At 61.2% G+C, this 114,888-nt stretch carries 102 protein-coding genes, 4 tRNA genes, 2 pseudogenes and 1 riboswitch (1 of these 109 cut by a window edge); of the genes and pseudogenes, 39 read left to right on the forward strand and 69 right to left on the reverse strand.

Translation table 11 applies throughout. From position 1 onward, the window contains the following. The 24 genes from BC360_RS10160 to BC360_RS10275 form a co-directional block, all read right to left on the reverse strand. Positions 1–1,003, reverse strand: the 5' portion of a protein-coding gene (locus tag BC360_RS10160) for a lipoprotein-releasing ABC transporter permease subunit (protein ID WP_065787125.1). The gene continues 308 nt to the left of window position 1, outside the view; the window shows 1,003 of its 1,311 coding nt (coding positions 1–1,003); the start codon lies at positions 1,001–1,003; its stop codon lies off the left edge, out of view. Positions 1,004–1,023: 20 nt separating this feature from the next. Next, a complete protein-coding gene (proS, locus tag BC360_RS10165; protein ID WP_065787126.1) occupies positions 1,024–2,352 on the reverse strand; it encodes a proline--tRNA ligase in 1,329 nt (442 codons plus the stop codon). A gap of 780 nt (positions 2,353–3,132) precedes the next feature. Then, positions 3,133–3,402 carry a DUF1467 family protein gene (locus tag BC360_RS10170; protein ID WP_025426599.1) on the reverse strand — a complete coding sequence of 90 codons (270 nt, stop codon included), beginning with the start codon at positions 3,400–3,402 and terminating at the stop codon, positions 3,133–3,135. A 128-nt stretch (positions 3,403–3,530) separates the two neighbouring features. Then, the gene (gene mce / locus BC360_RS10175; RefSeq protein ID WP_065787128.1) at positions 3,531–3,935 is read right to left on the reverse strand and encodes a methylmalonyl-CoA epimerase; all 405 of its coding nucleotides are present in this window, start codon (positions 3,933–3,935) and stop codon (positions 3,531–3,533) included. A 65-nt stretch (positions 3,936–4,000) separates the two neighbouring features. Beyond that, positions 4,001–5,668, reverse strand: a complete 1,668-nt coding sequence (locus BC360_RS10180) for a ribonuclease J (protein ID WP_065787129.1) — start codon at positions 5,666–5,668, stop codon at positions 4,001–4,003. Between the two features lie 23 nt (positions 5,669–5,691). Next, a complete protein-coding gene (locus tag BC360_RS10185; protein ID WP_167590833.1) occupies positions 5,692–6,456 on the reverse strand; it encodes a biotin--[acetyl-CoA-carboxylase] ligase in 765 nt (254 codons plus the stop codon). After that, on the reverse strand, positions 6,456–7,901 hold the full coding sequence (gene nuoN / locus BC360_RS10190; RefSeq protein ID WP_065795135.1) for an NADH-quinone oxidoreductase subunit NuoN: 1,446 nt from the start codon (positions 7,899–7,901) through the stop codon (positions 6,456–6,458). The genes BC360_RS10185 and nuoN overlap by 1 nt, the downstream gene beginning before the upstream one ends. Before the next feature lie 19 nt (positions 7,902–7,920). Next, positions 7,921–9,432, reverse strand: a complete 1,512-nt coding sequence (locus BC360_RS10195) for an NADH-quinone oxidoreductase subunit M (protein WP_065787132.1) — start codon at positions 9,430–9,432, stop codon at positions 7,921–7,923. Next, positions 9,432–11,426: an NADH-quinone oxidoreductase subunit L gene (gene nuoL / locus BC360_RS10200; RefSeq protein WP_065795136.1), complete on the reverse strand. Its 1,995-nt coding sequence runs from the start codon at positions 11,424–11,426 to the stop codon at positions 9,432–9,434. The genes BC360_RS10195 and nuoL overlap by 1 nt, the downstream gene beginning before the upstream one ends. Positions 11,427–11,433: 7 nt before the next feature. Then, a complete protein-coding gene (gene nuoK, locus BC360_RS10205; protein WP_025426592.1) occupies positions 11,434–11,742 on the reverse strand; it encodes an NADH-quinone oxidoreductase subunit NuoK in 309 nt (102 codons plus the stop codon). A gap of 28 nt (positions 11,743–11,770) precedes the next feature. Continuing rightward, complete coding sequence (locus tag BC360_RS10210) at positions 11,771–12,385, reverse strand: NADH-quinone oxidoreductase subunit J (protein WP_065795137.1); 615 nt, start codon at positions 12,383–12,385, stop codon at positions 11,771–11,773. 135 nt (positions 12,386–12,520) lie between these two features. After that, positions 12,521–13,012, reverse strand: a complete 492-nt coding sequence (gene nuoI, locus BC360_RS10215; RefSeq protein ID WP_025426590.1) for an NADH-quinone oxidoreductase subunit NuoI — start codon at positions 13,010–13,012, stop codon at positions 12,521–12,523. A 64-nt stretch (positions 13,013–13,076) separates the two neighbouring features. Further along, complete coding sequence (nuoH, locus tag BC360_RS10220) at positions 13,077–14,120, reverse strand: NADH-quinone oxidoreductase subunit NuoH (protein WP_053247046.1); 1,044 nt, start codon at positions 14,118–14,120, stop codon at positions 13,077–13,079. Positions 14,121–14,140: 20 nt separating this feature from the next. After that, positions 14,141–16,222 carry an NADH-quinone oxidoreductase subunit NuoG gene (gene nuoG, locus BC360_RS10225; RefSeq protein ID WP_065795138.1) on the reverse strand — a complete coding sequence of 694 codons (2,082 nt, stop codon included), beginning with the start codon at positions 16,220–16,222 and terminating at the stop codon, positions 14,141–14,143. Positions 16,223–16,325: 103 nt separating this feature from the next. Beyond that, positions 16,326–17,000, reverse strand: a complete 675-nt coding sequence (locus tag BC360_RS10230) for an NADH:ubiquinone oxidoreductase (protein ID WP_065795139.1) — start codon at positions 16,998–17,000, stop codon at positions 16,326–16,328. Between the two features lie 6 nt (positions 17,001–17,006). Continuing rightward, entirely contained in the window at positions 17,007–18,311 is a 1,305-nt protein-coding gene (gene nuoF / locus BC360_RS10235) for an NADH-quinone oxidoreductase subunit NuoF (protein WP_053247043.1), read from the reverse strand. A gap of 11 nt (positions 18,312–18,322) precedes the next feature. Continuing rightward, positions 18,323–19,375 (reverse strand): NADH-quinone oxidoreductase subunit NuoE, encoded by a 1,053-nt coding sequence (gene nuoE, locus BC360_RS10240; RefSeq protein ID WP_065787136.1) that lies wholly within the window; start codon positions 19,373–19,375, stop codon positions 18,323–18,325. A 16-nt stretch (positions 19,376–19,391) separates the two neighbouring features. Beyond that, complete coding sequence (locus tag BC360_RS10245; RefSeq protein WP_065787137.1) at positions 19,392–19,649, reverse strand: hypothetical protein; 258 nt, start codon at positions 19,647–19,649, stop codon at positions 19,392–19,394. Continuing rightward, on the reverse strand, positions 19,649–20,839 hold the full coding sequence (locus BC360_RS10250) for an NADH-quinone oxidoreductase subunit D (RefSeq protein ID WP_065787138.1): 1,191 nt from the start codon (positions 20,837–20,839) through the stop codon (positions 19,649–19,651). Before BC360_RS10250 ends, BC360_RS10245 begins: the two co-directional genes overlap by 1 nt. Positions 20,840–20,896: 57 nt before the next feature. After that, positions 20,897–21,502, reverse strand: a complete 606-nt coding sequence (locus BC360_RS10255) for an NADH-quinone oxidoreductase subunit C (protein ID WP_065787139.1) — start codon at positions 21,500–21,502, stop codon at positions 20,897–20,899. An 18-nt stretch (positions 21,503–21,520) separates the two neighbouring features. After that, a complete protein-coding gene (locus tag BC360_RS10260; RefSeq protein WP_065787140.1) occupies positions 21,521–22,099 on the reverse strand; it encodes a NuoB/complex I 20 kDa subunit family protein in 579 nt (192 codons plus the stop codon). After that, positions 22,090–22,455 (reverse strand): NADH-quinone oxidoreductase subunit A, encoded by a 366-nt coding sequence (locus BC360_RS10265; protein WP_065787141.1) that lies wholly within the window; start codon positions 22,453–22,455, stop codon positions 22,090–22,092. The genes BC360_RS10260 and BC360_RS10265 overlap by 10 nt, the downstream gene beginning before the upstream one ends. A 295-nt stretch (positions 22,456–22,750) precedes the next feature. After that, positions 22,751–22,827: transfer RNA gene (locus BC360_RS10270), tRNA-Asp, on the reverse strand. Between the two features lie 74 nt (positions 22,828–22,901). After that, positions 22,902–22,978, reverse strand: a tRNA-Asp gene (locus BC360_RS10275). A 471-nt stretch (positions 22,979–23,449) separates the two neighbouring features. On the opposite strand from BC360_RS10275, the gene BC360_RS10280 reads away from it, so the two are divergent. After that, positions 23,450–23,525, forward strand: a tRNA-Val gene (locus BC360_RS10280). A 312-nt stretch (positions 23,526–23,837) separates the two neighbouring features. Here the strand turns inward: BC360_RS10280 and BC360_RS10285 are convergent. From BC360_RS10285 to BC360_RS10295, 3 genes are all read right to left on the reverse strand, one after another. Then, positions 23,838–24,236, reverse strand: a complete 399-nt coding sequence (locus BC360_RS10285; protein ID WP_065787142.1) for a cupin domain-containing protein — start codon at positions 24,234–24,236, stop codon at positions 23,838–23,840. A 63-nt stretch (positions 24,237–24,299) separates the two neighbouring features. Then, on the reverse strand, positions 24,300–27,761 hold the full coding sequence (locus BC360_RS10290) for an ATP-binding protein (RefSeq protein WP_065795140.1): 3,462 nt from the start codon (positions 27,759–27,761) through the stop codon (positions 24,300–24,302). Continuing rightward, the gene (locus tag BC360_RS10295) at positions 27,761–29,038 is read right to left on the reverse strand and encodes a metallophosphoesterase family protein (protein ID WP_065795141.1); all 1,278 of its coding nucleotides are present in this window, start codon (positions 29,036–29,038) and stop codon (positions 27,761–27,763) included. The genes BC360_RS10290 and BC360_RS10295 overlap by 1 nt, the downstream gene beginning before the upstream one ends. A gap of 377 nt (positions 29,039–29,415) precedes the next feature. Here BC360_RS10295 and BC360_RS10300 point away from each other — a divergent pair, with 377 nt between their 5' ends. Then, a complete protein-coding gene (locus BC360_RS10300) occupies positions 29,416–31,254 on the forward strand; it encodes a methyl-accepting chemotaxis protein (RefSeq protein WP_065795142.1) in 1,839 nt (612 codons plus the stop codon). 183 nt (positions 31,255–31,437) lie between these two features. After that, positions 31,438–31,911, forward strand: a complete 474-nt coding sequence (locus BC360_RS10305) for a MarR family winged helix-turn-helix transcriptional regulator (protein WP_065787331.1) — start codon at positions 31,438–31,440, stop codon at positions 31,909–31,911. Positions 31,912–32,000: 89 nt separating this feature from the next. Here the strand turns inward: BC360_RS10305 and BC360_RS10310 are convergent, their stop codons facing one another. The 9 genes and pseudogenes from BC360_RS10310 to BC360_RS31440 all read right to left on the reverse strand — a co-directional run. Next, on the reverse strand, positions 32,001–34,208 hold the full coding sequence (locus BC360_RS10310) for an esterase-like activity of phytase family protein (RefSeq protein ID WP_208858171.1): 2,208 nt from the start codon (positions 34,206–34,208) through the stop codon (positions 32,001–32,003). A gap of 85 nt (positions 34,209–34,293) precedes the next feature. Next, on the reverse strand, positions 34,294–35,202 hold the full coding sequence (locus BC360_RS10315) for a DMT family transporter (protein WP_413813737.1): 909 nt from the start codon (positions 35,200–35,202) through the stop codon (positions 34,294–34,296). A gap of 78 nt (positions 35,203–35,280) precedes the next feature. After that, a riboswitch (FMN riboswitch) is annotated at positions 35,281–35,538 on the reverse strand. Positions 35,539–35,659: 121 nt separating this feature from the next. Then, positions 35,660–35,935, reverse strand: a complete 276-nt coding sequence (hupB, locus tag BC360_RS10320; protein ID WP_034803616.1) for a DNA-binding protein HupB — start codon at positions 35,933–35,935, stop codon at positions 35,660–35,662. A 222-nt stretch (positions 35,936–36,157) separates the two neighbouring features. Further along, entirely contained in the window at positions 36,158–38,578 is a 2,421-nt protein-coding gene (gene lon / locus BC360_RS10325) for an endopeptidase La (RefSeq protein ID WP_065787147.1), read from the reverse strand. Between the two features lie 376 nt (positions 38,579–38,954). After that, positions 38,955–40,232, reverse strand: a complete 1,278-nt coding sequence (gene clpX, locus BC360_RS10330) for an ATP-dependent Clp protease ATP-binding subunit ClpX (protein ID WP_053247031.1) — start codon at positions 40,230–40,232, stop codon at positions 38,955–38,957. Between the two features lie 294 nt (positions 40,233–40,526). After that, positions 40,527–41,159, reverse strand: coding sequence for an ATP-dependent Clp endopeptidase proteolytic subunit ClpP (clpP, locus tag BC360_RS10335; RefSeq protein WP_065787149.1), 633 nt, complete (start codon positions 41,157–41,159; stop codon positions 40,527–40,529). Positions 41,160–41,451: 292 nt separating this feature from the next. After that, on the reverse strand, positions 41,452–43,011 hold the full coding sequence (locus BC360_RS10340) for a phospholipase D family protein (protein ID WP_065795144.1): 1,560 nt from the start codon (positions 43,009–43,011) through the stop codon (positions 41,452–41,454). Positions 43,012–43,033: 22 nt separating this feature from the next. Next, positions 43,034–43,891 carry an endonuclease/exonuclease/phosphatase family protein gene (locus BC360_RS10345; protein ID WP_065787151.1) on the reverse strand — a complete coding sequence of 286 codons (858 nt, stop codon included), beginning with the start codon at positions 43,889–43,891 and terminating at the stop codon, positions 43,034–43,036. Positions 43,892–44,140: 249 nt separating this feature from the next. Next, positions 44,141–44,230: pseudogene (locus BC360_RS31440) on the reverse strand (VOC family protein); the annotation flags it as partial. Between the two features lie 184 nt (positions 44,231–44,414). On the opposite strand from BC360_RS31440, the gene BC360_RS10355 reads away from it, so the two are divergent. After that, the gene (locus tag BC360_RS10355; protein ID WP_065795146.1) at positions 44,415–45,662 is read left to right on the forward strand and encodes a cytochrome P450; all 1,248 of its coding nucleotides are present in this window, start codon (positions 44,415–44,417) and stop codon (positions 45,660–45,662) included. 95 nt (positions 45,663–45,757) lie between these two features. On the opposite strand, the gene BC360_RS10360 is transcribed toward BC360_RS10355, so the two are convergent. Further along, complete coding sequence (locus tag BC360_RS10360; protein WP_065795147.1) at positions 45,758–46,576, reverse strand: SDR family NAD(P)-dependent oxidoreductase; 819 nt, start codon at positions 46,574–46,576, stop codon at positions 45,758–45,760. A gap of 126 nt (positions 46,577–46,702) precedes the next feature. Here BC360_RS10360 and BC360_RS10365 point away from each other — a divergent pair, with 126 nt between their 5' ends. Beyond that, a complete protein-coding gene (locus BC360_RS10365; protein ID WP_065787154.1) occupies positions 46,703–47,191 on the forward strand; it encodes a MarR family winged helix-turn-helix transcriptional regulator in 489 nt (162 codons plus the stop codon). An 8-nt stretch (positions 47,192–47,199) separates the two neighbouring features. Here the strand turns inward: BC360_RS10365 and BC360_RS10370 are convergent, their stop codons facing one another. Beyond that, the gene (locus BC360_RS10370; RefSeq protein ID WP_065787155.1) at positions 47,200–47,544 is read right to left on the reverse strand and encodes a cupin domain-containing protein; all 345 of its coding nucleotides are present in this window, start codon (positions 47,542–47,544) and stop codon (positions 47,200–47,202) included. A gap of 353 nt (positions 47,545–47,897) precedes the next feature. On the opposite strand from BC360_RS10370, the gene BC360_RS10375 reads away from it, so the two are divergent. Further along, entirely contained in the window at positions 47,898–48,368 is a 471-nt protein-coding gene (locus BC360_RS10375; protein WP_065787156.1) for a hypothetical protein, read from the forward strand. A gap of 96 nt (positions 48,369–48,464) precedes the next feature. Continuing rightward, positions 48,465–49,586 carry an AI-2E family transporter gene (locus BC360_RS10380; RefSeq protein WP_065787157.1) on the forward strand — a complete coding sequence of 374 codons (1,122 nt, stop codon included), beginning with the start codon at positions 48,465–48,467 and terminating at the stop codon, positions 49,584–49,586. 54 nt (positions 49,587–49,640) lie between these two features. Here BC360_RS10380 and ppk2 read toward each other — a convergent pair whose 3' ends face one another. From ppk2 to BC360_RS10395, 3 genes and pseudogenes are all read right to left on the reverse strand, one after another. Next, a complete protein-coding gene (ppk2, locus tag BC360_RS10385) occupies positions 49,641–50,474 on the reverse strand; it encodes a polyphosphate kinase 2 (protein WP_065795148.1) in 834 nt (277 codons plus the stop codon). Between the two features lie 2 nt (positions 50,475–50,476). Beyond that, a complete protein-coding gene (locus BC360_RS10390; protein WP_065795149.1) occupies positions 50,477–52,225 on the reverse strand; it encodes a SulP family inorganic anion transporter in 1,749 nt (582 codons plus the stop codon). Between the two features lie 260 nt (positions 52,226–52,485). Beyond that, positions 52,486–54,250, reverse strand: a pseudogene (locus BC360_RS10395) (hypothetical protein). A gap of 138 nt (positions 54,251–54,388) precedes the next feature. On the opposite strand from BC360_RS10395, the gene BC360_RS10400 reads away from it, so the two are divergent. Both BC360_RS10400 and BC360_RS10405 read left to right on the forward strand, forming a co-directional pair. Then, entirely contained in the window at positions 54,389–54,649 is a 261-nt protein-coding gene (locus tag BC360_RS10400) for a hypothetical protein (RefSeq protein ID WP_065795150.1), read from the forward strand. A gap of 47 nt (positions 54,650–54,696) precedes the next feature. Beyond that, entirely contained in the window at positions 54,697–55,977 is a 1,281-nt protein-coding gene (locus tag BC360_RS10405; protein WP_244512707.1) for a universal stress protein, read from the forward strand. A gap of 214 nt (positions 55,978–56,191) precedes the next feature. Here BC360_RS10405 and BC360_RS10410 read toward each other — a convergent pair whose 3' ends face one another. Both BC360_RS10410 and BC360_RS10415 read right to left on the reverse strand, forming a co-directional pair. Then, positions 56,192–57,475, reverse strand: a complete 1,284-nt coding sequence (locus tag BC360_RS10410) for an O-acetylhomoserine aminocarboxypropyltransferase (RefSeq protein WP_065787162.1) — start codon at positions 57,473–57,475, stop codon at positions 56,192–56,194. A 215-nt stretch (positions 57,476–57,690) separates the two neighbouring features. Then, the gene (locus BC360_RS10415) at positions 57,691–58,119 is read right to left on the reverse strand and encodes a CoA-binding protein (protein WP_065795549.1); all 429 of its coding nucleotides are present in this window, start codon (positions 58,117–58,119) and stop codon (positions 57,691–57,693) included. 187 nt (positions 58,120–58,306) lie between these two features. Here BC360_RS10415 and BC360_RS10420 point away from each other — a divergent pair, with 187 nt between their 5' ends. Beyond that, the gene (locus tag BC360_RS10420; protein WP_065795550.1) at positions 58,307–59,143 is read left to right on the forward strand and encodes an EamA family transporter; all 837 of its coding nucleotides are present in this window, start codon (positions 58,307–58,309) and stop codon (positions 59,141–59,143) included. Positions 59,144–59,146: 3 nt separating this feature from the next. Here BC360_RS10420 and BC360_RS10425 read toward each other — a convergent pair whose 3' ends face one another. Then, positions 59,147–59,968 carry an enoyl-CoA hydratase gene (locus BC360_RS10425; protein WP_065795151.1) on the reverse strand — a complete coding sequence of 274 codons (822 nt, stop codon included), beginning with the start codon at positions 59,966–59,968 and terminating at the stop codon, positions 59,147–59,149. A gap of 171 nt (positions 59,969–60,139) precedes the next feature. On the opposite strand from BC360_RS10425, the gene BC360_RS10430 reads away from it, so the two are divergent. From BC360_RS10430 to rpsI, 3 genes are all read left to right on the forward strand, one after another. Next, positions 60,140–60,571 (forward strand): PaaI family thioesterase, encoded by a 432-nt coding sequence (locus BC360_RS10430; protein WP_065787165.1) that lies wholly within the window; start codon positions 60,140–60,142, stop codon positions 60,569–60,571. A gap of 225 nt (positions 60,572–60,796) precedes the next feature. Next, on the forward strand, positions 60,797–61,261 hold the full coding sequence (gene rplM, locus BC360_RS10435; RefSeq protein ID WP_025426557.1) for a 50S ribosomal protein L13: 465 nt from the start codon (positions 60,797–60,799) through the stop codon (positions 61,259–61,261). Further along, positions 61,261–61,728, forward strand: coding sequence for a 30S ribosomal protein S9 (gene rpsI, locus BC360_RS10440; protein WP_065787166.1), 468 nt, complete (start codon positions 61,261–61,263; stop codon positions 61,726–61,728). The genes rplM and rpsI overlap by 1 nt, the downstream gene beginning before the upstream one ends. A gap of 54 nt (positions 61,729–61,782) precedes the next feature. Here rpsI and BC360_RS10445 read toward each other — a convergent pair whose 3' ends face one another. After that, positions 61,783–62,256: an Lrp/AsnC family transcriptional regulator gene (locus BC360_RS10445; RefSeq protein WP_065787167.1), complete on the reverse strand. Its 474-nt coding sequence runs from the start codon at positions 62,254–62,256 to the stop codon at positions 61,783–61,785. Positions 62,257–62,368: 112 nt separating this feature from the next. Here BC360_RS10445 and BC360_RS10450 point away from each other — a divergent pair, with 112 nt between their 5' ends. From BC360_RS10450 to argC, 3 genes are all read left to right on the forward strand, one after another. After that, positions 62,369–63,160, forward strand: a complete 792-nt coding sequence (locus BC360_RS10450) for a phenylalanine 4-monooxygenase (RefSeq protein ID WP_065795152.1) — start codon at positions 62,369–62,371, stop codon at positions 63,158–63,160. A gap of 79 nt (positions 63,161–63,239) precedes the next feature. Continuing rightward, positions 63,240–64,202, forward strand: coding sequence for an agmatinase (gene speB, locus BC360_RS10455; protein WP_065795153.1), 963 nt, complete (start codon positions 63,240–63,242; stop codon positions 64,200–64,202). Positions 64,203–64,726: 524 nt separating this feature from the next. Beyond that, positions 64,727–65,659 (forward strand): N-acetyl-gamma-glutamyl-phosphate reductase, encoded by a 933-nt coding sequence (argC, locus tag BC360_RS10460; RefSeq protein WP_065795154.1) that lies wholly within the window; start codon positions 64,727–64,729, stop codon positions 65,657–65,659. A 77-nt stretch (positions 65,660–65,736) separates the two neighbouring features. On the opposite strand, the gene BC360_RS10465 is transcribed toward argC, so the two are convergent. Beyond that, positions 65,737–66,840: a COX15/CtaA family protein gene (locus BC360_RS10465; RefSeq protein ID WP_065787171.1), complete on the reverse strand. Its 1,104-nt coding sequence runs from the start codon at positions 66,838–66,840 to the stop codon at positions 65,737–65,739. Positions 66,841–67,018: 178 nt separating this feature from the next. Here BC360_RS10465 and BC360_RS10470 point away from each other — a divergent pair, with 178 nt between their 5' ends. The 3 genes from BC360_RS10470 (at position 67,019) to BC360_RS10480 (ending at position 69,376) form a co-directional block, all read left to right on the forward strand. Then, positions 67,019–67,231 (forward strand): DUF2842 domain-containing protein, encoded by a 213-nt coding sequence (locus BC360_RS10470; protein WP_065787336.1) that lies wholly within the window; start codon positions 67,019–67,021, stop codon positions 67,229–67,231. Between the two features lie 15 nt (positions 67,232–67,246). Beyond that, positions 67,247–67,990, forward strand: coding sequence for a metallophosphoesterase family protein (locus BC360_RS10475; RefSeq protein ID WP_065795155.1), 744 nt, complete (start codon positions 67,247–67,249; stop codon positions 67,988–67,990). A gap of 138 nt (positions 67,991–68,128) precedes the next feature. Further along, the gene (locus BC360_RS10480) at positions 68,129–69,376 is read left to right on the forward strand and encodes a GNAT family N-acetyltransferase (RefSeq protein WP_065795551.1); all 1,248 of its coding nucleotides are present in this window, start codon (positions 68,129–68,131) and stop codon (positions 69,374–69,376) included. Between the two features lie 53 nt (positions 69,377–69,429). On the opposite strand, the gene BC360_RS10485 is transcribed toward BC360_RS10480, so the two are convergent. Then, positions 69,430–71,610: a GumC family protein gene (locus tag BC360_RS10485; RefSeq protein WP_065795156.1), complete on the reverse strand. Its 2,181-nt coding sequence runs from the start codon at positions 71,608–71,610 to the stop codon at positions 69,430–69,432. Positions 71,611–71,817: 207 nt separating this feature from the next. Between BC360_RS10485 and BC360_RS10490 the strand changes: the two genes are divergently transcribed. The 5 genes from BC360_RS10490 to BC360_RS10510 are packed head-to-tail and all read left to right on the forward strand — an operon-like array spanning position 71,818 to position 77,620. Beyond that, entirely contained in the window at positions 71,818–72,393 is a 576-nt protein-coding gene (locus BC360_RS10490; protein WP_065787174.1) for a polysaccharide biosynthesis/export family protein, read from the forward strand. 5 nt (positions 72,394–72,398) lie between these two features. Then, positions 72,399–73,571: a glycosyltransferase family 4 protein gene (locus BC360_RS10495; protein ID WP_065795157.1), complete on the forward strand. Its 1,173-nt coding sequence runs from the start codon at positions 72,399–72,401 to the stop codon at positions 73,569–73,571. Between the two features lie 58 nt (positions 73,572–73,629). Continuing rightward, on the forward strand, positions 73,630–75,192 hold the full coding sequence (locus BC360_RS10500; protein ID WP_065795158.1) for an undecaprenyl-phosphate glucose phosphotransferase: 1,563 nt from the start codon (positions 73,630–73,632) through the stop codon (positions 75,190–75,192). Continuing rightward, on the forward strand, positions 75,189–76,433 hold the full coding sequence (locus BC360_RS10505) for an O-antigen ligase family protein (RefSeq protein WP_065787177.1): 1,245 nt from the start codon (positions 75,189–75,191) through the stop codon (positions 76,431–76,433). Before BC360_RS10500 ends, BC360_RS10505 begins: the two co-directional genes overlap by 4 nt. After that, entirely contained in the window at positions 76,430–77,620 is a 1,191-nt protein-coding gene (locus tag BC360_RS10510; protein WP_139109989.1) for a glycosyltransferase, read from the forward strand. The genes BC360_RS10505 and BC360_RS10510 overlap by 4 nt, the downstream gene beginning before the upstream one ends. A 581-nt stretch (positions 77,621–78,201) precedes the next feature. Here BC360_RS10510 and BC360_RS10515 read toward each other — a convergent pair. Beyond that, positions 78,202–78,278: transfer RNA gene (locus tag BC360_RS10515), tRNA-Pro, on the reverse strand. 356 nt (positions 78,279–78,634) lie between these two features. Between BC360_RS10515 and BC360_RS10520 the strand changes: the two genes are divergently transcribed. Further along, positions 78,635–78,868 (forward strand): hypothetical protein, encoded by a 234-nt coding sequence (locus BC360_RS10520; protein WP_065787179.1) that lies wholly within the window; start codon positions 78,635–78,637, stop codon positions 78,866–78,868. 392 nt (positions 78,869–79,260) lie between these two features. Here the strand turns inward: BC360_RS10520 and BC360_RS10525 are convergent, their stop codons facing one another. The 6 genes from BC360_RS10525 to BC360_RS10550 form a co-directional block, all read right to left on the reverse strand. After that, positions 79,261–79,797, reverse strand: a complete 537-nt coding sequence (locus BC360_RS10525; RefSeq protein ID WP_053247628.1) for a MerR family transcriptional regulator — start codon at positions 79,795–79,797, stop codon at positions 79,261–79,263. A 139-nt stretch (positions 79,798–79,936) separates the two neighbouring features. Continuing rightward, positions 79,937–80,275 carry an integration host factor subunit alpha gene (locus tag BC360_RS10530; RefSeq protein ID WP_065787180.1) on the reverse strand — a complete coding sequence of 113 codons (339 nt, stop codon included), beginning with the start codon at positions 80,273–80,275 and terminating at the stop codon, positions 79,937–79,939. 92 nt (positions 80,276–80,367) lie between these two features. Next, positions 80,368–81,339: a beta-ketoacyl-ACP synthase III gene (locus tag BC360_RS10535; protein ID WP_065795159.1), complete on the reverse strand. Its 972-nt coding sequence runs from the start codon at positions 81,337–81,339 to the stop codon at positions 80,368–80,370. 4 nt (positions 81,340–81,343) lie between these two features. Continuing rightward, positions 81,344–82,402: a phosphate acyltransferase PlsX gene (gene plsX, locus BC360_RS10540; RefSeq protein WP_065795160.1), complete on the reverse strand. Its 1,059-nt coding sequence runs from the start codon at positions 82,400–82,402 to the stop codon at positions 81,344–81,346. Between the two features lie 201 nt (positions 82,403–82,603). Further along, on the reverse strand, positions 82,604–83,155 hold the full coding sequence (locus tag BC360_RS10545; protein WP_065795161.1) for a YceD family protein: 552 nt from the start codon (positions 83,153–83,155) through the stop codon (positions 82,604–82,606). A gap of 95 nt (positions 83,156–83,250) precedes the next feature. Continuing rightward, positions 83,251–83,790, reverse strand: a complete 540-nt coding sequence (locus BC360_RS10550) for a ubiquinol-cytochrome C chaperone family protein (RefSeq protein WP_065795162.1) — start codon at positions 83,788–83,790, stop codon at positions 83,251–83,253. 138 nt (positions 83,791–83,928) lie between these two features. On the opposite strand from BC360_RS10550, the gene BC360_RS10555 reads away from it, so the two are divergent. Beyond that, a complete protein-coding gene (locus BC360_RS10555) occupies positions 83,929–84,435 on the forward strand; it encodes an outer membrane protein assembly factor BamE (protein WP_083222507.1) in 507 nt (168 codons plus the stop codon). 71 nt (positions 84,436–84,506) lie between these two features. Here the strand turns inward: BC360_RS10555 and BC360_RS10560 are convergent, their stop codons facing one another. From BC360_RS10560 to ribH, 4 genes are all read right to left on the reverse strand, one after another. After that, positions 84,507–86,642, reverse strand: a complete 2,136-nt coding sequence (locus BC360_RS10560) for a sodium-translocating pyrophosphatase (protein WP_065795163.1) — start codon at positions 86,640–86,642, stop codon at positions 84,507–84,509. 199 nt (positions 86,643–86,841) lie between these two features. Then, a complete protein-coding gene (locus tag BC360_RS10565; RefSeq protein WP_065795553.1) occupies positions 86,842–88,047 on the reverse strand; it encodes an MFS transporter in 1,206 nt (401 codons plus the stop codon). Positions 88,048–88,078: 31 nt separating this feature from the next. Beyond that, a complete protein-coding gene (gene nusB / locus BC360_RS10570) occupies positions 88,079–88,561 on the reverse strand; it encodes a transcription antitermination factor NusB (protein WP_053246993.1) in 483 nt (160 codons plus the stop codon). Beyond that, positions 88,558–89,019 (reverse strand): 6,7-dimethyl-8-ribityllumazine synthase, encoded by a 462-nt coding sequence (gene ribH, locus BC360_RS10575; RefSeq protein WP_053246992.1) that lies wholly within the window; start codon positions 89,017–89,019, stop codon positions 88,558–88,560. Before ribH ends, nusB begins: the two co-directional genes overlap by 4 nt. 299 nt (positions 89,020–89,318) lie before the next feature. Between ribH and BC360_RS10580 the strand changes: the two genes are divergently transcribed. The 4 genes from BC360_RS10580 (at position 89,319) to BC360_RS10595 (ending at position 91,936) form a co-directional block, all read left to right on the forward strand. Further along, entirely contained in the window at positions 89,319–90,011 is a 693-nt protein-coding gene (locus tag BC360_RS10580) for an HAD family hydrolase (protein ID WP_065795554.1), read from the forward strand. A 172-nt stretch (positions 90,012–90,183) separates the two neighbouring features. After that, entirely contained in the window at positions 90,184–90,684 is a 501-nt protein-coding gene (locus tag BC360_RS10585; RefSeq protein ID WP_065787185.1) for a cupin domain-containing protein, read from the forward strand. 37 nt (positions 90,685–90,721) lie between these two features. After that, positions 90,722–91,303 (forward strand): GNAT family N-acetyltransferase, encoded by a 582-nt coding sequence (locus BC360_RS10590; RefSeq protein WP_065787186.1) that lies wholly within the window; start codon positions 90,722–90,724, stop codon positions 91,301–91,303. Between the two features lie 282 nt (positions 91,304–91,585). Then, positions 91,586–91,936: a hypothetical protein gene (locus tag BC360_RS10595; protein WP_065787187.1), complete on the forward strand. Its 351-nt coding sequence runs from the start codon at positions 91,586–91,588 to the stop codon at positions 91,934–91,936. Positions 91,937–92,123: 187 nt separating this feature from the next. On the opposite strand, the gene BC360_RS10600 is transcribed toward BC360_RS10595, so the two are convergent. The 7 genes from BC360_RS10600 to BC360_RS10635 all read right to left on the reverse strand — a co-directional run bounded on the left by BC360_RS10600 (position 92,124) and on the right by BC360_RS10635 (position 98,636). Next, positions 92,124–92,744 (reverse strand): riboflavin synthase, encoded by a 621-nt coding sequence (locus BC360_RS10600; protein WP_065787188.1) that lies wholly within the window; start codon positions 92,742–92,744, stop codon positions 92,124–92,126. Continuing rightward, on the reverse strand, positions 92,744–93,853 hold the full coding sequence (gene ribD, locus BC360_RS10605) for a bifunctional diaminohydroxyphosphoribosylaminopyrimidine deaminase/5-amino-6-(5-phosphoribosylamino)uracil reductase RibD (RefSeq protein ID WP_065795164.1): 1,110 nt from the start codon (positions 93,851–93,853) through the stop codon (positions 92,744–92,746). The genes BC360_RS10600 and ribD overlap by 1 nt, the downstream gene beginning before the upstream one ends. An 18-nt stretch (positions 93,854–93,871) precedes the next feature. Continuing rightward, positions 93,872–94,345 (reverse strand): transcriptional regulator NrdR, encoded by a 474-nt coding sequence (gene nrdR / locus BC360_RS10610; protein ID WP_003529310.1) that lies wholly within the window; start codon positions 94,343–94,345, stop codon positions 93,872–93,874. A gap of 10 nt (positions 94,346–94,355) precedes the next feature. After that, positions 94,356–95,651, reverse strand: coding sequence for a serine hydroxymethyltransferase (glyA, locus tag BC360_RS10615; protein ID WP_065787190.1), 1,296 nt, complete (start codon positions 95,649–95,651; stop codon positions 94,356–94,358). A 184-nt stretch (positions 95,652–95,835) separates the two neighbouring features. Next, a complete protein-coding gene (locus BC360_RS10620) occupies positions 95,836–97,161 on the reverse strand; it encodes a L,D-transpeptidase family protein (protein ID WP_065795165.1) in 1,326 nt (441 codons plus the stop codon). Positions 97,162–97,555: 394 nt separating this feature from the next. Next, entirely contained in the window at positions 97,556–98,068 is a 513-nt protein-coding gene (gene ldtR / locus BC360_RS10630) for a transcriptional regulator LdtR (RefSeq protein WP_065787193.1), read from the reverse strand. Positions 98,069–98,198: 130 nt separating this feature from the next. Continuing rightward, on the reverse strand, positions 98,199–98,636 hold the full coding sequence (locus tag BC360_RS10635; protein WP_065787342.1) for a DUF6163 family protein: 438 nt from the start codon (positions 98,634–98,636) through the stop codon (positions 98,199–98,201). 181 nt (positions 98,637–98,817) lie between these two features. Here BC360_RS10635 and hemB point away from each other — a divergent pair, with 181 nt between their 5' ends. The 4 genes from hemB (at position 98,818) to BC360_RS10655 (ending at position 102,225) form a co-directional block, all read left to right on the forward strand. Next, the gene (gene hemB / locus BC360_RS10640) at positions 98,818–99,834 is read left to right on the forward strand and encodes a porphobilinogen synthase (RefSeq protein ID WP_065795166.1); all 1,017 of its coding nucleotides are present in this window, start codon (positions 98,818–98,820) and stop codon (positions 99,832–99,834) included. 102 nt (positions 99,835–99,936) lie between these two features. After that, complete coding sequence (locus BC360_RS10645; protein ID WP_065795167.1) at positions 99,937–100,401, forward strand: RDD family protein; 465 nt, start codon at positions 99,937–99,939, stop codon at positions 100,399–100,401. A gap of 135 nt (positions 100,402–100,536) precedes the next feature. Then, on the forward strand, positions 100,537–101,325 hold the full coding sequence (locus BC360_RS10650) for an arginyltransferase (protein WP_065787196.1): 789 nt from the start codon (positions 100,537–100,539) through the stop codon (positions 101,323–101,325). A gap of 3 nt (positions 101,326–101,328) precedes the next feature. Further along, positions 101,329–102,225, forward strand: coding sequence for a DMT family transporter (locus BC360_RS10655; RefSeq protein WP_065795168.1), 897 nt, complete (start codon positions 101,329–101,331; stop codon positions 102,223–102,225). A gap of 46 nt (positions 102,226–102,271) precedes the next feature. Here BC360_RS10655 and BC360_RS10660 read toward each other — a convergent pair whose 3' ends face one another. Continuing rightward, positions 102,272–102,601 carry a helix-turn-helix domain-containing protein gene (locus BC360_RS10660; RefSeq protein WP_413813738.1) on the reverse strand — a complete coding sequence of 110 codons (330 nt, stop codon included), beginning with the start codon at positions 102,599–102,601 and terminating at the stop codon, positions 102,272–102,274. 147 nt (positions 102,602–102,748) lie between these two features. Beyond that, entirely contained in the window at positions 102,749–105,025 is a 2,277-nt protein-coding gene (gene parC, locus BC360_RS10665) for a DNA topoisomerase IV subunit A (RefSeq protein ID WP_065795169.1), read from the reverse strand. A 452-nt stretch (positions 105,026–105,477) separates the two neighbouring features. Between parC and BC360_RS10670 the strand changes: the two genes are divergently transcribed. From BC360_RS10670 to groL, 3 genes are all read left to right on the forward strand, one after another. After that, positions 105,478–106,671, forward strand: a complete 1,194-nt coding sequence (locus BC360_RS10670) for a hypothetical protein (protein WP_065795170.1) — start codon at positions 105,478–105,480, stop codon at positions 106,669–106,671. A 609-nt stretch (positions 106,672–107,280) separates the two neighbouring features. Beyond that, complete coding sequence (locus BC360_RS10675; RefSeq protein WP_065787201.1) at positions 107,281–107,499, forward strand: hypothetical protein; 219 nt, start codon at positions 107,281–107,283, stop codon at positions 107,497–107,499. Between the two features lie 114 nt (positions 107,500–107,613). Beyond that, on the forward strand, positions 107,614–109,242 hold the full coding sequence (gene groL / locus BC360_RS10680; RefSeq protein ID WP_065787202.1) for a chaperonin GroEL: 1,629 nt from the start codon (positions 107,614–107,616) through the stop codon (positions 109,240–109,242). Positions 109,243–109,524: 282 nt separating this feature from the next. Here groL and BC360_RS10685 read toward each other — a convergent pair whose 3' ends face one another. Continuing rightward, positions 109,525–110,175, reverse strand: coding sequence for a TetR/AcrR family transcriptional regulator (locus BC360_RS10685; RefSeq protein WP_065795171.1), 651 nt, complete (start codon positions 110,173–110,175; stop codon positions 109,525–109,527). Positions 110,176–110,241: 66 nt separating this feature from the next. Here BC360_RS10685 and BC360_RS10690 point away from each other — a divergent pair, with 66 nt between their 5' ends. After that, positions 110,242–111,447: a serine hydrolase domain-containing protein gene (locus BC360_RS10690; RefSeq protein ID WP_083222508.1), complete on the forward strand. Its 1,206-nt coding sequence runs from the start codon at positions 110,242–110,244 to the stop codon at positions 111,445–111,447. Positions 111,448–111,522: 75 nt separating this feature from the next. Here the strand turns inward: BC360_RS10690 and aspS are convergent, their stop codons facing one another. Next, positions 111,523–113,310 (reverse strand): aspartate--tRNA ligase, encoded by a 1,788-nt coding sequence (gene aspS / locus BC360_RS10695; RefSeq protein WP_065787204.1) that lies wholly within the window; start codon positions 113,308–113,310, stop codon positions 111,523–111,525. Positions 113,311–113,622: 312 nt separating this feature from the next. Here aspS and BC360_RS10700 point away from each other — a divergent pair, with 312 nt between their 5' ends. Continuing rightward, positions 113,623–114,861, forward strand: a complete 1,239-nt coding sequence (locus tag BC360_RS10700) for an MFS transporter (protein WP_065795172.1) — start codon at positions 113,623–113,625, stop codon at positions 114,859–114,861. The last annotated feature ends 27 nt before the right edge of the window (positions 114,862–114,888 follow it).

A 114,888-nucleotide genomic window follows, 5' to 3' on the forward strand; every position in this document is an offset into this window, starting at 1 on the left:
CGGAGGTCGCGCCCATGGTGCGGAGGATGGCGATATCGCTGCCCTTGTCCTTCACCAGCATGATCAGCCCGGAGATGATGTTCAGCGCCGCGACCAGAACGATCAGCGTCAGGATCATGAACATCACGTTGCGCTCGACTTCGAGTGCGGAAAAGAACGTCTTGTTGCGGTCGCGCCAGTCGGTGATGAAGATCTGCCGTTCCGCAACGTCCTCGACCGGCTTGCGCAGCTCGTCGACCATATCAGGGTGCTCGACGAAGATCTCGATCTGCTGCGCCAAACCTTCCGCATTGAAGAAAAGCTGGGATTCCTCGAGCGGCATGAAGATGATCGACGCGTCGTATTCCGACATGCCGATCTCGAAGATTGCCGAGACCGTATAGGCCTTGACCCGCGGGTTCATGCCCATGGGCGTCACGTCGCCGTTCGGCGATGTCAGCGTGATGATGCCGCCCACCTGGATACCGAGCTGCTCGGCCATGCGTGAGCCGATCGCCACGCCGCTGCCGGAGGCGAAGCCGACGAGATCGCCGGATTGAATATGGTCGGAGACCGACTTCATCTTGCCGAGGTCGTCGGCGCGAATGCCGCGCACGAGCGCGCCGGTCGAGGCATCGCCAACGCCCTGGGCCAGAACCTGACCCTCGACAAGCGGGATCGCCATGGTCACGCCCTTCACGCCGGAAAAACGCGTGGCGAGATCGGCGTAGTTGTTGAGCGGACCGTCGATCGGTTGCACGATCATATGGCCGTTGATGCCGAGAATGCGCGAGATGAGTTCGGTGCGAAAGCCGTTCATCACCGCCATGACGATGATCAGCGTCGCGACGCCGAGCATGATGCCGATGAAGGAGAAGCCGGCGATCACCGAAATGAAGGCTTCCTTGCGCCGCGAACGCAGATAGCGCCAGGCGACCATGCGCTCAAAGGCGGAAAAGGGGCGGCTGGCGGACTTTGCAGACTGGCCAGCAGCCTGCACCTGATCTTCCGTCACGGCGGTCATCCTGCCTCCCCTTGCCTCACTTACTTCGTCGCGATCAGCTTGTTAAGGGCCGCCTCGACAGTCATGGTCTCGCGCTCACCGGTCTTGCGATCCTTGAGCTCGACTTCGCCGTTGGCGATCGAACGTGGCCCGACGATGATCTGGACCGGCACACCGATGAGATCGGCGGACGCGAACTTGGCGCCAGCGCGGTCGTCCGTATCGTCGAGCAGCGCGTCGAATCCCGCCGCGCCGAGCTTCGAATAGAGCGTCTCGCAAGCTGCGTCGCAAGCTGCGTCACCCGTTTTCATGTTGATGATCACGCCATCGAACGGCGAGATCGACTTCGGCCAGATGATGCCGTTGTCGTCATGCGACGCCTCGATGATCGCCGGGACCAGCCGCGTCGGGCCGATGCCGTAGGAGCCCATATGGACCGTGTGTTCCTTGCCGTCTGGGCCAAGAACCTTCGCGCCCATTGCCTCGGAATACTTGGTACCGAAGTAGAAGATGTGGCCGACTTCGATGCCACGCGCCGACAGACGATCGCCCTCGGCGACTTCGTTGAAGGCAGCCTCGTCGTGCATTTCGGAGGTGGCAGCGTAGCGCGACGTCCACTTGTCGAAGATCGTCTTCAAACCCGCGACATCGTCGAAATTGGTGTCTTCGCCGGGAATGTCGAAACCGAGGAAGTCCTTGTGGCAGAACACTTCGGATTCGCCGGTTTCGGCAAGAATGATGAATTCATGGCTGAGATTGCCGCCGATCGGGCCGGTGTCGGCGCGCATCGGAATCGCGCGCAGCCCCATGCGGGAGAAGGTGCGCAGGTAGGCGGCGAACATCTTGTTGTAGGCGTGCTCGGCGCCTTCGCGGTCGAGATCGAACGAGTAGGCATCCTTCATCAGGAACTCGCGCGAGCGCATGGTGCCGAAGCGCGGACGGATCTCGTCGCGGAACTTCAGCTGGATATGATAGAGATTGAGCGGCAGATCACGATAAGACTTCACGTAGGAACGGAAGACGTCCGTGATCATTTCCTCATTGGTCGGACCGTAAAGCATCGGCCGATCCTGGCGATCCTTGATGCGCAGCATTTCCTTGCCGTAGGCATCATAACGACCGCTTTCCTGCCAGAGTTCCGCGGATTGCAGCGTCGGCATCAGCAGCTCGATTGCGCCGGAGCGGTTCTGCTCTTCGCGAACGATCGCATTGACCTTGTCGAGAACCCGCTTTCCGAGCGGCAGCCAGGTATAGATACCCGAGGACTGCTGCCGGATCATGCCCGTCCGGAGCATAAGGCGGTGGGAAACGATTTCCGCTTCCTTCGGATTTTCCTTCAAGATGGGCATGAAAAAGCGGGACAGGCGCATGACGGGTTCCAGAACTTGATGAACGTCGCACTATCGACGGATTCGGGCGAAATGACGTTGAGCTCAGGCACGCCGGTCTCACCGAAAACTGGCAAAGGCGACCATTGCTTCTTGGGGTCGGCTCTCAAATTTCCGTCACCGACAAATCGGCGGGAACCTTTCCGAGCCCTGCGTTCATAGCCGCTTCGCGCCCGGATGAAAACCCTGCTTGCGGCGGGAACAGCACGGAGCGGATCGAGAGATTCAGGGGAGAAGCCGCGGGCTGAGACCTGCGTCAAAAGAGCACGCTAGTAACAGGATTGCGACGATGCTTGTCAACGGGGAAATTTTATCCAACTGTAGCAAAAATGCAAAAAAACAGAGTGACATCGCCCAATGTTTGGGCTAATTTCGGCTCACAAAACAGGCAAGAAGTCTAAATTCTTGCCGACTTTCGCGGTCAAGTCTTGGGAGGATAAGATCTTAGGCGCGCTTCGTCGCTGCCGCCGGAAACGGATTAAAGATCACGCGATACTTGAAAAACAAGGCTTTTAGCCTTGTTTTTTTTTGCCTTTCGCCAAGCGAAATCTTCGCGAAGCACCCGCGCACTCTTCAACTATGTCAATTTCTGGGCGGTCAATCGTAGGATTGCCCTGGTTTCTGGCGTACTGCCTTCCGGTAGCCCGTGCACGGAGCTCCGCACCAAAAATCGGGAATACTTAACTGGGGATTTGTCGGTCGGCGAACGTCTTCGCCCGATATCCGTCGGCGCACGGCGTCCACGTACGCCCGGTGACCGTCTCAGTAAAACTTCGGATAGAAGCGCGGAATGCTGTCGATGCCGTAGCCGAGCCGCACAGACACAATATACCAGGCGAGTTGGATGACCGCCGCGATCGCCGTCGTCAGCAGAATGACACGCTTGGCACGGAACCGCGCCGGCGCACTTTCGACTGTGCCGGGCACGACCTCGTTTTCCTCCGCCTGCGTGCGCACGCCGAGCGGCAGAACGGCAAACAGCGTCAGCCACCAGATAATGAAGTAGATGGCAAAGGTGGAAAAAAGCGGCATTTCAGGCTCCCGATGAAGACCTGCCCCGACATGGCCTCCGGCCATCGACGGAACGATCCTCGCGACATTCTGGCCCGCTTATAACGCCACGGGCGCGATCACACAAATCCGCATCGCGCGATCAACTGTCACACCTGTTCAAGCTCGATCAAAGTCCCTTGAAAATCCTTCGGGTGCAGAAAGAGCACCGGCTTGCCGTGAGCGCCGATCTTCGGCTCGCCGTCCCCGAGAACACGCGCGCCGGATGCCTTCAAGGTGTCACGGGCTGCGATGATGTCCTCGACCTCGTAGCAGATGTGATGCATGCCGCCGGATGGATTCTTGGCAAGAAACGCTGCGATCGGCGAGGTGTCGCCGAGCGGCTCCAGCAGTTCGACCTTGGTGTTGGGAAGCGTAACGAAGACGACGGTAACACCGTGCTCGGGCAAGACCTGCGGCTCGGTAACGGACGCGCCGAGCGTCGCCCGGTAACTCTGCGCCGCGGATGCCAGGTCCGGTACGGCAATTGCCACATGGTTCACACGTCCGAGCATCGCGATCCTCCAACTTCCTGATTTCATGCCCCCGGACATCTACAACGCCGGGGGCATGAAGAAAATCAGACTTTGGTGACGAACACGGTCACCACGGGCTTCTTGCCCCAGATCTGGTTTACGGTGCTGCGCACAGCGCGGCGCACTGCCTCCTGCAGCATGGCCAGATCCTTGCGCTTGGCGCGCGGAATGCTTTCCACAGCGCCGAGCACGGCGTCATAGAGCGTGTCCTCCATGTCCTCGCCCTCGTCGTCGAACTCGGGCAGGCCGATGGCAACGAGGTCCGGATCACCGAGGAAGTCGTAGCGATTGTCGAGCACGACATTGACGGAGACATGTCCAGCAAAGGAGAGCTTGCGCCGCTCGCCGATACCCATCTCCTCGAAGTCGCCGATCAGCGAGCCATCCTTGTAGATGCGGCCATGCGGCGCCGTGTCGATGACCTCGGCCGGCCCCGGTGCCAGCCGCAGCATCTCGCCGTTGCGAAGACGCGGGACGCTGGCGATACCCGACTGCAGGCCGAGTTCTGCATGTGCCGTCAGGTGCGCCGCTTCACCATGCACCGGAACGAGGATCTGCGGACGGACCCATTGGTACATCTGCTGCAGTTCGCTGCGCCGCGGGTGCCCCGACACATGTACCAGCGCTTCACTGTCGGTGATGATGTGAATGCCCTGTTCGATCAGGCCGTTCTTGATGTCGTTGATCGCCTTCTCGTTGCCGGGAATGGTGCGCGACGAAAAGACGACCGTGTCGCCGGCGGAGAAGGCGACGTTGCGCATCTCGTCGCGCGCGATCTTGGCAAGCGCTGCGCGCGGCTCGCCCTGGCTGCCGGTGAGGATCACGACGACCTTGTCGCGCGGCACGTAGCCGAATTCGTCTTCGGCGAGGAAAGGTTTGATGCCTTCCATCAGGCCGAGGTCGCGGGCGACGGCCACGACGCGCTTCATCGAACTGCCGAGAAGCAGCACGTCCCTGCCCGCCTCCTCCGCAGCTTCGGCGATCGAGCGGATACGCCCGACATTCGAGGAGAAGGTGGTGATCGCCACGCGACCTTCAGCCTTGGAGATGATCTCAGTCAGGCTGGCGGAAACCTCCTGTTCCGACGGTGAGACACCGTCGCGCAGGGCATTGGTCGAATCGCAGACAAGCGCCAGCACGCCTTCGTCGCCGATCTTGCGGAAGCGCTGCTCGTCGGTGAGCGGCCCGAGCGACGGCTGAAGGTCGATTTTCCAGTCACCGGTATGCACGACCGCGCCAAGCGGCGTGCGGATGATCAGCGACATCGGCTCGGGGATCGAGTGGTTGACGCCGACCGCTTCGATTTCGAACGGGCCGACATTGATGCGATCACCCTGTTTGAAGATCGTCACCGGAATTTCGCCGCGGCTCTTTTCGAAGTCGCGCTTGGCTTCCAGCATGCCCGCGGTAAACGGCGAGGCATAGACCGGGACATTCAGGCCCGGCCAGAGATCGTTGAGGCCACCATAGTGATCCTCATGGGCATGGGTAATGATGATGCCCTTGAGATTGCGGCGCTCTTCTGCCAGGAAGCCGATATCGGGCAGAACCAAATCCACCCCCGGAAGCTCCGGGCCTGGGAAAGTGACGCCGCAATCGACCATTATCCACTGTCGCTGACCGGGTTTGCCGTAGCCATAGAGGCCAAGGTTCATCCCGATTTCGCCGACGCCGCCGAGCGGCAAGAACACCAGTTCTTCTTCTTGCGCCATGTTTTGATGCGCCCTTGTTTTGATTATCCAAAAAATACGTCGCCGGCGGCGATCGTCTGCATCGTGTGCGAGCCCGTGTCGAGCATCAACCGGCCGTCCTGATCAATACCGGCAAAGCGGCCGGAAAGCGACCGATCCGGCAGGTTCACCGTAATGGTCTCGCCGATGCCGCGCGCTGCCGCCCGCCATTGGTCTATGATGTGTGCCACACCCCTGCCCCGGTCCCAAACGGCAAGCGTTTCGGCCATGGTCAGGAACAGATGGGCAAACAGTTCGTCCGGCGATACCGACGCCCCTTCGTTGCGAAGCGAAGTCACCGGGTAGAGCGCCTCGTCGGGCTGGACGGCAATGTTGATGCCGCAGCCGATGACCAGTGCGCGACGGCCGTCCGCGAGACTCTCGCCTTCAAGCAGGATGCCGCAGGTCTTCTTGCCGTCGATGAGGATATCGTTCGGCCATTTGATCTCGACCGGAGCGCCGGCAGGCGGCATCACCTTCCGAATGGCCCTGTGAACCGCCACGGCCACGGCCAGCGGCAGAGAATGCAGCAGCTCGATCGGGGCCGGCTCGATCAGCAGGAGCGAAGCATAGAGATTGCCGGGCTCTGAAAACCAGGCCCGGCCGCGTCGGCCGCGTCCGCCCGTCTGGCGGGCGGCGGTGATCCAGAGATTTCCCCTGTCTCCCTCGCGCGCCCGCACCAGGCATTCGCTGTTGGTGGAACCGACCTCATTGAGCGCGACGTGCCGGAAATCGTCGAGCGAAACCCGGCCGCCGCCTTCAAGGCCGATCAAAAGAAGGTCCGCGCCGCGACTTCAGCAGCGTTGCCGAGCGGACCGCCGATCAGGACATATCCGGCCACGAACAGGCCCGAGAGACCGAAGACCAGGCGAAGCTCGCCGGCGGTGCGGGCAAACTCACCCTTGGCATCGTCGAACCACATCACCTTGATGACGCGCAGGTAATAGTAGGCGCCAACGACCGATGCGAGCACGCCGATGATGGCGAGCGCGTAGAGATGCGCTTCGATCGCCGCCATGAACACGAAGTACTTCCCGAAGAAGCCTGCCATCGGCGGAATACCGGCGAGCGAGAACATCAGGATGGTGAGGACCGTGGCCATGAAGGGGTTGGTCTGCGACAGGCCCGCGAGGTCGTCGATGCTTTCGACGTTCTCGCCGTCCTTGCGACGCATGGCGAGGATGCAGGCGAAGGTGCCGAGCGTCATGACCATGTAGATGAGCATGTAGAGCAGAACGCCGCGAACGCCCGCCATCGACCCGGCAGCAAGACCGACAAGCGCGTAGCCCATGTGGCCGATCGAGGAATAGGCCATCAGCCGCTTGATGTTCTTCTGACCGATCGCAGCAAAGGCGCCGAGCAGCATCGAAGCGATCGAGATGAAGACGACGATCTGCTGCCACTGGACAACGACGGGCTCGAACGCGTTGATGACGATGCGAACGAAAATGGCCATGGCGGCAACCTTCGGAGCAGCAGCAAAGAACGCCGTCACCGGCGTCGGCGCGCCTTCATAGACATCGGGCGTCCACATGTGGAACGGCACGGCGGAAATCTTGAAAGCGAGACCGGCAAGAATGAAGACCAGGCCGAAGATGAGGCCGAGCGACGGCGTGCCCGTCGTTGTCAGTGCAGTGGCAATCTCGTCAAAGCCGGTGTGGCCGGTGAAGCCATAGACCAGCGACATGCCATAGAGCAGCATGCCCGAAGACAGCGCGCCGAGGACGAAGTACTTCAGGCCGGCTTCGGTCGAGCGGATGCTGTCACGGTTGATAGCGGCAACGACGTAAAGCGCCAGAGACTGCAGCTCGAGCGACAGGTACAGCGACATCAGGTCGTTGGCCGAGATCATCAGCAGCATGCCGAGGGTGGCGAGCAACAGCAGCACCGGAAACTCGAAACGGTCGATCTGCGCCGAACGGGCATGGCCCACCGTCATTACCATGGCGGTGATGGAGCCGATCAGAGCCAGCACCTTCATGAACTTGGCGAAGGGATCGGACAGGAAGGCGCCGCCATAAGCTTCGCCCTCGCCCGTCTTCAGGACGAGCCAGAGACCGGCGATGATCAGAACGGCAACCGCAAGGCCGGTGACGGTCGAGGTCGACTTTTCACCGGCGAACACGCCGATCATCAAGAGCGCCATCGCGCCGACCGCGAGGATCAACTCGGGGATCGAGAGCTGCAGGCTAGCGAGGAGGGTTTCAGCAGTCATGTCCAATCACGTCCTGTGGTCATTGCACCGAAAGCGCAACGTTTTGCGCTGCCTGCAGGGCTGCGGAGTAGTTGTTGACGAGCAGATCCACGGAGGCTGCGGTCGCATCGAAGATCGGCGCCGGATAGACACCGAAGAAGATCGTCAGGATCACCAGCGGGTAGAGGATCGCCTTCTCACGTCCCGAAAGATCGAGCAGAGCCTTCAGGCTTTCCTTTTCCAGCGCACCGAAGATCACTCGGCGATAGAGCCAGAGCGCGTAGGCAGCCGAGAGAATGACGCCGCTCGTTGCAAAGAACGCAACCCAGGTATTGACGCGGAAGACGCCGACGAGGGTCAGCACTTCGCCGACGAAGCCGGACGTACCGGGAAGACCGACGTTGGCCATGGTGAACACCATGAAGGCGACGGCATATTTCGGCATGTTGTTGACGAGACCGCCATAGGCCGAGATCTCGCGGGTATGCAGACGGTCATAGACAACGCCGACGCAAAGGAAGAGCGCGCCGGAGACAATGCCGTGCGACAGCATCTGGAAAATCGCCCCCTGAACACCCTGCGTGTTGGCCGCGAAGATACCCATCGTCACGTAGCCCATGTGCGCGACGGACGAATAGGCGATCAGTTTCTTGATGTCGGACTGCATCATCGCCACCAGCGAGGTGTAGATGATTGCAATGACCGACAGCGTGAAGACGAAGGGCGCGAAATAGTCGGATGCCAGCGGGAACATCGGCAGCGAGAAGCGCACGAAACCGTAGCCGCCAAGCTTCAGGAGGATGGCGGCCAGGATGACCGAACCCGCCGTCGGCGCCTGAACGTGCGCGTCGGGAAGCCAGGTGTGCACCGGCCACATCGGCATCTTCACCGCGAAGGACGCGAAGAAGGCAAGCCATAACCACGTCTGCATCTCACGCGGGAAGTTGTAGGCGAGCAGTTCGGTGATGTCGGTGGTACCGGCCTGCCAGTACATCGCCATGACGGCGAGCAGCATCAGCACCGAGCCGAGCAGCGTGTAGAGGAAGAACTTGTAGCTCGCGTAGACGCGATCCTTGCCGCCCCAGACACCGATGATGAGGAACATCGGAATGAGGCCGGCTTCGAAGAACACGTAGAACAGCACGATGTCGAGCGACACGAACACGCCGATCATGAACGTTTCCAGGATCAGGAACGCGATCATGTATTCCTTCAGCCGCTTTTCGACCGACAACCAGCTTGCGAGTACGCAGAACGGCATCAGGAAGGCGGAGAGGACGACGAAGAGCACCGAGATGCCGTCGATGCCGAGATGATAGGAAATCCCGGTGCCGAGCCATTCGTGCTTCTCGGTCATCTGGAAACCCGGGTTCGAGCTGTCGAACTGGTACCAGATATAGACCGACACGGCGAAGGTGAAGATCGTCGTCAGCAGCGATACGTTGAGGATGTTGCGGCGGCCGTAGGCGCTGTCTTCTCTTGTCAGCAAGAGAAGCAGGACGCCGACGAGCGGCATGAAGGTGACCGCGGAAAGTACGGGCCAATCGGTCATCAGAAGGAACTCCCGAGCATCATCCATGTAACGAGCGCTGCAATGCCGATCAGCATGGCGAACGCGTAGTGATAGAGGTAACCGGTCTGCAGCCGGACAACACGATCGGTGACATCAAGCACGCGTGCCGCAATCCCGTTCGGACCGAGGCCGTCGATGACCCGACCGTCGCCTTCCTTCCACAGGAAGACGCCGAGGCGCTTGGCGGAGCGCACGAACAGGAAGTCGTACAACTCGTCGAAGTACCACTTGTTGAGCAGGAACTGGTAGAGGCCGCGATGCTGCTCCGCCAGGTACTTCGGCAGCTCCGGCCGGCGGATGTACATGTACCAGGCCGTGAAGAGACCGAGCGCCATGGCGCAGAACGGGCTCCACTTAACCCACAGCGGAACATGGTGGTATTCCTCGAGGATTTCGTTCTCGGCGGACGTGAACAACGCACCCTGCCAGAATTCGGCATAGTGGTGGCCGAAGAAGTAGTCGTGGAACAGGAAGCCTGCGACCAGCGCGCCGGCCGCCAGGATGTAGAGCGGCACCAGCATGACCTGGGGCGATTCATGGACGTGATGCATGACATCCGAGGAAGCGCGCGGCCTGCCGTGGAAGGTCATGAAGGTCAGACGCCAGGAATAGAAGCTGGTGAACAGCGCGGCGATGACCAGCATCGCGAAGGCGAAACCCGAGACGACGCTGTGCGAAGCGAACGTCGATTCGATGATGGCATCCTTCGAGAAGAAGCCGGCGGTACCGATGACGGTGCCGGGGATGCCGACGCCGGTCAGCGCGATCGTGCCGATGAACATCAGCCAGTAGGTGACCGGAATGTGTTTACGCAGGCCACCCATGTAGCGCATGTCCTGTTCGCCATCGACGGCGTGGATGACCGAGCCTGCACCCAAGAACAGCAGAGCCTTGAAGAAGGCGTGCGTGAACAGGTGGAAGATGGCCGCGCCATAGGCGCCGACGCCGAGTGCCACGAACATGTAGCCGAGCTGCGAACAGGTCGAATAGGCAATGACGCGCTTGATGTCGTTCTGCACCAGGCCGACGGTCGCGGCGAAGAACGCTGTGATCGCGCCGATCAGCGTGACGACGGTCAGCGCATCCGGCGAAAGTTCAAACAGCGGCGACATGCGGGCGACGAGGAAGACGCCGGCGGTAACCATCGTTGCAGCGTGAATGAGGGCCGAAACCGGGGTCGGGCCTTCCATCGCGTCCGGAAGCCAGGTGTGCAGCAGGAACTGCGCCGACTTGCCCATCGCGCCCATGAAGAGCAACAGGCAGGCAGCCGTGATGGCATCGGCCCTGTCGAGGTGCATGCCGAACAGCGTGACGACCGCCTCCCCTGCTGCAGCGCCTTCGGCCGGCAGGTAGGTCTGGGCTGCTGCGAAGATCGTTTCGAGATTGACCGAACCGAACAGGACGAAGACGAGGAAGATGCCGAGCGAGAAGCCGAAGTCGCCAACGCGGTTGACGATGAACGCCTTTATCGCGGCGGCGTTCGCCGACGGCTTCTTATACCAGAAGCCGATCAGCAGGTAGGATGCCAGACCCACGCCTTCCCAGCCGAAGAACATCTGCAGCAGGTTGTCGGACGTGATCAGCATCAACATCGCAAAGGTGAAGAGCGAGAGATAGGCGAAGAAGCGCGGACGGTGCGGATCGTGGTGCATGTAGCCAATCGAATAGACATGCACGAGCGTCGACACCGTGTTGACGACCACGAACATGACTGCTGTCAACGTGTCGACGCGGAACGCCCATTCGACGTCGAAGCTGCCGGACTGGATCCAGCGCAGCACCGAAACCTTGATCAGTTCCTGTTCGCCCATCGCGACGTCGAAGAAGACGTACCACGACAGCGCGGCGGCGATGATCATCAGTCCGCAGGTGACATATTCAGAAGCCTTGGCGCCGATCGAAGTGCCGAAAAGGCCGGCGACCAGAAAGCCGATCAAAGGCAGGAAGACGATAGCCTTGATGATGGTATCCATAGCCCAATCAGCCCTTCATCATGTTGACGTCTTCAACAGCGATCGAGCCGCGGTTGCGGTAGAAGACGACGAGAATTGCAAGCCCGATGGCGGCTTCCGCAGCCGCGACGGTCAGAATGAACAGAGCGAAGACCTGGCCCGTGATGTCGTTCAGGAACGACGAGAAGGCGACCATGTTGATGTTGACCGCAAGCAGGATCAGTTCGACCGACATCAGGATGACGATGACGTTCTTCCGGTTCAGGAAGATGCCGAAGACACCAAGCGTGAACAGGATGGCGCTGACGGTGAGATAGTGGGAAATTCCGATTTCCATTTTTTAGTTCCTCGACCTCGCGTCCGAATTAAATGCCCTGCCCGGGCTTGACCGTGATCACCTCGACGGCGGTCTCGGGTGTGCGGGCAACCTGCTGCGGAACGCTCTGGCGCTTGATGTTCACGCGGTGACGCAGCGTGAGGACGATGGCGCCGATCATGGCGACCAGCAGCACGAGGCCCGCGATCTGGAAGAAATAGACATAGTGGGTATAGAGCACGTCGCCGAGGGCGGCCGTGTTCGTCCGGTCGGCAACCGCCGGGATCGGCATCGAGATACCCTTGGCAATCTCCGGCGAGAAGGTCGCGCCGCCGACGACGATGATCAGTTCGGCAGCCAGGATCAGACCGATCAGCGCACCAACCGGCGCATATTCAAGCACGCCCGCGCGCAGTTCCGCGAAGTCGATATCGAGCATCATGACGACGAACAGGAAGAGCACCGCAACCGCGCCGACATAGACCACAAGCAGGATCATCGCCAGGAACTCGGCGCCAGCCAGCAGGAACAGGCCCGCCGAATTGAAGAAGGTCAGGATCAGGAACAGCACCGAATAAACGGGGTTCCTGGCCGCAATGACCATAAATGCCGATGCCACCGCGATGAAGGCAAAGAGATAGAAAAAAAGAACCTGCAGACCCATGATCGGTGCCTTTTTCGTCTTGCACGGCGTGAGGCTCTTGCAGCCCCACTCCACTGGCAAAGCCGGACGCGTGTCCGGCCTTTGCCCCAAACTGTTTCACATGTGCCGCCTTAAGGGCGGCACCACGCCTTGGTCTCAGCGATAGGGCGAGTCCATTGCGATGTTACGTGCGATTTCCCGTTCCCAACGGTCGCCATTGGCGAGGAGCTTGTCCTTGTCGTAGTACAGCTCTTCACGCGTCTCGGTGGCGAATTCGAAGTTCGGTCCCTCGACGATGGCGTCAACCGGACAGGCTTCCTGGCAGAAACCGCAATAGATGCACTTCACCATGTCGATGTCGTAGCGCACCGTGCGGCGGGTGCCGTCGTTGCGGCGCGGGCCAGCCTCGATGGTGATGGCCTGGGCAGGACAGATCGCCTCGCAGAGCTTGCAGGCGATGCAGCGCTCTTCGCCGTTCGGATAACGACGCAGGGCGTGTTCGCCGCGGAAGCGCGGGCTGACCGGACCCTTTTCGAAGGGATAGTTCAATGTCGCCTTCGGCTTGAAGAAGTAGCGCATCGACAAAAAGAATGCGCCGACGAATTCCTTGAGGAACAGCGAGCTGACGGCTTGCGAAAGACCGGCCATCATTTACCTCCAGACTTGCCGGCCTCAGAGCGGCCAGCGGTATGCAACCGAGCGAAAGCCAACATCATGCGGCTCCCGTCAGCTTGAGAACGAATGCAGTGATCACGACCATTGCGAGAGAGATCGGCAGGAAGACCTTCCAGCCGAGACGCATCAGCTGGTCGTAGCGGTAACGCGGAACGAAAGCCTTCACCATCGCGAACATGAAGAACACGAAGGATGCCTTGAGAACGAACCAGATGATGCCCGGGACCCAGTTCAGGAACCAGACGTCAACCGGAGGCAGCCAGCCGCCGAGGAAGAGAATGGTCGTCAGCGCGCACATCAGGCAGATGGCCGCATACTCGCCGAGCATGAACATCATGTAAGGCGTGGAGCCGTATTCGACCATGAAGCCGGCGACGAGTTCGGATTCCGCTTCCGGCAGATCGAAGGGCGGGCGGTTGGTTTCAGCCAGCGCCGAAATGAAGAACACGATGAACATCGGGAACAGTGCCAGCCAGTGCCAATCAAGGAACGATGCGGGCAGGCCCAAGTTCGTACCGATGCCATTGCTCTGCGCATTGACGATGTCGGTCAGGTTCAACGAGCCGACGCACAGCAGGACGGTGACGATGACGAAGCCGATCGAGACTTCGTAGGACACCATCTGCGCGGCAGACCGAAGCGCGCCGAGGAAGGGATATTTCGAGTTCGACGCCCAGCCGCCCATGATGATGCCATAAACTTCAAGAGAGGATATGGCGAACACGAAGAGGATGCCGACGTTGATATTCGCGATCACCCAGCCGGCGTTGAGCGGGATAACAGCCCAGGCAGCCAGCGCCAGCGTCACGGAGACGAGCGGTGCCAAGAGGAAGATTGCCTTGTTGGCGCCAGCCGGAATCACCGGTTCCTTGAAGACAAACTTCAAAAGGTCGGCGAAGGACTGGAAGAGACCCCAGGGGCCCACCACATTCGGACCACGGCGGAGCTGGACGGCCGCCCAGATCTTGCGGTCGGCCAGCAGAATGTAGGCGATGAAAAGCAGCAGCGCGACCAGCAGCAGCAGCGACTGGGCGACCATGATGATCGCAGGCCAGACATAGGTCGAAACGAAAGCGTCCATGATACTCTATTCCCTCGCGCTCATTCCGCCGCAGCTTTGAAGTTGTTGCGTGCCAAAGCCGAGCATTCGGCCATGACGGCGGATGCGCGCGCTATCGGGTTCGTCAAATAGAAGTCTTTGACCGGAGACGCAAACACGGATTTGCCCATCTCACCGGCTTTTTGAGCAAGTGCGGCAATTTCGTCGCCACTGCCGACGGCAATCGCGTCGACATCGGCGAAATGCGGATGCGCGGCATAGAGCCTCGAGCGCAATTCGCCAAGCGAATCATAGGGCAGCTTCTTGCCGAGAACGTCGGAAAGCGCACGGATGATCGCCCAGTCTTCGCGGGCGTCGCCCGGAGCGAAGCCGGCGCGGTTGCCGATCTGCACGCGGCCTTCGGTGTTGACCCAGGTGCCGGACTTTTCGGTGTAGGTGGCGGCCGGCAGGATGACGTCGGCTGCGTGTGCACCGTTGTCGCCATGCGAACCGATGTAGACGGTAAAGCCGGACTTGCGGCCGGCAAGATCGATCTCGTCTGCGCCGAGCAGGAAGAGAACGTCGGAGGCCGAAACCATTTCGGCAGCCGTCTTGCCATTCTTGCCCGGGACGAAGCCGAGGTCGAGACCACCGACGCGGGACGCCGCGGTGTGCAGAACGGCAAAGCCGTTCCAGTCCGCGGTCACCGCACCGACTGCGCCTGCGAGCTTGGCAGCGGCAGCGAGAACGGCAGCCCCCCCCCCCCCTGCGACGGCGCCCTGGCCGATGATGATCATCGGACGCTGCGCCTTCTTCAGGGTCGCTGCGAACTTACCCTTGCCGGACACGAGTTCGGCCAGCGTGTCGGTGCCCGCACCGAGATACTCGAATTCGTAGCGCAACTCACCCTGCTCGCCGATGACGGCGATCGGGAAATTGCCCATCCGGTAACGCTTGCGGATGCGTGCGTTGAGAACGGATGCTTCGAGGCGCGGGTTCGAGCCGATGATCAACAGCGCGTCGGCGCTTTCGATGCCCTGAATGGTCGGGTTGAAGATGTAGCTGGCGCGGCCGAGCGACGGATCGAGCGCTGCACCATCCTGGCGGCAGTCGATGTTTTCCGAACCGAGCGAAGCAAGCAGTTCCTTCAGCGCGTACATTTCTTCGACGGAAGCAAGGTCGCCGGCGATGGCGCCGATCTTGTCACCGGAGGTCGCCGCAACGGCAGCCTTGATCGCCTGGAATGCCTCGCCCCAGCTTGCTGCCTGCAGACGGCCATCCTTCTTGACATAAGGACGGTCAAGACGCTGGGTCTTCAGACCATCCCAGATGAAGCGGCTCTTGTCGGAAATCCACTCTTCGTTGATGTCCTCGTTGACGCGCGGCATAATGCGCATCACTTCGCGGCCGCGGGTATCGACGCGGATGGCCGAACCGAGCGCGTCCATCACGTCGACGGATTCGGTCTTGTTCAGTTCCCACGGACGCGCCGTAAAGGCGAACGGCTTCGAAGTCAGCGCACCGACCGGGCAAAGGTCAACGACGTTGCCCTGAAGCTCGGAGGTCATCGCCTGTTCGAGATAGGTGGTGATCTCGGCATCTTCGCCGCGGCCGATAAGGCCGAGCTCGGCAATGCCGGCGACTTCCGTGGTGAAACGAACGCAGCGCGTGCAGTGGATGCAGCGGTTCATCACTGTCTTGACCAACGGGCCGATATACTTGTCTTCGACGGCGCGCTTGTTTTCCTGGTAGCGCGAACTGTCGATGCCGAAGGCCATCGCCTGGTCCTGCAGGTCGCATTCGCCACCCTGGTCGCAGATCGGGCAATCGAGCGGATGGTTGATCAGCAGGAATTCCATGACGCCTTCGCGCGCCTTCTTGACCATCGGCGTGGTCGTGAAGACTTCGGGCGTTTCGCCGTTCGGGCCGGGGCGAAGATCGCGCACGCCCATGGCGCAGGAGGCGGCGGGCTTGGGTGGCCCTCCCTTCACCTCGATCAGACACATGCGGCAGTTACCGGCGACCGACAGCCGCTCATGGAAACAGAAGCGCGGAACCTCGGCGCCGGCTTCTTCGCACGCCTGAAGCAGCGTGAAATGATCCGGGACCTCGATCTCTTTTCCGTCGACTTTCAGCTTTGCCATCTTCGTACTCAATCCTGTCTTCCATCCGTCCACCTTCAGGCGACGGACAATTCCAACACAGCCATGCTGCTTGCCGGTGGCAACCTCTGCCGGTCACCGCCTCTTATTCTTTTGCGCCTTTCAGCGCCTTTGCCTGCTTTACCCAGTCGTCGCGCAAGATACGTCCGCCAAAGCCCAGCTCGTCGTCGAAACGGGTGATGTCGGCGTCACTCCATGCGGCGATATCAGCGAACCGGCGAACGCCCTTGCCGTTCAGAACCTGCTCGAGCTTCGGGCCGATGCCGGAAATCCGCTTGAGGTCGTCGGCGGCACGGGCCTTGGCCTTTGAAGCCGCCGGCGCCTTGACGGGCTCTGCCAGTTTCTTCTCAGCCTTCGGCTTCGATACCGTGCTCTTCATCGCGACAACGGGCTTCACCGTCTCCGGCAGTCTTGCTTCCGCCTGAACCGGAGCAGCCTTGGCCGGAACGACCTCAGCCGGAACGCCTGCCTGCGTCTGGCCAGCCAAGGCCGAGCCCTTCTGCAACGCTTCGACGGCGCCCTGCATCGCGCCGAGCATGACGCCGGCGATATGGCTCGACAGACCGAAGCCAAGCGCCGTCGCCGCCGCAACGGCTCCTGCCGGATGCGCCATCAGCGGATGCAACGGCACCTGCGGCATGCTCTTCATCCATTCGGCCATGCCGAACGGATCGGCCGGGTCGCCGCCAAACGGACGCGCGGACGAAATGCCGCTCTCGGCCTCTCCCCTCACCTGTCCATTCTTGTCTGCGCCGGCCATGGCCCGTTACTCCGCCGCTTCCAGCACCGCGCCGTGCGACGTCGCGTTGCGGGTATATTCGTCGATGCGCTTCTCGATCTCGGGACGGAAATTGCGGATCAGGCCCTGGATCGGCCAGGCGGCCGCATCACCCAGAGCACAGATCGTGTGACCTTCGATCTGCTTGGTAACGTCGAACAGCATGTCAATCTCGCGCTTCTGGGCGCGGCCCTGCACCATGCGTTCCATCACGCGCCACATCCAGCCGGTGCCTTCGCGGCACGGCGTGCACTGGCCGCAGCTCTCGTGCTTGAAGAAAGCCGAGATGCGGGCGATTGCCTTGATGATGTCGGTGGAGCGGTCCATGACGATGGCAGCAGCGGTGCCGAAGGACGACTTGACTTCGCGAAGTCCGTCGAAATCCATCGGGCAGTCGATGATGTCTTCGGCCTTGACCACCGGGCACGATGCACCGCCGGGGATGACGGCGAGCAGGTTGTCCCAGCCGCCGCGAATGCCGCCGGCATGCTTGTCGACGAGTTCGCGGAAGGTGATGCCCATCGCTTCTTCGACCGTGCACGGCTTGTTGACGTGGCCGGACAGCATGAACAGCTTGGTGCCGACATTGTTCGGGCGGCCGATCGACGAGAACCAGCCTGCGCCGCGGCGCAGGATCGTCGGGGCAACGGCGATCGACTCGACATTGTTGACGGTCGTCGGGCAGCCGTAGAGACCCATGTTCGCCGGGAACGGCGGCTTCAGGCGCGGCTGGCCCTTCTTGCCCTCAAGGCTTTCGAGCAGCGCGGTTTCTTCGCCGCAGATGTAGGCGCCGGCGCCGTGATGGACGAAAATGTCCATGTCCCAGCCGAGCTTGTTGTTCTTGCCGAGCAGGCCGGCGTCGTAGCATTCGTCGATCGCAGCCTGCAGCGCTTCGCGCTCGCGGATATATTCGCCGCGCACGTAGATATAGGCGGTGTGCGCACCCATGGCGAAGCTGGCGATGACGCAACCTTCGATCAGCGTATGCGGATCGTGACGCATGATGTCACGGTCCTTGCAGGTGCCCGGTTCGGATTCGTCGGCGTTGACGACCAGATAGTGCGGGCGCCCGTCGCTTTCCTTCGGCATGAAGGACCACTTGAGACCGGTCGGGAAGCCTGCGCCACCACGGCCACGAAGACCCGAAGCCTTCATCTCGTTGACGATCCAGTCGCGACCCTTTTCAAGGATCTGTTTGGTGCCATCCCAATGGCCGCGGCTCATCGCGCCCTTGAGAGACTTGTCCTTAAGGCCGTAGATATTGGTAAAGATGCGATCTTCATCTCTGAGCATGGTTCACCTCTTTACCGCGGCTTCTTGCCGAAAACTTTGATGTATTCGGCTTCGCCACCCTTGGCGAGCGCCTTGGCCTGCTTGACCCAATCGTCACGTTCGATCCGGCCCTTGAAATTGAGATAGCCGTCGACCCATTCGCGCTCGGCCTTCTTCCACGACGCGACTTGCGCGAACGTGTAGATGCCGAGTTCGTGCAGCGTGCCCTCGATCTTCGGGCCGACACCGGAGATCAGCTTGAGGTCGTCGACAGCAGCCGGCTTGGCGATGCCTGCCGGGCGGTTCTTGTCTTCGAGCGAAGGCTTGCCGGAAACGTCGGCCGCCTTGGCGGGCTTCGACTTGTCGGCGGTGTCGCCTTCGATCTTGGCGTTTGCGGCATTCGACGGCGGAACGCTGACGGTCGGCGCATCGCTGACCTTCTTCGCGCTCGCGGGAGCCTTCTTCGCCAGTGCGTCCGGCGTTGTCAGCGTGGTCGGGCCACCTTCCGGCGCCGAGAAGACGCGATCGATCTGCGGGCCGGTGGCGACTTCTGCGCCCTTGCCTGCATCGAAGCGGTCGATGATCTGCTCGAGCTGCTCGGGCGTCAGATCTTCATAGGTGTCCTTGAAGATCATGACCATCGGCGCGTTCACGCAGGCGCCCTGACATTCCACTTCTTCCCAGGAAAGCGTGCCGCTCTCGTTGAGGGTGAAGGGGTCGTGGGCGATCTTGCTCTTGCAGACCCGGATCAGGTCTTCAGCGCCACGCAGCATGCACGGCGTCGTGCCGCAGACTTGAACGTGGGCGCGCGTTCCGACCGGCTTCAGCTGGAACTGGGTATAGAAGGTCGCGACTTCGAGCACGCGGATATAGGCCATGCCGAGCATGTCGGCGATCGACTCGATCGCGGCCTTCGTTACCCAGCCGTCCTGCTCCTGCGCCCGCATCAACAGCGGAATGACCGCGGACTGCTCGCGGCCTTTCGGATACTTCTGGATTGTCTTTTGTGCCCAAGCGGCGTTTTCGCGATTGAACGCGAATGCGGCCGGCTGGACATTGTCTTCGGCTAGTCGACGAACAGACATTCTTCACGACACCTTATCAGTTAATCGACCCACACCGCGATTTCGTCACCGAAACGAATTCGCAGGCATAGGCTGACTGGTCTTTTTGTAAAAATACGATGTAGCGCGTGCCGTTGGCCACGGCCGCCTTGATCTCGTAGCCCTTGGCCACGAGATCGGCCATCGAGCCCCCACGCATCGCGGCGGACGACGCTTCGCTGTTGACGGAATCCTGGGCGGACGCCGTCGCTGCGAGCGTAAGAAATCCTGCCATAGCCAGGGGCGCGAAACGCATCAGCGATCCACCTCACCGAACACGATATCGATGGAGCCCAGCACGGCCGAAACGTCGGCAAGCTGGTGTCCGCGACAGAGGAAGTCCATCGCCTGCAGATGCGCGTAGCCCGGGGCACGGATCTTGCAACGATAGGGCTTGTTGCTACCGTCGGAGACGAGATAGACGCCGAATTCGCCCTTGGGCGCTTCGACGGCTGCATAAACCTCGCCGGCCGGCACGTGGTAGCCTTCGGTGTAGAGCTTGAAGTGGTGGATCAGCGCTTCCATCGAGCGCTTCATCTCGCCGCGCTTCGGCGGAACGATCTTGCCGTCCATCGACGAGACCGGGCCGACCTTGGCATCGCCGAGCAGACGGTTCACGCATTGGCGCATGATCTTGGCCGACTGGCGCATTTCGATCATGCGGATGAGATAGCGATCGAAGCAGTCGCCGTTCTTGCCGATCGGAATGTCGAATTCCATGTCCGAATAGCATTCGTAGGGCTGCGCACGACGCAGGTCCCAGGCAGCGCCGGAACCGCGAACCATCACGCCCGAAAAGCCCCAGGCCCAGGCATCTTCCAGCTTGACGACGCCGATGTCGACGTTGCGCTGCTTGAAGATGCGGTTGCCGGTCAGAAGCTCGTCGATATCGTCGACGGTCTTCAGGAACGGGTCGATCCACTTGCCGATGTCCTCGACCAGTTCGTGCGGCAGATCCTGATGCACGCCGCCGGGACGGAAATAGGCCGAGTGCATGCGCGCGCCGCAGGCACGCTCATAGAACACCATCAGCTTTTCGCGCTCTTCGAAGCCCCAGAGCGGCGGCGTCAGCGCGCCGACGTCCATGGCCTGCGTCGTCACGTTCAGCAGATGCGACAGGATACGGCCGATCTCCGAATAGAGAACGCGGATCAGCTGGCCGCGGATCGGAACTTCGGTTCCGGTCAGCTTTTCCACGGCAAGCGCAAAAGCATGCTCCTGGTTCATCGGCGCGACATAGTCGAGCCGATCGAAATAGGGAATTGCCTGCAGATAGGTCTTGGTTTCGATCAGCTTTTCGGTGCCGCGATGCAGCAGACCGATATGCGGGTCGACGCGCTCGACGATTTCGCCATCAAGCTCGAGCACCAGACGAAGAACGCCGTGCGCTGCCGGATGCTGCGGGCCAAAGTTGATGTTGAAATTGCGGACGTTATGTTCGGTCATACCGATTGCTCCAGGCCGGACGGCGCCCTCAAAGGGTCGCCGCGGGCCGACTTAGTCTCACCGTGCTTTCGCCTTCTCGTCGCCGGGCAGGACGTATTCCGTCCCTTCCCACGGGGAGAGGAAGTCGAAGTTACGGAATTCCTGCTTCAGTTCGACAGGCTCATAGACGACGCGCTTGGCTTCGTCATCATAGCGAACCTCGACAAACCCGGTAACCGGGAAGTCCTTGCGCAGCGGATGCCCTTCGAAACCGTAGTCCGTCAGGATGCGACGCAGGTCCGGGTGGCCGGTAAACAGAATGCCATACATGTCGTAGGCTTCGCGCTCGAACCAGTCGGCGCCGGGAAAGACGCTGGTGGCCGACGGCACGGGCTCGCCCTCGCCGGTCGCCACCTTGATGCGCACGCGCAGGTTCTGGCGTGGCGACAGCAAGTGATAGACGACGTCGAAACGATCCGGCCGCTGGGGCCAATCGACACCGCAGACATCGACGAAGTTGATGAAGGCGCACTGCACGTCGTCGCGCAGGAACGTCAGCAATTCGATCAGGTTTGCAGCCGTCGTCGTCAGCGTCAGTTCGCCGTATTTGATGGCGGCATCCGAAATCAGCTGGCTGCGCGTCTCGCGCAGATAGGAGGCAAGCTCGTTCAGGGCTTCAGTCATGTTAAGAACCCCCTACCCTTAGCGTTCGATCGTGCCGGTCCGGCGGATCTTCTTCTGCAGCAGAAGCACGCCGTAAAGCAGCGCTTCTGCTGTGGGAGGACAGCCTGGCACATAGATATCAACGGGCACGACACGGTCGCAGCCACGCACGACGGAATAGGAATAGTGATAATAGCCGCCGCCATTGGCGCACGAACCCATCGAGATCACGTAACGCGGCTCCGGCATCTGGTCGTAGACCTTGCGGAGCGCGGGCGCCATCTTGTTGGTCAAGGTGCCGGCAACGATCATCACGTCGGACTGGCGCGGCGAAGCGCGCGGCGCGAAGCCGAAGCGCTCGGCGTCGTAACGCGGCATCGACATCTGCATCATCTCGACAGCGCAGCAGGCAAGACCGAAGGTCATCCACATCAGCGAACCGGTGCGCGCCCAGTTGATGAGCTCATCGGTCGACGTGACCAGAAAACCCTTGTCGGCGAGCTCATTGTTGATCTCGCCGAAGAATGCATCATTGCTGCCGATCGGCTTGCCGGTCGAGGGATCGATGATCCCCTTCGACTTGGGCGCAACGAGCGTGGTGCCGGATGCTAGTTCCATTCCAGCGCTCCCTTCTTCCATTCATAGACAAAGCCGATCGTCAGCACACCAAGGAAGACCATCATGGACCAGAATCCGAACCAGCCCAGCTGGTGGAACGAAACGGCCCATGGGAAGAGGAATGCGACTTCCAGGTCGAAGATGATGAAAAGGATCGACACAAGATAGAAACGAATGTCGAACTTCATGCGCGCATCGTCGAACGCATTGAAACCGCATTCGTAGGCCGACAGCTTTTCCGAATCGGGCGCCTTGAACGCGACAGCGAAGGGAGCAATCAAAAGTGCCAGGCCGATCACAAGTGCGATTCCAATGAAAATCGCGATCGGAACGTAGGAACCGAGAAGTTCAGTCATTGTTATCCGTCCCTGCCTGCGGGAGGGCGCCCGGGGAGCGCCAAAACAACAAATCTCGCAGGCCGAAAAATATGTTGCAACGCCAGAGTGGTTAGCGCAGCCCGCGCCTGCGCGCAAGCCTTCGAGGGCCATTTAAACCGGTTCGCGACACAGGATTGGACGGCATGCCGCGGCAAAGCGCTGATTTGCAGGCATGGGGAGACTTTACCGTAAAAGCGAAGCCCGGAGGGCAGATTGCCGCACTGCAAAAGACGCTATCTGCAGTCATGCTATCTCGGAGGGATATAGCGGTAAATGGCGCGAGTGACGGGGCTCGAACCCGCGACCTCCGGCGTGACAGGCCGGCACTCTAACCGACTGAGCTACACCCGCGCATATGACCACTAGGGTCAGTATTACCACCATCGGCGCTTCGTGAGAATGCCTAGGTCTAACCATATCAAGAATGGCGCGAGTGACGGGGCTCGAACCCGCGACCTCCGGCGTGACAGGCCGGCACTCTAACCGACTGAGCTACACCCGCATCATCTTGAAGTGGCTGGAGCGTTTCCGCCCCGGCACCGAGCGGGCTTGCCCGTTCGATGAGCGGCTAACTAAGCGGTTCGCATTTGGGTGTCAAGCGTGTTTGGAGACAAATCCATGACGGAGCCAATTTTGATCCACAGGCAATGTCAAAGCCGGCTTCTCCCTCCCCCATTACTAGGAAGCCCCTGCCCTTTGCGCAGCGGCGATCGCCGGTCTGGGGGAAGACAACGCACAGATAATGGGCCCGGCCGACAGAATCGGATCAGCGTTGCCGCGACCCCCGTCACCCTTTTCCCCAAGTGCCGCTCTCCGCTTTTTTTCCACAATGGGAAAACCCGACAACTCCTGCACTTCTGTCGGCTCACGCAAAAAAAATCAAAAAAACGACGGAAATGCTCTTGCGGTTTTTTTCGGTTACGCCTAGATCACGGCCACCGACGCGGCGGACACATCCGGTCCGAACGCTGAAGGGCGATTAGCTCAGTTGGTAGAGCGCCTCGTTTACACCGAGGATGTCGGGAGTTCGAGTCTCTCATCGCCCACCATTTTCTTCCCTAGAATTATCGGTGCCTACCCCTGCAGCAACGCTTGCTCCCGCACGTTCGCTTCCAAACGATGGCCAGCCAAAATTCGGCGTTCCATGTCATCAGCAAATCAAAACATCGAACCGTCAGCACCGTGGCCCGAGGCAAACTTGCATCTGGGCGCCCGATAATCGAGCGTGTAACCGCCTTCCGCGTGGTGCAGCCGAACCTGTTGAAAGTGGATCCTTACTCCCGTAGCGCGCTGCGAACACGCGCCGGAAGACCGATTCGTCGTCCGATCGCCAAACTGCGGTCGATGCGCATGAAAATCGTCTAGGCGCCGCGATACTGTTCGTCGGTGACATGCTCCAGCCAGTCGACCGCCTTGCCGTCGAGCGCTTCCTGAATGGCGAGGTGAACCATGGCAGTATCCGGCGCGGCGCCGTGCCAATGTTTTTCGCCAGGCGGAAACCAGACGACGTCTCCTGTGCTTATCTCACGCACCGGGCCGCCCCAGACCTGCGCCAGGCCCCGGCCTGATGTCACTACCAGCGTCTGCCCAAGCGGATGCGTGTGCCATGCTGTCCGCGCGCCGGGCTCGAAAGTCACGTTCACGGCGCGCACACGGGCCGGCTCTGCCGCCTCGATGACGGGATCCTGCCTGACCGTGCCGGTAAAGTACTCGGCCGGGGGTCGTGTCGACGCCCGCGTTCCGCTGGGTATGATTTCCATCTGCCGAGCCTCCCGGTTCCCGTTGCAATAATTCGCCAGCCGAATGCCGACCGCGCAGCCGCATCATAGTCTGTGGATAGTCACTTCCGGACACGCCGTTCGGGCAATATCGCACAGGTGCCCATGGTGCGTCAGGTAGATCACCTGCCCGACGCGGGCCATATCCGCCATCAGCTCGAAGGCGCGACCGGCGCGACCGTCGTCAAACGTCTCCATGATATCGTCGGCGATGAAGGGCAAGGTTTCCCGCGCCGCAGCAACCTCGTGATAGCCCGCGATCCTGAGCGACAGATAGAGCTGGAAGCGCGTCCCCTTGGAAAGATCGCGCGCCAGCTTGGAGCCACCTGCCGCGGCGTTGGCAATCAGGAACTCCTGACCCTTGTCGGCCTGCGCCGACAGGCTGGAATATTCTCCGCCGCTGATGCGGCTGAAAGTCTCCGATGCGCGCCGCATCATGGCACTGCGATGGCGCTCGCGAAAAAGCCGGAGCGCCTGCTCGGCGGCGATGACGCCGGCCTTCAGCTTGAGATAGCCGAGCGCCTTGGCCTCGATCTCCAGAAGCAGCGTGCGGCGGCGCTGGTCGAGCGCTGCAACGGTGTCGTCGCCGGCGATATTGGCGAGTGCTGCTTCCTTCGTCCGCACATCCGCATGCAATTCGCTGACATCGCGGTCGCTCTCTTCAAGGAGCGCCTCGACGCGAGCCAGCTCCAGCCGCACCGTTTCGTCATCAAGCGTAGCCAGCAACGCCTCGGCGTCTTCGCTGCCGGCGACACCGAGGCGGGACGCGAGATCAGCCTCCGATTCGGCGATGCGCTGGCGCAGCCGCTCCTGTTCGCGGGCAGCGTCGAGCCGCAACCCCGCTTCGTCCAATGTCTCGCAGTTGAAGAAATCGAGCACGAGACGTTTGCGAGCGGTGTGGAGATCCTGCTCGGCAGCGATGGTGCGTTTCTCCTCTTCAACGCGGAGAAGTTCCGCCAACAGCGCCGCGCGCCGATCCTCTTGTTTCTCCGCGTCGGCGACACGCGCCCTCATGGCCGCAAAGGTCGCAAGCGTGTCTTCGATGCCCGGCATACCAGCAAGGTCTGCGACCGCCGTCTCAAAGGCCACCTGGTCCTTGCGCATGCCGGCGACGCGGTGATCGAGATCGGCCTTGCGCTGGACCAACTTGTCGAGATCCTGCAAGACCGCGAGCATGGGAGCGACCCGATCCGGCAGAGGCCGCTCCTGCCTGTCGGCAAGCCAGGTGGCTGAGAGCGGATCGTCCCATTGCTCCTGCCAGGAGGACAAGGCGTCCTCGGCTTGCGCCAAGGTCGACTGCCGCTGCTCCAGCATGTCGCCGGCTCGCCGGACCGCCTCGCGCGCAGCCTTGCCGGCAGAGAAAGCCGCCTGCGCCTGCGCGACAGCATTTTCGGCAAACGCCAGCAGATCATCAAGCCGCTTGGGCAAACGCTCGATCACACCGATCTCGGCAAGCGATTCCTTGAGAACATCGCGCGCGTCGTTCTCGTCTGCCTGGGCGCGGGCGAGATCCAGCCGCGTAGAGCGCTGTTGTTCACGAATATCGAGCGCCACAAGCCGCGCTGCAAGCCAGGCCTCCAGTTCCGGCAATTGCGTAACGTTAGGTAATCCACAGACTGCGGCGGCCGTCGTGACCGCTTTTGCCAATGGGGACGATTCCTCGGCGAGGGAGAGCCGCTGTTTCCGAAGTGCGTCAAGGCGGGCCCGGCGCTCGGCGATCGACAAAGCGAGCGACCGCATATCCGCGACCTTTGCCGCCTCGGCAAGCCGCAACGCCGCCGCATCGTCGTCCCGATTCAGTGCGTCTTCAAAGAGCGCCGCAGTCGTCGTGTCCAACCGAGCCCTGTGTTGCTCCCAGGCGTGCTGCCGGTGCTGGCGAAGCTCAGCGGATGCCCTGTCGTCAATGGCGCCGCCCGAGGCAACCAGGGCGGCCAGACGCGCCTCCTCGCCGGCCAGTTGCTCGGTCTCGCTGGCGACACGATCGGCAAGGCGCAGACGCTTTTCGTCCTGTGTTGCAAAATCACGACGCCAGGTCTCGATCGTGCCGGCAGCGGGCACCGGCAGGCCAAGCAGATCATCGGCACTGCCGGAATAGGGCTTCAAAGCCTCCAGCTTGCAGGCCAGCTCCGCATCCAGGCGCTCGAGCGATTGTCTGGCGGCCCGCAGGCGCAGCCCACAATCGTCCTGCCGCAGGCGTCGCAGCCGCTCGGCAAGCGCACCCGAATCGACACACGGACCGCCTTCGGCCTTTAGCCGCGCCAACTCGCTGGCCGCCTCCTGCTCCGCACGTTTTGCCCCATCTGCCTCCTGTCGGGCCGATGCCGCACGCTCCTGCAGCGCGGAATGTTGCCGAGAGAGTTCCTGCAGCCGGGCGTTCGTGGCCGTCGGCAACAGCAGCGATGCCGGATCCCGGTCGCCGGGCTCGCCGAGCCTGATAAGGCAGGCGGCAATCTCCGTTTTCGTCCGCGACAGTTCCTCGATCCGTGCAGGCATATCGCGCGCCGCCGTGACATAGCGCGCATCGAGCGCCACCTCCTGCAGCGCGTTCAAACGCTCCATCAGAATGAGTGCCGCCTCGTCACGCGGCAGGTCCTCAAGCTCCTCCTGCCGACGCCGGGTTTCGTCATCGAGCTGACGAAGCTTCGTTGCGATCTCGACGTCACGCCGACGCAGTGCCGGCAATTCCGTTGCCCACTCGGCAGGAGCAAGCGGCAAGGTAGGCGTCCTGGCCAGATCGGCGCGCAAGCCACAAAGGCGACGGAAGAGCGGCAAGGCATCGATCTGTGCCTTTAGCCGATCACGCTCCACCCGCAGCTCGACACGCCGAGCCATGGCCGCGTCGTGGCGCTCGCGGGCGGCAAACAGCGTCTTGCGCAGCGACGCATATTCGCGAGCATTGACGTCCAACCCGTTGCGCTCGACTTTCAGCGCGTCGAGTTCGGCCTTCAGCTCCGAAAGCTGATGCTTGCGTGCCTGGGGCCGGTAGAAGGCATCCGCCTCGGCGCGCAGGGTAGACAGGATCGCGGCACTGTCCGGCAGACCCGAACTTGCGGAGAAGAGCAGCGAGCCGAGTTCGCCTTCGCTTTTGAGGATCGCCTCTCCTCCCTGCTCGATACTGTCATCGTCGAGCGAGAACATCATGCGATAGGTCGCGCGGTCGATCGAGCCGAGCGAGGCGGAAAACAGATTGTCCGGTAGTGGCTGGTCGTCGGCGCCCACCAGCGTATTGGTCTTGCGTTTTATCCGGAAGGCCTGGTGGGTGCGGCCGGCGGCCTCGATCGTGCCGCCGACCCGCATGGTCTGGTATGGGTGCAGAAAACCGTACGAGCTGTAGTGCTCGATGCCGAAGAGCAGGTCGAGGAAGCCGGAAAACAGCGTCGACTTGCCGGCCTCGTTCGGACCGTAGACGATATGCAGGTCGGGCCTGCCCGCTGTCGCCGGGCCGAAGTCGAGGCGGCGCTCGGTAAACTTGCCGTACCGCACCAGGTCGAGTTCGCGCAGCCGCATCAGCGTGAACCCTCGCCCGCACCGCCATGGAGATGTGCGAGCACCTCTGCCGCGCCGGAAACGCCGGCGTCGAACGCCAGCCTTTCGACCGCCACTTCATCCGGCGCCAGAGCCTGGCGCAGGTCCGGCGGCAACTGCTGCAACAACTCCTCGACGGCGGCGCGCACTTCCTGACGAAAACCATGAGCCGGCAGGACATCGCTGCCGACAAGGGCCGCCAATTCGTCGACCGGATCGGCGATAGCCGTCCCGGTCTCGGCATCCGGACTGCGGCAATCCTGCTCAATTTTCTCAACCCAGCAGCCACCGATGCCGGCAGCGACATTGTCGATCTCCGCCTGGAGCAGGTCGGCATCGCGGCGCAGGCGCCAGGCAAGCGGCGTCGCACCGGTCAAGGTCAGACGGAGAATTACGTTGTCGGCAGCGGTCGTCTCGCGAGACTGCAGGAAGGCGTTCCTGACCGCATCAAGCATATCACCCCAGTCCGAAACATCGGTGAGATCAAGGTTCATTCTCTCGAAGGTGGCAAGCCCGATCGCCCGTTCCTCGATCGACAAACGCCCCTCGTCGGTGACCGTCACCAGCGTCACGCCCTTGGTGCCGGCTTCGTTGATATCGCGCCCCTGCGGCATGCCCGGCATGACGACGAAGGGCTCACTGGCGTGCACCTGGCGCTGATGAACGTGGCCGAGCGCCCAATAGTCGAACCCGTGCGCCTGGAGATCCGCCACGCTGCAGGGCGCATAGAGGTCATGGCCGGCAGCGCCGGCAAGGCTCGTATGCAGCATGCCGATATTGATCGCGTCGGCGGCCGGCGGCTGAAACGACGGCAGCAGGCTTTCCGGTGCATGGGGGCTCGCAAAGCTCATGCCATGAACAAGGACGCCGCGGCCGCTCTCCAGCGTCTTTGCCAGAACGGCCTTGCTGCGGCCCTTGAAGACATGCACCGACGGCGGCAGCGTCAGCTCGTTCGTCACCTGCGATTGGGCATCGTGATTGCCGCGGATGATGAAGACACGGATACCGGCCTCGTCGAGCCGGCGCAGCTCGCCCGCGAGAAACAGCGCGGTATTCATCGAGGTCTGGCTGCCATCATAAAGGTCGCCAGCGACCAGCAGGGCATCGACCTCTTCGGCAAGGCAGAGGTCTACGATCCTGGCAAGCGCTTGCCTCGTTGCGCCGCGCACGATTTCGGCGAGATCGGCATTTCTAAGCGCAAGGCTGCGCAGCGGCGAATCAAGATGAAGGTCGGCGGTGTGAACGAAGCGGAAGGGCATGGCCGACCATGGCCCGCGAAAGCAGCACCCGTCAATGCGCCGGACACCGTCATCCACGCGAACGCGCCTGTCGCTCACCGTTATTTCAGGCCGCCCAAGTAAAGACAGTTCTAAATACGTGCGGGCTGCAGTTTCGACATGAAACGCCCGCCGGAAAATGTGCGCACGCCTATGTGCAAATATCAGATTATACTCACTTTAATCGATTAGCGCTTTTGTAATAACTTGTTGGCTAGGTTTCGCGCGGCTGCATTTTGCGTGCGGCCAAGCACAGGAATGACTCCCTGCTTCGGCATCCGCTCCGTCATGACGATCCAGAGCCGGAACGACTTATTCATGCACAAGCTTTTACGGACGCCGTTCCTCCGGAGTTATTCATGTCGCGCCTAAAGATATCACACACCCTCATTGCCCTCTTCCTGATGGTTGGCCTCATCGTCGCCGTGCTGGCGGTCGCTTCGCTTGGCGGCATCAAGATGATGAACGAACGCAACAACGAGATCGCCACGACCTGGCTGCCACGCGTCTCGCTCTCACGTGCGCTTGAAACCCAGCTTTCGGACACGCGCATGTCGTTTGCCCGGCACCTGATCTCGCTAACGCCCTTCGAGAAGAAGGCGGCCGAGAAGGTCATCGGCGAAACCGTGGATGGCTTCAACAAGCTTTCGGATGAATATGCCGCACTGATGGTCAGCGACGCCGACAGGGCAGCGCTCGAAAAGGTCAAGAGCGCCTACGAGGCCTATCTCTCGGTTTCCGCCGGCATGGTCAAGCTCTCCAACAATCTCGAAAACATGAAGGCGCAGAGCGTGTTCAAGGTCGAGATGCGCGAGACGGAACAGCTGGTCGACCAGGCGATCAAGGAAATGCGCGCGCTTAACCTTGCGGGTGCCGATGCTGCCGTTGCGGCCAGCTCCGCCACGCACGACCAGATTCGCACGATCGAAATCGCTGTCATCGCGGTTGCGGCCCTCATCGTGCTCGGCGCCATTCTTTATGCGATCCGCGGCATCGCCCGTCCGATCCAGATCATCACCCGGTCGATGGCAGGTCTCGCAAATGGCGATACCGCCACCGCCATTCCCTATGGCGTGCGCAAGGATGAGATCGGCGAGATGGCGCGCGCCGTCGAGGTCTTCCGCCAGGCAGCGATCTCCAATCTGCAGCTCGAGGAAGACGCCAAGGTACAGCGCGCTCAGGCAGAGGCCGAGCGCCGGCGCGTGACCGAAGAGGCCGAAGCCGCCGCACAGCTGCGTCTGCAGGAAGCAACCGCGGGCCTTGCAACCGGTCTTCGCCGTCTGGCAGCCGGCGACCTTGCCTTCCAGCTCAACGAACCTTTCGCGCCGGACTTCGAACAGCTGCGTCACGACCTCAACCAGGCCGTTGCCCAGCTGGCCGATACGCTGGCTGCCGTCTCCTCCAGCTCCGGCAGTATCGACAGCGGCGCACGCGAAGTCAGCCAGAGCGCCGACGATCTGTCGCGCCGCACCGAACAGCAGGCCGCGTCGCTCGAAGAAACGGCCGCCGCACTCGACCAGATCACGGTCAATGTCGGAAGCTCGTCCAAACGCACCAATGAAGCCCGCGCCGTCGCCAGCCAGGCAAACGAAAGCGCACACAAGTCCGGCGCCATCGTTTCCGGCGCAATCGACGCCATGGGCCGCATCGAGCATTCGTCGAGCCAGATCTCCAACATCATCGGCGTCATCGACGAAATCGCCTTCCAGACCAACCTGCTGGCGCTCAATGCCGGCGTGGAAGCCGCTCGCGCCGGTGATGCTGGCAAGGGCTTTGCCGTCGTTGCCCAGGAAGTGCGCGAACTGGCACAGCGCTCGGCCAATGCCGCCAAGGAGATCAAGGACCTGATCCGCAATTCGGCCGTCGAAGTGCAGAGCGGCGTCAAGCTCGTCCGCGAAACCGGCGAGGCTCTGCGCACGATCGAAGGCTTCATCGTGACGATCAACCAGCACATGGATGCGATTGCGGTGTCGGCGCAGGAACAGTCCGCCGGGCTTTCCGAGGTCAACACCGCCGTCAACCAGATGGACCAGGTGACCCAGCAGAACGCCGCGATGGTCGAAGAGGCGAACGCCGCAAGCGCGACGCTGGCGCAGGAGGCCGGTCGTCTGCGCGAGCTTATCGCCCGCTTCACCCTGGCCGAGGCTTCGGGCTACGGCTACGCGCCTTCGGCCGGCTCATCGCGCTGGGCGGCATAGTCCGAACGGGCGAAATTCTTGAGCGTACAAGTGAAACGGCCTGCGGAAACGCGGGCCGTTTCTTAGCTGTGGAGGTAGTTCCCGTGAAATTGCAGAGGTTTTAGTCGACAAATGTAGCAATTGTAACTATCAATAATGTTGCTGCCATTTGACATGGCACCTCATAATTTTCCAACGATGATCATGAAGAAGACATTCGAAGTTTCTGACAGGCTGTTTGAGCTTTATCACCGCGTCCACCGGCTGGTGAACGAGTCGATGACCGAGGAAGGCGTTTCGCTGGCGCGAAGCAAGTTCCTGTTCTTCCTGAGCAAGCTCGGTCCCTGTCGTTCGACGGATATCGCCTGTGCCCTGAACTTCGCGCCACGCACGGTCACCGAAGCGATCGACGGCCTCGAGCGCGATCGTCTCGTCATGCGCAAACCGGACCCCGAGGACCGTCGCGCCAAGATCGTCTCAATCACCGACACCGGGCGCGTCATTCTGGAAGCAGCCGAACATCCGCGCAAACAGCTGATCGAGGAAATCTTCTCGGCGCTCGACGACAAGGAACTCGACCAGCTCTTCGATATCGTCGGCAAACTCGTGGACAAGACCGACGAGATCCGCAAGCGCAAGGACGAGGCCGAAGCGGCCGAGATCGCGGTCGTTCGCTAAAGATTGCTCAGTCAATTACCGATAGCTGAAACAGAAAGAGGCCGGGACGTCATGTCCCGGCCTCTGCCGTTTTTCCCCTGGCCCGACGCTTACATCGCGTCGATGGCACCGATGGAGAAGAACAGCGTTTCGCCGGAAGAATCATCGACACCGTCGTTGTCGGTGACGACATAGCCGTTGCCGGCGGCATCGACGGTAAGGCCTTCGACCTTATCGACGACGTAACCGTTCAAAGCCTTCAGATCGGGAACGAGGTCGCGAACCTCTTCCTTCTTGACGACGGGGAGCTCGCTGCCGAGGGCTGCCGGCTTCAGGTCGGCAAGCGCGACACGGTAGAGCTTCTTCAGCTTGGCGGCCTGGCCGATCAGGTTGTCGCGTTCGATGATGTAGGCATAGTCGCCGTGGACCGAGATTTCGGACAGACCGACCCAACCGCCGTCCGCCTTTTCGAGCGGATAGCGGACCGCACCCCATTCCTCGCTCGACGGCTTGTAGGAGACGAGCTTGACGAAGCCCTTCTCGTCATCCTTCCATTCGCGCTGAACGGCCATCCAGAGCACCTGGTCGTCGCCTTCGCCGACGACTGTTACGCCTTCAAAGCCGAAGCGGGTCTCGCCGGCCCGCAGAGCTTCAGGCAGGGCGATCTCCTTTTTGATCTCGCCCTTCTTGTTCACGCGCAGCAGCGCGTGGCTGTAGAGCTTGTCGGAGTTACCCTCCGAAGCGAGCCAGAAGCCCCCTTCCCCATCATTGGCTACGCCTTCGATGTCGAGCTTCTGTGCCGGTGAGCCATCGCGGGTAATGCGAAGCGTTTCGGTGATCAGCGCCGGCTTCTGGGTCGCGTCGATGGTGAAGATCGTCGGCTGCGACGAATGGACTGAATCGTTGACGGCGCGCAGAAAACCGGGCTTGTCGGCAACCGCTGCCAGGCCGGAAAGCGCTCCGAACCCGACAGGCAGACCATCCTTGTCGGCCGAGCGGATCTGCGGATAGGCAGCTTCGCCTTCGCCGCGTTCGTAGATCATCACATGCGAGCGGGCACCGCCGTCTTCACCGAGATCGACTTCGTTGGCGGTGGCAAGCAGATTGCGGGACGGGATCGCGACAGCACCTTCCGGCGAAATGCCTGATGGCAGCAATTGCAGCAGTTCCGGCTCGGCGCCGGTGTCCTTGTAAACGCCGACGACAGATGCGCGTTCAGCAAGCACGAAGAACAGATTGTCGTCGCCGAACTTGGCGGCCTCGAGGCCCTCCGGCTCGACACCCTTGGCCGACGAGCGCTTCTCCGGATAATGGCCGATCGACGCGATCGCGTGCTCGAAGCTCGCGCCCGATTCGAACAGGACCTTACCGGCCGTGTCGAAGATCGTGAAGCCGCGCGAACCACCCTCATAGTCACCTTCGTTGGCAACGACGATGCGATCGTCGTCAAGCCACTTGACGGCGTCAGGTTCGCGCTTGCGGCCCGACTGCTCGTCCTTGAAGGCGATAGCACCGTCGCGCTTGGTGTCGATGTCCTTGAGGTCGGCTGCGCCGGCGGAGAAATGCGTCTTTACCGCCGCGGACTTGGCGTCGATGATGACGATGTGGTTGTTTTCCTGCAGCGTCAGCGCGATCTCGTCCTTGCCGTTGAAGGAGACGAATTCCGGCTCTGGATCGTCGCCAGCAATTTCGGCAAGACCCGTCAGAGTCACGTGCTTGATCGTCGCGCAATCGGCAACGCCGTCCTTCAGAGACAGGATCACCAGATCGCCGGCAGGCATCTGCGGGATCTTGCCGTCGTTGACCTCTTCATCACGCTCATTTTCGATGGCGATCGCGGTAAGCGTGCGGTCCTTGTTGACAGCGACGGAGTCCGGCTGACCGCCGAGATCACAGGTCGCCTCGACCTTCTTCGAGGCAACGTCGACGGTGGCGAGGAAGCCGGAAGGCTTTGTGAAGCTTTCGCGCGTATTGACCGCGACCAGCGCCTTGGCACCGGCGACAGTCACCGATGTCGGCTCTCCCTCGAACGAAACAGTGCCGGCGGCCTTCGGCGCCTTGGCCTCGGTGATGTCGATGAGGCCGATGCGCTTCCCCGGGCTATCGGAATAAATCAGCGTGTTGCCGTCTTCGGTTGCGGCGATGATTTCCGCGGATGTCGCTTCCTTGCGGGCATCACCCTCGGGCAGGTTGTCGGCAACGGCGAAGGACGCAATACGATTGAACACCGGTTCGGCGGCAGCCGGAAAAGCAACGGACGCGAGAAGCATGGCGGCGAGCGCTGTTCTGCATGATGAAATGGTCATGAAATCCCCCATATCGAATATTCAAAAACAAGGGGGTTCTGCGGGATGGCGATGACAGGCGCATGACAACCCCGCGCCTTTGTTGTGCAGCGTTGCGCTACGCGGTCGCGCGCTCGCGTTTCATCTCGTTGCGCATGATAAAAAGCGAGGCGCCGAGGATCAGTACAGCCCCTAGCCAGAGATACCCGCTCGGCGCATAACCGAAAACGATCCAGCCGGCCAACACGTTGAGCGGCAGCTTGAGATCGTCGAAAGGCTGCACATAGGCGGCGTCGGCGACGGTATAGGCCAGCGTCAATAGATATTGCGCCACCACCGTCAGCAGCCCCGCCAGCACCAATAGCGCAAGGATGGTGCCGCTCGGCACGGCAAATCCTGTCGACAGCGCCAGCACGCCGTTGATCGGCGTCAGAAGCACAAGCAACCAGACCGTTATCGTCTCCGGACGCTCGATGCCCGTCAGGCTCTTGGTGATCAACGACGACGCCCCCCAGAGCAGTGCCGAGAGGATGGGCAGCAAGGCTGCCCAGGTGAAGCTTTCCGACCAGGGCTGCAGGATGATCGTGGCGCCAGCAAAGCCGACTGCCGCCGCAGCCCAGCGCGCAGCACCGACGCGTTCGCCGAGGAAGAGGCGCGCACCGAGAATGATGAAGAACGGCGACGTCATCACCAGCGCGATGGCCTGCCAGATCGGAACCGAAGCCAGCCCCGAAACCCAGGCCCCCACACCCAGCGCCGCAAGGGCAACGCGAACGACGTGACGCCAGGGATAATCGGTGCGCATCGCCGACAAGCCGACCCGAAACAGGAACGGCAGGGAGAAGACGAGCGCGAATGCATATTGCCAGAAGGCGGTCGAAGTGGCGGAAAAGCCGAGCTGCATCGTCATCCATTGCGTGACGACATTCAGCAGAGCGAAGGCGACGCCGGCCAGTATCATCCAGGCGGCACCGGCCATGGCGCGGGAGGTGAAAAGTGCTTGGGTAGTCTCGCTCATGTCCTTCATCCGCAAACAGGGACCAACACAAATCAGGACGCATGAGCGCAGGGCGCGACAACGGACAGCGCTGCCCTTCGCACCCACGATCATTCTCTTTCATCCGGACTATGACCGTCGGCTCCGGAGTTGCACCGGATCTGCTACCTTCCGGCGCAAAACCGCCGGAAGCGCTCGCGGGCTTGGGCTTACTGCATAATTTTCTCCTTAAATCGGATCCGATTTAAGGAGAAAATTATGCAGCAACTTTCAAGCGTCACAGCGTCCTTTGGGCGTCATATTTGACGCGTGGCGCTGTTAGCCCTTACCGCCGGTGGGGACTTTCACCCCGCCCTGAGAACAGGCTGAGCCCTAGACCAAAGACCGCCCTGCCGCAAGGCCACCCGAAAAGCAAAAGGGTCCGGCGTGAGCCGAACCCTTCAAGACTTGGACTGCCGGCCTCGTATCCGGCCGTCAAGCAAACTCATCAGCCGTTAACGGCATCCTTCAGGCCTTTGCCGGCCGTGAACTTCGGAACGTTGCGTGCCGGGATGTCAACTTCAGCGCCCGTGGACGGGTTGCGGCCCTTGGAGGCTTCGCGACGCGAAACGGAGAAGTTGCCGAAACCGACGAGGCGAATGTCGCCGCCGTTCTTCAGTTCAGCCTGGATGGTCTCGAAAACTGCATCAACTGCGGAAGATGCGTCGGTCTTGGAAAGTCCGGCCTTCTCAGCAACGGCAGACACGAGCTCATTTTTGTTCATGTTTCCACCCCTTTCAAAATGGTTCGAAACAACTGTGTTTTTAAGCCGCGGCGGCTTGCGCATCGCCCGCGTCTTGCCATTCCCAATTGCGCCTAATCCCTTGGAATGCAAGGCTTGCGGCATGCTTTTACAACAAAAAAGACCGGCCAAAGGCCGGTCTTCCTTGTTTTTCCACCAAATGGGCTGCCGGGGAGCACAATTGCACCCACCCGTGCCTGTCGATCAGTGGGCGATGGAAGCGCCCGCTTCATCCTGCGAATCAACGGCGGCGACTGGTGCCGGCTCATTTGCAGGGTCCCATTCGATCGGCTCCGGGACGCGGACCAGAGCGTGCTCAAGCACTTCACCCATCCGCGAAACGGGGATGATCTCGAGCACGTTCTTCACGTTGTCCGGAATTTCAGCGAGATCCTTGGCGTTCTCCTCAGGGATCAGCACCTTCTTGATGCCGCCGCGAACCGCCGCCAGCAGTTTTTCCTTCAGGCCGCCGATCGGCAGCACGCGGCCGCGAAGGGTGATCTCACCCGTCATCGCCACGTCCTTGGAGATCGGGATGCCGGTCATCACCGACACGATCGCCGTCGCCATGGCAACACCGGCCGACGGGCCATCCTTGGGCGTCGCACCCTCCGGCAGGTGCACGTGGATGTCGCGCTTGTCGAACAGCGGCGGTTCGATGCCGAAGTCGATCGCCCGCGAGCGCACGTAAGACGCCGCCGCCGAAATCGATTCCTTCATCACGTCGCGCAGGTTGCCGGTAACGGTCATCCGGCCCTTGCCGGGCATCATGACGCCTTCGATCGTCAGCAGCTCGCCGCCGACCTCAGTCCAGGCAAGCCCTGTGACCACGCCGACCTGATCGTCGCGTTCGGCTTCGCCGTGACGGTAGCGCGGTACACCCAGGTAATCCGGGATGTTTTCCGCGGTGACTGCCACTGCCTTGGCCTTGCCCTTGATGATCTCGGTTACCGCCTTGCGGGCCAGCTTCATCAGTTCGCGCTCGAAGTTACGAACGCCCGCTTCACGGGTGTAGGTCTGGATGACCGCCATCAGCGCACCGTCGGTGACCGAAAACTCTTTCGGCTGCAGCGCGTGATCGCGGATCGCCTTCGGCAGTAGGTGCCGCTTGGCGATTTCCAGCTTTTCCTCTTCCGTGTAGCCGGCGATGCGGATCACTTCCATGCGGTCCATCAGCGGCGCCGGAATGTTCAGCGTGTTTGCCGTGGTGATGAACATGACGTTGGACAGATCGTATTCGACTTCCAGGTAGTGATCCATGAAGGTCGAGTTCTGTTCCGGATCCAGCACCTCCAGCAGAGCCGAGGACGGGTCGCCACGGAAGTCCTGGCCCATCTTGTCGATCTCGTCGAACAGGAAGAGCGGGTTGGACTTCTTCGCCTTCTTCATCGACTGGACGACCTTGCCGGGCATCGAACCGATGTAGGTGCGGCGGTGACCGCGGATTTCCGCTTCGTCGCGAACGCCGCCCAGCGCCATGCGCACGTATTCGCGGCCGGTCGCCTTGGCGATCGACTTGGCAAGCGACGTCTTGCCGACGCCCGGAGGGCCGACGAGGCACAGGATCGGGCCCTTGATCTTCGTCGAACGCGCCTGGACGGCGAGATACTCAACGATTCGTTCCTTGACCTTGTCGAGGCCGAAATGATCGACGTTGAGCACTTCCTCGGCATGGTTCAGGTCGGTCTTGATCTTGGACTTCTTGCCCCACGGCATGCCAAGCAGCCAATCCAGATAGTTGCGCACGACGGTTGCTTCCGCCGACATCGGGCTCATCTGGCGCAGCTTCTTCAGCTCCGCGTCAGCCTTTTCGCGCGCTTCCTTGGAAAGCTTGGTCTTGGCGATACGCTCTTCGATTTCGGCCATCTCGTCGCGGCCGTCTTCGCCGTCGCCGAGTTCCTTCTGGATCGCCTTCATCTGTTCGTTGAGGTAGTACTCGCGCTGGGTTTTCTCCATCTGGCGCTTGACGCGCGAGCGGATACGCTTTTCCACCTGCAGGACGGAGATCTCGCCTTCCATGAAGCCGAGCGCCTTTTCGAGACGCATCTTCACGCTGGTGGTTTCCAGCATTTCCTGCTTTTCGACGATCTTGATCGACAGATGCGACGCGACGGTGTCGGCGAGCTTCGAATAATCCTCGATCTGGCTCGCGACGCCGACCACTTCCGGAGAAATCTTCTTGTTGAGCTTCACGTAGCTTTCGAACTCGGAGACGACCGAGCGGCTGAGCGCCTCGATCTCGACCGGATCTTCTTCCGGCTCGTCGAGCGCCTGTGCTGTCGCTTCGTAGAATTCCTCGCGCGGCGTGTAGCTGTCAATCTTGGCGCGCGTGCGCCCTTCGACCAACACCTTGACGGTGCCGTCGGGCAACTTCAGCAGCTGCAGAACGTTGGCGATCGTACCCACATGGTAGATCGCGGAGGGTTCCGGATCGTCGTCCGTCGCGTTGATCTGGGTGGCAAGCATGATCTGCTTGTCGGTCCCCATGACTTCTTCCAGCGCACGGATGGACTTTTCACGGCCGACGAAGAGCGGCACGATCATGTGCGGGAAGACTACAATGTCGCGGAGCGGCAAGACCGGATAGGTCGCGCTTTCAGTCGCCGGAGACGTTTTGCTCGTCATGTCATTTCCTTTCCGTCCCGATTTCGGGCCCGTTCCCGGGAGCCACAGCGGCACTCCCGGTTGTCATATTTTCCACATGAAAGTGGAGTGCTAGAGAGTCCTTTTCAAGGCTCGACGCGACATCCACGATCAATGGCCGGGTCCTTCTGACTACGCTTTATTGCTGTTGCGTACCTTGCGACGGAAAACGAGGCTTCAAGGATAGGCAACGGCCGAGGCCCTTTACTGAATCGTCACATCATTGCGTTGTTAAGACACTTTAGCAACAACCGAATTGTTAAATCGCCTGCTGCGGAAGCCATCTCAACAACTAAGTGTAAGGTCATGAAAAAGCCCGCACGAGGCGGGCTTTTCAGATCCGATCTGCGTGCCTCGATCAGGCCGAAACGTTGGTCTTCTCTTCCGAGCGCTCGGAATAGATGTAGAGCGGCCGTGCGGCACCCTTCACGACCTCGTCGGAGATCACGACTTCGCGAACGCCTTCGAGCGTCGGCAGCTCAAACATCGTGTCGAGCAGGATCTTTTCCATGATCGAGCGGAGACCACGGGCGCCGGTCTTGCGCACGATGGCACGACGGGCGATCTCGCGCAGCGCGTCCTCGTGGAAGGTCAGCTCGACGTCTTCCATCTCGAACAGGCGCTGGTACTGCTTGATCAGAGCGTTCTTCGGCTCGGACAGGATCTGGATCAGCGCATCTTCATCGAGGTCTTCGAGCGTCGCCAGAACCGGCAGACGGCCGATGAATTCCGGGATGAGGCCGAACTTGACCAGATCTTCCGGCTCAAGTTCGCGCAGAACCTCGCCGACGCGGCGATCTTCCGGGGAGCGAACCGTTGCACCGAAACCGATCGACGTCTTCTCGCCGCGGGCGGAGATGATCTTGTCGAGGCCGGCGAAGGCGCCGCCGCAGATGAACAGGATGTTGGTGGTATCCACCTGCAGGAATTCCTGCTGCGGATGCTTACGGCCACCCTGAGGCGGCACCGAAGCGACGGTGCCTTCCATGATCTTCAGGAGCGCCTGCTGCACGCCCTCACCCGAAACGTCACGGGTGATCGACGGGTTGTCGGACTTGCGCGAGATCTTGTCGACTTCGTCGATGTAGACGATGCCGCGCTGGGCGCGCTCGACATTGTAGTCGGCAGCCTGGAGCAGCTTCAGGATGATGTTTTCGACGTCTTCACCGACATAGCCGGCTTCCGTCAGGGTCGTCGCATCGGCCATCGTGAAGGGCACGTCGATGATGCGCGCAAGTGTCTGTGCGAGATAGGTCTTGCCGCAACCGGTCGGGCCGACGAGCATGATGTTCGACTTCGCCAGCTCCACATCGCTGCCCTTGGCCGCGTGGGCCAGGCGCTTGTAGTGGTTGTGCACCGCGACCGAAAGAATGCGCTTCGCCTGCTGCTGACCGATGACGTATTCGTCGAGGACCTTGATGATTTCCTGGGGGGTCGGAACACCATCGCGGGACTTGACCATCGAGGTCTTGTTCTCTTCGCGAATGATGTCCATGCAGAGCTCGACGCATTCATCGCAGATGAAAACCGTCGGTCCGGCAATCAGTTTGCGGACTTCGTGCTGGCTCTTGCCGCAAAACGAACAATAAAGCGTATTCTTCGAGTCACCGCCGTTGCTACCGCTGACCTTGCTCATTTCCATTTCCTTCCAGCACGCCGGACACCTTCGGACAGATATCACGGTCCACTCAATTCGCCCCGCGCAAAGACCTGCGCCGCATTAAGAGGGCTTCCGGGAGTACCCACCGTATCAGGGCATTTTGCCCAAGATTCGGCCGCAACGACTCTCCCACCTAACTCTGAACCCTATGCCTTCACAGCTCAACATAGCATTAAGGGTTCATCTTAGCGGCTTTACCCCCTCGATAAAGCCCTTATCACCATTACAATTGTGTCACAATTGCATCTATCGTGACACAAAAGCGCGCTATCACGCCTGCTCTGCAGCCTCGGTCGCTTCGCGCGACGTGATGACCTTGTCGATCAGACCCCAGTCGAGCGCTTCGTCGGAACTCATGAAATGGTCGCGATCGAGCGTCTGTTCAACCTCTTCGTAGGTCCGGCCGCAATGCTTGACGTAAACCTCGTTCAGGCGACGCTTCATCTTGAGGATGTCCTTGGCGTGACGCTCGATATCAGAGGCCTGGCCCTGGAAGCCGCCGGACGGCTGGTGCACCATGATGCGCGAATTCGGAGTAGCGAAACGCATGTCCTTGTGACCTGCAGCCAACAGGAGCGAGCCCATCGAAGCGGCCTGGCCGATGCACAGCGTCGAAACCGCCGGCTTGATGAACTGCATGGTGTCGTAGATCGCCATGCCGGCGGAAACGACACCGCCCGGCGAATTGATGTAGAGCGCGATTTCCTTCTTCGGATTCTCCGCTTCAAGGAAAAGAAGCTGGGCGCAGACGAGCGTTGCCATCTGATCTTCAACCGGGCCGGTCAGGAAGATGATGCGCTCTTTCAGAAGGCGCGAAAAGATGTCGTAGGAACGTTCGCCGCGGTTGGTCTGCTCCACAACCATCGGCACCAGCGCCATGGCGGTATCAACTGGATTTCTCATATCGAACCTTCATCAATCGGGCCCGCAAAACCTTTGCGAACCGGGAATCACAGGATTAGCCTTCTGCCCCTACATAGAGTGTCAACACCCTTCACTTCAAGTCGCCAACGTCCGATAACCTTAATCGGCGGCACCCTTCCGGCCGAAGAACAGCGGTCCTCCACCCTTGATTGCTGATAGAACGTTTTTTCGCCGCCGCCTTTGCCAATGCCCCGGCTTTTGCGCTTTCCGCACAACATTCGCCACCGCTGGGTAAACGGACGGTAAACGGGGGCGCGCGCCGCCACTGACGTCAGAGCTGCGATTCGATCGGCAGAATACGGATGATCCTGGCGATGACGCGCCTCAGCAAGCTGGCGTCGGGCTCGCGCCGCAGCAGCCGCTCGGTCCCGTTGGTTCGGTCGCGCCAGACGAGCCGCGCACCCTCAAGGCTCAGCCGGTAGCTGACGGACGGGGCCGTCTCCTCCTCGAACATCGCGGCGAGTTCGCCGGCAAGTGCTGCATCCGCAAACACGACGCCCATTTCGGTGTTCAACGATGCCGATCGTGGGTCGAAGTTCATCGACCCGACGAAGCCGTTCAGGCCATCGACGACAAAGGCCTTGCTGTGCAGGCTCGCATTGCGCCGGCCAAACAGCGACATGCGATGGCTTTCGCCGGTATCGCCCTGCTCTTTCAGTTCGAAAAGCTCGACACCGGCGCGCACGAGGTTTCGACGATACTTCACATAGCCACCGTGAACGGCCGCGACGTCGGTCGCAGCCAGTGAATTGGTCAGCACCGCGACCCTGGCGCCCTTCTTCACCAGAGCTGTCAGTTCGCGCGTCCCGGCCATGCCGGGAATGAAGTAAGGCGAAATGATGCGCAGATCGTTCTTTGCCGCCTGGATCAGCGGGAAGAGTTCGCGCAGCAGCCAGTTCTGCCGCTTCTGCATCAACGCCTTCTCGGGCGGGTCGGACTCAAGGCGAACGTCGTTGATCCAGTACAGTTTTCTCGAGCCGCTATAGAAGGTTTCTTCGGCCATCGCGTCAGCCACTCGCTCCAGATAGAAACGGGCGGCAGGCGTGCGCGCATGGGCGTCGAGCGTCTCCCTCAGCGCCGGCAGATATTGCTTGCGGGGGGTGCGCAGCTTGGCGATCGGCAGCACGGACGTGCTGTTCCAATAACGATCGAACATTGCCGTCGCCTGATCGACTACCGGCCCGATCATCCAGACATCGAGGTCACGAAAGTTCGAAAGCTCCGCGGCGTCGAAATAGGCATCGCCGATATTGCGGCCACCGGCGATGGCCAGGCGCGCATCGGAAACCCACAGTTTATTGTGCATGCGGCGCGTGGCGCTGAAGGCGCGGATAGCCATCTCGAAACCGCGGCGGATACGATCGGTGCGGGCACGACTTGGATTGAAGAGCCTGACCTCAATGTTCGCATGGGCATCGAGCGCGATACACATCCGGTCGTGGATGCCGGCATTGATATCGTCGAGCAGCAGGCGCACGTGGACGCCGCGGTCCGCTGCCGACAGGATTTCGCGCGTGAGCAAGAGACCGGTCAGGTCATCTTTCCAGTAATAGTACTGCAGGTCGAGGCTGCGGCCGGCCCTGCGGGCCGCATGCGCCCTGACGACGAAAGCTTCGATGTTGTCAGAGATCAGCGATATGCCATTCTTTCCGGAGCGGGTGCGCAGCAGAGGACCTACGGCCCGATCGAGTTCGGTATCGGCGTCGGCGACAGGGAGTGCGGCTGACGGGTCTCCGTGGGGACGCCGACCGAAGCGACCATAGACATAGAAGATCGCTGCGCCGAACGCACCGCCGATGGCGACAACGGCAACAAAGACAAAGGACAACATCACCTGCCCGCCAGAAAGTGTCTCAGGCCGATCCGGCCCGGCTCACTTCAATCCGTTCCTTGTTATGGCCTTCCCGCTTGCCAACCTTCAGATCGATCGATGCCTTGACCGGCAAATGATCGGAAGCGACGCGGGCCAAAGGGGAATCGTGCACGGCCACCGACGTGACCAGGCTGTGCGGATTGCCGAGAACGCGGTCGAGCGGCAACAGCGGAAAGCGGGAGGGAAAGCTCGCGACGGTCGCATGCGACGGATCGAAGATCGGGCTGAGGAAGGACAGGGACGATCGTTTGCCCATGCGCCATTCGTTGAGATCGCCGATTAGCAAAGTCGGCCTTCCGCCCGCGTCGGATGCCGCCTCGATGATCGCCTCGGCCTGCTGGGCGCGGGAATGGCGCAGCAGCCCCAGATGGGCCGCGATTACCCGCAACGGCCCCATCTTGAGGTCCAGATCGACAACAAGCGCGCCGCGCGGCTCGACGCCCGGCAGCCTCAGTTGCTGGACATCAGAAACGGCCCCCTCGCGCAGAAGGAGAACATTGCCGTGCCAGCCATGGCCCTTGGTGGAGAAGCCCGAGATCGGGACGGATACGAGATGCGCTTCACGCCGCAGGTGTTCCAGGTCAAGGAGCCCTGCCCGCTCGCCGAACCGCTGGTCGGCCTCCTGAAGGGCGACGATATCGGCGCCGAGCTCGCCGATCACCTGGGCTGTACGGCCTGGATCGAAGCGGCCATCGGTGCCGACGCATTTGTGGATGTTGTAGGAAGCGATGACGATATCGCCGCGGCTGACCGCCGCCTCCCGGCTGACGACTGTGGGTCGGCGCTTGCGGATTGCCGCCACGATGCCCGCCGATAGACTGCTCTGGTTTTTTGCCATGCCGCTCCCTGCTTGCTGCCGCATCATGCGCAAATAGGTCGCCGGACGCCACTGAAAAAGGTTTCGGACAGAAAGTTGTTCCGCTTGAAATGACGGGAGCGGCATTTCTTGAGGCTCGACACGGGCACTTTTGCGCTCGGGCATCGTGTGGCCAGCGCCGCTCCAAGACGAGCCAACCGCCGCGAATTTCCAACTGTTTCAGGCTAGCACGCGATGGCGGGCAGCAGCCCGCCATCGCACGCGCAATCGTCAATCCGCCGGGCCGGCAAACAGGATCAGATTGCCGTCGGGATCAAGGACGATGAAGTTCCGTGCACCCCACGGCTCGGTGCGCAAGGGATCAGGACATTGACTGGCGGAGAGCCATGTTGTCAACGCGCTGACACGCAACCCGAACGCCTGTTGCGACAACCGCATGGCCGGGCTGTTGATCGGCCAGCCCTGCACGACTTGCGCCCTTGCGGGCGGAAGCCCGACGCCCTTAGAAATAGCTGTCTTAACCGCTTTGCGAAGAGCCAGCACCATGCCGCCCAAGCCCGCCATCACCATCGACAGTGCCGAGCGGCGCGTTTCGATCGACGTGCACAACCCGGATTTCTATCGTTCGCCATCGTCGGCCTACGCAGAGATTCACGCTCACTGCCCGGCATTTTACTGGAGCGAGCGCGAGCAATGGTATTTTGCGGGCTATGATCAGGTGAATGCGTTGCTGCGCGACCGGCGTTTTGGCCGGCAGATCCTGCACGTGGCGACCCGCGAAGAACTCGGCATGCCGGCACCGAAGCCGCATCTGAAGGATTTCGACGCACTCGAGGAGCATTCGCTGCTGGAGCTCGAACCGCCGGCCCACACCAGGCTTCGCACCCTCGTCAACCGCGCCTTCGTCTCAAGGCAGATCGAACAGTTGCGGCCGGACATCGAACGTCTGTCGCACACAGTGATCGACGGTTTCGAGCGCAATGGTGAAGTCGAATTGCTGAAAACCTATGCCGAAACGATCCCAGTCACCATCATCGCCCGCATGCTCGGCATTCCCGTCGAAGCCGCGCCGGACCTTCTCGACTGGTCGCATCGCATGGTGCGAATGTACGTCTTCAATCCAAGCCACGAGACCGAACTCGACGCCAACCAGGCATCCGTCGACTTCGCCGACTACCTGAAGACGATCATCGCCGAGAAGCGCCTTAGGCCGGCTGACGATCTGCTGACGCACATGATCACGTCGGAGAAGGACGGAGAGCGATTGTCAGAGGCAGAGCTTGCCTCCACGGCCGCCCTGCTTCTCAACGCCGGCCACGAGGCGACCGTGCATCAGATCGGCAATGCGGTGCGAACGATCCTGCAGTCGGGCCACGCGCCTGGAGATCTGTTCGCAACCGAGGCGACGACCGAACTTGCGATCGAGGAATGTCTGAGATTTGCGGCACCGCTGCATATCTTTCAGCGGTACGCGCTGTCGGATATAGAGCTCGAGGAAGGGATCACGCTTCGCAAGGGCGACAAGATCGGCTTGCTCCTTGGCGCTGCCAATGTCGATCCCCGAAAGTTCAGCGACCCTTACCGCTTCAAGCCCGCGCGCGACGAAGGCGCCAACGTCTCGTTCGGTGCTGGCCTGCACTTCTGCATCGGGGCGCCGCTCGCCCGGCTCGAACTCAAGCTGTCGCTGCCGATCCTGTTTCAGCGCCTGCCCGGCATGCGGCTGAAACAACAGCCGGAGGTCAAGGACAGTTTCCATTTCCATGGACTGGAGCGGCTGGACCTCGTTTGGTGACGGCGCGCTCTGCCCGGTTTGCGCAAAGCAAAACGGCTTCGACGCCACCGCCGAAGCCGCTTGATCCCAGTTGTGGAGGAGCGCGCGCCTGAGCCTCAGACGGCGGCCGCCGCCCGTTCGATACCGTAGCGAGCCGCCGGTCTGTCATGCGAAAGATTGGGCGCCAGCACGAGGCGCGCCGTGGTGAAGGCTTCCCAGTCGGCAGCGTCGGGCAGTGATGGGATGGTGACCAGTTCTCCCCGGTCGAAACCGGCAAGTGCCGCATCGACGAGATCGGTGGCGTCCATCACCATCGACGGATCGAGCCGGTCGATCGAGCCGCCGGCCCGATCGAAGATTTCGGTGCGGGTCAGCCCGGGCAGCACCGCCTGGACCTTGACGCCCTTGCCCGCCGCTTCCGTGTTGATCGACTGGGTCAGGTTGAGCACGAACGCCTTGGTGGCGTTGTATGTGCCGTGGAACCGCTCGGGCACCAGCGCCACGACAGAGGCGATGTTGATGATCGATCCCTTACCGCGGGCTGCGAATGTCTGGGCGGCGGCGATCGCCAGCCGGTTCACCGCGACGACGTTAAGATCGATCATGGCTTCGAGGTAATCCAGGTCATCGGCGAGCAGCGGCCCCTTCGGGCCGATCCCGGCATTGTTGACGAGGAGTTCAATCGCCGCGTCTTCACGCAGGCGCTTCTCAACGCTCCTAACGTCATCCCGCAGCGTCAAGTCCGCCTTCAGCACATCGACGGCGACGTCATATTGCGCCGACAGCTTGGCAGCGAGGTCGGAAAGACGCTTTTCGTCGCGCGCCACCAGAACCAGGTCATGGCCGCGTTGCGCCAACCGGTCCGCATAGGTCGCGCCGATGCCCGAAGAAGCGCCCGTCACCAGCGCCTTACCCTTTTTCTCCACTGCACTCATTGTCGGTTTCCTTGTTCCGATTTCAATTTAGTGGTATATGCCACTAAATATACAGCAAACTGGACGCTGCGCAAGAGTGGCGCTACCAAAGTCGAAAACGGGTGCCGCAGCCCGACGGAGGAAACGATGGACGACACACCGAAGGGCATCTGGGACTTCTGCACCAACAGCGCGCTGAAACGCGCCTCGCGCCAATTGGGACAGCTCTATGAGGATGTGCTCGCGCCGAGCGGATTGCGCGGAACGCAGTACTCATTGCTGAGTCAGATCGCCCACAGCAAAAATGCGTCGCTGCGTACACTCGCGGATCTGCTGGTTATGGATCTATCGGCACTGGGCCACACGCTGAAACCGCTGATCCGCGACGGTTACGTCGAGCTCGTGCCCGACGCGTCTGACCGGCGGGTGAAGCGCGTTCAGCTGACGCCGTTCGGCGTCAAGAAACAGCAGGAGACGACGGATCTTTGGCGCAAGGCGCAGGCGCGCTTCGAAAATGCCCTCGGCAAACAGGAAGCCGAAGCGCTGCGGCGGGCGCTGAACGGGATCTCGGAAGCCGCGTTCGCCGAAGCGTTCACACGGGCGCCGGACGGCAGCGAGCCGGGCGCAACCGGATAACGGGTCGATCAGAGACGGATGACGTAATCCTTGCGGGTTGTCTCGATGACCTCCCACGTTCCCTTGAAGCCGGGCCTGATGACCATGCTGTCGCCGGCGCGCAGATGCACCGCTGCGCCGCCGTCTTCAGTGACGACCGAGTAGCCGGACAGAATATGGAAGTACTCCCATTCGTCATAGACGATCCGCCATTTGCCCGGCGTGGATTCCCAGACGCCGGCATAAAGCCCGCCATCGGCCTCCTCGACGTTCCAGGTGCGGAACCGGGGCGTGCCCGCGATCAGCCGATCGACCGCGGGTTCGCCGAGTTCGGGCTCGAACGCCGACAGGTCGAATTTCTGCATCTTCACCATAGGTCACAGCTCCGAAGGAGACGGGATTAAGTACCCATCATTTGGATGTCCTAACTACGTGTATTACTTTGGCAGGCCAAGTTGGCACCGACCCGTTTTCGGCGGCCTGGACCTTCTGATCGAGGATCGCTTTCCCAGATGAACACGGTCGCGACACGGCAGACAATGTGATAGCTTGATAAACCTCTTCGTCCGTCATCACATTCCGGTTCGGCTTGAATTGATGGAGCGTCGCTTCTGGCGGCTTCCGAAAGGCGATCTTCTCCATCTCTCAGTAAACTACGGTATTTTACTCTGGCTGCGCCGATACCGGTACTATCCTCGGGCGGTCGTTTTCGCAAGGGAGTGGAGACATGAGCGAAATAAAACAGCCAGGCCCCAACACCCCGGTTCCAAGTGCTGCAGATTTGCGAAAAGCCCTGTTAGAAAAGCAATTGGCCTCGATGGATCGTGAAGACGCGATCAGGTCGCGGCAGCGGGAGGAGCGCGCCAAGTTCGCCGATGAATTCTTCAAGTCGCACGTCAGCGACGAAGAGCGGGCAATTATCCGCAAGGTCGTGATGAGAGCGGTTTCCGACGGGAAGATGGAGGCGCTTGTATACAGTTTCCCATCGGATTTCTGCACAGATAGCGGGCGCGCGATCAACAACAGCCAACCGGATTGGCCCGAGACGCTGCAAGGCAAGGCCAAGGAGCTTTACGACCGCTTCAAACTGGTGGCGCAGCCACAGGGCTACCGACTGAAAGCGATGGTTATCAGTTTTCCCGGCGGCGTACCGGGTGATATCGGCTTCATCCTGAACTGGGAGCAGCCGATCGCCTAGCGCAACGCACAGTGATGGCAGCTGCAGCGCGCAGTCCGACCATCAGCGCTGCGGTCGATTTCTGTTCGTGCATGAAAAGCCGCTGGGAGCGCGAGCATGGACGAGAACCGAACTCGCAATGACGAGGGCATCGATACTGCGAAAGGTACACTCCCAGCGATCGAGACACGGATCACCGATTTTGTCAGGCTGGGCATCGTTGGGTTGTTTGCCTATTGGTCGCTCACGCTCGTAGCGCCGTTTGCCATTATAGCAATCTGGGCCGCCATTCTAACTGTCGCACTCTATCCCGCCTATGCGCGGCTCCGTCTCATGTTGGGCGGTCGCGGCCGGCTTGCAGCGCTCACTATTACCCTGTTCAATCTCGGCATAATCATCGGCCCGTTGGCCGCCATTATCTTCGGCTCGGCGGAAGCGGCACAGGCGCTTTTCACGAAGTTCAAAGACGGCGGCATCGCCGTCCCGCTTCCTGCCGAAAGCGTGCGCCACTGGCCGCTGGTTGGCGAACGTCTCTACGCAAACTGGGTGCTTGCCTCCAGCAACCTCGACGCCCTGATCAAACAACTCGAGCCGTCCCTTCTGCATGTCGGCAGTTCTGCGGTCGGCATCATTGCCAGCATAGGTGTCGGGCTGCTGGGCTTCGTGGCGTCGGTGATCGTAGCCGGTTTTCTGTTTAGGCCTGGGCCCCGCATCGCCAATGTTATCATGACGTTTGCAGACCGGATCGCCGGCCAAAGGGGTCTCGGCTTCATCAAGATGACAACCTCGACAATCCGAAACGTGGCGAGAGGCGTCATCGGCGTTGCTCTAATTCAAACATTTCTCTGCGCGATTGTGCTTCACATATTCGCCGTGCCGTTGCCCGGCCTGATCGCCTTTGCAGTCCTCATCCTCTGTATCGTTCAAATCGGTCCGGCGCCCGTATTGCTGCCGCTGGCGATTTGGGGTTGGTCTACGCTTGACGTGGGCACCGCGCTCGCGTTTACGCTTTTGCTCGTCCCCATCGGATTGATCGACAACATCATGAAGCCAATTCTGGTCGCCCGTGGTCTCTCGACACCGATGCTCGTTATCCTCATCGGCGTGCTTGGCGGCACACTGTCATATGGCCTCATAGGCCTGTTCCTGGGCCCGATCGTACTGAGTGTCTTCTACGATCTGCTACTCGTCTGGTTGCGAGCCGGAAGCGAGACGCAGCAACAAGGGCCCACGGCCTGATCCCGCGCGCTCCTTCAGAGGTGGCGCGGACGGGAAGTCCCACCCCCCAAGGGCTCACTGGCGCGTGTCAAATACGTCGGGCACGTAATTGCGTGGCGTCGTGTCGTCGACCCATCCGTCAGGTCTTTTCTGCCGTTTCCCCAGATCCGGTTTCTGGAATTTGACCTTCTCGTAGGGAATCGACTTCAGAATATGGGTGATGCAGTTGATCCGCGCGCTCTTCTTGTTGTCCGACGGAACCATCCACCAGGGCGCGTGCTGGCTATCCGTCATTCGGATCATGTCATCGTATGCCCGCGTGTAGTCCCACCACCGCTGATAGGATTCAACATCCATCGGGCTCAGTTTCCATTGACGCAACGGGTCTTCAATCCGGCGGCGAAAACGACGCTCCTGCTCGTCCTCGCTAACGGTCAGAAAATACTTGAGTAAGGTCACGCCACTTTCGACAATCGCGGCCTCGAAACGCGAGGCGAGCTCGAGGAACCGGCGCGCCTGCTTGTCGGTGCAAAACCCCATGACGCGCTCGACGCCCGGCCTGTTGTACCAGCTGCGATCCAGGATGAGGACTTCACCCGCAGCCGGCAGCAGTGTGATATAGCGCTGGATGTATATCTGGGTCTTCTCGCGATCGGTCGGCGCCGGCAATGCGACGACGCGAAAGACGCGGGGACTGACGCGCTCGGTGAGACGCCTGATGACGCCACCCTTGCCGGCCGCATCGCGTCCCTCGAAGATGATCACCACCCGCGCGCCCGACTTTTTTACCCAGGCTTGCAGATGCGCGAGCTCGACCTGCAGCCGCTGCATTTCCTTTTCATAGCGCGCCGTATTCTGTTTCTTGCTTTCACCATTTTGGTTCATCGCCTTATCGGCCTTCTTATCCATTTTCATTCCTCCTGATGCTGGCCCCGCACGCCTGCCGCGGCGGTCGCCTCCTGTGGGAAATTCTTCGGATCAAATGCCTGGAAAGCGCGAAAAGCGTCGTCGAGATCAGCGAACACAAATGCCTCGCCGATCTGTTGCAACACGCCGGCTCGTTCCAGCAATTCCTTGACTTCGGCGTGGAGTTCTGCGAGCGCCAGCGTCGTGCCGCGTTTAGCGAGATCATCGCGAACCCCGGCCAGCATCACGGCGGCAGTGCTATCGATCTGAACGATTGCGCTGGCGTCGAGGACAAGCCAACGGGTGTCCGCAGGCAGTTCCTCAAAAATTGTCCGGATGCGTGATTGCACGTAGTCGGCATTGAAAAAGAGAAGGCTGCCTTGGATAAGGCAGACCGCGAAGCCCGGCACGGGGCGCGCGTCGGGCGTGCGATGAAGCTTGTAGAATCCATCGCGCCCGGCAAGCCGGCCAAGCAGCGCATCGCGCGGAAACATCATCTTCAGCAGGAGGTAGATGAGGGTCGCGGCGATCGCGATGACAACCCCGTTCAGAACGCCGAGGCTGATTGCACCCCACATGGTGACAAGTGCGAATGCGAATTCCACACGACTTACGCGCCAGATTTGTCGAAGTTCTCCGACATCGATGAGACTGATGGCCGCTGCCGCCAGAATTGCGCCGAGGGTTGGCGTTGGCAATATGTTCAGAGCGCCGCCCAGATAAAGCAGGGTGATCACGAGTGCGGCGGCCGACACCAGGCCGGCCAGTTGTGACTTGCCGCCCGCCGACAAATTGATGGCGGTCCTGGAGTCGGACATGCTGACCGGGAATGCGCCGAACGCTCCCGCCGCTACGTTGGCAGCACCGATGCCCACAAGTTCCTGGTCTGCGTCCACGTGTTCGCCGGTTCGTGTTGCAAAGCTGCGCGCCGCCACGATGCCTGATCCGAAACTGACAAGGAAAATCGCCCCGGCACCGAGCAGCACCTTGTCCAAGGGAAAGGCCCAAATCGGAGGTAGTGAAAGGCTGGGGATGGAAGAGGGTATATCGCCGACCACCGCAACCCCCATCCCCTTGAGGTCGAGCACAGCCGACAATGCCACCGAAATGACAATTGCGATGACAGGACCGGGGACAGGAAGTCGTAGCGCCGTCGCAATCTGCAAAAGCACGAACATCGAGCCTGCGAGTATCAGTGACGGCCAATGGATGTCGCCGCTCTTTTGCAGAAGCTCGAAGAGCGGCGCGAAAAGCCCGTCAGCCTCGATGGAGAGGCCGGTAAAGCGGCCGATCTGACCCACAAGTATAGAAAGGGAAATCCCGGCGAAGAAGCCGACCAGAATGGGTCGGGAAAGAAATGTCGCCAGCACGCCGAGATGCAAGAGACGCGCGGCAATACAAAATCCGCCAACGGCCAAGGCCAACACGGCCGCGATGGCGACACGGTCGTGCGAGGCAGCCGCCGGCATTGCCGCAATGATCGACGCAATCGCCGCCGCGAGCACCGTCATGCTGGCAGCATCCGGTCCGACGATCATTCGATGCGACGGACCAAAGACAGCATAAGCGGCCGGGGCCGCAATACTGGCATAAAGCCCAACCTCGGGAGGAAGACCGGCAATCGCCGGATACGCAATGGCACTTGGCAGCCCGACCGCCGCTATCGCCAACCCTGCCGAGATATCGTTAGGAAGCCACGCGGCGCGAAAACCACCAAAACCGGAGAAGACCGGCAGGTGAAAGCGATCACTCATTGCGCACTCCCTAACCGGTCAAACGACTTCTGTTCGGTCTTTTGCGCACTCCCCTCCACGCGCCCGTGCACGTTCCTGGCCAAGGAGGTCTCTCCGGTCGATGAAGTCGGCAACACTTTGGGAAGCGTCGTGTCGAACCTTCGCCAAGACCGAGGAGTTTCGCCAACCGGTCAAATATATCGCTCAAACAATAAAAGGGCTTGTAGCATCGTGTAGTATCGGGTGCTCCTGGCCGCATCCTTATCGCAACTTTCGCAGACCTACTCTTCGGGTACTGCCAGCCCTGCCTGGCGTATGCCGTCTATAAATTTCGCCTGGTCGATCGGGCGGGAAACGCGCATGGCAACTTCACGACGGATGTTGCGTACGAGTTCGGGCGCATTGGTGCGAAGCCATTGCAACTCCTGCGCAGCCTCCTCGGCCTGCCCGGAGCGGCCGAGGATCGCGAGCAGTATCAGATGGTAGATCGGATTCGTCTGCATATCGGCCAGCCGGGCCCACCGTTCCGCCGTCCGATAATCGCCCGAGATGTAGGAACAGATCGCCAGGGCCGTTTCGAAGTAGCCAAGCGGTCCGGGGTTCCGCTCGACAGCGCCGCTCACCAGCTCGCAGCCTTCCGGCCATTGACCCGACAAGGCAAGTCGGAACCCATACTCCCCCGCGAGTTCGGTATCGTTCGGGTTGATCGCCATGGCGCGGGCGCCAACCTTCAACGCCGTATCGATTTCCCCACGAAAGAAGAACCCGAGCATTTCCGCCTGGAGCGCCCGAACATTCTGCGGATCCAGTTCAACAGCACGCGCTGCGGTCTCGACGGCACGGTCCAGAGAGACCGGCGACGCTTCGTCGAAACGATAACGAAAGCGAAGCTCATCGATATAGGTCAGGGAAAGGAGCGCCCACGCGGTGGCGTAGTTCGGGAATCTCGCGACTGCTTTCTGCAGGCAAGTCTGTACCGAGGCGTGCGTTTGGGGATCGAGGTCAGCCCGATAGCCATAGTAGGCAAGCGTGCATGCGTATGCCTCCCAATCCTGGGGCGCTGATTGCGTTAGGTTTGTGGCATCGGTCCGAAAAATGATCCCGTAAGGTTGAGCCAACGCCGTCGCAACCGCTCTCGCCACTTCCGCCTCAACTGTGAGGAGGTTGCGAACATCAAACACCTCGTCGTAGTTGCTCGCCCATATGATGGACTGATCCGATCTTTGGACCAGGCGGACGCTCAGTCTCAATTTGGTGCTGTCGACGCGGACAGTTCCTTGCAACGCATAGAGCGGCGGTTTGGAGCCAAATGCCTTCGCAGTTGGCAGGTCGGAGGCACGCCCCGCCACCACCGCTATCTCTTTAAATTTGACGATTTGGCTGATCACCTCATCCGTCAGCCCACGGGCGATTGTGGACGAAAGCTGACCATTCGACAGGTCCTCAAAGGGCTCTACCAATATTCGCGGAATATCCGGCTGGGCTTCGTTCTGCTTGGTAAGCGCATTTCCCTGTCCCGCAGGCAACTCGGTCAGTTGGGGCAATATGGTTACGATGAAGACGATCGACGCCGATGCGGCGACGCCGAGCGCCAGCCACGCCGCAGCGGTCGTTGCGCGTCATCAATCTCGTTATGGCCATTCGCCTCGGCCGGCATACGGCGCGTAAATGTCGGAACATATCCGCCTTTCGGCATCGCTATGATGATCGGATCCTCACGCCCAGCGACCAAGTAGTAGCGTTCGAGGGCGCGGCGCACCCGCCCGGCCTCAATGCGCACGGCCGGATCGGCTTGGGCGTCGAAGGACGTTTCTCTGCCAAGGACGTTTCTCTGCCGAAGACTTCCGTCGCGATCGTGTATGCCTTTATTCGCCCGGACCTGCCTGCGATCGCTTCCTCTATGACATAGCCTAGAAACTTGCGCGCACGTTCAGGCGTGTCAAACTCGGGACTGGACCGGATCCGGTCGAGTTGCGCGCGTATCTCGTGTTCGCTTGGGAGCGTTGTCGGTTCGTCAACGGCACTCGCTCTTATGGCAAGAGTCATGTCCTCCCCCTATGTCCCGATGGGCGCGCAAACGCCAGGGGTCACGTATGCTCCCGTAAATTACGTGCCCCATCGCAAGATAACACAATATAAGAATGCACGTATATATCGTGTCGCCGCTTCGGCCGGAGGACCGAGATGGACAAGAATTTCCGCGAAACAGAGGAGAGGCAGGGCCTGGTGGCGGCAACACGCCGCTTTCCGATGCAGTCGCTGGAAATCAGAAGACGGGTACTTAGAGACGAGAATTTCAGGGGAATCTGTGCAGACCTCGCTGCCGCTGAAAGCGCCTTGGCTTCCGTGGACAGCTTCCCGGCCCATCTGCGTGACGAGCGTCGGGCCGAGTTTGAAGGCATGATCGAAAGCTTGGCGTTGGAGATCGCGCAAAGCTTGAAATAGCCGAAAGCTGTCAAACGGACCAGCCGAGATGAAGGTGAGGACCGCAAATGATCGGCAGGAACGGCATTTGCGCCGATGCAGGTCCATACTGGACGCTGCCGCTGCCCATCAACAAGCTTGAGCTTCACCCCGCTCTGCGTCAGGAAATCGAAGGGCGCAAGGATCGCCGTGCATTCGAGGCCTACCTGCTGATGATCTTCGACGAGACGTCGGCTCCGCCCTCGGGGATTTTGGAAATTGCTCTGAATCGGCGGGCAAAATGCGCTTGCGCCATATACGAAGCCAAACGCGTGAGCCGCCCGCTTTCACGCCGTTTTTCGAATGCAGCCACGAAACCATTGTGGATCAAGGCAAGAACCGCTCAGCATGCGGCGAACATTTTCTACCGGGCGATTGTCGACCAGCGACACGATATTCGATCGCCAGCCTTCGACACCGATAGCCCTGGTGGCGCTGCCGCTGCGAGACCACATGAAAGGGTGAATATGTCGCTTAAAACGATTCTCGTCTTCGTTGACTTTTCGCCATCAGGCGAAGCGCGCACGCGTTACGCAGTAAACTTGTGCCTTCGACACGGCGCTCATCTGATCGGGGTGTATGTCGCACCGGCTGGATGGCGAGGGGACCGGGCAGGATCTTATGTCCGGGGGCAAGATGCCATCCGACAACTGATCAATCAGCATAAGGCCGAGGAGGCGATTGCGTCTGATGCAGCACTGGAGTGTTTCAAGGCGGTAACCAGGCGCGAGGACATCAACTTCGACTTCCGAATTATTCGAGAGAGCGACGCGAACGAGCACGCAAAGCTGCATTCGTTGCACGCCGATCTCATCATCGTGGGCTTCCCGGGACCCGGAGGCCTGCCTGGCAACTGGTCACCGGAAGATATGCTCCTGGCGACAGGAGTGCCGTTGCTCATCGTCCCCGATACATGGAATCCAGATTCGATCGCGGAGCGCATACTTCTTGGCTGGAACGCCAGTCGCGAAGCACGCCGGGCGATAACGGATTCGCTTCCACTGTTGGCCACGGCACAATCGGTTTCTGTCGTCGTGGTGGATTCCGAGAATAACCCGCGTCACGGTGAAGAGCCTGGCGCTGATGTCGCGCTATATCTCAGCAGGCATGGCGCAAAGGTTACCGTGGAACACGCACGATCGGCAGGACATTCAACTGCCGAGGTGCTTCAGATGGCAGCGAAGCGAAATAACAGCGATTTGCTCGTCGTCGGCGCGTACAGCCATTCCCGTTCCAGACAGGCGATCTTTGGTGGGGTGACGCGCGCCCTGCTCGCAAATGTCACAATTCCCCTGCTCATTGCCCACTGAAATCGTCTTCGACCGGGCGATATCATCTTCGCTGTCTTGGCGAAGGGGCGCCTTGCTTCGAATGCGGTCAATGTGGCCACCGTGCAACCTTGCGCAGGAGCCAGGCGCGACCTCGCCTGGCTCCTGTCATGGCCGCAATACATTTATGCAAAGTCGACCGCCGCCTCCGGGCCTATCGTTCTCAGACGTCCGGCGGCGGCCTTTATGAAACGCATCAGATCTTTGCGAGCGACTGCTCGAGATCGGCGATAATATCGGAAACGTCCTCGATGCCGACAGACAGGCGCACGACGTCGGGGCCTGCTCCCGCGGCAACTTGTTGCTCCGGCGTCAACTGGCGATGGGTGGTCGAGGCCGGATGGATGACGAGCGAACGGGTGTCGCCGATATTGGCGAGGTGGGAGAACATCTCGAGTCCTTCGACGAAACGCTTTCCTGCCTCGTAACCGTCCTTGAGACCGAAGGTGAAGACGGCGCCGGCACCCTTCGGGGCATAGCGTTTTTGCAGCCCATTGTTCGGATCGTCCTCAAGCCCGGCATAGTTGACCCAAGACACCTTGTCGTGGCCCTTCAGCCACTTGGCGACGGCAAGCGCATTGTCGCAATGGCGCTGCATGCGCAGCGGCAGCGTCTCGACGCCGGTCAGGATCATGAAGGCGTTGAAAGGCGAAATCGCCGGTCCGAAATCGCGAAGACCCAGGACGCGAGCAGCAATCACAAAGGCGAAATTGCCGAACACCTGATGCAGCACGACACCGGCATATTCCGGACGCGGCTCAGACAGCATCGGATACTTGCCTGACTTCGACCAGTCGAAGGTACCGCCGTCGACAATAACGCCGCCCATCGAATTGCCGTGGCCGCCGATGAATTTGGTGAGCGAATGCACGACGATATCGGCACCGTGCTCCAGCGGACGCAGCAGGTAGGGTGTCGCCATCGTGTTGTCGACGATCAGCGGCAGACCATGCTTGCGTGCGACCTCGGCAATTGCGGCGATATCAACGAACGTGCCGCCCGGGTTGGCCAGGCTTTCGATGAAGATCGCCTTGGTGCGCGCGTCGATCTTGGCCTCAAAGCTCGAAGGATCGCCCGGATCCGCCCAGCGAACCTGCCAATCGAAGGACTTGAAGGCATGGCCGAACTGGTTGACCGAACCGCCGTAAAGCCGGTTGGCGGCGACGAAGTTGTCGCCCGGGCTCATGATCGTGTGGAAGACGAGAAGCTGGGCCGCATGCCCGGAAGCAACCGCAAGTGCAGCCGTGCCGCCTTCCAGTGCTGCGAGGCGCTCTTCCAGCACCGCCTGTGTCGGGTTCATGATGCGGGTGTAGATATTACCGAACTGCTGCAGGCCGAAGAGTGCTGCCGCATGGTCGGTATCGTTGAAGACGAAGCTGGTCGTCTGGTAGATCGGCGTCGCCCGGGCGCCCGTCGTCGGATCTGGTTGCGCTCCGGCGTGGATTGCGAGCGTGCTGAAACCAGGATTGTCTTTCGTCATTCATCCCTCCCTTGACCAGAGCGCCGCACCTCCCGTGGAGGCGCCAAGGGCACCCTATCGCTTTGATTCCAGGCATCTTGCGCGTCGAAGGTCAGCTTCGATTTCGGCCTCATGCGCTGGAGCGGCGGCACTATTCCAGAGCCGCCACGCATGGTCAAAGAAAGATTTTTTCAAAACTGACGGTTGAGCGGAACATCGCTCGCCCTGATACTGTCTCAACCGATCAGGCGTGGATATTCCATCGCCGGACAGCGATCCATGACGACCTTGATGCCGGCTGCCTCCGCCTTGGCGGCGGCCGCGTCATGCCTTACCGAAAGCTGACCCCAGATCACTTTCGGCAAGGCCTCGAGTGCCAGGATCTCGTCGACGAGCGCCGGCAGCGCAGCGGCCGCGCGAAAGACGTCGACCATGTCGATCGGCTCCTTGATGTCGGCGAGCCGGCCCACGACAGGCTGATCGAGGATCGTCTTGCCGACATGACCCGGATTGATGGGGATGACGCGGTAGCCCTTGCGCAGAAGGAAGGCCATGACCCGATGGCTTGGCCGCTCTGCGTTCGGCGATGCGCCGACGAGGGCGATCGTCTTTGTCGAACGCAGGATGTCCGCAAGATAATAATCCGGGTAGGCGTCGTGGTTCATGGTCTGATCCGAACTCATCTGTTAAACACGCGTATAATTTGCGCGGCGGCCGCGTGTGTCAATCGAACGCCCGATCTCGGCAGCGACCCTGCATGGGGCATCATCCGGCCAGTTTCCGGTTGCATTTCCCGTACAGTGGCGCGACAACGCTGGCAACGGCCGCCCCATCGTCCACCGAGGTTTCATCTTGCCCCTTGATGTCATTGCGCTCGTCCTTTTCGGGGCGCTGTTGCACGCGACCTGGAATGCCCTGGTCAAGGCGGGTTCGGAGAAATCGCTCGATGCGGCAATGATTGCGCTCGGCGCGGCCGCCGTTGCCATACCCTTCCTGCCGTTCCTGCCATTGCCGCAGCCGGAAGCCTGGCCGTTCATTCTGGTTTCGGCACTTTTCCAGTTCGCCTATTTCCAGTTGGTCGCGGCCTCCTACCGTGCCGGCGATATCGGCCTCGTCTATCCCCTGATGCGCGGCGTCGCTCCACTGATCGTCGCATCCACCAGCAGCGTCATCATCGGCGAACAGCTGACAACCGGTGCAATGGCGGGCGTGCTGACGATTAGCGTCGGCGTACTGACGCTCGCCTTCGAATCGCGAAAAGGCGGCAAACACGCGATCATCCTTGCGCTGCTCAACGCCTGTGTGATCGCATGCTATACCTTTGTCGACGGCATCGGCGCCCGCGTTTCGGGCAATGCCATCTCCTACACCCTGTGGATGGCGCTTCTTCCGCCGGTGTTGCTGTTTGCCTGGGCCTTTGCCCGGCGGGGCATCAAACCGGTCGCCCGCCACGTCTACAAGCACTGGTGGCGCGGTCTCATCGGTGGCGCCGGCTCGATTGGCGCCTATGGCCTGGCGCTCTGGGCGATGACGAAGGCGCCGGTCGCGAGTGTTGCAGCGTTGCGCGAAACCTCGATCCTGTTTGCCGTCGTCATCTCCGTGGTGTTTCTCAAGGAACGCGTCAGCGTCTGGCGCATTGCCGCCGCCGGCGTGATCGCCCTCGGCGCACTTCTCCTGAAACTGGCCTGACCCCTATTCCCTATCCCATTCCGGCATGCGCTTGCCGAGGAAGGCGCCGATGCCGTTTTCGGCGTCGCCCGCCATCATGTTTTCGACCATGACGCCGACCGCATAATCGTAAGCCTCGGGAAGGCTCATTTCCGCCTGGCGATAAAAGGCTTCCTTGCCGATCTTCAGCGCCTGCGGCGATTTCGAAGCGATCACGGCCGCATATTTGTCGACGACCTGGCGAAGATATTGCTGCGGCACGATGCGATTGACCAGGCCGAAATCCTTGGCGGTCGATGCATCGATGGTCTCGCCCGTCAAAAGCATTTCCATCGCCTGCTTGCGGTGTGCTGCACGCGACAGCGCCACCATCGGCGTCGAGCAGAACAGGCCGATATTGACGCCCGGCGTGCAGAACGTGGAGCTGTCGGTGCAGATCGCCAGATCGCAGCTGGCGACAAGCTGGCAGCCGGCCGCCGTCGCAAGACCGTCGATCTCGGCGATGACCGCCTGCGGCAGTCGCGTGATTTTCATCATCAGGTCCGCAGCAAGGCGGATCGTCGTTTCGAAGAACGCCCTGCCCCCATCGGCATCGGCCCGATGCGCCGTCATTTCCTTGAGGTCATGGCCCGCAGAAAACAGCTTGCCGGATGCCGCCAGCACCACAACCCTGATATCCCTCGAATGGGCAACGGCGTCGAGCGCAGTGTGCAATGCCTCCATCAGCTCGATCGACAGCACGTTGGCCGGCGGATTGTTGAGCGTCAGCCGGAGCACCGGCCCCGAAAGCTCGCGCACAAGCAATCCACTCGGCTCCTCCTTCCGAAATGAAACAACGTCCGCCATGCTTTTCTCCTGCTGTCTTGTCTATCCCAGTAAATGGGCATCCGTGGTACGCCGCCTCTTGCGACCTTTCAAGTCGGCGGTGGGCGCAGCGACTAAGACCTTTTTCCGCCTTGCGCAAAGCACATGTCGACTTCACTAAGTGCCAAAGCTCGCGCAAAGGAAAACCGGCCGATGAAAATCCAACCCATCATGACGGTCGAGGAACTGAACCGGTTTCTCGACACGGACTTCCCCCAGGTCCACACGGACGGCAAGGTGTTCCACGTCACAGCCACCGGCCCTGGATTTGCGACGATGCGGCTCGACCCAAACGAGCGTCATATCCGGCCGGGCGGCACCGTATCGGGCCCGACGCTTTTCGCGCTTGCAGATGTTTCGGCCTATATCGCACTGATCGCCCATATCGGCCCGGTGGCGCTCGCCGTCACCACCAATCTCAACATCAATTTCCTGCGCAAGCCGGAGCCGCAGCCGCTCGAATGCACCTGCCGCATCCTCAAGCTCGGCAAGCGATTGGCCGTTCTCGACGCCTCGGTTGCCATGGTCGGCAGCGACGATCTCGTGGCGCATGCGACGGCGACCTATTCGATTCCGCCGCGCTGAGTTGTGGTATCAACACACCACATAGATAACGTTTTGTTTTTGCATTGTTTTATTTCACGTCGATGAAATTCACGTTGTTGACGCCGGTTTAGCGCTTGCGTATAAGCACCCTCAGATCGCGGTCCCTCTCGGGCCGCTTTCTTCTTTTGGCTGAATTTCAGCCAAAACCAAGCAACAAGAAACGCCCAACGGTTCGCCGTTCGGGTCCAAAGAAAGAGTTTTGTTATGGCAACCTTCGTTCAGAAGCCTGCAGAGGTGGAGAAGAAGTGGATCATCATCGATGCCGAAGGCCTCGTTGTTGGTCGCCTCGCTTCCATCATCGCGAACCGCCTGCGCGGCAAGCACAAAGCCACCTTCACGCCGCATGTTGACGATGGCGACAACGTCATCGTGATCAACGCCGAGAAGGCTGTGCTCACGGGCAAGAAGTACACCGACAAGAAGTACTACTGGCACACCGGCTACCCCGGCGGCATCAAGGAGCGCACCGCGCGCCAGATCATCGAAGGCCGCTTCCCGGAGCGCGTCATCGAGAAGGCCGTCGAGCGCATGGTTCCCCGCGGCCCGCTCGGCCGTCGCCAGATGAAGAACCTGCGCGTTTACGCAGGCACGAACCATCCGCATGAAGCACAGCAGCCGGCCGTCCTCGACGTCGCCAAGCTGAACAGCAAGAACACAAGGAGCGCCTAATGGCCGACCTTTCCGCTCTCAAGGAAATCGCCACGACTGCGGAACCGGCAGCTCCGGTTCACGTCAAGAAGGTCGATGCACAGGGCCGCTCCTACGCGACCGGCAAGCGTAAGAACGCTGTCGCCCGCGTATGGGTCAAGCCCGGCTCGGGCAAGATCACCGTCAACGGCAAGCCGTACCTCGACTACTTCGCTCGTCCGGTTCTGCAGATGATCCTGCAGCAGCCGATCGTCGCAGCTGCCCGTGATGGCCAGTTCGACATCGACGCGACGGTCGCTGGTGGCGGTCTCTCCGGCCAGGCCGGTGCCGTTCGTCACGGCATTTCCAAGGCGCTCACCTACTTCGAACCGGGCCTGCGCTCGGTCCTGAAGAAGGGCGGCTTCCTGACCCGCGACAGCCGTGTCGTTGAACGTAAGAAGTACGGCAAGGCCAAGGCCCGTCGTTCGTTCCAGTTCTCCAAGCGTTAATCGCTGGCAGACACTGCATTTTGGAAGGCCGGGTTCGCCCGGCCTTTTTTTGTGTCAGATCGGCAGCTCAGTCGTCGATTTCAACTCGCGCAGCACGAAGCTCGAAACCACCGTGCGCACATGCGGATTGCGCATGAGATAACGCGTCATGAATGCATCATAGCTGTCGACGTCATTCGCCCGGATCTTCAGCATGTAGTCGAAGGTTCCCGACAGCGCATAGCACTCCATGATCTCCGGTCGGTCACGGACGACCGCCGAGAAGGCCGCGATCGCCTCGTCGTGATGATCCTCGAGCGTCACATGGGCGATGATGCACAGCTTCAGATCCAGCTTCGACGGATCGAGCAGCGCCACCCGCTTGCGGATCACGCCGTCGGCCTCCAATTCCTGCAGGCGGCGCCAGGCCGAGCTTTGCGACATGCCCGCCCTTTCCGCGAGCTCCGACAACGACTGACCGCTATCGGCCTGGATCAACCGCAGCAGCTTGCGCAATGGCTGGGAAGTTTCCTTCAAATCCGACGACATTCCGAAATTTCCTCCCGCAACAGAGCCTTCCACCGGCAACTGTGAAACAAATACTCGCTCCATTCGCGATACAATTGCAACAACTGGATGTTTTGACGAATGAGGAGACGTCATGCCCATGGAAAGCAGCTACACCGCGAAACTGCCCGAGCCGGATGGCAGCTATCACTACACGCCCGAGGAGGACGCGATCTGGGGTGAGCTTTACCAGCGACAGATGAAACTGCTCGCGGACAAGGCCTGCGACGAGTATCTGGAGGGTGCGCGCAAACTCGGCCTTGGCCCTGACCGCGTGCCGCAGTTGCAGGAGGTCAACCACCGCCTGCAGGAAACCACCGGCTTCGGTGTCGAAGGCGTGCCGGCACTGATCCCGCCGTCACGGTTCTACGAACTTCTGTCCCAGGGCAAGTTTCCGCTCGCAACCTTCATGCGCCGGCGTGAACATATCGACTATATCGAAGAGCCTGACATCTTCCACGAGGTCTTCGGCCACTGCCCGCTCCTAACCAACCAGAGCTACGCCAACTTCGTCCGCCGCTTCGGTGAAAAGGCCGTCGCGCTTGGCAAGGGCTATTCCTGGCATATGTTCCGGATCTTCTGGTTCACCGTCGAGTTCGGGCTGATCAATACGCCGCAAGGGCGGCGCTGCTACGGTGCCGGCATCGTGTCGTCGCCGAACGAGACCCGCACTGCGATGGAACCGTCGGCCAGCGAGTTTCGCCCCTTCGACCTGATGACGGTGCTGCGCACGCCCTATCGCATCGATATCGTCCAGCCGATCTACTACGTCATCGACAGCTTCGCGCAGCTCGAGGCCATCATCGAAGAAGACATCGGCGCGCGCATTACCGAGGCCAAGGCGCTCGGCGACTTCGCGCCGACCTTCGAAGCCAAGGCGTCCTGACAGCATTGGAATTCGCCGGCAGGGACTTGCCTTGCCGGCGACGATTGTCCAACGTTCAGCTATACACGGGAGACGGGACATGGCGAACAGGACGATCGATCACGCGCTGACGGCGCGCTCACTCACATCGGCGGCATCGGACCCGACGCATGCCGGTATCCTCTCCTTCATGCGGCGCAAATACTCCAAGCAGCTGAAGGACGTCGATGTCGTCGTCTGGGGCATCCCCTTTGATGCCGCAACTTCCAATCGCCCCGGCGCCCGCTTCGGACCGCAGGCGATCCGCCGCGCGTCGGCGATCTTCGACAACGATCCGCAATATCCGTTCGAGCGCGACCTCTTTGCCGAAATGGCAACGATCGACTACGGCGACTGCCTGCTCGACTACGGCAACCACTCGAAAACGCCGGCGACGATCGAGCGCGAAGCGGCAAAGATCCTGAAGAGCGGCGCCTATCTGCAGACGCTTGGCGGCGATCATTTCGTCACCTATCCGATCCTCAAGGCGCACGCCGCGATCCACGGCCCCCTCGCCCTCGTCCAGTTCGACGCGCATCAGGACACCTGGCCGGACGAACGCGGCCGCATCGACCATGGTTCCTTTGTCGGTCGTGCGGCGCGTGCTGGCCTGATCGACACCGACCGATCGATCCAGATCGGCGTACGCACCCATGCGCCGGAGGACTGCGGCATCCGCATTCTCTATGGCTACGATGTCGAGGAAATGAGCGTCACGGACATTGCCGACGCCATCATCCGGCAGGTCGGGGAGCGCAAGGCCTACCTGACCTTCGACATCGATTGCCTCGATCCGGCCTATGCACCCGGCACCGGCACTCCCGTTGCCGGCGGCCCTTCCAGCGCCAAGATACTTTCGGTCCTGCGCAAGCTTGGAGCCCTGACGGTCGTCGGCAGCGATGTCGTCGAAGTCGCGCCTGCCTATGACCACGCCGACGTCACCGCCATCGCCGGCGCGACTGTCGCCATGTACATGCTGGGGCTGCATGCCGAAAAGCTGGCGGAGCGTTCGACGCTCCGCTGATCACTTGCTCCGTCAATCGAGATTGAGCAGACTCGCGTCCTTGGCTGCAACCGCGAAAGCAGGAACAGCAGTGCGGCGATCGCAAGCGTCACGGCGACGAGAAAGGGCACGAACCGCCAGCACGTATCGAAATAGTGCAAGGCCTGAAGCAACGCCAGGAACGCCAGCGAGATAGGCAGCGGATGCCTGAGCACGCGCCCAGCCTTCTCGATCACGTTCTTCACCCTCTGCTCCCATATGACAGTTTTGTGGCAGAGCCTCTGATGCGGAATTGCCGGCAACAAGGCAACCTCTGGGTTGTAAATCGCAAGTCATGGTTTAGCGTGCCAAGCGCGCCGCGGTGTCGCCGAAACGTTGCTGGCGCGGGCTGCCCGGTTGCGGGCTGCGGCCGCTGCTTATATATGAACACGACCGCGCCACCGGGCGGGCACTGCACGCGCGAACGGAGCGTTGAGAAACTGAATCAAATCTGTGCCAGATTGATTCCGGAATGACTCGTAACCTTCTGGAAGAACGGGAAAATCATGAAACCGAAGATCTTCATCGATGGCGAACACGGCACCACCGGGCTGCAGATCCGCACCCGCATGGCCGGCCGAACCGATCTCGAACTCCTGTCGATACCGGAAGCCGAGCGACGCAACGCCGCGATGCGCGAAGACCTTCTGAACAATGCCGACATCGCAATCCTCTGCCTGCCGGACGACGCATCGCGCGAAGCTGTCTCCATGGTCGCCGGCAACAACCGGGTGCGCATCATCGACACCTCGACCGCGCACCGGATCGCTCCGGACTGGGCCTACGGTTTTGCGGAAATGGACAAGGCACAACCCGCCAAGATCCGCGATGCCCGCCATGTCGCCAATCCCGGCTGCTATCCGACGGGCGCGATCGGCGTCATCCGTCCACTGCGTCAGGCCGGCATCCTGCCCGATGGATACCCGGTCACGGTCAACGCCGTTTCCGGCTACACCGGTGGCGGCAAGCAGATGATCGCGCAGATGGAGGACGAGGCAAACCCGGATCACATCAGTGCGCCGCATTTCCTCTACGGGCTGACACTCAAGCACAAGCATGTGCCCGAAATGAAGATGCACGGCCTTCTCGACCGCGCGCCCGTGTTTGCGCCTTCGGTCGGCAAGTTCCCGCAGGGCATGATCGTCCAGGTACCGCTCTATCTCGACGATCTCGCCGCCGGCGCGACGGTCGAGAGCATTCATGCGGCGCTCGTCGAACATTATGCCGGCCAGTCGATCGTCGAAGTGGTCCCGCTTGCCGCCAGCGAAAAGCTCGGCCGCATTGATGCCACGGAACTCGCCGGTGAAGATACGATGAGACTGTTCGTGTTCGGCACGCCAGGCGGAACTCATGTGAACCTCGTCGCCCTGCTCGACAATCTTGGCAAGGGTGCCTCGGGCGCCGCCGTCCAGAACATGGATTTGATGCTGTCGGCCTGATCGATAGCAGCCGCCCGAAAGAAAAGACCCCGGCGAGATGCTCGCCGGGGTCTTTCTTGTTTATCCTCTTGCCGAATTTAGCTGCGCAACTCGATTGCGGTCGGCTTTGGATACTCGCCGACGAAGCCGCGCCAATGCGCGATTGCGAAGCCGAGTACCACCAGCGCGCCACCCTGATGCAGGACGCCCCAGCCGACCGGCACCTGCAGCAAGAGCGTGGTGATACCAATGACCGCCTGAATGCTGACGAGCGCAAACAGCAACACCGAGCGGCGCGCATGCGTGGATTCCGGCGCCGCCCTGACCGAGGCGATCACGTGCATCAGCGCCAGCGCGAAGAGCACGTAGGCACCGATCCGGTGGATGAACTGCACGGTCTTCGGGTTCTCGAAGACATTGATCCACCAGGGGTGCTGCAGGAAAAGATCGGACGGGATCCATGCGCCATCCATCAGCGGCCAGGTATTGTAGCTGAAACCCGCATCGAGCCCGGCAACCAGCGCGCCGAGATAAATCTGGAACAGGCTCATGATGGCGATGATGGCCGCCATCCTGCGCGAGCGATCCGTCGGCGCCGCATCGTCGGAATGCAGACAAAGGCCGCGCTGGATCCACATGCAGGCTGCAAAGATCAGGCAAGCGATGACGAGGTGGGTCGCCAGCCTGTATTGACTGACATCGGTCCGCTCCGCCAGACCGGAGGAAACCATCCACCAGCCGATAAAGCCCTGGAATCCCCCGAGCGCCAGAATGCCGAGAAGCGGCCAGCGAAGCCGGCGTTCGACCCGACCCGTCAGCCAGAACAAGGCGAGCGGCACCGCGAAGATCACGCCGATGGTGCGGGCCAGCAGCCGGTGGGCCCATTCCCACCAGAAGATCGTCTTGAACTCACCGACCGTCATGCCCTTGTTGATCTGCTGGTATTGCGGGATGCGCTGATAGAGCTGAAACTCTTCTTCCCATTCCTCGGCCGTGAGAGGTGGGATGACGCCGTGGATCGGCTTCCACTCGGTGATCGACAGGCCAGATTCCGTCAGGCGCGTCGCACCACCGACAAGCACCAGCGCGAAAAGCGTGAAGAGAACGACGACGAGCCAGCCGCGGATCTGCCGGCGGTTGCGATCGGTCCTGTCGATCTCGCTTCGGAGCATCTGTTCTGTCGCCAATTCGACGCCTGCCATGGCTTTCCCTCTGGTATCGCGGGGTTGGCGGCAGGGGGATCGAGCGGTTCATCGCCGCGCCTGCCGGAAAGCCGTTGATTTGCACCAGAGCGGCATGCAAAACAAGGCCGAACCCTTTGCGGCATGCCGTCGCGGCCGGATCCAGGGTCAGGACCTGGCGCCATTTGAAAGAAATGAAATGCCCGTACGTCTCAGAAAGCTGATCGGCACGATCCTGATCATCATCCTTGTCATCGTTTATGCGCTTGCCGCCGTTACCTTCGCATCGTTGCTGCTGGGCGCCGCGCCCTGGTGGGTGCATCTGATGTACTTCTTCCTTACCGGCCTGCTCTGGGTGCTGCCGGCCATGCTGATCATCAAGTGGATGGAAAAACCGGCGAAGGACCGCTGAGCCAGAGGGACGCTGATGAAGGTTGCGATCATTTCCGATATCCATGGCAACGACCTTGCGCTCGAGGCGGTGCTTGCCGATATCGACGCGCTGGGGATCACCGACATTGTCAATCTCGGCGACCATGTCAGCGGTCCGCTCAATGCTGCGCGCACCGCCGATATCCTGATGGCACGCAACATCCCGTCGATATCAGGCAATCATGACCGATACCTGCTGACGATCGATCCGGCCGACATGGGACTGTCCGACCGCGCGGCCCATGGGGAATTGCACCCCCGACATCTCGATTGGCTCGCGACACTACCGACCACCCTCGTCTATCGTGATGCGCTCTTTCTTTGCCACGGCACACCTGCAAGCGACGAAACCTACTGGCTCGAAGCGTTGACCGCCGACGGCGTGGTCCATCTGGCAGCGCGCAGCGCCATCGAGGCCTTCGCGACAGGCATCGAACAACCGGTCATTCTCTGCGGACACACGCACATTCCCCGAGCGATCCGCCTGGCGGACGGCCGGCTCGTGGTCAATCCCGGCAGCGTCGGTTGCCCTGGCTATGACGACGACCGCCCGGTCGCGCACAAGGTGGAAGTCGGTTCGCCGGATGCGCGCTACGCCATCATAGAAAGTGCCGGCAATGGCTGGAGCGTCACGTTCCGCACGATCCCCTACGACCATAAGGCGATGTCGAGGCTGGCTGCGGAGCGAAACCGCGTGCAGTGGGCAGAAGCTCTTGCAACAGGTTTTCTCAGCGCGTAGCTGTGCGAGCTTCACGCTTTGCTAACTGCATTCGCCGGTTGTTGCCCGGAGGCCGCCGTCGTATTTCACGAATTAAGCGGATTGTAGAGGAGTTGCCGTTCAATGGCGGCCGCAACCAGCATCCGGACCGCCCTGCCGATGATGAATACAGATCTGACCATCGGCCGATCGGGCCATCGAGACGCACAAGCTGCGTCCCGGTCCGATGCTGCCGCGAGCCGGTTCGAGATCTCCATCCATGACACGATGGCGCCGCTGGAGCAGGAATGGCGATCGCTGGAAGCGCTGCCTTTCAACTCGTTGCACAATGGCTACGACTGGTGCGCGGCATGGGCGCTGGCCCATGACAGCGAGCTGTTGATCGTCCGCGGCACCCTTGATGGCGAACTGCAGTTCATCCTGCCCCTCGAATTCGTGCCTGGCCGCCTGTTCAACACGGCCCGGTTTATCGGTGCGCCCCACAGCAATCTCAATACCGGACTGTTTGCAGCGGATGCGCTGCCCCTTCCCCATACCGATGTTTCTGACCTCCTGGCGCGCGAGCTCAATCACCGTCCGGGCCACAGGGTCGATCTCGTCACGCTCGAAAAGACCCCGCATCACTGGCACGGAACCGCAAGTCCGTTGACGGGTCTGCCCGGCATCAAGAACCAGAATGCCTCGTTTCAACTGCCCCTGTTCGCGAGCTTCGAACGCACGCTGGCGCAGGTCAATGCAAAGCGCCGGCGCAAGAAGATGCGGATCTCCGAGCGGAGGCTCGAGGCTCTCGGGGGCTACGACTACGTCATTGCGCAAAGCCCCGCGGAAGCGCAGGCATTGCTCGACGTCTTCTTGCGACAGAAGGCAATCCGTTTTGCAACTCTTGGTCTTCCCGACGTTTTCCATGAGGCGCCGACGCGGGCGTTCTTTCACGCGCTCGCCGGTCGCTGCGGCGAGACTGGAAATCCGCTGCTCGAACTCAATGCCATCCGTCTGAAAGGTGAACATGGCGGACGGGTCGTCGCTGTCGCCGGTCTTTCGCGAAAGGCCGACCATGTCATCTGCCAGTTCGGGTCTATCGACGAGGAGCTGGCAGGCGATGCCAGTCCCGGCGAGCTCTTGTTCTACAGGATGATCGAGAGGCTCTGTGGCGAAGGTGCGGCGCTGTTTGACTTCGGTGTCGGCGACCAGCCCTACAAGCGCTCGTGGTGCACGATCGAGACACCGCTGAGAGACATTGTCGTGCCGCTAACGGTGCGCGGCCGGTTCGCGGCTGCCTATCACCGGGCACTGGTGCGGGCGAAAGTGGTGATCAAGGCGAACAAGGCCGCCTACGCCTTCTTTCAGCGTGCACGCAGTCGCAAGAAAAACGCCGGTAGAAAGACCGGCGACAGAGACGTCGAATAAGTACCCTCGCGCAGGCAGCGCTTCGCGCGGCATGCTGACGGTATTGCCTCCGCTCATGCCGCGTGACGGTCGGGATAATCTGGGCCGGGTTCACCGCGGCCAGTCATCAGCACGATATCGCGGTAGCCGGCCTCACCGAAGCCGGTCAGGACCTCAACGATTCTTTCGTCGCTGACTGCCGGCGCCGACAGGATGATCTCCGTGCCGTCGCGACGGGCGATCTTGCCGACAGCTCCCTCGTCTGCCGGTCCGCATTCGACCAGCACCAGATCATAGGCATTGGTCAAGGCGTCAATGATCATCTGCAGCCGCTCGATGCCGCGCATCGCGAGCCTCGGATCGGCATCCCCCTGCGGAATGATATGCGCGTCGGAAAAACGATCGGCGTGAATGGTTTCGGTGAATGCCACCTCGCCTGCCAGCAGGTTGGTAATACCGGGCAGTTGCGCCGAGCGCGCCATCAGGCGGGTCGGGCAGGCAGAGCCCGTCAGGTCGATCAGCACGACCTTGCGACCCTCCTCGGCGATCAGGCGCGCCAGCATGACCGTCGCGGTCGATCCCTCGTCGCCACCGGGTGAAACCGAGATTGCGATCCGCACACCACTTTGGCGCAGGTGATCGGCAACCGCCTCGATCGAGAAATCCGGTTCGGGCGCCTCGCCGCTCGGGTCGTCGCGAACATCGTCCGCTTCGGCTGCTGCCAGCGGCGGCAGGTCGATGGCGTCGTTCAATGCGGGCGATATCTCGAGCTTTTCGTCGGGAACATCCACAGCCGCAACGGCGGCGATTGCCGACCGCGAACGGACCGGCGGCCGCTCGGCACCGACTGACACCGGCCTCAACGCGCGACCGCTGAACAACTCCCGAAGCATGATGATGATGCAGGTCAGAAGGAAGGTCGCAAGTGCCGCGACGATGGTAATCGGCATCACTTTGGGGAAGCTGGCGCCCGTCGGGACGACCGCGCTCGAAATGACACGGGCATCGGCGGGGGTTGCATTCTCGACCGTGCGCGACGTCGCTTCGCGGTAGCGCGCCAGATAGGTCTCGAGCAATTGCCGTTGGGCGGTCGCTTCGCGCTCGAGCGCGCGCAGGCCCACCTCTTCTTCGCCCGCCTGGGCCGATTTGGCCTTGAGCGCATTGAGTTGCTGTGTCAGCTGCTGCTCGCGCAATTCGCCGACCTTTGCCTCGTTTTCGAGGCTGCTGAGGATCTTGCGGGTTTCAGAGCGGATCTGCGCCCTGATGCCTTCGAGTTGCGATTTCAGGGCCTTCAGCCGCGGGTGGCCGTCAAGCAGCGTGGTCGAAAGGTCTGCCACCTGCCCTTGCAGATTTGCCTCCGTCTCCTTGAGGCGCTGAATCATCGGCGAACCGACGACGTCGGCGATGGTGTCTGCCTCGCGGCCGCTGGCCAGCGCCTCGCGCACGCCCTCGGCGCGTGCCTCCGCATTGGCCCGCTCGCCACGCACGCGTGCCAGCTCGCTCGATATATCGGTGAGTTGCCGCGTTGCGAAGTTCGTGGTCTCGCCAGTCGGCAGCAGATCGGATGACGAACGGTAGGCCGCCACCTTGGCTTCGGCATCCCTCACCTTCTCGCGCAGATTGGCGATCTCCGGCTCCAGCCAACGGCTCGCCTCGGAATTGGTGTCGAGCTTCGCGCCGCTTTGCAGCGAAAGGAAAACCTTTGCCATTTCGTTCGGGATCGCCGCCGCCAGCTGCCGATCCTTCGAGGTAAAGGCGATCGCGATCACGCGCGACTTCTCGACCTGATAGACCTGCAGCTTCGAAGTGAACTCCTTCAGCACGCGCTCCTCGGGCGGCATCTCCAACGGGTTCTTCTTCAGGCCCAGCATGACCATCAGATCGGAAACCGCCGAAGGATCCGCCGAAGGATCGAACTCCTTCAGTTCATATAGCTTCATGTTGCGCGCGACCTGCTTGATCAGGTCGGCCGAGCGCAGCACCTGAACCTGGCTCAGGATGCCGGATTCGTCGAAAACCCGGTCGGACCCGGTCGGCGCATTCTGGTTGGAGCTGCTGAATTCAGGTTCCCGCGATTCGATGAGAACGCGCGTCTCGCTCTGATAATCCGGCGCGATCATCTTCGCGGCACCGAAAGCAAGCGCTGCAACGCACGCAGTGGCGAGCAATACCTTGACGCGTCGATCCCACACGGCGCGGAACAGCCCGCCGAGATCGATATCCACATCCTGTTGTCCGCTGCCGTTTCCCGACATGCTTCTGGCTCCGAACCCTAAAATCTCGCTGGAGGGTAAATGAACATGGTAACGCAAGGGTTAATGTCAACTCAACCTCTGCGCGACTTCGCCCCTTCCTGCGCTGCAGGCACCCCGTTGAAAATTCCACCGCGAGTTTACCAGCTATTAACCCTAACGGATCGATAACGACGAAAGAGGTGGTCGTTTCCGGAGCCTAAGAGCAGCATGTCAACCGCAGGTATGAAGACGGGTCTCGCTATTACGGTGGCAGCACTGTCGATTTTGCTCGGCGGCTGCACAAGCTATCAGCCGGCACCCAAGGCCTTCAGTGAAGCAACGATCCAGCCTTACCGGCTGGACAGCGGTGACCGGCTGCGCATCAACGTGTTCGAGCAGGCCGGCCTGAGCGGCACCTATACGGTTGACCAGGCAGGCTACGTTGCCTTCCCGCTGATCGGCACCGTCGCCTCGCGCGGCCACACGCTGCCCGAACTCGAAGGCATGATCGCCGCAAAATTGAAACAGGGCTATCTGCGCGATCCGGACGTCACTATCGAAGTCGACCGCTATCGCTCAGTCTTCATCATGGGCGAAGTCGGCCAGGCAGGGCAATATGCCTATGTACCGGGAATGACAATTCAGAACGCGATCGCGGTTGCTGGCGGATTCTCACCGCGCGCCAATCAGGCCAGCGCCGACGTCACGCGCAAAATCAATGGCCGGATCATCACCGGTCGCGTGCCGATCACCGACGCCGTACTGGCTGGAGATACGATTTACATTCGCGAACGGCTGTTCTGATCTCGATGCAGCCGCAGCGTCCCTTGCGCATCATTCATTGCTTCAGGTCGCCGGTCGGCGGCATTTTCCGCCATGTGCGCGATCTGGCGGAAGCGCACGCGGCGGCTGGCCACCAGGTCGGCATTCTCTGCGACAGTACAACCGGCGGGTCCTATGAGGATTCGCTCTTTGACGAAATCCGGCCCTATCTGGCACTGGGTCTCGTGCGCATGCCGATCCATCGCTCGATCGGCCCAAGGGATTTTGCCGCGCTGTGGCGCGGTTACAAGGAAATCAGAAGTTTGCGACCGGATGTGTTGCATGGGCACGGCGCCAAAGGTGGCGCCATCGCCCGCCTCATCGGTTCAGCCTTGCGGGTCAACAGGTATTGCGTAGCCCGCCTCTATTCCCCCCACGGTGGCAGTCTCCACTACAGCCCGAAGTCGGTTGTCGGGCGGGTCGTCTTTCCCTTGGAGCGGTTTCAGGAGCGCCTGACCGACGCGCTCGTCTTCGTCTGCGATTTCGAACGCCAGACCTATTTTTCCAAGGTCGGCGAGCCGCGCGAGCGTTACGAGCTGATCTACAACGGCATCGACGATCGCGAGTTCGAGGCCGTGGAGGCGCGGCCGGATGCGGTCGACTTCCTCTATATCGGCATGATGCGGGACCTGAAGGGTCCCGATCTGTTTGTGGACGCCTTTGCCCGCGCCGAACGGCTCATCGGGCGGCCGCTTTCGGCGCTGATGGTCGGCGATGGCCCGCAGCAGCAGGAATACCGCGACTTCACGCTCGAGCAGGGCCTCGGACGACGGATCACCATGCGTCCGGCCATGAATGCCCGCGAGGCCTTTGCGCTGGCGCGAAACATCGTCATTCCGTCCCGAGCGGAATCCATGCCCTACATCGTTCTCGAAGCCCTGGCGGCGCAGAAGCCGGTGATCGCCAGTCGGGTCGGCGGCATACCCGAAATCCTCGGCAAGCATAACGCCGCCCTTGCCGACCCGGCAGACGCGCAGTCACTTGCCACGATCATGGCCTCGGCAATCGTCGAGAAGGACTGGTCCACCCGCGTCATGCCGGACCCGAAGACATTCAAGTCCCGATTTGCCGCCTCGGTCATGACGGCCGAGGTGCTGCGGCTCTATCGTGATTTGTGTCGAAACCACTCGGCTCCTGCGGGGCCGCAGGCTGCAACGTAAGCGTTTCTTAGTGGCTTTCTGCTATCCCGGCTGAGGACTTCAGTGCCGGAAGGAAGCCATGAACGAGTTTAAGCGGTCGGAAGCCTTCGACACCGAAGCGCTTCGCAAGAAGATTTCGGAGATCCGTACCCGTGCGCCGGACGAAAAGGCCGGCGGCGAAGCGTCGACGGAGCTCAACCCCCTCGCCCGACAAATTGCCGAACAATTCCGCGCCGACACCTATTCGCCCGCCATGATCATGGGCCTGATGCGCCTGTTCGAATTCTGTACCCTTTTCGCCATCGGCTATGCCATCAATGCGCTCTATGTGCAGCCGGGTTTCGATCAGCTGCCGCTTTACCTCGCGATCCTCATCGGCGGCTCTGCGCTCGCGGTTGCCGCCATGCAGATCGCCGACACCTACCAAGTCCCCGCCCTGCGCGCCTGGCTGCGCTTCACCCCACGGATCCTGGCCTCCTGGGCGATCGCATTCGGCGGTATTGCCATCGCGCTGTTCTTTCTCAAGTCCGGTCACCAGTATTCGCGTGTCTGGTTCGGCGGCTGGTTCATTTCCGGGGCGGTGTTCCTCGTCGCGGAACGGGCCTTCATCGCCTATTCCATTCGCCATTGGGCCCGCAACGGCACGATGGAACGCCGTGCCGTCGTCGTCGGCGGCGGCCAGCCGGCCAAGGACCTGATCCGCACGCTCGAACATCAGACCGACAACGACATTCGCATCTGCGGCATCTTCGACGATCGCGACGAACGTCGGTCTCCGAATGTCATTGCCGGCTATCCGAAACTCGGAACCGTCGACGAGCTTGTCGAATTCGCGCGCTTGGCGCGCATCGACATGTTGATCATCTCGCTGCCGCTGACCGCTGAAAAGCGCATCCTGCAGCTACTCAAGAAGCTGTGGGTGCTGCCGGTCGATATCCGTCTGGCCGCCCATGCAAACAACCTGCGCTTCCGGCCGCGCAGCTATTCCCATGTCGGCGAAGTGCCGATGCTCGATATCTTCGACAAACCCATCGCCGATTGGGATTCCGTAGCCAAGCGCGGATTCGACATCTTCTTCAGCATCGTCGCCCTGGTGTTGTTGTGGCCGGTAATGCTGGGCACCGCCATCGCGGTCAAGGCCACATCGCCGGGCCCGATCATCTTCAAGCAGAAGCGCCACGGCTTCAACAACGAGACCATCGAAGTCTACAAGTTCCGCTCGATGTATACGCATATGAGCGACCCGAGCGCACGCAGCGCAGTGACGAAGGGCGACCCTCGCGTCACCCCGGTCGGGCGCTTCATCCGCAAATCCTCGATCGATGAACTACCACAGATCTTCAACGTACTCAAAGGCGAGCTTTCACTTGTCGGCCCGCGCCCGCATGCCGTACTGGCACAGACGCATAACCGCACCTATTCCGACGTCGTCGAAGGCTATTTCGCCCGCCACCGCGTCAAGCCCGGCGTCACCGGTTGGGCACAGATCAACGGCTGGCGTGGCGAGATCGACAATGACGAAAAGATCCGTCTGCGCACGGCCTTCGACCTTCACTACATTGAAAACTGGTCGCTGCTCTTCGACCTGAAGATCTTGTTCCTGACGCCGTTTCGACTGCTCAACACGGAAAATGCCTATTGAGCACCGTCGACACATCACAGCCGATCGTCTTTCGACCCCAGCTCGCCGCGCTTTCTCTCTTCGGTTCGTGGCTGGTCGCGCTTGCTGTGTTTCTGTCGGGTTTCGTCATTGCCGAACCGGCGCCCTATGAGCTGTTCATGGTGGCGCTCATCGGTCTCTGGGCACTCTTCGGCTTGAAGATCTCGCGCTACATCGCGCCGTTGCTTACTCTGCTGACCCTTTTCATCGTCGGCGGCATCCTATCGCTGATGACGATGGTCGATCTGACCAAAGGGCCGATGTACATGGCGGTCTCCGGCTTTCTGGCGCTGTCGGCGGTTTTTTACGCCGCCATCATCGAGGACCGTCACCAACGGCTGAGGCTGATCTTCAATGCCTGGGTCACCGCTGCCGTGCTGACCGCGCTTCTCGGCATTTTTGGCTATTTCGGCGCGATACCGGGCGCTGAAAACTTCACGCTCTATGACCGCGCCAAGGGCGCCTTCCAGGATCCGAACGTCTTCGGCCCGTTCCTGTCGGTCCCTGCGCTCTATCTGATCCACGGACTATTGACGCAACCGATCCACAAGGCGCCGCCGAAGATAGCGGCGCTTCTGGTGCTGGCGCTCGGCGTCTTCCTGTCGTTCTCGCGTGCGGCTTGGGCTCTCAACCTTTTCTGCGTCGTTGCCTTCGTCTTCGTGATGCTGCTCAAGGAACGCAACGGCCTCTTCCGTCTGCGCATCCTCGTCATGGCGTTGGTCGGCGGCGTGTTTGTCGTCGGCGCCCTCTTGGCCGCGCTGCAATCGGAGCAGGTCGCCACGCTTTTCTCCAGCCGCTCACAGTTCGTGCAGGACTATGACGGCGGCCATCTCGGCCGTTTCGACCGTCACCGCATTGGGTTCCTGATGTCGATGGAGAAACCGCTCGGTATCGGTCCGATGGTCTTCAGCACGATCTTTCCCGAAGACGAACATAATGTCTGGCTGAAGTCGCTGACGTCCTATGGCTGGCTCGGTTTCATCAGCTATGCAGCGCTCATCATCTGGACGCTGTCGCTCGGTTTCCGCTTCCTGCTGCTTGAGCGCCCCTGGCAGGTTTATCTGATGATCGCCTGGGTCGCGCTGATCGGTCATGTGGGCGTCGGCAACGTCATCGATACCGATCACTGGCGCCACTTCTACATGCTTCTCGGCATCATCTGGGGATGTGCCGCCCTCGAGTACCGCCATCGTCGAACCGCGCGGGCCGGATGGCGGCAATGAACATGGAATATCCCTTGCCGCAGCGCCCCGCGCCCACGCCACTGCGCTTGCTCGAAGTCCTCGAGCCGAGCGGCGGCGGATCGGGTCGGCATTTCATCGATCTCTGCCGCGGCATGCATCTGCGCGGACATCATGTCGAGGCGGTCTACTCTCCGGTACGCGCCGAGGAAAGTTTCGTTCGCGAACTGAAGGCCGTCGGTCTCCCCGCTGTCCATGCCGTCGATATGAAGCGTGCCCCGGGTCCCGCCGACATCGCAGCCTTCCTGGCGCTGCGTCGGATCATGAGCGATCATGGTCCGTTCGACATCGTTCACGGCCACAGCTCCAAGGCCGGGGCACTGACGCGCCTGCGCCTGCCCGGTCGCCATGCGCCGCGCATCTACACGCCGCACGCGTTCCGCACGCTGGACCCGACGCTCGGACGCGGCGGCCGGCTGATCTATGGCGCGATCGAATGGGGCCTCGCTTGGTTCTATACCGACCACCTCATCTGCGTGTCGGACGACGAGCGTTCCCACGCCCTGTCGTTGCACATGCCGGAAGAGCGGATGTCGGTCATTGTCAATGGCGTTGCCCCGCCCTCGCCCGATATGGCAACGACCATCCGTGCCAGCTTCGGTATTGCGCCGGACGCATTCGTCTTCGGGTTCATCGGCCGACTGACGGCCCAGAAGGCGCCTGAGCGGCTCGTCGCCGCCTTCAGGCACATCGCCGGATCGGTGAAGAACAGCCACCTCGTCATGGTCGGCGCCGGCGAATTGGAGGGCTCTCTACGCCAAGCCATGTCCGAAAGCGGCCTGCAGAACCGGATGCACCTGACATCCGCATTCACCGGCCCGCAAGCTGCCCCTGCCTTCGATGTGCTCGTCATGCCGAGCCGTTACGAGGCAATGTCCTACGTCATGCTGGAAGGAGCAGCAGCGGGCAAGCCAATCATCGCCAGCGATATCGGTGGCGCTCGAACCGTGATCGAAGATGGTCACAACGGTTTCATCGTGCCGAATACAGACGACATCTCCCAGCTCGCAAAGACAATGGCCGCGGCCGCAGCCCCCGCCACCTTGAGGAAACTCACGGCAGCAGCCAATAGCCGCAAGGACCGTTTCACGCTCGATGTGATGCTGGATCACACCGAAATGCTCTATTGGAAGCTGGCTGAGCGACGACGCATCGCGGCAATGGTCTAGACGGACGTCAACGGACAAGCACCGAGCCGGCTGCAGTTCGGCCAGATCGTCCCGTGAAGAGCCGAAATCCGCAACGCGGAGCAGTTCGTCCTCGGCACCTTCAACATCCATGATCGGGACATCGGCCGAGTATTGCGCCATGAAAACGGGAAACTCGTCGCTTTGCGCTTCCACTTTGGCCCCCGACAGATCGAGACGCCAGAAGCGCGACAAGCCCAAGACCCGTTCCACCCCAGAACTTTCGATCCCGGGCAAATCGATAGCCCTCGCTCTACCTAGCAACCGGTGCAGACCATCAGTCCGCCTTCAACTTTGTGCGCACGAACGACAGGCGCTTGGAGGAATGCATCCTCCGCTGTGCCAAGCCGATACCAAGGCCACGCCACGCTATGCGCCCGTCGATGATGGGGATGTTGCTGGGGTTCTCGAATCGCTTTCGAAGAAGCGGAAGGCAAAAAAGGACGAGCAAATGACCTAGGCTCTTCGGGACTAGCTGCGCACTTTGAGTGTCTTTTTTTCCGGTTCAACGCTTGGGGGTGCAACGACTTAGAAACCTAAATCATTGCGCTCAAAGGGAAAAATGGTCGGAGCGGCGGGATTCGAACCCACGACCCCTTGACCCCCAGTCAAGTGCGCTACCGGGCTGCGCTACGCTCCGGACCGAAGAAACCCCTATATAACCAACGCTTAGAGCGCAAGCAGGAATTTCGACCTCGGCACGAAAAAGAATTAAACGGCGTGGATAAGCACGAAGTGTAACGACGAATCCCACGAACCTCTTCGGGACGTTTCGAGTTCGCCGAACTGGAGCTCGCCCTCCACCTGAACACAGCCGTCGACGTCGGACAGCGGTCAGCGCCGAGCGTCCTTGCGCTTCCCTTCGCCGAGCGCGCCGCCTTAGGCGAGGAGCCCGTTGGGCGCACCGCAAAAGGCCAACGGGCGCCTACCGCAGAATTAAGGCGTTGACTTCTCGCCACCATCAGAACATTTGTAGAACAAACCGGAGCTCACATCATGTCAGAGAAGTTTATCATTATGCCTTTCAAGCGCGTTCGCGGTGGATTGGCGCCCGGCGAGATGCGCGCGGCCTCGACCGCGGCCGGCGCAGAGAAGGTTGCAGCGGCCATGGCACCCAGGCATATCGGCGTCGCCGCCTATGCGGTTCAGGTCGACGAGGAGAGCGGAGACATGAGCAGCCCTCGCCTGCTCGTTCAGTTTGGCGAGATTGCCGATCTAAACGCCGCTTGACATGTAAAGCGGCTTGTCATGGCCGCCGATCTTCTGCGGACACCAGGGACTGGCGCAGCTAACCCGCCGCTCCCTATGCCAGTAGCTCACCGTCGTTTTCAGGCGAAGGCTACTGCATAATTCCTTAAATTGGATCCGATTTAAGGATAAAATTATGCAGCAAGTTTAGAGCCTTACAGCGTCCTTTGCGCGTCATACTTGACGCGCGGCGCTGTAGCGGACAGCCATCCGGTAAAACGGCGGTCGGATAAGGATTGCGATTGAGACCATTTGCAGTTGCCGGCGCCCGACGTTGGCTGCGACCACGCCATGGTGAAGCCTGCGGATCACCGCAACTCTATTTTTTGAAACCGGTAGCTCCGGCCTGCAGGCGTCGAAACAAAAGCCGCCGGTTACCGTACCTGATCGAGCAGGCGCTTGCATTCGAGCAGGTCGTAAAGCGCTTCCTGAAGCAGCGCCCGGTCTTCCTTGCCAACCGAGGACGACTTGCCAAGCGAGATTTCCGGAACGTCGTCGTTGCCGCCGCCGAAAGAGAAGAAGCGGCGGCTGGCGGGTGCCTTGGCACGGCCGACGATCTGGTCCTCTTCGGAGAGACCCGCCTTCGGCGGCGGTGGCTCCTCGTTGCTCGAAGCCGCCAATGCCTCGACAGTGGCCAGATCGCCGCTGGCGATCGCCGCCACGAACTTGTTGCCGTTGGCCTTCAGCAGCTTCTGCACGCCCTTGATGGTGTAGCCGTGGTCATAGAGCAGGTGGCGGATGCCTTTCAGCAGGTCGACATCCTCGGGGCGATAATAGCGCCGCCCCCCGCCGCGCTTCATCGGCTTGATCTGCTGGAAACGTGTTTCCCAGAAACGCAAGACATGCTGCGGCAGATCGAGATCGTCGGCGACCTCGCTGATGGTGCGAAAAGCGTCTGGGCTTTTTTCCATTTCGTTCCCATTCCATACACGCGACTCAGGACAAGCCTCAGCCGCAATGAACCGATGTCGCGCGATGATCGCACGAATCGGCTCCATTTCAACGGCTTATGGATGGGTTTTCAACCACATTGTGGTTGCCGGCCTCCGCTTACGATACGGGAGAGGCCGGCTTATGCTTGGCCCTGCGGCTCAGATGCGATTTCAGCACGCGCTGCTTCAGGACGTTGGACGCCTTGAAGGTCATGACCCGCCGCGGCGAAATCGGTACTTCCTCGCCGGTCTTCGGGTTGCGGCCGATGCGCTCGTTCTTATCGCGAACCTGAAAGGTCGCGAAGGAGGACAGCTTCACACTCTCGCCACGCACGATTGCGTTGCATATTTCGTCAATGACGGTTTCCACCAGCTCGGCAGACTCTGTGCGCGACAGACCTACCTTGCGAAAAACCGACTCAGCCAAGTCTGCTCGTGTTACTGTTTTTCCGCTCATCTTCCCCCACCGATGTCTGGCACGCCGATCAGCGACCGAAGACTATTGCCCTTGCCTTTTGTGGTCAAGCGCCTGCGTTGCCTCAGCATTTTTTACCAGCGTATCAGAACGGAGCCCCAAGTGAAGCCACCCCCCATGGCTTCGAGCAGAACGAGATCGCCCTTCTTGATCCGGCCATCGGCCGCCGCGGTGTTCAGAGCCAGCGGAATGGACGCGGCGGAGGTGTTGCCATGGACATCGACTGTCACCACAACCTTGTCGAGCGGGATGCCGAGCTTCTTGGCCGAACCATCGATGATACGGCGGTTGGCCTGGTGCGGCACGAGCCAATCGATGTCCTCGGCCGTCGTTCCGGTCGCCTCGAAGGCGGCCTCGATCACGTCGGTAATCATGCCGACGGCATGCTTGAAGACCTCGCGGCCTTCCATCTTCAGGTGGCCGACAGTACCCGTCGTCGACGGTCCGCCATCGACATAGAGCTTTTCGCGATGCGCGCCATCGGAACGGAGCTTGGCGGTCAGCACGCCGCGATCGGCGATCGTGCCCTCGCCTTCCTGTGCCTCGAGGATGATCGCGCCGGCGCCATCGCCGAAGAGGACGCAGGTCGTGCGATCAGACCAATCGAGAATGCGCGAGAAGGTCTCAGCGCCGATCACCAGCACACGTCTTGCCAGGCCACCGCGAATATAGGCGTCCGCCGTCGTCACCGCATAGATGAAGCCGGAACAGACGGCCTGCAGATCGAAGGCAGCACCATGGTGCATGCCGAGCCGGTTCTGAATGTTGACGGCGGTTGCCGGAAACGTGTTGTCAGGGGTCGACGTCGCCAGGATGATCAGGTCGAGATCAGCGGCGGTCAGGCCGGCACTGTCGAGTGCTGCGCGTGCGGCAGCTTCGCCGAGCGAGGCCGTCGTCTCGCCTTCGCCGGCGATGTGGCGCTGGCGGATGCCGGTGCGCTGGACGATCCACTCGTCTGACGTATCGACCTTGGATTCCAGCTCCTGATTGGTGACAACGCGCTTCGGCAACGCTGCACCGAAGCCGCGGACGACGGAACGGATCATTTATTCAAACCTCATCATTCATGCCGGCGGGAAGCGCGCTCGGCGGCTCTGCGCCGTGGTACTTCGCCAGATCGATTTCGATCTTCGCCTTCAGGCCATTTTTCACCATGTCGTAGCCGACGTCGATCGCAGCCGCAAAGCCCTCGCCATCGGCGCCACCATGGCTCTTGATCACGACACCATTGAGGCCGAGAAAGACACCACCATTGACCTTGCGCGGGTCCATCTTTTCGCGCAGGCGATCGAAGGCACCCTTGGCCAGGATGTAGCCGATCTTGGCCATCAGCGTACGCGACATGGCCGCGCGGAGATATTCGGCAATCTGTCGCGCCGTTCCTTCGGCGGCCTTGAGCGCTATGTTGCCGGAGAAGCCCTCGGTGACCACCACGTCGACGGTGCCGCGCCCGATATCGTCACCTTCGACGAAGCCGTAATAGTCGAAGCCTTCGACATTAGCGTCACGGATGAGACGCCCGGCTTCCTTGACTTCCTCCTGGCCCTTGATCTCTTCGACGCCGACATTGAGCAGTCCGACGGTCGGGCGTTCGATCTCGAACAGCGCTCGCGCCATGGCGCCGCCCATCAGCGCAAAATCCATAAGCTGCTGCGCATCGGCACCGATGGTGGCGCCGACGTCCAGCACGATGCTCTCGCCCTTCAGCGTCGGCCAGATCGCAGCGATTGCCGGGCGCTGGATGCCCTGCATCGTGCGCAGACAGAAAACCGACATGGCCATCAACGCGCCGGTATTGCCGGCCGATACGACGACGTCGGCTTCGCCGGCGTTGATCGCATCGATCGCCCGCCACATGCTCGACTTGCCGCGGCCGCGCCTCAGCGCCTGGCTCGGCTTCTCATCCATGCCGACGGCGACCTCGCAATCGTGGAAGGTGCTGTTGGCCTTGAGCTTGGGATGTTTGGCCAAAATATCAGCGCACTGCGCTTCTATGCCGAACAGGACAAACCTTATGTCCGGATGACGTTCAAGCGCCCGTGCGGCGCCCGGGATGACGACTTCAGGACCATAGTCGCCGCCCATCACGTCAAGAGAAATTCTGACCACGCGTGTCTTATCCTTTTTTCCTGCCACACAACACGTGCTGCCGTGGCGCGCGCATTCGAACGCAACGACGATACATATTGCTTCTGACGCTTGAGCCAGGCACGCGGCAGATCGCTGCGGCGGCTCATTTGGCCGGAGTCGCGCCAAAATACTGCTTTTCGCCCGCGTGACAACCGAATTGTAGGGGAGGCTTTGGCAGCCTCAGTCCTTTTTCCAGTCCTTCAGCGCTGCAAACGGGTTCGGCTTCTCGTCGTCCGCCGCCGTGCTTTCGATGCGCGCACCGAAAGTCACGCCCGGTTTACGCGGATAGGGCTCGATCGCCAGCGCCACATGCTCGCTGACGACGACACCGGCATCGATCGTGTCGCCGGTAAAGGTATCGGGGATATCGGGTCCGTCGGGGTTGAGAATCATCTCACCACCATCGTTGCTGGCCTGGCGGGCGAGCCTCGATCCTTCCGGTACGAAGATAGCGTCGACGGGCTCTCGGATATCCGCCTCGACGGGCTCGAGGGTCACGACGCAGGACTGTACGATCCTGGCGGTAACGTCGCCCTTGATCTTGACACCATCCTTCTTCCAGCGGGCGATCTGCAGATCCGCTGAAAGCGAAACGACTTCGCGCACATCCCACAGTTCGGCGAGCGCCCGCCGTTCGCTCTCGTTTGCTGTGAGGTGCACGGTCACGGCATTGGCCGAGATATGCCCGACCTTCACCGGGTAGGAGAATGCCGGCCGGCTTTCGTCTTTCATGGTCAGATCCTTCCTCGCGCGGGCGCCGCTGTCGGCACGCTCTTCGCGGATAGTCCGCGCGCCGGGTTGGCACGCGCGGCATCGATGGCCGTCTATTACTCTCCGGCGGCGGGGATGCGCAACTGGCCCGTTTCGACAACGCCTTCCGGTTCAGCCGCGAGCCGTTCCTCAACGGAGAGGAGATAGGTCGCCAGGCCACCCATCGCCGGCTCCCCGCCATCGCCCTTCGGATAGAAGTTACGCTTCAGTGCCGCAGCAAGTGCGGCCGCGTCCCGGCCTTCGAGCGCCGCCGCATAGGATTCAAGCCGGCCGTAGAACATGCCGGCAAGCTTCTTCATCTTCTTCGGCACGCCCGCGTCACCGACGCCGAGCTCGCGGATCGAATGGTCGACATCCTCGAAGAAGGCGTCGACAATCTCCTGGGCGATCTCCTGGCCGGCGCGCGCCGATCCGCGCGTGCGCCGGAAATAGAGGATCAGCACGGCCGACAGCATCTCGAAACGGCCCATCACCGTGTCGGGCACGTCGAGGTCAGTGTAGAGGTACGGCTGACGCGCCGCCGCGGTCAACAATGCATATTGCCGTTCGACAATCGCAATATTGCCGCTTTTTCTTTTGAACAGTCCAAAAATCATCACAAAGCCCAGCTTTGGCTTTCTCGAAATGCGCGCAAGCGCCCATGACGTTGTTGCATGATAGCTGAAGCTGGTTTACCGAAGCATGCACGAATTGCAATGGCGGATCTGCCATCGTTACTCCAAAGGGAGCTGTCGTTGACGAAGCGGTTTTTCAGAACAAATTTGAAGGTCCTTGGCCGAGCTGCGGCCGTAGCGACTGTTAGCACCATTGCTCTCTCCGCCTGCCAGTCCGCTAATGTCGGTGAAGTTCTCCACCAGGGTTATGTGGTTGATCAGGAAACGCTAAATCTCGTTCCGGTCGGCTCCAGCCGTGAACAGGTCATGCTTTCGCTCGGCACGCCGTCGACGACCGCGACCTTCGACAACGAGGTATTCTACTACATCTCGCAGACCCGCAAACGGCCCGTGGCGTTCATGAAGCCGCAGCTCGTCGACCAGTCGATTCTGGCCGTCTACTTCGACAAGGAAGGCACGGTCAGCCAGCTTGCGCACTACACGCTCAAGGACGGCAAGGTCTTCGACATGCTGACGCGCACGACGCCGACCGGCGGCAAGGAAACGAGCTTCCTCGGCCAGCTTCTCACCGGCCCCGGCGCCGGCAAGGCTGCAGCGACAAATCTCTTCAAGAACTTCGGCGACTAAACCGAGGTTCACTACGACAAAAAAGGCCCGCGGAACTTGCGTCCCGCGGGCCTTTTCGTTTCAGGCGAACGTCAGGCGAGGACGGCCAGGAGCAGCAACGCCACGATGTTGGTGATCTTGATCGCCGGGTTTACCGCCGGGCCGGCCGTATCCTTGTAGGGATCGCCGACGGTGTCGCCGGTCACCGACGCCTTGTGGGCTTCGGAACCCTTGAGATGCCGGGTGCCGTTCCTGTCGACGAAACCGTCCTCGAAGCTCTTTTTGGCGTTGTCCCAGGCACCGCCGCCCGAGGTCATGGAGATCGCCACGAACAGGCCGTTGACGATGACGCCAAGCAACGACGCGCCCAGTGCCGCGAAGGCGGATGCCTTGGAGCCGGACAGCAGCAGCACGCCGAAATAGACGACGAGCGGCGCCAAAACCGGCAGCAGCGAAGGGACAATCATCTCACGGATCGCCGCCTTGGTGAGCAGGTCGACGGCGCGACCGTAATCAGGCTTCTCCGTGCCTGCCATGATGCCGGGCTTTTCTCGGAACTGGCGACGCACTTCCTCGACGATCGACCCTGCCGCACGGCCGACGGCCGTCATCGCGATGCCGCCGAAGAGATATGGAATGAGGCCACCGAAGATCAGTCCGGCAACGACATAGGGGTTCGACAGATCGAAGGAGATCGGACCGACATCGGCGAAGTACGGATATTTGTCGCCATTGGCGGCGAAGTAGCGGAGGTCGTTGGCGTAGGCTGCAAACAGAACCAGTGCGCCGAGGCCGGCCGAGCCGATGGCATAGCCCTTGGTCACGGCCTTCGTAGTGTTGCCGACGGCATCGAGCGCGTCGGTCGACTTGCGTACTTCCGGTGGCAGGTGCGACATCTCCGCGATACCGCCGGCATTATCCGTCACCGGACCGAAGGCGTCGAGTGCCACAATCATGCCGGCAAGGCCAAGCATCGCGGTCACGGCTATACCCGTGCCGAACAGGCCGGCGAGCTGATAGGTCGCAATGATACCGCCGACGATGACGATGGCCGGCAACGCCGTCGACTCCAGCGAGACCGCAAGCCCCTGGATCACGTTCGTGCCGTGGCCTGTGACCGACGCCTGGGCGATGGAGTTCACGGGGCGCTTGTTGGTGCCGGTGTAGTATTCGGTGATGACCACGATCAGCGCCGTGACCACCAGGCCGAGGATACCGCACAGGAACAGGTTCCAGCCGGTGATGTCCTGGCCCGCAACCGTTCCGATCGAGCCCCAGCCGATTGTCAGCGACGTGGCAGCGCCAAGTCCGAAGATCGACAGCGCACCCGTGACGATCAGGCCTCGGTAGAGCGCACCCATGATCGAGTTGTTGCTGCCGAGCTTGACGAAGAAGGTGCCGACGATCGAGGTGATGATGCAGGTCGCGCAAATTGCCAGGGGATAGGCCATGACAGTCGAGAGCACTGGCGTGCCGGCGAAGAAGATCGCAGCCAACACCATCGTTGCCACCACCGAGACGGCGTAGGTCTCGAACAGGTCGGCCGCCATGCCGGCGCAGTCGCCGACGTTGTCGCCGACGTTGTCGGCGATGGTCGCAGGGTTGCGCGGATCATCTTCCGGGATCCCTGCCTCCACCTTGCCGACGAGGTCGCCACCAACGTCAGCACCCTTGGTGAAGATGCCGCCACCGAGACGGGCGAAGATCGAGATCAGCGATGCGCCGAAGCCGAGCGCCACCAGTGCGTCCATCACTTCACGCGAACCGGGCTCGTGACCCAGGCCTGCCGTCAGGATGAGGTAATAGACCGACACGCCGAGAAGGGCGAGGCCCGCGACGAGAAGGCCGGTGATCGCGCCGGATTTGAAGGCGATATCGAGACCGGATGCAAGGCTGACCGAAGCGGCCTGCGCAGTGCGCACGTTCGCGCGAACGGAAACGTGCATGCCGATGAACCCTGCTGCACCCGAAAGCACTGCACCAACGAGAAAGCCGAAAGCGGCTGCGGAAGAAAGAAGAACCCAGGCAGCGATGAAAACGACGACGCCGACGATGGCAATGGTTCTGTATTGACGCGTGAGATAGGCCTGCGCCCCTTCACGAATGTAGCCTGCGATTTCTTGCATGCGGGCGTTCCCCTGGTCGGCGGCCAGCACCGACTGTGTTGCCCAGATGGCATAAGCCACCGCGAGCAACCCGCATGCGATAACGCCCAACAAAATGGTCATTTCGCATTACCCTCCGTTTCAACCCGCGGACTCACTCCCGGCCGCAGGCCCCTCAAATCCGCGAATCACGCACCACCTCCTCAAGCAGCACCCCTCACGGCGCGGCCAGAGTGCGGTTGCAACGATAGATCGTCAAGCCCCGGAAAATGAACTACCGGCGGGCCTGCGCGAACTGACGAATTCGGAGAAAAGCGGCTGCTCAGGCCGCAACGTTGGGGCGAGCGCGCATCAGCAAGAAGAGCAGAATTAGGCAGACGGCCGTCACCGGCCAGACGACGGCGTTCAGCATATCCCAGCCATAGACCGACAGAACCTTGCCGGAGGCAAAGGACGACAGCGCGACAGTGGTAAACAGGATGATGTCGTGGAAGGCCTGAACCTTGTCGGCCTCCTGCGGGCGGTAGCTGCCGGCAACGATGGCGGTCGAGCCGATGAAGCCGAAATTCCACCCCAGACCGAGAAGCACCAGGGCGCCCCAGAAATTCCAGAGTTCCAGGCCCATGTGTGCGACAGCGGCGCAGGCCATGAGCAACAGCAACCCGCAGGCAACAATGCGTTCCGCGCCGAAGCGCGTGATCAGCCATCCCGTAAAGAAGCTTGGCGCGAACATTGCGAGCACATGCCACTGGATGCCGAGCGTCGCAAGCTCGGTGGAGAAGCCGCAGCCGACGACCATGGCCACCGGCGCACCGGTCATCATGAACGTCATCAGCGCGTAGCTCGATATGCCGCAGACCATGCCGGTGATGAAGCGTTGGCTGCGAACGATCTCACCGAGTGAACGGGCGGCCTGACCGTGATGCTCGCTGGCCACGGCCCCCTGCTCCGGCAGACGCAACGGCGCAAAGAAGAATGCGGCCAACAAGCAGATCGGCAGCAAGGCGATGAAGGCGCCGACAAAGGCAACCGGCGCGAAGAAGTCACCGGCGAAAATGACGATCTGTGGGCCGAGCACCGCGGAAACGATGCCCCCGCCCAGGATCCACGATATCGCCTTCGGTTTGTAGAAGGATGGCGAGGCGTCAGCGGCCGCGAAGCGCAGCTTTTGGGTAAAACCGTTGGAGGAGCCGAGCACGGAAAGACCGAAGGCAAAGAGCCAGAAGCTTTCGCGAAAGAGCGCGACTGCGGCGATCGCGGCGCCGACCGCGGCAATCCCGGTACCGACCATGAAGGCAAGGCGGCGACCAATCAAACGCGAGAGCGTCGCCACGAGAATGACGCCGAGCGCCATGCCGACGTTGTAGGCGGTCAGCGGCGCGGTCGCCAGCGACTTGTCGTCTGCAAGCAGCTGATAGCCGGCAACACCGCCGACGGCAAAACAAATCGGGCCGACGACGCCAAGGATCGCCTGCGCCGCCGTCAGAAGGAAGACGTTGCGACGCGCTTCGCCAAGGGCAGAGCCCATGTCATCGACGGCGGCCGCAACCATGGCCGCGCTACTTCTTCGGTTCGCCGCGAACCTGCCGGGCAATCCGGTCAAGAACGGCATTGACCAGCTTCGGCTCGTCGTCTCCGAAGAACGCCTTGGCGATTTCGACATATTCCGTGACGATCACCGGAACAGGCACGTCCTTGCGCTCCAGCATCTCGAAGGTACCGGCGCGCAGGATGGCGCGAACGGTGGAATCGAGCCGTGACAGCGCCCAGTCATCCTGTAGCGCCGAGCCGATCAGCGGGTCGAGCTTGCGCTGGTCGCGCACGACGCCTGCCACGATCGACCGGAACCAGGAGGCATCGGCCTTCAGGTATGTGTCGCCGTCCAGTTCCTGGCCGAGACGGTGTGCCTCGTATTCAGCGACGACTTCCAGCACGCCGGTGCCGCCGATATCCATCTGGTAAAGCGCCTGCACGGCAGCAAGGCGTGCCGCGCCGCGTTGGTTGACCTGCTTCAATGGCTGATCCGAGGGGGTGTTCGTCACTGTTCCGTGCCCAATTTCTTCTTCAGTTCTATCATCGTCAGCGCAGCGCGCGCTGCAAAGCCGCCCTTGTCGCCTTCCGCCCGGCGCGCCCGCGCCCAGGCCTGATCGTCGTTTTCGACCGTCAATATGCCGTTGCCGATGGCAAGGCTTTCACTGACGGCGAGGTCCATGATCGCGCGCGAGGATTCGTTCGCGACAATATCGAAATGATAGGTCTCGCCGCGAATGACCATGCCGAGCGCGACGAAGCCGTCATAAGCGGTGCCGCCATCGTCCGCGCCATCGAGCGCCATGGCGATTGCCGGCGGGATTTCGAGGGCACCGGGAACCGTCACGATATCATAGGTCGCTCCGGCTGCATCCAGCGCATGTTTGGCGCCATCGAGCAATGCGTCGGCCATATCGTCATAGAAGCGTGCTTCCACAATCAGGATGTGGGCAGCCTTGGTCTTCGCCATGGATCACCTGTCTTGAGATTTCCGCGCCGGTGCGACCGGCTGAGGCGGCGGTCAAACCATGACCGGCGCCGAATGGCAAGCAAATTCCGCTGTTGGCGCCCTTTTGCCGCGTGAGGCACCCTTGGCGCCCTACCCGCTCCAGGCGGGGTGGAACGCTTGTGTCACGCTTGAGGGGGTAGCCAGGCGTTGCCGACAATGACAATAATCAGGCCGGATACAACGCCTGGTCGGAGAGAAAGCCGGCCCGGACAATGGAAATCAAGCGAAGGTTGTCCCTAATGCATGATATCGATCCGTCGATGTCTATACGTCTGCCCCGCATGCCTCAGGCCGTCGTCTTCGACATGGACGGCCTGTTGTTCGATACCGAGGCACTCTATCGCGACGCGATGCTTGCGGCTGCAAAGGCGCTCGGGCAGACCATGCCGCTGTCGCTTTATCTCGCGACGATAGGTCTTTCAGGGGAAGCAACGCGACAATCTCTGAGCAAGCACTTCGGAGCAGACTTCGATCTCGACTTGTTCTGGGAACAGGCGGCAGCCGCCTTTCATATTCAGGCAACGACCGAACTGCGGTTGAAACCTGGCGTGGTCGAGCTCATCGGCTCACTGGAAGACCTCGACATTCCCTTTGCGATCGCGACATCGTCCCAGCATCACGATGTCGAGCGAAACCTCGGCCTCCATGGATTGCTCGACCGCTTCCCTGTCGTCGTCGCCCACGGCGACTATCAACTGGGCAAGCCGCATCCCGAGCCTTTCCTGACAGCTGCCCGGCGGCTCGATGTCGCGCCCGAGCTTTGCCTGGCGCTTGAGGACAGCCATAACGGCGTGCGTTCCGCATCATCGGCGGGCATGATGACGATCATGGTGCCGGATCTGCTCGTGGCAACCGAGGAGATCCGCGCTCTTTGCGTCAGCGTCGCCAGCCACCTCGGCGAGGTACGCGACGCCCTCCTACACAATTCGCGAGGCGCCCATGCCCCTGCCTGACGGCAGCATTGTCATGCGCCTCTCCCCATCAGTCGAATGCGAGAGCGCCCGCGGGAGCGAATGGCCGCCGCCGGACACCTGACCGATTGTCGGTTGACCAAAAGTCAGTCGCGCGACACGGATGACCAGCAAAGGTCGCTCCGTGCGACGACGATAGCGCCGGGAGGAATACATGGCGGACACAAACAAACCCATCGTCAACCCAAGGGACCTTGCTCTCGACCATTGGTCCGAAGGCACGTTCTTTGAGTCACGCGACACCTCTTTCGGCAGACAGCTTGGCCTGAAAGATCTCGGCGTCGGATATGGCGAAGTGCCACCGGGAAAGTCCGGTTGCCCCTTCCACAATCACCATGTCGAAGAAGAGCTGTTCATCATCCTCGAGGGCCAAGGCACCTATCGGTTCGGGACGGAGCGTTACGCCGTTGGGCCGGGCGACATCCTCGGTGCCCCAGCGGGCGGGCCGGAGACGGCGCATCACCTGATCAACACCGGAACGGTGCCGCTCAAATATCTCTCGATCTCGACAATGGCCGCGACCGAGATCTGCGAATATCCGGATTCCGGCAAGTTCCTCGCAAAAACACGCACGGCCGCGGGCGAGCGACGCTTCCGGTTCGTCGGGCGGGCCGAGAGTGCCGTCGACTACTGGGACGGCGAGCCCGGTATCTGATCATCCCACCTTCCAAACCAATAGCAGCGGATAAAAGATGCACAGTGTTCCTATCATCGAGACCGAACGCCTGGTCCTGCGTCCCTATCGACGTGACGACTTCTCTGCCTATGCCGCCCTGTTTGCCGACAGCGAGGTCACGCGTTTCGTCGGCGGCGTTCCCTATACACGAGAGCAATCCTGGACGCGCTTCTTGCGCCAGGTCGGCATGTGGCACTATTTCGGCTTCGGCTTCTTCGCCATCCAGGATCGAGCAACCGGCACCTTTCTCGGCGAAGCCGGGTTTCACGACGTGCATCGCCTGATCACGCCGTCGCTCGAAGGAACGATGGAAACCGGCTGGGCGCTCTCTCCGAAGGCGCACGGCCAGGGGCTTGCGACCGAGGCGGTCAGCGCCGCGCTCGAATGGGCCGATCGGCAGTTTCCCAAGCTGCGGAAAACCTGCATCATCGATGTCGGCAACCGCGCCTCGGTCCGTGTCGCCGAAAAGCAGGGCTTCAAGGAATGCTGGCGCACGACCTATCACGGCACGCATGTGATCATGTTCGAGCGACAACGAACGATTGTTGGCGCAGGCAAGGTCCGTTTAGGGCAAATACCGGCGCATTCGGACACGTAAAACAATCCACAATTGTCTTTCTGACGAAAAGCGCCATCGAAACGTCTAGATTGCAGGCAAAATTGCCGAGCGTCGGACGGGGCGAGTTATCGCCTCAAGGCAACACGGCCGACAAGTCGAAGTAATCCAACACTTTTTCCTGCGGGTCGAGCAACCCGTAAATGTAGCCTGCTGGTGGCTGCGATATGCAGCCCCAGGAGGCCCTCCAGAAACCCGCATCGGGGATTGCGTTCGGGTATCAGGTACCGGTCACTGCGCCGCAGACAACCAAGGAGCATGATCATGAACCGCATATCCAAGCTATCAATCATTGCTGCCTTCTCTTCCCTGACATTTGTAGGAATACCCTCCGCCCAAGACGCAAAAATGAACTGGCCGGCCGAGATCGAGCAGACGGTTCGCGACTTCAAGGGCGAAAACGTCACCATCGTCAATGTCGATACGTTGAGTGAACAGAACCAGACGCGCATGTGGATCGACCACGGTACGGCAGAGCAGCGCGCGGCCCTGCAAGCTGCCGTAAACGCCAACTCTGAACTCGCCGCCAAGCTTAAGGGGCAGAATGTGGAAATGGACAATATAGCCGGCGCCGAACAGAGCGCCGACGGCAGCCTGACCATCTACATGCGTTGAAGCGTTGCATACTGCATAATTCCTTAAATCGGAATCGATTTAAGGACAAAATTATGCAGCAACTCAAAGTGTTACAGCGACCTTTGCGCGTCTAAATAGACGCGCGGCGCTGTAGCCAATCGATAGAAGGCGCACCAACTCCACCTCGGAGAGGGTGCGCCTTGTCGAGCCTGGGTGATGGAAAAGTTTACTCGGCCTTCGGCGTGGGAAATTCCGCAAGGCGCGCCGCATAGCGCGCCATCGTATCGACTTCGAAGTTGACGAAATCGCCAGCCTGGCGTTCGCCCCAGGTCGTGACCTCAAGGGAATGCCGGATCAAGAGCACATCGAACTCGGCGCCATCGACCTTGTTGACCGTGAGCGATGTGCCGTCGAGTGCAACGGAGCCCTTGGGTGCAACGAACTTTGCCAGGTGCAAGGGCGCGCGCAGACGGAACCGGACGGCGTCCCCTTCGGATTCGACCGAGAGAACCTCGGCCCTGTCGTCGATATGGCCGGAAACGAGATGGCCACCAAGCTCATCGCCGATCTTCAATGACCGCTCGAGATTGATGCGCGTGCCCTTTTTCCAGCCGGCGATGGTCGTCAGCCGCAAAGCCTCTTCCCACGCCTCGACCTCGAACCAGCGCTCGTTGCTGCCACCATCCGGCAAAGCCGTGACCGTCAGGCAAACGCCGGAATGGGCGATGGAAGCCCCCATATCGATGGTCTTCGGATCGTAGCTGGTGGCGACACGCAGCTTCACGCCTTCCTTCAGCGGCGTAACGGCATCAACGGTACCGATATCAGTGACAATGCCTGTGAACATCAGTTCTCTCTTTCGTATTCTTCGAAACGGTCGTCGCCGTATCGCGCGGAATTGACGAGCGTGAAGCCGGCGGGCACGGACTTCCGATCAAATGGGGACGCGATGCCGTTTTCGCCAATGCTTTGCGGGCCGGTATAGATCTGAATGCGATCGACGAGGCCAGCGTCCAGGAAAGCGCGCGCGGCAACCGCACCGCCTTCGACGAGCAGCGAGGAAATGCCGCGCGAGCCGAGCGCCGTCAGCAGATCGGCAACCGTTCCGGTTTCCAGCACCTCGACGCCGGCGGCCTCGAGCGCCGTACGGCGGGCAGCCCGGTCGCCGGCCGGCTCCAGTTCCGATTGCGCCAACGGCTCGCCTGACACGACAATCACCGGGACCTGCCGTGCCGACTGCGCGAGCTTTGATCCGGGCGAAAGGTCCAGCCGCCGATCGAGGACGATGCGGATGGGCGAGCGGTCCTCCAGTCCAGGCAGACGCACGGTCAATTCCGGGTCATCGGCAGTCGCCGTACCGATGCCCACCAGGATCGCATCGGTTTGCGCCCTGAGGATCTGGACTTGCGCCCTCGAAATCGGGCCGGTGATGCGGACCTGCCCAGCGCCCATACGTCCGATCATGCCGTCGGCGGAAACGGCAAGCTTCAGAGTCACATGCGGGCGCTTGCTGACCTGCCGCATGAGATAGGCTTCGAGCGCGCGATGCCCCTCCTCCTGCAGAACGCCAATATCGACCGTGATTCCGGCATCACGCAAACGCACGACGCCGCGGCCGGCGACGCGTTCGTCAGGGTCGAGGATCGAAATAACGACGCGGGCAACGCCGGAGGCGACCAGCGCATCGGCGCAGGGCGGCGTCTTGCCGTGGTGCGAACAGGGTTCGAGCGTGACATAGGCAGTCGCGCCCCGTGCCCGCTCGCCGGCTTCGGCGAGCGCCTGGGCTTCGGCATGCGGGCGACCGCTTCTGGCGGTCACGGCACGTCCGACGACAAGGCCATCCTGGACGATCAGGCAGGCGACGGAAGGATTGGTGGATGTCTGTCCGAGATGATGGCGAGCCAGCCGCAGCGCCGCCGCCATGAACCTCTCGTCCTCTCGGGTGGGGTTGGCCATGGCGATCCGGGCACTTTCCTATTCGCCGGGGTCGCGCGCAATCTTGGCGCTGATCTCGGCGATGACCTTCTCGAAATCTTCGGCGTGGGAGAAATCCCTATAGACCGATGCGTAACGCACGAACGCAACGTCGTCGAGGCTCTTCAGCGCTTCAAGCACCTGCAGGCCGATCTCTTCCGAAGGGATTTCGGTCTCACCGGAGCTTTCGAGCCGTCGAACGATGCCGGAAACCGCCCGCTCGATGCGGTCGCGATCGACCGGGCGCTTTCTCAGCGCGATCTCGAAAGACCGCAGCAGCTTGTCCCGGTCGAAAGGCACCTTCCGACCGGTCTTCTTGATAATCATCAGCTCACGCAGCTGCACCCGCTCAAAGGTCGTGAAGCGACCGCCGCAATCCGGGCAGATACGGCGACGACGAATGGCATTACCGTCCTCTGCCGGACGGCTGTCCTTCACCTGGCTGTCTTCGGAACCGCAATAGGGGCAGCGCATGATCAGCCGATCACATGTAGCCGTACATCGGGAAGCGGCCGGTGAGCTTCATCACCTTCTCGCGCACACCAGCTTCGACGGCAGCATTGCCTTCGTCGGAGTTGGCGACCTTGAGGCCGTCGAGCACTTCGACGATCAGCTCACCGATTTCCTTGAATTCGGCTTCCTTGAAGCCGCGGGTCGTGCCGGCCGGAGTGCCGAGACGGACACCCGAGGTGACGAACGGCTTTTCGGGATCGAACGGGATGCCGTTCTTGTTGCAGGTGACATAGGCGCGGCCGAGGGCTGCCTCGGCGCGCTTGCCGGTCGCATTCTTCTTGCGCAGATCGACCAGCATCAGGTGGTTGTCGGTGCCGCCGGACACGATGTCGAGACCGTTCGCCTTGAGCGTCTCGGCAAGCGTGCGGGCGTTCTTGACGACCTGGGCCGCATAGTCCTTGAAGGACGGCTGCAGCGCTTCACCGAAGGCAACGGCCTTGGCGGCGATGACATGCATCAACGGGCCGCCCTGGAGACCCGGGAAGACCGCCGAGTTGATCTTCTTGGCGATATCCTCGTCATTGGTCAGGATCATGCCCCCGCGCGGACCGCGCAACGACTTGTGCGTGGTGGTCGTGGCAACGTGGCAATGCGGGACCGGCGACGGATGCTGGTCGCCGGCAACGAGGCCGGCAATGTGAGCCATGTCGACCATCAAATAAGCGCCGATTTCGTCGGCGATCTCGCGGAAGCGCTTCCAGTCCCAGATGCGGGAATAGGCGGTACCACCGGCGATGATCAGCTTCGGCTTATGCTGGCGTGCTTTCTCGGCGACATCGTCCATGTCGAGCAGGTGATCGCTCTCGCGAACGCCGTAGGAAACCACGTTGAACCACTTGCCGGACATGTTGACCGGCGAGCCGTGCGTCAGGTGACCGCCCGAATTGAGGTCGAGGCCCATGAACGTGTCGCCCGGCTGCAGGAGCGCGAGGAACACGGCCTGGTTCATCTGCGAGCCGGAGTTCGGCTGGACGTTGACGTACTTGACGCCGAAGAGCTTCTTGGCGCGTTCGATCGCCAATTCCTCGGCGATATCAACGAACTGGCAGCCGCCGTAATAGCGCTTGCCCGGATAGCCCTCGGCGTATTTGTTGGTCATGATCGAGCCCTGGGCCTCGAGCACGGCGCGCGAAACGATGTTCTCGGACGCGATCAGTTCGATCTCGTGGCGCTGGCGACCCAGCTCCTTTTCGATCGCACCGAAGATTTCCGGATCGCTGTCGGCGAGAGAGCGGGTGAAGAAGGCATCATTGTTCTGTGCAAGCATCGGCGCGAGGCTCCTCTCAAAGGTGGCAGTTCTTTAGCTTCCTCGCACGGCGAGAGCAATATCCGCTGTGCGGTTTGCGTCATTTCCCCCATCTGCCGCGCCTAAACATCGCAGCCGTGGATCAACGAAAAAGCCGCGCTGCCAAGGGAAGCGCGGCTTTTTCAAATTATTGTCCCGACTTTGCTTATTGCGGCAAAGCGTCGGACTCGACCGAGCCGGAGGATTGCTCGAGGCCATAGGGGGTCTGCAGTGCCAGTTCTGTCGCGCCATCGCGCTGATAGATGTCGTCGCGGAACTGGACGACGCCATCCATCGCCGACCAGGCGGTGATGTAGGTGAAGAAGACCGGAACCTCTTCGGCCAGCGTGATCGGCGTGTTGACGCCGGTCTTGATCGTGGCTTCCATCTGCTGGCGCGACCAGCCGGGTGTTTCCTTCAAGAGCCAGCTCGAAAGGTCGCGAACGTTCTGGACGCGGACGCAGCCGGACGATTCGAAACGCATCAGCTTGTTGAACAGGCCCTGCTGCGGCGTGTCGTGCATGTAGACCTGATGCTCGTTGTGGAAGTTGATCTTCGTCGACGACATCGCGTTGATCTTGCCCGGATCCTGACGGAACATCAGGTTCGGTGCCTTCTCGGCATTCCAGTCGACCGTCTCCGGCGACACTTCGCTGCCGCTGCCGTCGAACAGACGAATGGCGTTGCGCTTCAGGTAGGTCGGATCCTTGCGCATCAGCGGCATGATATCCTTCTGGATGATCGAGCGCGGCGCGGTCCAATAGGGGTTGAGGATGACCTCGTAGATCTTGGAGTTGAGGATCGGCGACTGGCGGTCGATCTTGCCGACGATGGCAGTGTGACGCAGCGCAACGCGGCCGTTCTCCACAGCTTCGATGTAGGCGGCCGGAATGTTGACCATCACATAGCGGCGGCCGAGATCGCCGGACATCGACTGCAGGCGCACAAGGTTGGTCTGCAACTGGCCGAGACGGGTGGTCGCCGGAACGTTGATGGCCTTCAGTGTGTATTCGCCGATGACGCCGTCCGCCGGCAGGCCGTGGCGGGCCTGGAAGCGCTTGACCGCGCCGTCGACGTAGGAATCGAAGGACGACGAGATACCGGCAGACTGCGGCAGGTCGCCGGAAACCATCAGGCGCTGGCGCAGCTGCTGCACCGAGGGATCGGTGACGCCGAGTTCGAGCTTGACGCTGGTTGCCACCATCGGCCAACCGCCCGACGAAACGATGTTCTGATAGTCGAAGATCGCCTGCTGGACATGGTTGATCGTCTCCGGGCCGAAGACCGGCGTATTGGAAACGACTGTGGTCGCCGTGCGCGATGCCTTGGCATCATACTGGTCGTCCCAGGAGCCGCGGCGTGGCGAATTGATGATCTCGTTCAGGGCGTCCTGCGCGCTTGCGGCTCCCGCCCAAGCGACGGCACCGAAGGTTGCGGCCGAGCGCAGAAATGCACGGCGCGAGAATGCATCAATTCCATTCTTTTTCGACATATTCCTACCATCCCAATGCGTTGGCACGCGCCCTATGCGCAGGCACGCATGTTGCCGGAGCCCTAACACGATCGTGGTTAACAAAGGTCAACCAACGAGCCACCCTGCCCTCACATGATTTCACGATACCGCGAGCGAGGACCCTCATCCGGCAGGCGTACGCGAAACGAATCCACGTCGATGAAAACACGTGGCCGGCACCTACCGCATGTCTTCGTCGCTGTCACAGCAATATGGCCAATTCGTGTCTCCGACCCCGGCCGAAGCGGTGTGGCACGCCTCTTGCTTTAGGCTGCTGCGGCCTTTCGGCAACATTGCCGCGGCCGAAAAAACGGCAAAGGCCGGACACGCAGGGATTGCGTCCGGCCCTTGAACTGGAGGTATGCTATTTCGATTACAGGCGGTACATGATGCTGTCGTTCCAGAAGCGATCGAGCCGCTGCAGCAGCTTGTTCATCTGGGTGAATTCGTCAGAACCGATGCCGCCGACCTTCTGGATCGAGCCGATGTGACGCTCGTAGAGCTTGGCGACGGTTTCTGCGATTTCCTGGCCGTCTTCCGTCAGGCTGATGCGGACCGAACGACGGTCGACGCGCGAGCGCTGGTGGTTGATGAGGCCGAGATCGACGAGCTTCTTGACGTTGTAGGAGACGTTCGAGCCGAGGTAGTAGCCGCGGGAGCGAAGCTCGCCGGCGGTCAGTTCGGAGTTGCCGATGTTGAAGAGCAATAGAGCCTGGACGGCGTTGACGTCGTCGCGACCCTGGCGGTCGAACTCGTCCTTGATGACGTCGAGCAGGCGGCGGTGCAGACGCTCGACGAGGTGGAGGGATTCCATGTAGAGACCGCGGATGGTTTCTTCCTGAGGGTCTCGGGGCTGAGCCGCCTGCGGCTTCATCTTCGTGTTCATTTGACTGCCTCACTGTTTTGTTTGGCGGTGTCTGTTTGTCTTCCCGCCTTGAGTGAGACCCTATCGAATACGTCTAAAATTCTACTTAAACCGCAGCCTTAACATGAGCTTACCAATCGGCGAGTCTGTCTCAGGGTGAATCAACTCTTACCTGTCTCGCCCGCCGGAAGCGTTGATAGAGCAGCGCGGCCCTGAAAAGAACGAAGGTGACGGCGACGGCAATGTGCAGCGCAACCAGCAGCGGACGGGTGCCGAAACTGACGGGATAGAACTCGTACATCGCGATCTCGATCGCTGCCGCCAGCACCCAGACCACCGGCCCCCAGGACACCAGCAGCCACAGCCCGAGGGCAGCGACCGGGTAAACCACGGCAAGTGCCGTAGCCGCCGCCCGCCACTCCGGCGTCAGCAGATCGAAACGGCCGGCACCCCCATGGGAGAAGCCGATCAGCATCGCCCAATAATTCAGTGCGAACCAGAAGCACGAGGCAGACACCAGCCGCAGGAACAGACCGAAAAGGATCTCGGTCAGCGATGGTTTCGGCACATGGGCAGAATCATGAAGCATGAGCGGCAAGATAGGGCGGGTCGACGCCATCCGCCAGCACGAAGGACGCCCCCTCCCCCGCCGTGGCTCGTCAAAGGGAAGAAATGCCGCAGCCCGGTTGTGCGCGGCGCAGTTCCCAAGCGCGGCCCGCACATGATAAAGCGCATGCCTATTCACAGTTTCCAGGGAAAGGCGCGGCGCGATGAACGACAGGACGAATCTTGTGGACAGGATTACCGGCCACCGCCGCATGCGCCGCAACCGCAAGGCCGACTGGACGCGCCGGCTCGTGCAGGAGAACCGCCTGACGGTCGATGACCTGATCTGGCCGATCTTCATCGTGCCGGGCAGCAACATCGTGCAACCGATCGACGCCATGCCGGGCGTCAACCGCATGAGCATCGACAAGGCAGTGGAAGCGGTGAAGGAAGCTGCCGATCTCGGCATCCCGGCAATCGCCACCTTCCCCAACATAGATCTGTCGCTGCGCGACGAAACCGGCTCCAACAGCCTCGCCGCCGACAATCTCATCAATCAGGCGACACGCGCCTTCAAGAAAGCCGTGCCGAACATCGGCGTCATCACCGACGTGGCGCTCGACCCGTTCACCAGCCATGGTCATGACGGCATCCTGCGCAACGGTGAAATCGTCAACGACGAGACGGTGGAAATGATCTCGAGGGCTGCCGTCGGCCAGGCCGACGCCGGCGCCGACATCATCGCGCCTTCCGACATGATGGATGGCCGCATCGGAGCGATCCGTCAGGCGCTCGACGCCGCGGGCCACCAGAATGTCGGCATCATGGCCTATGCGACGAAATTCGCCTCCGGCTTCTACGGCCCCTACCGCGAGGCGATCGGCACCGGTGGCCTGCTGAAGGGCGACAAGAAGACCTATTATATCGACCCCGCCAACGGCACGGAGGCCATCCGCGACGCCGCTCTCGACGTCGAAGAAGGCGCCGACATGCTGATGGTCAAGCCGGGTCTACCCTATCTCGACATCTGCTGGCGCATGAAAGAGGCCTTTGGCCTGCCGGTTTTCGCCTATCAGGTGTCCGGCGAATACTCGCAGGTCAAGGCCGCGGCCGCCAACGGCTGGATCGACGGCGAGAAGGTGATGCTCGAAACGCTGCTCGCCTTCAAGCGCGCCGGCTGCGATGGCATTCTCAGCTACTTCGCCATCGAAGTCGCAAAGATCCTGGCCAAGGGGCGGTAACGCCCCCACATTTGCAGGCAGCACAGGGCCGAAGATGGAAATCCTTGTTTTGCACGCAATGGCATCCCATATCGAACTTGCAACCATGCGAGGCCCTACGAGATGACCATGCACAACGAAGAACTGCGGCTGCCGAGCAATGACTGGCGCGCCTATCAGGGTGTGCTGTCGCGACGGGTGTTCGCCTTCATTCTCGATTACGTCATCATCGCCCTGTTGTGGATTCCGGCCGCCGTTGTCGTGTTCTTCCTCGGCATCCTGACGCTCGGCCTCGGTTTCCTGCTCTATCCCGTGCTTTTCGCACTGGTGGCGATGATCTATTTCGGCGCGACCGTTGGCGGCCGCGAGCAGGCATCGCCCGGCATGCGGATGATGGGACTGGCGATTGCGCGCACGGACGGGCGGCCGATGGATTTCCTGACGGCGATCGTGCATCTGGTCATCTTCTGGATCGCCAACGCGCTGTTGACGCCGCTGATTCTGCTGATTGGCCTGTTTACGGATCGCAGCCGTCTGCTGCACGATCTGCTGATCGGTACCGTAACGGTCCGTCGCGATACCTACTGATCACTGCCGAAGCCAATCGACAACGAACAATCCACTCGCAAGGGGCAACCGCCCCAAACGTGTGAGTTGACGTTTTCCATTCTTCCGCCATGCTACTGTCATGAACAACCGCGCGAAGAGTGACCGCCGCACTCGATGAACACACAGACCACACCGTCTCCGCAATTCTATCTCACTGCACCGGCAGCCTGCCCATATCTGCCGAACGAGATGGAGCGAAAGGTGTTTACCCACATGGTGGGCGAGCGCGCACCGGAACTTAACGACCTCCTGACCCAGGGCGGTTTCCGCCGCTCGCAGAACATCGCCTATCGGCCCGCCTGCGAAACCTGTCGCGCCTGCATTTCCGTTCGCATTCTCGCCAACGAATTCTCGCCGAGCCGGTCGATGCGCCGCGTGCTTGCGACCAACAGCGACGTGATCTCGTCGGAATACCCGGCCGAACCATCGAGCGAACAGTACAACCTCTTCCGCCGCTACCTTGACCGACGGCATCAAAAAGGCGGCATGTCCGACATGTCGGTTCTCGACTATGCGATGATGGTCGAGGACACGCATGTGCACACGAAGATCATCGAATACCGGCTGAGGGTCGAAGGCGACGGCATCAGCGAGAGGGCCCGCGGGCCGCTGATTGCGACGGCGCTGACCGACCGCATGGGCGATGGGCTTTCGATGGTCTATTCCTTCTTCGACCCGGCACATGAAGACCGCTCGCTCGGCACCTTCATGATTCTCGATCATATCCGGCGCGCCAAGGAGCGCGGCCTCCCGCACGTCTACCTCGGCTATTGGGTCAAGGGTTCGCGCAAGATGGGATACAAGACGAAATTTTTGCCGCAGGAGCACCTTATGCCGCGCGGCTGGGAGCGTTACGATGGCTCTGACGCTGACTCCGAAACACCCCCCACGAAAACGGATTGAAAATTGAGCCCTACCACTGATGCCGCGCTACACCGGCGCGGACTTGCCATCACCGGCCTTGGCGGCCTTGCTCTCTCCTTCGACATTCCGCTCATCCGCTCCGCCGGCGGAGAGGTCTGGTCGCTGCTCGCCGTGCGAAGCCTTTCGACCTTCTTCATCGGGCTTTTGGCATGGTTCGTGATCAATCGGCTGCTTGGCCGCAAGATCTCGCTCATTCCGGGCAAGGCCGGGCTCGTCGTCGGCCTGTTCTACGGCATCAATTCGTGCACGTTCCTGCTGGCCGTCTTCAACACGTCGACGGCAAACGTCGTCTTCATTCTTGCCTTCACATCGATGTTCGCCGCGCTGCTCTCCTGGATTTTCCTGAAGGAACGCCCCTCCAACGCAACGCTGGTGACAATGGCAGCCATGGTGATCGGCGTCGGGCTGATCGTGCAGGACGGGCTTGAGAGCGGACATCTCTTCGGTGACGCGATGGCGGCGAGTTCGGCCTTCCTGCTTGCCAGCGCCATCACCATCAGCCGGGCAAGCGGCCGCGACATGGCCTTGGTGCCGCTGGTGACCGCCATTTTCCCGGCGGCAGTCGCGCTTCTGCTCCTGCCGCCCGGCGGCTTCTCGATCGCGGCTCCGGAATATATCCTGTTCAACGGCCTGGTGATGATCCCGCTTGCATTTTTCTGTCTGGCGACAGGGCCACGCTTCCTGTCAGCCCCGGAAGTGGGCATGTTCTATCTGCTCGAGACCATCCTGGCGCCGATCTGGGTCTGGCTCGTCTTCGCCGAAAGCCCGACGACGCAGACGCTTGCCGGCGGCGCAATCCTGATCTTTGCGCTGATCGGCCACTCTCTCTGGCAGGTGCGCAGCCGGGCCGCGCGCGCAGCGTTGCCCTGCCCCGAATAGATCGCGACCGCCTCGGGGTGGCAAAGATATCCGCCAAGCGCGATCGTCAGGTTGGCGTTCTATCGGCCTCCGAAGAACTCGGAACCTGGACGTGCATCGACCAGAGCTCGCGGTTCATGTCGATCCATGCGGCAGCGACATCAAGAGGCGCGGGATTGCCGCATACGGCCTCCCCATCGCGGGCAGGCAGCCGCGAAACCAGGCAGGCCTCCTCAAGGATGCGCAGATGCTGCTCGAGCGCATCAGGCGTGACAGCGACGGCGGCGGCCACCTCGACGACCCGGGTCTCACCGCCGAGCAATATTTCGAATATCCGCCGGCGAACCGGATTTGCGAGCGCGAGGAGAATGTCGTCAAGGGCAGCAGAATTCGGCATCGTCTTCATCCTGTTGGGATGATTATTGATCCACGACCGCACGTTGCTTTCAAGCGCCGAAAACGGGGCATTCGACTAATTTTCAGATCGCTTAGGCAGAATCCGGGTAACAAGCCTGCGCAACCGAGCCGCGCAGGGAGCGATGAATCAGCCGCTGAACTTGCCGCTGCGCGGGAAGCCCTTCGGCACGACGCGGCCGGCAGAGGCACGATCGGCCAGCCACTCGATCAGTTCGTCCTTGCTCTTGGTAAAGACGCGGCCAGCGCTGTCCTCCCAGACGAGACCGTCCGCAATCGCAAAGCAGCGGATGTCGGAGATACCGCCATCCTTGTAGCGCTGCAGTCGGACACCCTTGCCGCGCGCCATTTCCGGAATCTGCACCAGCGGGAAGACGAGCATCTTGCGGTTTTCCCCGACCACCGCGACGTGGTCGCCCTTGACCGGCACGACCAGCTTGGCTTCGTCGGGCATGGCGACGTTCATCACCTGCTTGCCCTTGCGGGTATTGGCAACGATATCGCCCTCGGCAACAACGAAGCCATTGCCCGCCGCCGACGAAACGATGAGCTTTCTCGCCGGATCGTGCACGAACGCCGTCAGCACGTCCTGGTCGTTTTCCATGTCGACGATAATGCGCAAGGGTTCGCCATGACCGCGGCCACCGGGCAGCTTGTCACCGCCGAGCGTGTAGACCTTACCGCCCGTCGTGAAGACGAGGATCTTGTCGGTCGTCTGGGCCGGAAACGCGACCTTCAGCGCATCCCCCTCCTTGAACTGCAGCGTCGAGGTATCGGAGATGTGGCCCTTCAGCGCACGGATCCAGCCCTTTTCGGAGATGACGACAGTGATCGGTTCCTTCTCGATCATCGCCTGCTGGATGGCTTCAATGTCGGCGTCAGGCGCGTCGGCAAAGGTGCTGCGACGCTTGCCGATCTCGGTCGCCTTGGCGAATTTCTTCTTCACCTCGCCGATTTCCCAAGCGACAGTCTGCCATTGCTTCTCCTCGGAGGCGAGCAGTGCCTCGATCTCGGCCTTTTCCTTCGACAGCGCATCGAACTCGGTGCGGATCTCGAATTCTTCCAGCTTGCGCAAAGAGCGCAGCCGCATGTTGAGGATCGACTCGGCCTGGAGGTCCGTGAGCGAAAACCGCTCCATCATCGTGACCTTCGGCTCATCCTCCTCGCGAATGATCCGGATGACCTCGTCGATATTGAGATAGGCGACGAGATATCCGCCGAGGATTTCGAGGCGGCGATCGATCGCAGCCAACCGATGGCGCGAGCGACGCTGCAGCACATCGCGGCGATGGGCGAGCCACTCCGTCAGCACTTCGTTGAGCCCCATGACGCGCGGCACGCGCCCCATCGACAATACGTTCATGTTGAGCGGGATGCGGCTTTCAAGCTCGGTGAGCTTGAAGAGCGATTCCATCAGGATCCCGGCATCGACCGAACGGCTCTTCGGCACCAGCACGATGCGGATATCTTCAGCCGATTCGTCCCTGATATCTTCCAGCAGTGGCAGTTTGCGCGCGACGAGCAGCTCGGCGATCTTCTCGATCAGCCGCGACTTCTGGACCTGATAGGGGATCTCGGTGATGACGATCTGATAGCCGCCGCGACCAAGCTCCTCGGACGCCCAGCGCGCCCTTACGCGAAAGCCGCCGCGACCGGTGCGATAGGACTCGGCCATGCTCGCACGGCTCTCGACGATGATGCCGCCGGTCGGGAAATCCGGCCCCTCGATACCGCCCTTTTGCGGGTTGGCGGGATCGTAGAGAAGATCCTCGACGGTTGCCTCGGGATGACGGATCAGATGCAGCGCCGCATCGCACAGCTCATGGGCGTTGTGCGGCGGGATCGATGTCGCCATGCCGACGGCAATGCCGGTCGCGCCATTGGCAAGCAGGTTCGGGAAGGCGCCGGGAAGCACGGTAGGCTCCTGGTCTTCCTCGTTATAGGTGGGACGAAAGTCCACCGCGTCCTGATCGATACCTTCTAGCAGCAGCGAGGCGACGTCGGTCATCTTCGCTTCGGTGTAGCGCATGGCGGCGGCGTTATCGCCGTCGATATTGCCGAAGTTGCCCTGCCCGTCCACGAGCGGGTATCGGATGGCGAACTCCTGGGAGAGGCGCACCAATGCGTCGTAGATCGAGGCGTCGCCGTGCGGGTGGAACTTACCCATGACGTCGCCGACGATGCGGGCGCATTTCTTGAACGAGGTGTTGGGCCTGAGCCCCATCTCGCTCATGGCGTGAACGATGCGCCGATGCACCGGCTTCAGGCCGTCACGAACGTCCGGAAGCGCACGATGCATGATGGTCGACAAGGCATAGGCAAGGTAACGCTCTTCCAGCGCCGCCTTCAGGTCAACCGGCTGAATATGATCATCCCCGCCAGACGGGGGAGTAAGGCTTTGTCCCATGTGTTCTTGCTAGCGCAACAAACCCGGAACATCAAGGATTTCAGGGGATCGCGCTGTGGAGAACCGCCTGGGGGCGGCGACGCGCTATTGAACGGCGCAGACCGGGCGCTGCCATGTTCGTGCAACGCTTAAACGGTTATGCGATGAGTGAGCGATCGGCGTCGGTAACGTCCTGGAAAGCATCCGGGGGCGGAACCTGTGTGATTTCACCGAGCGAATATAATTTCGCCCTGTTTCGTATTAGGTTCGGCTGCTGTTGATTTGGATGATTTGCGAGGGGGCTATTGCGGGACGCGAACTGGCGGAAGGATGGGGCCGCAGGCATGGCATATTTCGTCTGCCGACACGGCTGTCCGCCTCAGTTGACGCAGCTTGCCGATATGAACCAGATTAGCGACGCCGCATCTTCGAAACAGCTAAACAATCAGATATTTTCACGAAGGAACTCCACAATGATGCATACGCGCAAGATCCGCCTGATGATGGCCAGCGCCGCACTCCTGACCCTCGCCGGCCCGGCCTTCGCGCTGGATGGCGCGGACCTGATGAAGAAGCTTGATGCGGCGACCAGCTCGAACGGCACCACGCTTACCTTCGACAAGGCCGAAGTCAGCGGCGACACGGTCACTGCCTCGGGCGTCCAGATCAAGCTCGCCGGCCAGCCCGGCGATGCGCTGAAGATCGGCGACATTACCTTCGAAGGCGTCGAGGAAACCGAAGGTGGCGGCTACTACGCCGAAACGGTTTCCTTCCCTGACATAAACGTCAAGCAGGACGAAGGCAGCTTCGCCGCCAAGGATATCCTCATTGCAGGCCTTTCGATTCCCGCCAATCCGGCCGGCGGCACGCTCGACGATATCCTGCTCTACGAAAGCGCCAGCACCGGCCCGATCACGCTCAGCGTCAAGGACAAGGAGGTCTTCTCGCTGGAAAGCAGCGAAGCCAACCTCGCCCGCCAGGAAAATGATGCCGGCTTTGACTTCGACGCAACGGCTGCCGGCCTCAAGGCAGATCTTTCCGGCGTCGAGGACTCCAAGTCCAAGGAAGCCATCGAAAAGCTCGGCTTGACCAAGCTCGATGGCGCCGTGACGATGAAGGGCAGCTGGGAGCTCGAAAGCGGCAATGTCGCGCTTGAGGAATATGCCTTCGACTTCAAGAACGTCGGCCGCCTGAACCTCGCCGTCGACATCTCCGGCTACACGCTCGCCTTCATGAAGTCGCTGCAGGAAGCCATGAAGGCCGCCGAAGCCAACCCGAACAAGGAAGAGGCCAACCAGGCGATGGGCCTGGCGATGATGGGGCTGATGCAGCAGCTGACCTTCAACAGTGCCGAGATCCGCTTCGACGACGCCTCGATCACCAAGAAGGCGCTCGACTACGCCGGTTCGCAGCAGGGCGTTACCGGCGACCAGCTGGCGCAGTCGCTGAAGGGCCTGGTGCCGCTGATGATGGCTCAGCTCAACGTGCCGGAACTGCAGAACCAGGTATCGGCCGCGGTCAACACCTACCTCGACGGCCCGAAGAGCCTGACGATCAGCGCCGCACCGGAAAAGCCAGTTCCGTTCCCGATGATCATGGGCGCGGCAATGGGCGCACCGAACACCATCCCGTCGGTGCTCGGCGTCAAGGTGACGGCAAACGATTGATCGTTAAAGCCCTGGCCTGACAATCAGCGCCGGCGACTTCGCAAGACCTTGTTGTCCTCGAAGTCGCCGGCGTTTTACAGCGCCGCGCGTCTATTTAGACGCGCAAAGGTCGCTGTAACACTTTGAGTTGCTGCATAATTCCTTAAATCGATTCCGATTTAAGGAATTATGCAGTAGTATCGGCGCTCGGTGTCGACCTCGCCGGTTGAACGAATGATCAAACTGACACTCCCATGCTGAAGTACATGGCCGTGCAAGTGTCAGGTTCTTGTCGCTCGGTCCTTTTCGGTTGAAAGCCTGCCTTTCTATGGGCCGATTTGTTTCACCTGCCTTGCGTCCCCAGTCTGCGCGGCCACTACTACTCACACGTCTCTCGCGAGCGACTGCATCTTTTTTCAGCATGACGAACAAGCATGAGACTTGAACCGGGTTTTGTCCGGCCATCCCGTACTGCGCGGTTCCCGGCGACCATCGCTGCGCTTTTCCGCGCGCGTGCGTTCCATGTTATGATCGCTCGGCTTGATGCCCGCGAACCGTCGCCTATCTAGATTTGTCTGGAGGAGAGATTCCATCCCACATTCCTGACCGATCACACGGAAGGAGAACGCCATGGGACTGAAACATGCGGATATCACCGCCATTCTTGGCCCGGTCGACGAAACGCTGATGGCCGAGCTGCTGGCCACCGGGGCGACGGCAGCCGAACTCGCGGAAGCGATCGCCTGGGTTAACAACGACGAAGCGCTGATCGGCGAAGGACGACATCTGCCGGCTGGGCGCGTCGCCGCATTGATCGACATCCTGACGCCCGACGAGGGCGAAGAATAGTTTTTTGGGCGCTGGAGCGTCCGAAGAGACAGGTGTGATGACCATCGGTAACGTCAGGGCCATTTCGCGATGGCGGCCACGTGACTGCGAGTTTTGTGTTGAGGGAGGCCGACAATGACAGCCAAGGAAGTCAAGTTCAGTAGCGACGCCCGCGACCGCATGCTGCGCGGCGTGGATATCCTTGCCAATGCCGTGAAAGTGACGCTCGGCCCGAAGGGGCGGAACGTCGTCATCGAAAGATCCTTTGGCGCCCCGCGCATCACCAAAGATGGCGTTTCCGTTGCCAAGGAAATCGAACTCGACGACAAGTTCGAAAACATGGGCGCCCAGATGCTGCGCGTGGTGGCATCGCGCACCAGCGATGTCGCCGGCGACGGCACCACGACGGCAACCGTGCTCGCGCAGGCGATCGTCAAGGAAGGCGTCAAGGCGATCGCCTCCGGCATGAACCCCATGGACCTCAAGCGCGGCATAGACCTCGCGGTGGACGCCATCGTCGCAGAGCTCAAGGTCCGCGCCCGCAAGATCGCCAACAACGAGGAGATCGCGCAGGTCGGCACCATCTCCGCCAATGGCGACACGGAGATCGGACGATATCTCGCCAAGGCGATGGAAAGGGTCGGCAACGAAGGCGTGATCACGGTCGAGGAGGCCAAGACCGCCGAGATCGAGCTCGAAATCGTCGAGGGCATGCAATTCGATCGCGGCTATCTCTCGCCCTATTTCATCACCGACCAGGAGAAGATGCGGGTCGAGTTCGAAGATCCCTACATCCTCATCCACGAGAAGAAGCTCTCCAACCTGCAGGCAATGATCCCGATCCTCGAATCGGTCATCCAGGCGAGCCGCCCGCTGCTGATCATCGCCGAGGACGTCGAAGGCGAGGCACTGGCAACGCTTGTCGTCAACAAGCTGCGTGGCGGCCTCAAGATCGCTGCCGTCAAGGCGCCGGGTTTCGGCGACCGGCGCAAGGCGATCCTCGAGGACATCGCGGTCCTGACCGGCGGCACGGTGGTTTCCGAAGACGTCGGCATCAAGCTTGAGAATGTGACCTTGGAAACGCTGGGCCGCGCCAAACGCGTGATGATCGAAAAGGACAACACCACGATCGTCGATGGCGCGGGCACCAAAGCCGACATCAGCGGCCGCGTCAGCCAACTCAAGGCGCAGATCGAGGAAAGCACCTCCGACTACGACCGGGAGAAACTGCAGGAACGGCTTGCCAAGCTCTCCGGCGGCGTTGCCGTGATCCGTGTCGGCGGCTCGACCGAGGTCGAGGTGAAGGAAAAGAAGGACCGGGTCGATGACGCGCTGCATGCCACACGTGCGGCCGTCGAGGAAGGCATATTGCCTGGCGGCGGCGTCGCCCTGCTTCGAGTCGTCAACACGCTTGATGGTATCAAGACCGCCAATGCCGAACAGCGCGTCGGCGTCGACATCGTCAGGCGCGCAATCGAGGTGCCGGTGCGCCAGATCGCCGAGAACGCCGGCGCCGAGGGGTCGATCATCGTCGGCAAGCTACGTGAGAAAACCGACTTCGCCTATGGCTGGAATGCCCAGACGGGCGAATATGGCGATCTGTTCAAGATGGGCGTCATCGATCCGGCCAAGGTCGTGCGCGCCGCTCTGCAGGACGCCGCCTCCGTCGCCGGGCTCCTGGTGACGACAGAGGCGATGATCGCCGAAAAGCCGAAGAAGGATGGTGCCGCACAACTGCCAACCGGCTCCGGCATGGACTTCTAAACGCCTACTGCATAATTCCTAAATCGGATTCGATTTAAGGACGAAATTATGCAGCAACTCAAAGTGTTACAGCGACCTTTGCGCGTCTAAATAGACGCGCGGCGCTGTAACGCGAGCCTACTGCATATTTCCTTAAATCGGAATCGATTTAAGGATAAATTATGCAGCAAGTTTAAAGTGTTACAGCGTCCTTAGCGCGTCATATTTGACGCGCGGCGCTGTAAAAGCGCAATAGGCTGCCATCTGGCGCGGAACAGACCCAGGAGCCGGGCGGCGTTCGGCTCAGGCGACAGGATGCCGGTGGCGCGCGACCTCGGCGATGGCAAACTCGGCAATCGACAGCAGATCCGCCTCGCCGGCTCCGTCCTGCGCCTGCACGGTCATTCCTTGCAGAATCGCGCCGATGAAGCGGGCAAGTCCAGCCGCGTCCGTATGCCCGCGCAACTCCCCTTCTTCGATCCCGCGACGAAGCCGCGTCTCCAGGGCGGAGAGCGTCTGGTTGCGAAGGGCCGTCACGTGGCGGGCGATCACGTCGTTTTCGACGGCGCAGGTCAAGACGGCGGTCGAGATCATGCAGCCTTTCGGCCGACCGGGCACCGAAAACTCGTGTGCGGAAACCCGAAGCAGCTTGGCAACGACATCGACAACATGCCCCTCCCCATTCAGGCTTCGGCCGGCCGCGGCCCCCTCCTCCTGTCGGTAGCGCTCGAGCGCCTCGCGATAGAGGTCCGCCTTCGACACGAAGGCCGCATAGAGGCTCTGCGGCGTGATACCCATGGCTGCGGTGAGGTCGGCGATCGACGCCCCTTCATAACCGAGCCGCCAGAAGGTTTGACCGGCGGCGGCAAGCGCAACATCCCGGTCGAAAGCGCGCGGACGACCGCGCCGACGAGTAGGAGATTTTAAGGAATTGCTATTTTCCACAATTGTCACTCTAGAATTATGTTCGCACCCGACATATTCAGGAACGGTCATTGTGATTATAAGAGGTTTTCCACGATGAGTCTCCACCTCAAAAGCGTTGCCCTGCTATCGGCGCTGCTCGCCTTTCCCGCGCTCGCAGATGATCCCGGCCAATCGGCGCTCAAAGCCCAGCTCGATCCGGTAATCGACCGCGCAATCGCCGAAAAGCGCATTGTCGGCACGGTCGTTCTCGTCGCCCGCGACGGTGAGCTTGTTTACGCCAGAGCCGCAGGCCTTGCCGACCGCGAGGCAAACCGCACTGCGCGCCAGGACGACATCTTCCGTTTTGCCTCGGTGACGAAGCCGTTGGTGACCGTGGCTGCGATGCGGCTCGTCGAACAGGGGCGCATCAAGCTCGACGATCCGGTCAGCAAATGGCTGCCGGATTTCCGCCCCAGCTTCGAAGGCAAGGAGGTGCCGATCCTGGTGCGCCACCTTCTCAACCATACGGCAGGGCTAGAATACGGCTTCTTCCAGCCTCCTGATGGTTCCTACGCAAAGGCCGGCGTTTCAGACGGGCTCGATCTTTCCGGTATCACCCTAGACGAGAACTTGAAGCGCATCGCCAGTGTGCCGCTCGCATCACGGCCCGGTGAGGCCTGGCGCTATTCCGTGGCGATCGACGTACTCGGCGGCGTTATCGAGAAGGCAAGCGGCAAGACGCTGGACAAGGCCGTCGATGAACTGGTCGTGACGCCCTTGGCTTTGGCCGACACCGGCTTTTCCGTGAAGCCGACGGACAGGTTGACCGCCGCCTACTTCGACGGCTCGCCCGCCCCTGTGCGCATGCAAGGTGACGCTGCCGTGCCCATCGGCGAAGGCAAGCTGACCTTTTCGCCAGACCGCATCCTCGACGATAAAGCATTTCCATCGGGCGGCGCCGGCATGGCCGGCACGGCAAACGATCTGCTGACGTTCCTGGAAACGATCCGCAAAGGCGGCGGCCCGTTGCTCTCGCCCGAGACGGTGAAGACGATGATGCAGGATCAGACAGGCCCCAAGGCGGAGACGCAGGGTCCGGGTTGGGGCTTCGGCTACGGCTGGGCCGTACTCGTCGATCCCTCCACGGCCGGCACGCCGCAGTCGAAGGGCACGATCCAGTGGGGCGGTGCCTATGGCCACAACTGGTTCATCGATCCGGTCAAGAACATCACCGTCGTGGCGCTGACCAACACGGCGTTCGAAGGCATGTGGGGACAGTTTACCAGAGATGTGCGCGACGCCGTCTACGCCAAGCCGTGAGTCCCCGGGCAGTACAAAATGAAAAGACCCGGCGGTGGTTACCGCCGGGTCTTTTGTTTCTCGGCCCCTTGGACCTTAGTCTTTCTTCTGCGGGATCGGGCGAAGTGCCAGCTCGCGCAGCTGGGCCGACGTCGCCTCGGATGGCGCACCCATCAGCAGATCGACGGCCTGCTGATTCATCGGGAAGATCGAGATCTCGCGAAGGTTCTTCGCGCCGACCAGCAGCATGACAATGCGGTCGATACCGAAAGCCATGCCGCCGTGCGGAGGTGCACCATACTGGAACGCGCGGTAGAGACCGCCGAACTGCTCTTCCACTTCCTGCTGCGACTTGCCGGTCAGCTCGAACGCCTTGACCATGACTTCCGGCAGCTGGTTACGGATCGAGCCGGACGCGATTTCGAAGCCGTTGCAGACCATGTCGTACTGGTAGGCCTTGATCGAAAGCGGATCTTCGCCGTTCAGCGCTTCAAGACCGCCCTGCGGCATCGAGAAGGGGTTATGGGCAAAGTCGATCTTCTTTTCGTCTTCAAGCCATTCGTAGAACGGGAAGTCGACGATCCAGCAGAACTCGTAGCGGTCGCGGTCGACGAGGTTCAGTTCCTCGCCTGCCCGCGTGCGGGCTTCGCCTGCGAACTTGTAGAATTTCGTGGGATCGCCAGCGACGAAGAAGCAGGCATCGCCATCATCGAGGCCGAGCTGGGTGCGGATCGCATCGGTGCGCTCCTCTCCGATGTTCTTGGCAAGTGGGCCGGCGCCTTCGAGCTTCTCGCCTTCCTTGCGCCAGAAGATGTAGCCGAGACCCGGCTGGCCCTGGCTCTGGGCCCAGGCGTTCATGCGGTCGCAGAACGCGCGCGAACCACCGGTCTTAGCCGGGATTGCCCAGACTTCCACCTTAGGGTTCGAAGCGATCATGTTGGCGAAGACCTTGAAGCCGGAACCGTCAAAGTGCTCGGTGACCGCCTGCATCTCGATCGGGTTGCGCAGGTCCGGCTTGTCGGAGCCATATTTGCGGATCGCCGTATCGTAAGGAATGCGCGGGAACTTTTCCGTCACCGGCTTGCCATCGGCAAACTCGACGAAGATCTCGCGGATCACCGGCTCCATCGTCGACCAGACGTCTTCCTGCTCGACGAAGCTCATTTCGAGGTCGAGCTGGTAGAATTCGCCCGGCAGGCGGTCGGCACGCGGATCTTCATCGCGGAAGCAGGGCGCGATCTGGAAGTAGCGGTCGAAACCGGCCACCATCAACAGCTGCTTGTACTGCTGCGGTGCCTGCGGCAGGGCGTAGAAGCTACCGGGATGGATGCGCGACGGCACGAGGAAGTCGCGCGCACCTTCCGGCGACGAAGCCGTCAGGATCGGGGTCGTGTATTCCGTGAAGCCGACGTCGCCCATGTGGCGGCGCATCGACGAGATGATCTGCGTGCGCTTGACGATGTTCTTGTGCAGCGTGTCGCGGCGCAGGTCGAGGAAGCGGTACTTTAGGCGAACGTCTTCGGGGTAGTCCGGCTCGCCGAATACCGGCAGCGGCAGTTCCTTGGCGGCCGAGAGAACTTCGATCTCCTGGGCGTAGAGCTCGATTTCGCCAGTCGGCATACCCTTGTTGACGGTGTCGTCCATGCGTGCCTTGACGAGGCCGTCGATACGGACAACCCATTCACCGCGGACAGTCTCGGCGGCCTTGAAGGCGGGGCTATCGGGATCGGCGACGACCTGGGTGATGCCGTAGTGATCGCGCAGGTCGATGAAGAGCAGGCCGCCATGGTCGCGGACGCGGTGGACCCAGCCGGAAAGGCGAACGGTGGAGCCGACATCCGACTTGCGGAGGGCGGCACAGGTGTGGCTGCGGTAGCGGTGCATCGTGTTATCCCGGAATTGCAAAGCGCCGCGCAGGCCGGAACGGCGCGCGGCAACATGATCAAAATCGGGCGGAAAAGCGCATGATGCGCCGGCTTTGTCAAGCCGAGACGTCCGTCGTCCCTTCGCCAGCGCCATCGATTAAGCGCCGAAAACCACGTATCAATACGCGCTGTTCGCGACATGATCTGCCAAACGACGCGAAAAGAACGGTTATCGTCACAATTCGCGACTGTGCGCCACCGGAATGCGTCGCTACACATAATGGATCCGCTTATCCCGACTCGCGAGCATCATTCGGAAGTCGCCTGCCCCATGTCGCAAATTCGTCCGCTCATTCCGCTTCTCGTCACCGCAGGCATCCTCATCGGCGGCAACGGACTGCAGGGCACATTCATCTCGCTGCGGGCACTCGAAGAAGGTTTCTCGACGTCATTGATCGGCGTCATCGGCACCGGCTACAACATCGGCTTCGCGCTCGGCTGCGTCTACGTCACCCGCATCCTGCGCGCCATCGGTCATATCCGCACGTTCTCGGCGATGGCGGCCATCGCGTCGGCGGCGGCGATCGCCATGGTGCTCGTCATCAACCCGCTAATGTGGTTCCTGATGCGGCTTGTCGCCGGCATCTGCTTCGCCTGCCTTTTCGCCACCGTCGAGAGTTGGCTGAATGCCAGTGTCACCAATACGAATCGCGCGCGCACGCTTTCCATCTACCGCCTTGTCGATCTCGGCTCGGTCACCGCGGCGCAATATGTCATTCCCGGCGTCGGCATCGGCGGCTTCGAACTCTTCGCGATCATCTCGATGGCACTGACATTGTCGCTTGTGCCGATTTCCTTTGCCGATCGGTCGAGCCCGGTGGCGCCGGAAGCGATCCGCTTCGACGTCAAGGCGCTCTGGAACATCTCACCGCTCGCGACTGTCGGCTGCATCGTGGTCGGCCTCACCAACGCCGCCTTCCGCTCGCTGGGGCCCATCTACGCGCAGGGGATCGGTCTCTCGGTGACGGCGATCGCCACCTTCATGAGCGCCGGCATCATCGGCGGCGTCGTGCTGCAATATCCGCTCGGTCATTATTCCGACCAGATCGACCGGCGGCTGATCATCCTGATTGCCACCTTCGGGTCGTTGCTCGCCGGACTTTTCCTCGCCTTTGGCGCCGGCAACGACGAGTGGTTCAATTTCGCCGGCATCTTCCTGTTCGGCGCCTTCGCGATGCCGCTCTATTCACTCTGCTCGGCCCATGCCAACGACCACGCGGCGGAAGGTCAGCACGCTCTGGTGTCGGCGGGCATGCTGTTCTTCTGGTCGCTGGGCGCCATCATCGGCCCGCTGTTTGCCTCGTTCCTGCTCGAAATCTTCGGTCCGCAGGCGCTGTTCATCTATACGGCCGCGATCCTCTTCCTCTTCATGCTCTACACGGTCAGACGCATGACGGCGCGTGGCGGCGTTCCCGCAGAAGCACGCGCCATGCCATTCCGCAGCCTGCTGCGGACCTCGTCCTTCTTCAACAAGCTCGCGGGCGGCAACCACACCCGCAAGGACGACTGATACCAACCTGCGTTGATATGAGACGCC

Source organism: Ensifer sp. LC163 (genome assembly GCF_001695855.1).
GTDB lineage: Bacteria > Pseudomonadota > Alphaproteobacteria > Rhizobiales > Rhizobiaceae > Ensifer.

Bases quoted from the DNA above. Each gene is read 5' to 3' on its own strand.
- BC360_RS10700 (WP_065795172.1), top strand. From the start codon at position 113,623: ATGTCGCAAATTCGTCCGCTCATTCCGCTTCTCGTCACCGCAGGCATC.
- argC (WP_065795154.1), top strand. From the start codon at position 64,727: ATGAAACCGAAGATCTTCATCGATGGCGAACACGGCACCACCGGGCTG.
- proS (WP_065787126.1), bottom strand. From the start codon at position 2,352: ATGCGCCTGTCCCGCTTTTTCATGCCCATCTTGAAGGAAAATCCGAAG.
- ribD (WP_065795164.1), bottom strand. From the start codon at position 93,853: ATGGCCAACCCCACCCGAGAGGACGAGAGGTTCATGGCGGCGGCGCTG.
- BC360_RS10675 (WP_065787201.1), top strand. From the start codon at position 107,281: ATGGGACTGAAACATGCGGATATCACCGCCATTCTTGGCCCGGTCGAC.
- ribH (WP_053246992.1), bottom strand. From the start codon at position 89,019: ATGGCGAAGACCAAGGCTGCCCACATCCTGATTGTGGAAGCACGCTTC.
- clpP (WP_065787149.1), bottom strand. From the start codon at position 41,159: ATGAGAAATCCAGTTGATACCGCCATGGCGCTGGTGCCGATGGTTGTG.
- rpsI (WP_065787166.1), top strand. From the start codon at position 61,261: ATGGCCGACCTTTCCGCTCTCAAGGAAATCGCCACGACTGCGGAACCG.
- clpX (WP_053247031.1), bottom strand. From the start codon at position 40,232: ATGAGCAAGGTCAGCGGTAGCAACGGCGGTGACTCGAAGAATACGCTT.
- BC360_RS10510 (WP_139109989.1), top strand. From the start codon at position 76,430: ATGAACATGGAATATCCCTTGCCGCAGCGCCCCGCGCCCACGCCACTG.
- BC360_RS10535 (WP_065795159.1), bottom strand. From the start codon at position 81,339: ATGATCCGTTCCGTCGTCCGCGGCTTCGGTGCAGCGTTGCCGAAGCGC.
- BC360_RS10550 (WP_065795162.1), bottom strand. From the start codon at position 83,790: ATGATTTTTGGACTGTTCAAAAGAAAAAGCGGCAATATTGCGATTGTC.
- BC360_RS10390 (WP_065795149.1), bottom strand. From the start codon at position 52,225: ATGAGTGATCGCTTTCACCTGCCGGTCTTCTCCGGTTTTGGTGGTTTT.
- nuoH (WP_053247046.1), bottom strand. From the start codon at position 14,120: ATGGACGCTTTCGTTTCGACCTATGTCTGGCCTGCGATCATCATGGTC.
- BC360_RS10430 (WP_065787165.1), top strand. From the start codon at position 60,140: ATGAAAATCCAACCCATCATGACGGTCGAGGAACTGAACCGGTTTCTC.
- BC360_RS10415 (WP_065795549.1), bottom strand. From the start codon at position 58,119: ATGAACCACGACGCCTACCCGGATTATTATCTTGCGGACATCCTGCGT.
- nuoG (WP_065795138.1), bottom strand. From the start codon at position 16,222: ATGGCAAAGCTGAAAGTCGACGGAAAAGAGATCGAGGTCCCGGATCAT.
- BC360_RS10260 (WP_065787140.1), bottom strand. From the start codon at position 22,099: ATGGAACTAGCATCCGGCACCACGCTCGTTGCGCCCAAGTCGAAGGGG.
- BC360_RS10300 (WP_065795142.1), top strand. From the start codon at position 29,416: ATGTCGCGCCTAAAGATATCACACACCCTCATTGCCCTCTTCCTGATG.
- BC360_RS10590 (WP_065787186.1), top strand. From the start codon at position 90,722: ATGCACAGTGTTCCTATCATCGAGACCGAACGCCTGGTCCTGCGTCCC.
- BC360_RS10670 (WP_065795170.1), top strand. From the start codon at position 105,478: ATGATGCATACGCGCAAGATCCGCCTGATGATGGCCAGCGCCGCACTC.
- groL (WP_065787202.1), top strand. From the start codon at position 107,614: ATGACAGCCAAGGAAGTCAAGTTCAGTAGCGACGCCCGCGACCGCATG.
- BC360_RS10560 (WP_065795163.1), bottom strand. From the start codon at position 86,642: ATGACCATTTTGTTGGGCGTTATCGCATGCGGGTTGCTCGCGGTGGCT.
- BC360_RS10245 (WP_065787137.1), bottom strand. From the start codon at position 19,649: ATGCGTTTCGCGCCCCTGGCTATGGCAGGATTTCTTACGCTCGCAGCG.
- BC360_RS10660 (WP_413813738.1), bottom strand. From the start codon at position 102,601: ATGCCGAATTCTGCTGCCCTTGACGACATTCTCCTCGCGCTCGCAAAT.
- rplM (WP_025426557.1), top strand. From the start codon at position 60,797: ATGGCAACCTTCGTTCAGAAGCCTGCAGAGGTGGAGAAGAAGTGGATC.
- BC360_RS10405 (WP_244512707.1), top strand. From the start codon at position 54,697: ATGATCGGCAGGAACGGCATTTGCGCCGATGCAGGTCCATACTGGACG.
- BC360_RS10580 (WP_065795554.1), top strand. From the start codon at position 89,319: ATGTCTATACGTCTGCCCCGCATGCCTCAGGCCGTCGTCTTCGACATG.
- BC360_RS10485 (WP_065795156.1), bottom strand. From the start codon at position 71,610: ATGTCGGGAAACGGCAGCGGACAACAGGATGTGGATATCGATCTCGGC.
- BC360_RS10500 (WP_065795158.1), top strand. From the start codon at position 73,630: ATGAACGAGTTTAAGCGGTCGGAAGCCTTCGACACCGAAGCGCTTCGC.
- BC360_RS10495 (WP_065795157.1), top strand. From the start codon at position 72,399: ATGCAGCCGCAGCGTCCCTTGCGCATCATTCATTGCTTCAGGTCGCCG.
- BC360_RS10620 (WP_065795165.1), bottom strand. From the start codon at position 97,161: ATGTCGAAAAAGAATGGAATTGATGCATTCTCGCGCCGTGCATTTCTG.
- BC360_RS10645 (WP_065795167.1), top strand. From the start codon at position 99,937: ATGACCATGCACAACGAAGAACTGCGGCTGCCGAGCAATGACTGGCGC.
- BC360_RS10585 (WP_065787185.1), top strand. From the start codon at position 90,184: ATGGCGGACACAAACAAACCCATCGTCAACCCAAGGGACCTTGCTCTC.
- BC360_RS10465 (WP_065787171.1), bottom strand. From the start codon at position 66,840: ATGGCAGGCGTCGAATTGGCGACAGAACAGATGCTCCGAAGCGAGATC.
- lon (WP_065787147.1), bottom strand. From the start codon at position 38,578: ATGACGAGCAAAACGTCTCCGGCGACTGAAAGCGCGACCTATCCGGTC.
- BC360_RS10595 (WP_065787187.1), top strand. From the start codon at position 91,586: ATGAACCGCATATCCAAGCTATCAATCATTGCTGCCTTCTCTTCCCTG.
- BC360_RS10545 (WP_065795161.1), bottom strand. From the start codon at position 83,155: ATGAAAGACGAAAGCCGGCCGGCATTCTCCTACCCGGTGAAGGTCGGG.
- BC360_RS10425 (WP_065795151.1), bottom strand. From the start codon at position 59,968: ATGGCGGACGTTGTTTCATTTCGGAAGGAGGAGCCGAGTGGATTGCTT.
- BC360_RS10360 (WP_065795147.1), bottom strand. From the start codon at position 46,576: ATGAGTGCAGTGGAGAAAAAGGGTAAGGCGCTGGTGACGGGCGCTTCT.
- BC360_RS10475 (WP_065795155.1), top strand. From the start codon at position 67,247: ATGAAGGTTGCGATCATTTCCGATATCCATGGCAACGACCTTGCGCTC.
- BC360_RS10400 (WP_065795150.1), top strand. From the start codon at position 54,389: ATGGACAAGAATTTCCGCGAAACAGAGGAGAGGCAGGGCCTGGTGGCG.
- hupB (WP_034803616.1), bottom strand. From the start codon at position 35,935: ATGAACAAAAATGAGCTCGTGTCTGCCGTTGCTGAGAAGGCCGGACTT.
- ppk2 (WP_065795148.1), bottom strand. From the start codon at position 50,474: ATGGATAAGAAGGCCGATAAGGCGATGAACCAAAATGGTGAAAGCAAG.
- BC360_RS10285 (WP_065787142.1), bottom strand. From the start codon at position 24,236: ATGGAAATCATACCCAGCGGAACGCGGGCGTCGACACGACCCCCGGCC.
- BC360_RS10490 (WP_065787174.1), top strand. From the start codon at position 71,818: ATGTCAACCGCAGGTATGAAGACGGGTCTCGCTATTACGGTGGCAGCA.
- BC360_RS10635 (WP_065787342.1), bottom strand. From the start codon at position 98,636: ATGCTTCATGATTCTGCCCATGTGCCGAAACCATCGCTGACCGAGATC.
- nuoK (WP_025426592.1), bottom strand. From the start codon at position 11,742: ATGGAAATCGGAATTTCCCACTATCTCACCGTCAGCGCCATCCTGTTC.
- BC360_RS10315 (WP_413813737.1), bottom strand. From the start codon at position 35,202: ATGAAGGACATGAGCGAGACTACCCAAGCACTTTTCACCTCCCGCGCC.
- ldtR (WP_065787193.1), bottom strand. From the start codon at position 98,068: ATGAACACGAAGATGAAGCCGCAGGCGGCTCAGCCCCGAGACCCTCAG.
- BC360_RS10290 (WP_065795140.1), bottom strand. From the start codon at position 27,761: ATGCGGCTGCGCGAACTCGACCTGGTGCGGTACGGCAAGTTTACCGAG.
- nuoI (WP_025426590.1), bottom strand. From the start codon at position 13,012: ATGGCCGGTCTTTCGCAAGCCGTCAGCTCGCTGTTCCTCAAGGAATTC.
- BC360_RS10310 (WP_208858171.1), bottom strand. From the start codon at position 34,208: ATGGGGGATTTCATGACCATTTCATCATGCAGAACAGCGCTCGCCGCC.
- BC360_RS10365 (WP_065787154.1), top strand. From the start codon at position 46,703: ATGGACGACACACCGAAGGGCATCTGGGACTTCTGCACCAACAGCGCG.
- BC360_RS10345 (WP_065787151.1), bottom strand. From the start codon at position 43,891: ATGGCAAAAAACCAGAGCAGTCTATCGGCGGGCATCGTGGCGGCAATC.
- BC360_RS10210 (WP_065795137.1), bottom strand. From the start codon at position 12,385: ATGGGTCTGCAGGTTCTTTTTTTCTATCTCTTTGCCTTCATCGCGGTG.
- glyA (WP_065787190.1), bottom strand. From the start codon at position 95,651: ATGCTTGCACAGAACAATGATGCCTTCTTCACCCGCTCTCTCGCCGAC.
- nuoE (WP_065787136.1), bottom strand. From the start codon at position 19,375: ATGTCTGTTCGTCGACTAGCCGAAGACAATGTCCAGCCGGCCGCATTC.
- BC360_RS10180 (WP_065787129.1), bottom strand. From the start codon at position 5,668: ATGGCGCAAGAAGAAGAACTGGTGTTCTTGCCGCTCGGCGGCGTCGGC.
- BC360_RS10230 (WP_065795139.1), bottom strand. From the start codon at position 17,000: ATGGCCGGCGCAGACAAGAATGGACAGGTGAGGGGAGAGGCCGAGAGC.
- BC360_RS10480 (WP_065795551.1), top strand. From the start codon at position 68,129: ATGATGAATACAGATCTGACCATCGGCCGATCGGGCCATCGAGACGCA.
- parC (WP_065795169.1), bottom strand. From the start codon at position 105,025: ATGGGACAAAGCCTTACTCCCCCGTCTGGCGGGGATGATCATATTCAG.
- BC360_RS10530 (WP_065787180.1), bottom strand. From the start codon at position 80,275: ATGAGCGGAAAAACAGTAACACGAGCAGACTTGGCTGAGTCGGTTTTT.
- BC360_RS10255 (WP_065787139.1), bottom strand. From the start codon at position 21,502: ATGACTGAAGCCCTGAACGAGCTTGCCTCCTATCTGCGCGAGACGCGC.
- BC360_RS10565 (WP_065795553.1), bottom strand. From the start codon at position 88,047: ATGGGCTCTGCCCTTGGCGAAGCGCGTCGCAACGTCTTCCTTCTGACG.
- BC360_RS10195 (WP_065787132.1), bottom strand. From the start codon at position 9,432: ATGACCGATTGGCCCGTACTTTCCGCGGTCACCTTCATGCCGCTCGTC.
- BC360_RS10170 (WP_025426599.1), bottom strand. From the start codon at position 3,402: ATGCCGCTTTTTTCCACCTTTGCCATCTACTTCATTATCTGGTGGCTG.
- BC360_RS10305 (WP_065787331.1), top strand. From the start codon at position 31,438: ATGAAGAAGACATTCGAAGTTTCTGACAGGCTGTTTGAGCTTTATCAC.
- BC360_RS10450 (WP_065795152.1), top strand. From the start codon at position 62,369: ATGCCCATGGAAAGCAGCTACACCGCGAAACTGCCCGAGCCGGATGGC.
- BC360_RS10600 (WP_065787188.1), bottom strand. From the start codon at position 92,744: ATGTTCACAGGCATTGTCACTGATATCGGTACCGTTGATGCCGTTACG.
- nuoN (WP_065795135.1), bottom strand. From the start codon at position 7,901: ATGACTGCTGAAACCCTCCTCGCTAGCCTGCAGCTCTCGATCCCCGAG.
- speB (WP_065795153.1), top strand. From the start codon at position 63,240: ATGGCGAACAGGACGATCGATCACGCGCTGACGGCGCGCTCACTCACA.
- aspS (WP_065787204.1), bottom strand. From the start codon at position 113,310: ATGCACCGCTACCGCAGCCACACCTGTGCCGCCCTCCGCAAGTCGGAT.
- BC360_RS10690 (WP_083222508.1), top strand. From the start codon at position 110,242: ATGAGTCTCCACCTCAAAAGCGTTGCCCTGCTATCGGCGCTGCTCGCC.
- BC360_RS10525 (WP_053247628.1), bottom strand. From the start codon at position 79,797: ATGGAAAAAAGCCCAGACGCTTTTCGCACCATCAGCGAGGTCGCCGAC.
- BC360_RS10355 (WP_065795146.1), top strand. From the start codon at position 44,415: ATGCCGCCCAAGCCCGCCATCACCATCGACAGTGCCGAGCGGCGCGTT.
- nuoL (WP_065795136.1), bottom strand. From the start codon at position 11,426: ATGGATACCATCATCAAGGCTATCGTCTTCCTGCCTTTGATCGGCTTT.
- BC360_RS10650 (WP_065787196.1), top strand. From the start codon at position 100,537: ATGAACACACAGACCACACCGTCTCCGCAATTCTATCTCACTGCACCG.
- BC360_RS10380 (WP_065787157.1), top strand. From the start codon at position 48,465: ATGGACGAGAACCGAACTCGCAATGACGAGGGCATCGATACTGCGAAA.
- BC360_RS10250 (WP_065787138.1), bottom strand. From the start codon at position 20,839: ATGACCGAACATAACGTCCGCAATTTCAACATCAACTTTGGCCCGCAG.
- BC360_RS10470 (WP_065787336.1), top strand. From the start codon at position 67,019: ATGCCCGTACGTCTCAGAAAGCTGATCGGCACGATCCTGATCATCATC.
- BC360_RS10520 (WP_065787179.1), top strand. From the start codon at position 78,635: ATGTCAGAGAAGTTTATCATTATGCCTTTCAAGCGCGTTCGCGGTGGA.
- BC360_RS10445 (WP_065787167.1), bottom strand. From the start codon at position 62,256: ATGTCGTCGGATTTGAAGGAAACTTCCCAGCCATTGCGCAAGCTGCTG.
- BC360_RS10375 (WP_065787156.1), top strand. From the start codon at position 47,898: ATGAGCGAAATAAAACAGCCAGGCCCCAACACCCCGGTTCCAAGTGCT.
- BC360_RS10265 (WP_065787141.1), bottom strand. From the start codon at position 22,455: ATGACTGAACTTCTCGGTTCCTACGTTCCGATCGCGATTTTCATTGGA.
- BC360_RS10410 (WP_065787162.1), bottom strand. From the start codon at position 57,475: ATGACGAAAGACAATCCTGGTTTCAGCACGCTCGCAATCCACGCCGGA.
- hemB (WP_065795166.1), top strand. From the start codon at position 98,818: ATGAACGACAGGACGAATCTTGTGGACAGGATTACCGGCCACCGCCGC.
- BC360_RS10370 (WP_065787155.1), bottom strand. From the start codon at position 47,544: ATGGTGAAGATGCAGAAATTCGACCTGTCGGCGTTCGAGCCCGAACTC.
- nrdR (WP_003529310.1), bottom strand. From the start codon at position 94,345: ATGCGCTGCCCCTATTGCGGTTCCGAAGACAGCCAGGTGAAGGACAGC.
- BC360_RS10295 (WP_065795141.1), bottom strand. From the start codon at position 29,038: ATGCCCTTCCGCTTCGTTCACACCGCCGACCTTCATCTTGATTCGCCG.
- BC360_RS10340 (WP_065795144.1), bottom strand. From the start codon at position 43,011: ATGTTGTCCTTTGTCTTTGTTGCCGTTGTCGCCATCGGCGGTGCGTTC.
- mce (WP_065787128.1), bottom strand. From the start codon at position 3,935: ATGCTCGGACGTGTGAACCATGTGGCAATTGCCGTACCGGACCTGGCA.
- nuoF (WP_053247043.1), bottom strand. From the start codon at position 18,311: ATGCTCAGAGATGAAGATCGCATCTTTACCAATATCTACGGCCTTAAG.